Source organism: Chitinophaga sp. CB10 (assembly GCA_001870995.2).
GTDB lineage: Bacteria > Bacteroidota > Bacteroidia > Chitinophagales > Chitinophagaceae > Chitinophaga.
Window position 1 is genome coordinate 57,672 of record MLAV02000018.1, and the last position, 86,925, is coordinate 144,596.

The 86,925-nt window shown below is 50.0% G+C and carries 71 protein-coding genes and 4 tRNA genes (1 of these 75 cut by a window edge); 28 read left to right on the forward strand and 47 right to left on the reverse strand.

Going from position 1 to position 86,925, the window contains the following annotated elements:
• Window positions 1–250, forward strand: the 3' end of a protein-coding gene (locus BOC67_RS21295; protein WP_291913394.1) for a hypothetical protein. It extends 956 nt beyond the left edge of the window; the window shows 250 of its 1,206 coding nt (coding positions 957–1,206); its start codon lies beyond the left edge, outside the window; it ends in the stop codon at window positions 248–250.
• Window positions 251–413: 163 nt separating this feature from the next.
• Here the strand turns inward: BOC67_RS21295 and BOC67_RS21300 are convergent, their stop codons facing one another.
• From BOC67_RS21300 to BOC67_RS21310, 3 genes are read right to left on the reverse strand one after another with little or no spacing between them, the layout of a single operon-like run.
• Window positions 414–1,010 (reverse strand): DinB family protein, encoded by a 597-nt coding sequence (locus BOC67_RS21300; RefSeq protein ID WP_291913397.1) that lies wholly within the window; start codon window positions 1,008–1,010, stop codon window positions 414–416.
• A 44-nt stretch (window positions 1,011–1,054) separates the two neighbouring features.
• A complete protein-coding gene (gene aat / locus BOC67_RS21305; RefSeq protein WP_291913399.1) occupies window positions 1,055–1,699 on the reverse strand; it encodes a leucyl/phenylalanyl-tRNA--protein transferase in 645 nt (214 codons plus the stop codon).
• A 1-nt stretch (window position 1,700) separates the two neighbouring features.
• A complete protein-coding gene (locus BOC67_RS21310; protein ID WP_245805596.1) occupies window positions 1,701–2,009 on the reverse strand; it encodes an ATP-dependent Clp protease adaptor ClpS in 309 nt (102 codons plus the stop codon).
• A gap of 149 nt (window positions 2,010–2,158) precedes the next feature.
• Here BOC67_RS21310 and BOC67_RS21315 point away from each other — a divergent pair, with 149 nt between their 5' ends.
• The gene (locus BOC67_RS21315; protein ID WP_291913404.1) at window positions 2,159–4,309 is read left to right on the forward strand and encodes a cation:proton antiporter; all 2,151 of its coding nucleotides are present in this window, start codon (window positions 2,159–2,161) and stop codon (window positions 4,307–4,309) included.
• 75 nt (window positions 4,310–4,384) lie between these two features.
• On the opposite strand, the gene BOC67_RS21320 is transcribed toward BOC67_RS21315, so the two are convergent.
• The 5 genes from BOC67_RS21320 to BOC67_RS21340 form a co-directional block, all read right to left on the reverse strand.
• Entirely contained in the window at window positions 4,385–5,077 is a 693-nt protein-coding gene (locus BOC67_RS21320; RefSeq protein ID WP_291913406.1) for a hypothetical protein, read from the reverse strand.
• Window positions 5,078–5,191: 114 nt separating this feature from the next.
• Window positions 5,192–5,266 (reverse strand) — tRNA-Val (locus BOC67_RS21325).
• Window positions 5,267–5,324: 58 nt separating this feature from the next.
• A tRNA-Val gene (locus BOC67_RS21330) sits at window positions 5,325–5,402 on the reverse strand.
• A gap of 31 nt (window positions 5,403–5,433) precedes the next feature.
• Window positions 5,434–5,508: transfer RNA gene (locus tag BOC67_RS21335), tRNA-Val, on the reverse strand.
• 240 nt (window positions 5,509–5,748) lie between these two features.
• Complete coding sequence (locus BOC67_RS21340) at window positions 5,749–6,696, reverse strand: hypothetical protein (RefSeq protein WP_291913409.1); 948 nt, start codon at window positions 6,694–6,696, stop codon at window positions 5,749–5,751.
• 133 nt (window positions 6,697–6,829) lie between these two features.
• Here BOC67_RS21340 and BOC67_RS21345 point away from each other — a divergent pair, with 133 nt between their 5' ends.
• Genes BOC67_RS21345 through BOC67_RS21355 form a run of 3 tightly spaced genes read left to right on the forward strand, consistent with a single transcriptional unit; the run spans window position 6,830 to window position 9,760 of the window.
• Window positions 6,830–7,489 (forward strand): metal-dependent transcriptional regulator, encoded by a 660-nt coding sequence (locus BOC67_RS21345; RefSeq protein ID WP_291913410.1) that lies wholly within the window; start codon window positions 6,830–6,832, stop codon window positions 7,487–7,489.
• Window positions 7,490–7,500: 11 nt separating this feature from the next.
• On the forward strand, window positions 7,501–9,363 hold the full coding sequence (locus BOC67_RS21350; protein ID WP_291913412.1) for an Nramp family divalent metal transporter: 1,863 nt from the start codon (window positions 7,501–7,503) through the stop codon (window positions 9,361–9,363).
• Window positions 9,364–9,370: 7 nt separating this feature from the next.
• On the forward strand, window positions 9,371–9,760 hold the full coding sequence (locus BOC67_RS21355) for a hypothetical protein (RefSeq protein ID WP_291913414.1): 390 nt from the start codon (window positions 9,371–9,373) through the stop codon (window positions 9,758–9,760).
• Between the two features lie 57 nt (window positions 9,761–9,817).
• Here the strand turns inward: BOC67_RS21355 and BOC67_RS21360 are convergent, their stop codons facing one another.
• The 7 genes from BOC67_RS21360 to BOC67_RS21390 form a co-directional block, all read right to left on the reverse strand.
• Entirely contained in the window at window positions 9,818–10,570 is a 753-nt protein-coding gene (locus tag BOC67_RS21360) for a LytTR family transcriptional regulator DNA-binding domain-containing protein (protein ID WP_291913416.1), read from the reverse strand.
• A complete protein-coding gene (locus BOC67_RS21365; protein ID WP_291913418.1) occupies window positions 10,548–11,612 on the reverse strand; it encodes a sensor histidine kinase in 1,065 nt (354 codons plus the stop codon). Before BOC67_RS21365 ends, BOC67_RS21360 begins: the two co-directional genes overlap by 23 nt.
• A gap of 13 nt (window positions 11,613–11,625) precedes the next feature.
• Window positions 11,626–11,976 (reverse strand): DUF4288 domain-containing protein, encoded by a 351-nt coding sequence (locus BOC67_RS21370; protein ID WP_291913421.1) that lies wholly within the window; start codon window positions 11,974–11,976, stop codon window positions 11,626–11,628.
• Between the two features lie 70 nt (window positions 11,977–12,046).
• A complete protein-coding gene (locus BOC67_RS21375; RefSeq protein WP_291913423.1) occupies window positions 12,047–12,844 on the reverse strand; it encodes a DUF5668 domain-containing protein in 798 nt (265 codons plus the stop codon).
• A 51-nt stretch (window positions 12,845–12,895) separates the two neighbouring features.
• Entirely contained in the window at window positions 12,896–13,261 is a 366-nt protein-coding gene (locus BOC67_RS21380; protein ID WP_291913424.1) for a hypothetical protein, read from the reverse strand.
• Between the two features lie 284 nt (window positions 13,262–13,545).
• Window positions 13,546–14,214: an FAD-binding oxidoreductase gene (locus tag BOC67_RS21385; RefSeq protein ID WP_291913426.1), complete on the reverse strand. Its 669-nt coding sequence runs from the start codon at window positions 14,212–14,214 to the stop codon at window positions 13,546–13,548.
• A gap of 58 nt (window positions 14,215–14,272) precedes the next feature.
• Window positions 14,273–14,890: an SGNH/GDSL hydrolase family protein gene (locus BOC67_RS21390; RefSeq protein WP_291913428.1), complete on the reverse strand. Its 618-nt coding sequence runs from the start codon at window positions 14,888–14,890 to the stop codon at window positions 14,273–14,275.
• Between the two features lie 188 nt (window positions 14,891–15,078).
• On the opposite strand from BOC67_RS21390, the gene icd reads away from it, so the two are divergent.
• The 3 genes from icd to BOC67_RS21405 all read left to right on the forward strand — a co-directional run bounded on the left by icd (window position 15,079) and on the right by BOC67_RS21405 (window position 21,300).
• Window positions 15,079–16,347, forward strand: coding sequence for an NADP-dependent isocitrate dehydrogenase (gene icd / locus BOC67_RS21395; RefSeq protein WP_291913430.1), 1,269 nt, complete (start codon window positions 15,079–15,081; stop codon window positions 16,345–16,347).
• Window positions 16,348–16,566: 219 nt separating this feature from the next.
• Window positions 16,567–17,799, forward strand: a complete 1,233-nt coding sequence (locus BOC67_RS21400) for an NADP-dependent isocitrate dehydrogenase (protein ID WP_291913432.1) — start codon at window positions 16,567–16,569, stop codon at window positions 17,797–17,799.
• Window positions 17,800–17,952: 153 nt separating this feature from the next.
• Window positions 17,953–21,300, forward strand: a complete 3,348-nt coding sequence (locus BOC67_RS21405; RefSeq protein WP_291913434.1) for a PKD domain-containing protein — start codon at window positions 17,953–17,955, stop codon at window positions 21,298–21,300.
• 17 nt (window positions 21,301–21,317) lie between these two features.
• On the opposite strand, the gene BOC67_RS21410 is transcribed toward BOC67_RS21405, so the two are convergent.
• From BOC67_RS21410 to BOC67_RS21440, 7 genes are all read right to left on the reverse strand, one after another.
• Entirely contained in the window at window positions 21,318–22,853 is a 1,536-nt protein-coding gene (locus BOC67_RS21410; RefSeq protein ID WP_291913436.1) for a L,D-transpeptidase family protein, read from the reverse strand.
• 355 nt (window positions 22,854–23,208) lie between these two features.
• Window positions 23,209–23,781 (reverse strand): AraC family transcriptional regulator, encoded by a 573-nt coding sequence (locus tag BOC67_RS21415; RefSeq protein ID WP_291913438.1) that lies wholly within the window; start codon window positions 23,779–23,781, stop codon window positions 23,209–23,211.
• A 5-nt stretch (window positions 23,782–23,786) separates the two neighbouring features.
• Entirely contained in the window at window positions 23,787–24,650 is an 864-nt protein-coding gene (locus BOC67_RS21420; RefSeq protein ID WP_291913440.1) for a hypothetical protein, read from the reverse strand.
• A 14-nt stretch (window positions 24,651–24,664) separates the two neighbouring features.
• Window positions 24,665–25,210 (reverse strand): heavy-metal-associated domain-containing protein, encoded by a 546-nt coding sequence (locus BOC67_RS21425; protein WP_291913443.1) that lies wholly within the window; start codon window positions 25,208–25,210, stop codon window positions 24,665–24,667.
• 156 nt (window positions 25,211–25,366) lie between these two features.
• Window positions 25,367–25,756, reverse strand: a complete 390-nt coding sequence (locus BOC67_RS21430) for a hypothetical protein (RefSeq protein WP_291913445.1) — start codon at window positions 25,754–25,756, stop codon at window positions 25,367–25,369.
• A 255-nt stretch (window positions 25,757–26,011) separates the two neighbouring features.
• Complete coding sequence (locus BOC67_RS21435) at window positions 26,012–27,985, reverse strand: putative porin (protein ID WP_291913447.1); 1,974 nt, start codon at window positions 27,983–27,985, stop codon at window positions 26,012–26,014.
• 18 nt (window positions 27,986–28,003) lie between these two features.
• Window positions 28,004–28,825, reverse strand: coding sequence for a purine-nucleoside phosphorylase (locus tag BOC67_RS21440; RefSeq protein ID WP_291913449.1), 822 nt, complete (start codon window positions 28,823–28,825; stop codon window positions 28,004–28,006).
• A gap of 163 nt (window positions 28,826–28,988) precedes the next feature.
• Here BOC67_RS21440 and sucC point away from each other — a divergent pair, with 163 nt between their 5' ends.
• Entirely contained in the window at window positions 28,989–30,203 is a 1,215-nt protein-coding gene (gene sucC, locus BOC67_RS21445) for an ADP-forming succinate--CoA ligase subunit beta (protein WP_291913451.1), read from the forward strand.
• A gap of 81 nt (window positions 30,204–30,284) precedes the next feature.
• Here sucC and BOC67_RS21450 read toward each other — a convergent pair whose 3' ends face one another.
• The 3 genes from BOC67_RS21450 to BOC67_RS21460 form a co-directional block, all read right to left on the reverse strand.
• Window positions 30,285–31,451 carry a thioredoxin family protein gene (locus tag BOC67_RS21450; RefSeq protein ID WP_291913454.1) on the reverse strand — a complete coding sequence of 389 codons (1,167 nt, stop codon included), beginning with the start codon at window positions 31,449–31,451 and terminating at the stop codon, window positions 30,285–30,287.
• Between the two features lie 331 nt (window positions 31,452–31,782).
• The gene (locus BOC67_RS21455; protein WP_291913457.1) at window positions 31,783–34,059 is read right to left on the reverse strand and encodes a transglycosylase domain-containing protein; all 2,277 of its coding nucleotides are present in this window, start codon (window positions 34,057–34,059) and stop codon (window positions 31,783–31,785) included.
• A 187-nt stretch (window positions 34,060–34,246) separates the two neighbouring features.
• A complete protein-coding gene (locus tag BOC67_RS21460; protein ID WP_291913459.1) occupies window positions 34,247–37,291 on the reverse strand; it encodes a tetratricopeptide repeat protein in 3,045 nt (1,014 codons plus the stop codon).
• Window positions 37,292–37,702: 411 nt separating this feature from the next.
• Here BOC67_RS21460 and BOC67_RS21465 point away from each other — a divergent pair, with 411 nt between their 5' ends.
• The 5 genes from BOC67_RS21465 (at window position 37,703) to BOC67_RS21485 (ending at window position 39,759) form a co-directional block, all read left to right on the forward strand.
• On the forward strand, window positions 37,703–37,987 hold the full coding sequence (locus tag BOC67_RS21465; protein WP_291913462.1) for a hypothetical protein: 285 nt from the start codon (window positions 37,703–37,705) through the stop codon (window positions 37,985–37,987).
• A gap of 152 nt (window positions 37,988–38,139) precedes the next feature.
• Window positions 38,140–38,526: a polymer-forming cytoskeletal protein gene (locus tag BOC67_RS21470; RefSeq protein ID WP_291913464.1), complete on the forward strand. Its 387-nt coding sequence runs from the start codon at window positions 38,140–38,142 to the stop codon at window positions 38,524–38,526.
• On the forward strand, window positions 38,489–38,740 hold the full coding sequence (locus tag BOC67_RS21475; RefSeq protein ID WP_291913467.1) for an AtpZ/AtpI family protein: 252 nt from the start codon (window positions 38,489–38,491) through the stop codon (window positions 38,738–38,740). The genes BOC67_RS21470 and BOC67_RS21475 overlap by 38 nt, the downstream gene beginning before the upstream one ends.
• Window positions 38,741–38,817: 77 nt before the next feature.
• Entirely contained in the window at window positions 38,818–39,123 is a 306-nt protein-coding gene (locus tag BOC67_RS21480; protein ID WP_291913470.1) for a hypothetical protein, read from the forward strand.
• Window positions 39,124–39,126: 3 nt separating this feature from the next.
• Window positions 39,127–39,759 (forward strand): SprT-like domain-containing protein, encoded by a 633-nt coding sequence (locus tag BOC67_RS21485; protein ID WP_291913473.1) that lies wholly within the window; start codon window positions 39,127–39,129, stop codon window positions 39,757–39,759.
• Between the two features lie 54 nt (window positions 39,760–39,813).
• On the opposite strand, the gene BOC67_RS21490 is transcribed toward BOC67_RS21485, so the two are convergent.
• From BOC67_RS21490 to BOC67_RS21500, 3 genes are all read right to left on the reverse strand, one after another.
• Window positions 39,814–40,743: a M20/M25/M40 family metallo-hydrolase gene (locus tag BOC67_RS21490; protein ID WP_291913475.1), complete on the reverse strand. Its 930-nt coding sequence runs from the start codon at window positions 40,741–40,743 to the stop codon at window positions 39,814–39,816.
• A gap of 84 nt (window positions 40,744–40,827) precedes the next feature.
• Window positions 40,828–42,675, reverse strand: coding sequence for a membrane protein insertase YidC (gene yidC / locus BOC67_RS21495; RefSeq protein WP_291913478.1), 1,848 nt, complete (start codon window positions 42,673–42,675; stop codon window positions 40,828–40,830).
• Between the two features lie 230 nt (window positions 42,676–42,905).
• Window positions 42,906–44,555, reverse strand: a complete 1,650-nt coding sequence (locus BOC67_RS21500) for a CTP synthase (RefSeq protein ID WP_291913480.1) — start codon at window positions 44,553–44,555, stop codon at window positions 42,906–42,908.
• Window positions 44,556–44,973: 418 nt separating this feature from the next.
• On the opposite strand from BOC67_RS21500, the gene BOC67_RS21505 reads away from it, so the two are divergent.
• Window positions 44,974–45,492, forward strand: coding sequence for an acyl-CoA thioesterase (locus tag BOC67_RS21505; RefSeq protein WP_291913483.1), 519 nt, complete (start codon window positions 44,974–44,976; stop codon window positions 45,490–45,492).
• A gap of 70 nt (window positions 45,493–45,562) precedes the next feature.
• Here the strand turns inward: BOC67_RS21505 and BOC67_RS21510 are convergent, their stop codons facing one another.
• Window positions 45,563–46,219, reverse strand: a complete 657-nt coding sequence (locus BOC67_RS21510) for an HD domain-containing protein (RefSeq protein ID WP_291913485.1) — start codon at window positions 46,217–46,219, stop codon at window positions 45,563–45,565.
• Window positions 46,220–46,351: 132 nt separating this feature from the next.
• On the opposite strand from BOC67_RS21510, the gene BOC67_RS21515 reads away from it, so the two are divergent.
• Together BOC67_RS21515 and BOC67_RS21520 are read left to right on the forward strand one after the other, a co-directional pair.
• Window positions 46,352–47,932 carry a hypothetical protein gene (locus tag BOC67_RS21515; protein ID WP_291913488.1) on the forward strand — a complete coding sequence of 527 codons (1,581 nt, stop codon included), beginning with the start codon at window positions 46,352–46,354 and terminating at the stop codon, window positions 47,930–47,932.
• 32 nt (window positions 47,933–47,964) lie between these two features.
• On the forward strand, window positions 47,965–48,312 hold the full coding sequence (locus BOC67_RS21520) for a DUF488 domain-containing protein (protein WP_291913490.1): 348 nt from the start codon (window positions 47,965–47,967) through the stop codon (window positions 48,310–48,312).
• Here the strand turns inward: BOC67_RS21520 and BOC67_RS21525 are convergent.
• From BOC67_RS21525 to BOC67_RS21535, 3 genes are read right to left on the reverse strand one after another with little or no spacing between them, the layout of a single operon-like run.
• Complete coding sequence (locus BOC67_RS21525; RefSeq protein ID WP_291913493.1) at window positions 48,309–48,902, reverse strand: bifunctional precorrin-2 dehydrogenase/sirohydrochlorin ferrochelatase; 594 nt, start codon at window positions 48,900–48,902, stop codon at window positions 48,309–48,311. The two genes, BOC67_RS21520 and BOC67_RS21525, sit on opposite strands and share 4 nt — an antisense overlap.
• Window positions 48,902–49,678: a uroporphyrinogen-III C-methyltransferase gene (gene cobA, locus BOC67_RS21530; RefSeq protein WP_291913495.1), complete on the reverse strand. Its 777-nt coding sequence runs from the start codon at window positions 49,676–49,678 to the stop codon at window positions 48,902–48,904. Before cobA ends, BOC67_RS21525 begins: the two co-directional genes overlap by 1 nt.
• Before the next feature lie 51 nt (window positions 49,679–49,729).
• Window positions 49,730–51,841, reverse strand: a complete 2,112-nt coding sequence (locus BOC67_RS21535; protein WP_291913497.1) for a nitrite reductase — start codon at window positions 51,839–51,841, stop codon at window positions 49,730–49,732.
• Between the two features lie 768 nt (window positions 51,842–52,609).
• Here BOC67_RS21535 and BOC67_RS21540 point away from each other — a divergent pair.
• The 3 genes from BOC67_RS21540 (at window position 52,610) to BOC67_RS21550 (ending at window position 54,470) form a co-directional block, all read left to right on the forward strand.
• Window positions 52,610–52,786, forward strand: a complete 177-nt coding sequence (locus BOC67_RS21540; RefSeq protein ID WP_291913499.1) for a hypothetical protein — start codon at window positions 52,610–52,612, stop codon at window positions 52,784–52,786.
• A 34-nt stretch (window positions 52,787–52,820) separates the two neighbouring features.
• A complete protein-coding gene (hxpB, locus tag BOC67_RS21545) occupies window positions 52,821–53,480 on the forward strand; it encodes a hexitol phosphatase HxpB (RefSeq protein ID WP_291913501.1) in 660 nt (219 codons plus the stop codon).
• Window positions 53,481–53,705: 225 nt separating this feature from the next.
• Window positions 53,706–54,470, forward strand: coding sequence for a cyclase family protein (locus BOC67_RS21550; RefSeq protein WP_291913503.1), 765 nt, complete (start codon window positions 53,706–53,708; stop codon window positions 54,468–54,470).
• A 147-nt stretch (window positions 54,471–54,617) separates the two neighbouring features.
• Here the strand turns inward: BOC67_RS21550 and rpsA are convergent, their stop codons facing one another.
• Entirely contained in the window at window positions 54,618–56,501 is a 1,884-nt protein-coding gene (gene rpsA, locus BOC67_RS21555; protein ID WP_291913505.1) for a 30S ribosomal protein S1, read from the reverse strand.
• A 384-nt stretch (window positions 56,502–56,885) separates the two neighbouring features.
• On the opposite strand from rpsA, the gene BOC67_RS21560 reads away from it, so the two are divergent.
• Together BOC67_RS21560 and BOC67_RS21565 are read left to right on the forward strand one after the other, a co-directional pair.
• Complete coding sequence (locus tag BOC67_RS21560) at window positions 56,886–57,761, forward strand: rhomboid family intramembrane serine protease (RefSeq protein ID WP_291913507.1); 876 nt, start codon at window positions 56,886–56,888, stop codon at window positions 57,759–57,761.
• A 75-nt stretch (window positions 57,762–57,836) separates the two neighbouring features.
• Window positions 57,837–59,054: a 4-hydroxy-3-methylbut-2-enyl diphosphate reductase gene (locus BOC67_RS21565; RefSeq protein ID WP_291913509.1), complete on the forward strand. Its 1,218-nt coding sequence runs from the start codon at window positions 57,837–57,839 to the stop codon at window positions 59,052–59,054.
• 268 nt (window positions 59,055–59,322) lie between these two features.
• Here the strand turns inward: BOC67_RS21565 and BOC67_RS21570 are convergent, their stop codons facing one another.
• The 6 genes from BOC67_RS21570 to BOC67_RS21595 form a co-directional block, all read right to left on the reverse strand.
• Window positions 59,323–60,087: a LytTR family DNA-binding domain-containing protein gene (locus tag BOC67_RS21570; protein ID WP_291913511.1), complete on the reverse strand. Its 765-nt coding sequence runs from the start codon at window positions 60,085–60,087 to the stop codon at window positions 59,323–59,325.
• Between the two features lie 20 nt (window positions 60,088–60,107).
• Window positions 60,108–62,060 carry a tetratricopeptide repeat protein gene (locus BOC67_RS21575; RefSeq protein WP_291913512.1) on the reverse strand — a complete coding sequence of 651 codons (1,953 nt, stop codon included), beginning with the start codon at window positions 62,058–62,060 and terminating at the stop codon, window positions 60,108–60,110.
• Between the two features lie 228 nt (window positions 62,061–62,288).
• On the reverse strand, window positions 62,289–63,458 hold the full coding sequence (locus tag BOC67_RS21580; RefSeq protein ID WP_291913513.1) for a glycosidase: 1,170 nt from the start codon (window positions 63,456–63,458) through the stop codon (window positions 62,289–62,291).
• A 13-nt stretch (window positions 63,459–63,471) separates the two neighbouring features.
• Window positions 63,472–65,298, reverse strand: a complete 1,827-nt coding sequence (locus BOC67_RS21585) for a sodium:solute symporter family protein (RefSeq protein ID WP_291913514.1) — start codon at window positions 65,296–65,298, stop codon at window positions 63,472–63,474.
• A 148-nt stretch (window positions 65,299–65,446) separates the two neighbouring features.
• Window positions 65,447–66,964, reverse strand: coding sequence for a SusD/RagB family nutrient-binding outer membrane lipoprotein (locus BOC67_RS21590; protein ID WP_291913515.1), 1,518 nt, complete (start codon window positions 66,962–66,964; stop codon window positions 65,447–65,449).
• Window positions 66,965–66,985: 21 nt separating this feature from the next.
• Window positions 66,986–70,111, reverse strand: coding sequence for a SusC/RagA family TonB-linked outer membrane protein (locus tag BOC67_RS21595; RefSeq protein WP_291913517.1), 3,126 nt, complete (start codon window positions 70,109–70,111; stop codon window positions 66,986–66,988).
• 337 nt (window positions 70,112–70,448) lie between these two features.
• On the opposite strand from BOC67_RS21595, the gene BOC67_RS21600 reads away from it, so the two are divergent.
• Window positions 70,449–71,324: an AraC family transcriptional regulator gene (locus BOC67_RS21600; protein WP_291913523.1), complete on the forward strand. Its 876-nt coding sequence runs from the start codon at window positions 70,449–70,451 to the stop codon at window positions 71,322–71,324.
• A gap of 599 nt (window positions 71,325–71,923) precedes the next feature.
• Here the strand turns inward: BOC67_RS21600 and cmk are convergent.
• The 5 genes from cmk to BOC67_RS21625 all read right to left on the reverse strand — a co-directional run bounded on the left by cmk (window position 71,924) and on the right by BOC67_RS21625 (window position 81,190).
• Window positions 71,924–72,613 (reverse strand): (d)CMP kinase, encoded by a 690-nt coding sequence (gene cmk / locus BOC67_RS21605; protein ID WP_291913526.1) that lies wholly within the window; start codon window positions 72,611–72,613, stop codon window positions 71,924–71,926.
• Window positions 72,614–72,732: 119 nt separating this feature from the next.
• Entirely contained in the window at window positions 72,733–74,325 is a 1,593-nt protein-coding gene (locus tag BOC67_RS21610; protein ID WP_291913529.1) for a T9SS type A sorting domain-containing protein, read from the reverse strand.
• Window positions 74,326–74,378: 53 nt separating this feature from the next.
• On the reverse strand, window positions 74,379–76,079 hold the full coding sequence (locus BOC67_RS21615) for a hypothetical protein (protein ID WP_291913532.1): 1,701 nt from the start codon (window positions 76,077–76,079) through the stop codon (window positions 74,379–74,381).
• Window positions 76,080–76,158: 79 nt separating this feature from the next.
• The gene (locus BOC67_RS21620) at window positions 76,159–77,907 is read right to left on the reverse strand and encodes a hypothetical protein (RefSeq protein ID WP_291913534.1); all 1,749 of its coding nucleotides are present in this window, start codon (window positions 77,905–77,907) and stop codon (window positions 76,159–76,161) included.
• Window positions 77,908–78,658: 751 nt separating this feature from the next.
• Window positions 78,659–81,190 (reverse strand): ATP-dependent Clp protease ATP-binding subunit, encoded by a 2,532-nt coding sequence (locus BOC67_RS21625; protein WP_291913536.1) that lies wholly within the window; start codon window positions 81,188–81,190, stop codon window positions 78,659–78,661.
• Between the two features lie 300 nt (window positions 81,191–81,490).
• Between BOC67_RS21625 and BOC67_RS21630 the strand changes: the two genes are divergently transcribed.
• Together BOC67_RS21630 and BOC67_RS21635 are read left to right on the forward strand one after the other, a co-directional pair.
• Entirely contained in the window at window positions 81,491–81,865 is a 375-nt protein-coding gene (locus BOC67_RS21630; protein WP_291913538.1) for a hypothetical protein, read from the forward strand.
• Window positions 81,866–81,894: 29 nt separating this feature from the next.
• Entirely contained in the window at window positions 81,895–82,803 is a 909-nt protein-coding gene (locus BOC67_RS21635) for a ribonuclease Z (RefSeq protein ID WP_291913540.1), read from the forward strand.
• A 103-nt stretch (window positions 82,804–82,906) separates the two neighbouring features.
• Here the strand turns inward: BOC67_RS21635 and dapA are convergent, their stop codons facing one another.
• Window positions 82,907–83,782, reverse strand: a complete 876-nt coding sequence (gene dapA / locus BOC67_RS21640; RefSeq protein ID WP_291913543.1) for a 4-hydroxy-tetrahydrodipicolinate synthase — start codon at window positions 83,780–83,782, stop codon at window positions 82,907–82,909.
• Window positions 83,783–83,861: 79 nt separating this feature from the next.
• On the reverse strand, window positions 83,862–84,815 hold the full coding sequence (locus BOC67_RS21645) for an acetyl-CoA carboxylase carboxyltransferase subunit alpha (protein WP_291913545.1): 954 nt from the start codon (window positions 84,813–84,815) through the stop codon (window positions 83,862–83,864).
• Window positions 84,816–84,983: 168 nt separating this feature from the next.
• On the opposite strand from BOC67_RS21645, the gene BOC67_RS21650 reads away from it, so the two are divergent.
• Window positions 84,984–85,057, forward strand: a tRNA-Asp gene (locus BOC67_RS21650).
• A gap of 64 nt (window positions 85,058–85,121) precedes the next feature.
• On the opposite strand, the gene BOC67_RS21655 is transcribed toward BOC67_RS21650, so the two are convergent.
• Window positions 85,122–85,586: a hypothetical protein gene (locus BOC67_RS21655; RefSeq protein WP_291913547.1), complete on the reverse strand. Its 465-nt coding sequence runs from the start codon at window positions 85,584–85,586 to the stop codon at window positions 85,122–85,124.
• A 326-nt stretch (window positions 85,587–85,912) separates the two neighbouring features.
• Here BOC67_RS21655 and BOC67_RS21660 point away from each other — a divergent pair, with 326 nt between their 5' ends.
• Window positions 85,913–86,464 carry a hypothetical protein gene (locus tag BOC67_RS21660; RefSeq protein ID WP_291913549.1) on the forward strand — a complete coding sequence of 184 codons (552 nt, stop codon included), beginning with the start codon at window positions 85,913–85,915 and terminating at the stop codon, window positions 86,462–86,464.
• 57 nt (window positions 86,465–86,521) lie between these two features.
• Window positions 86,522–86,857, forward strand: coding sequence for a hypothetical protein (locus BOC67_RS21665; RefSeq protein ID WP_291913552.1), 336 nt, complete (start codon window positions 86,522–86,524; stop codon window positions 86,855–86,857).
• Window positions 86,858–86,925: the final 68 nt, after the last annotated feature.

An 86,925-nucleotide genomic window follows, 5' to 3' on the forward strand; every position in this document is an offset into this window, starting at 1 on the left:
AGTCAGCCGTAATAAAGATAAATCATGGTCGGCCACCGTTGTGCCGGACAGCAGGATGGACAGCGCCTACAAAGCGAAGCTGGAAGCCTGGGTCGCCTCCCGGATGATGGATAAGAAACCGGCAGCCTATCATAATGCGGAAATTTCCAGCCGGTTTACGACGTATAGGGTGCTGTTAAAGTATTATAGTGATTCGCCGGTGTTTAAGGAATTTAGTATTCCGACGCTGGGGGAAATTGTGTTGCGTTAAACAATGGCAGGAACAAAAATTACTATTTCAACGGCTAAACGAAATGGTGCCGCGTTAACTTACCATTTCTACCCTGTGGAAAAGGTGTTGCATTAAACAGTTGCAGGAACATAAAAAAGCGGGTGCATCCTCCTGGATACACCCGCTTTTTCTATGCAGCAGCTTACTTAGGAAAGTTCGGACTGTTCTTCACTTCCACTAGCTGTTGGGTATGCCTGTTCGTATGTGCGGCGTCCAGCAGCAGCAACTGGTAGGCGTCAATGGTACCAATCGGGGAGCCTTCTACCACGTGATTGCGGAGATCGTCTTTGGAATTGGTCACGTAATCGATCAGCGAATCCCTGCGGGCAATGAAGCTTTCGATGATTTGCTGCGGTGTTTGTGTTCCGGATGGCACCAGCGATTCAGGCGCTTTTCCTTTTTTGCTGCGGTCTTCCACGCCGGCGATCACCTGTTCATCCGTGATCTTGATCAGCGCTCTTTTGGAAGGGTCGGCAGGAGCGCTTACCAAATGCTGCTCCCAGGCAAAGATGCCGCCTTCGGCCTTGTAGATATGCTCTACGCATTCAATAACGGACCAGCGGTCAGGCGCAGGCTTGAATTTCAGTTGCTCTTCAGACAGGCCGGCTACTTCCTTTAACAGGTTTGCCTTGGTTTCTTTCAATTGCGTCAGCAGTAAGGAACGGTCTTCCTGGGGCGGGCGCGGTACTGCGAAAGCAGCGCATAGCAGTACAAACAATAAGAGAGAGGAAATTTTCATCGTGGTGGTATTTTGGTGGTTAAATGCGGTATTACAGCAGCAAGTTACGAAACTTCCAGGGTCTCCAGTAATCGCAGGAATTCGCGGCGGGGAATAAAATCCGCCCCCAGGGAGCGGAGGTGATCCGTTTCCACCTGGCAGTCGATCATACCCAACTCCTGGCGGTGCTCCTGCACAAAGGTGATAAACGCCGCTTTGGAGGCATTGCTTACTTTGGCGAACATGGATTCCCCAAAGAAGGCGCGGCCCAGCCGGATACCATAGAGGCCGCCTACCAGTTCATCGCCCTGCCAGGCCTCTACGGACATGGCTATTTTCAGCTCATGGAGGCGTTTATAGGCCGCTTCCATCTCGCCGGTGATCCAGGTGCCATCCTGCCCTGCCCGTTCAATTTTACGGCAGTTGCGGATCACTCCTTCGAAGTTTTGGTTATAGGTAATGCGGAAAGTCTGTTTCTTGAGGACCTGCTTCATGCTGGCAGAAACTTTCAGGTTGTCGGGGAACAGTACAAAACGGGGGTCGGGGCTCCACCAGAGTATAGGCGGCTCGTTAAACCAGGGAAATATCCCGGATTGGTAAGCCAGGATCAGTCTTTCAGGCTTCAGATCTCCCCCTACGGCCAGTAATCCGTCAGGCTCTGCAAAATTCACATCCGGAAATATCAGTTCCTTTGAAAGACGGAAGATCATGCTATTGGTTAACGGATTCTTCTATAGTTGCACTTAAACCTCTTTCCAGCAGGGCTTCACAAAGCGGGCGCAGTTTCCTGTATTCCCCCTGCTTTACGGCGTATTTACCGTTAAAATGGATGATCAGCGCGCATTGCTCCGCCTGCTCATGCGTATGGCCACACACTTCGATCAGGGAAGCAATCACCCAGTCGAAGGTATTTACATCGTCGTTCCACACCACCAGATTAAAGGGAAATTGTTCATCTTCCGCTACCAGGACATCCTCCTGTTCCTCTGTAATTACTTCAGTATTAGTGTGTTCCATCATTGTTAAAGAAAGCTTTATGCAAAATTACGCGGAATATTCGTTAATTTATCCACTATTGAGTAATGATAATCCTGATGACGGTTTATAATGACTGAAAATCACCCCTGATAGCAGGTTATTTTTTCCGCACATCCCTAAAAATTGGTTTTATGAAGTACAGCCTGGTTTTATTAATGAATTTCTCCTTACCACTGAAAGATCCCATCCCTATTTTTTCACTGGTATTATTTATCATATTGCTGGCCCCTATCATCCTGAGAAAGTTCCGAATACCCAGTATTATAGGGCTTATTATTGCCGGCATGCTGATAGGCGACCATGGATTTAAGATCATAGAAAAAGGCAGCATTGATTTATTCGGGAAGGCAGGTTTACTGTACATCATGTTCCTCGCCGGGCTGGAGCTGGACATGAATGAGTTCCGTAAAAACCGCTACCGGAGTATGGTTTTCGGGGCGTTTACCTTTTTCATTCCGCTGGTCATGGGCTACCTGGTATGTACCTACGTACTCCATTTTAATTTCATGGCTACGCTGCTTATTTCCAGCATGTTTGCCACCCATACGCTGGTGGCTTATCCGCTGGCCAGTCGCCTCGGCATTACGAAAAACGAAGCCGTAACGGTAGCCGTGGGCGGTACCATCATCACCGATACCGCCGTACTGGTGATCCTTGCCGTGATTACCGGCGCCGAAGCCGGCAACCTGAATACGGAATTCTGGGTACGGCTCGCCATATCCCTGGCTGTTTTTGCCACCATTATCCTCTGGCTGATGCCTATGCTGGGCCGCTGGTTTTTTAAGAAAATCAAGGACGACAAAACCTCCCATTTCATATTCGTAATGGCGCTCGTGTTCCTGTCGGCATTTCTGGCGGAACTGGCCGGGGTGGAAGGTATTATCGGGGCATTCCTCGCAGGCCTGGCACTTAACCAGCTGATACCGCATACCTCTCCCCTGATGAACAGAATAGAATTTGTGGGCAACGCCCTTTTTATACCTTTCTTCCTCATCAGCGTGGGTATGCTGGTAGATTTAAAAGTGCTGCTCAAAGGGCCGCAGGCGCTCATCATCGCCGGCGCGCTCACCCTGATGGCGCTCAGCAGCAAATGGCTGGCAGCATGGTTTACCCAGCTGGTATTCCGCTACACGCCTACGCAGCGCCGGGTAATATTCGGGTTGAGCAGCTCCCATGCCGCCGCTACCATCGCCGTGATTCTCATCGGTTTTAACATGCATATTGTGGATGAGAACGTCCTCAACGGAACGGTGATACTCATACTTGTTACCTGCCTTGTAGGCTCGTTTGTAACGGAAAATGCCGGCCGTAAAATGGCGATTGAAGAATCTACCGCCAAGCCGGAACTGCCCGATCAGCCGGAACGCATACTCATTCCCGTGGCGCATCCGGACCGTATCGAAGCGCTGCTCGATTTCGCCGTGATGATCAAGGATCCGAAAGCCAATACGCCGATATATCCCCTTGCGATTGTGCAGGATAACAGCGCTGCCAGGGAGAGTATCCACGCCAGCAACAAGATGATGGAAAAAGCCATCATCCATGCAGCCGCTACAGAAAGCCAGCTGCAGGTGGTCACACGCATCGATCTCAATATTTCAGACGGGATTTCCCGCGCAGCCACGGAGCTGATGGTGAGCGATGTTATACTCGGGTGGACGGACAAAACCAGCGCCACCGACCGTTTCCTCGGTTCCTTCTTCGGCAGTACCCTGGATAACGTACTCCAAAGCGTTTGGGAAACAGTGTATGTATGCCGCTTCCTCTACCCGCTGAATACCACCAAAAAAATGGTGCTGGCCCTGCCTAAAAATGCGGAGTATGAACAGGGCTTCCTCCATTACCTCCAAAAAATGCTGATGCTCGCCAAACAGGCCGGCGCCAAGCTGGTAGTGTTCTGCGCGCAATCTACCCAAAGCATCATCGAAGGCTATATCGTGCAAACCAAGATGAGCATGGAGATTCAATTCCGGCACTACGATGGTACGGAAGACTTCCTTGCCATCAGCCGGGAAGTGAGCCGGAACGACCTCGTAGCGGTAGTTACCGCACGGAAAGGAACCCTCTCCTACCATGCCTACATGGAAAATATACCCGGTAAAATAGAGCGCCATTTCAGGGATAACAACGTGATCCTGCTCTACCCGGAACAAATAGCGGTAGACTATGTGGAAGCAGGTATTCAGCCGGAAGACCTTACCCTGGCGCCGATCCAGGAACAACTGGCTAACCTGAACAAGCTGGGTAAAGCGGTGAAGAGGATCTTTAAACCAAAGAAATAAAATAACTGCAAAAAAGAAAGAGGGTATCTCCGTTTGACGCGGGATACCCTCTTTTTTATGCCATGCGGCCAATATTTAGTTGCCCTGGTTTAAACGCCTGAACAGTATTATCCCGCAAATGATAAACAATCCCACATTTGCCACGATTATTCGCAGCCCCTGCGCCCGTGATGCAGCGGAAAAGGCCAGCACTCTGGCGCCATCGGGGAGTGTTTTTTTGGTCAACCGCACAAAAGCGCCGATGAATATCCCCAGGCAACTCAATATCCCCACAAAAGGCAAGGGCACAAAAAGGATCAATGGAGACAGGTAGCCGATCAGCGCCAGATGGCCGGGCAGTTCCTGCGGTTGCGACAGGGAGTTTATGCGGTTGTTATTGAAGAGATGCAATTGTTCCGGCGTATAAGTAATCCCCTGCTTTTCCAGGAGGCGAAGCGCCAGCGCGTAATCAAAATCCCCCCATTCATCCTTCTTTGCGATTACGTCCTGTAACTCTTCCCGCGTAAAGGAGAGCAGGTAATAATCCGGTTCCACCTCCTCCGGCGAAACGGTGATCAGGCTTTTCAGCAGGGCGTCCGCCCGGGTAAAATCCTCCGACGGGATCTTTACAAGATGCCGCTGATCAAAGTTCTGCCCTATGTACACGCTGTCTACCAATACTACTTCCTCTTCATAGGTAACGGGTATTTGATGCCCCTGCAAAATCGATACTATTTCCGCGGCTTGTTCGGCGGTATGGAACCGCTTAAAGGTGAGTAATTTTTCCATGGGTATAGGTTAGCAGCCTGAAGATATAAATTTTCCGGCTTTGAAAACTCCCTTTCATCAGGGCAGTGCATTAAATAAAAAAGACCCGTGCAATGCACAGGTCTTTCTGTTATGTGGGAGTTGACGGGTTCGAACCGCCGACCCTCTGCTTGTAAGGCAGATGCTCTGAACCAGCTGAGCTAAACTCCCCTGATGGAAAATTAAATGTCGATAAAAAAAGACCCGTGGTTGCCACAGGTCTTTCTGTTGGTGGGAGTTGACGGGTTCGAACCGCCGACCCTCTGCTTGTAAGGCAGATGCTCTGAACCAGCTGAGCTAAACTCCCATGAAAGATCTTTTCCAGTATGTTATTGAAGTGGGAGTTGACGGGTTCGAACCGCCGACCCTCTGCTTGTAAGGCAGATGCTCTGAACCAGCTGAGCTAAACTCCCATTCTTTCGTTGTATCCATCTAACCTTTCGTTCGATGGGATTGCAAAGGTATAATCTATTTTTATTCTACCAAATAAATTTTAGAAAAAACGATTAAAAGTTTACGGTCACATCTACTTAAATGAGCTTCAAATCCTTTACAGATAAGGATTATAATTAGTATGAAAAAAATTAGGATTGATATTACATCAATCCTAATCCCCATTAGTTTTTATACAACTTGTCAGTTTTTCTGCACAATTATTTCTTCTTTTTCTTCTCTGCCTTCTTCACAAAATTCCCTTCAAAGAAACACTTGATACCGCGGTAGGCGCCACAGCCGCCAATCTCCCGGATGCTTACCCTGCCGGAGGAAAACTGGAAGGAAATACCGCAGGAGGTTTCCTTATCCCGGAACTCGCCCCTGTTGCCGCCTACATACTGGCCAACCCCGCTCACTTCGCCTTTGCACTTACCATTGTCCTTCGAGAAGGTAATAAAGAACTGAAATGATTTCGCATCCTCCCCGTCGCGGATAGATACCAGGCTCATATCCCCGCTGGTGTAGTCGCCGGAAAAGCGGTGCTTGCGCGGCAAGGTATCCAGCGGATTAAAAATCTGCCCGGGTACGGACAGGTTAGCCGTATTGGTCATGATCAGCGTAGTGGACCCGTCCGCATTAACGCTGAAGAAGTCCTCCCGCTGCATATCCCGCACCGGCCCGTGCTGCGCTTCCGTTGTGAGCTTTAAAACATTTCTGCTGTCAATCTGGAAGGAGGAAAATACCCCGTTCCTACCTGCGTCGGCTACACGAAGCCGTTTGAGGAAGAGGCCTTTTTTCTTCTCCATAAAACAGAGATAAGCTACTGTCCCGGAACGGCCAACCGCTTTAACTACCATGTAGTTCACGGGGTTGCCTTCCATCCGCTGCAGCGGCCAGAAACGCACTTTCTCGTTCTTGGGGAAGTCCCCTTTAGTCAGCGTATCCGTCAGAAAACGGTTGATGTCGGCCGTGTCGAGCGCCAGCGAATCCGCCAGCTTCAGTTGCAGGGAATCTGACACTAACTTGTATGGCAATGCAGCCGCCGGAAACAATTCCCGGAAGCCCTCCCGGGTCATCGGCTCATCGCCGCCACGGCCGGAATTTTTCTTTGTCTTACAGGCAGCCAAAACACCTATAGCCAGTAATAATAACAGGTAACGCTTCATTAGTAGATTTAAATTCTTGGGCGAAAAGTTAAACTAAATTTTTATATGTGCGGCTCCAAAATCAAAAAACATACCGGATACAGAAAAGTTCAGGAAAATTATTTAAGTTTGTCTAAATAATAATTTAGGTTGTATGAATTTATCAGTTGCGGAAGAGAATTATATCAAAGCCATTTACAAGCTGCAGGAAGGGGAACAGGCCGTTACCACTAACGCCCTGGCCTATGAGCTGGAAACCAAACCAGCCTCTGTAACGGATATGGCCAAGAAATTAAAAGAGAAAAAACTCATCTCCTACGAAAAATACCAGGGCATCACCCTCTCCCCCGAAGGCCGTAAAACCGCCTTACAGGTGGTAAGAAGGCACCGCCTCTGGGAATGCTTCCTCGTGGATAAGCTCTCCTTCTCCTGGGAAGAGGTGCACGAACTGGCGGAAGAACTGGAGCACGTCCGCAGCGAGAAGCTGATCAGCCGCCTGAGCGAATTCCTCGGCAACCCCGTGATAGACCCCCATGGCGATCCCATCCCGGACGCCAACGGCCGCATGGCCAAGCCACGCCCGCAAACATCGCTGGACCAGGCCAATGCCCGCCGCCTGGTGGTCACCGCAGTGAGCGACCAGTCGTCCGCACTGCTGGCATTCCTCAACGCCAAAAGCATTAAGCTCGGCACCCAGCTGGAAATCATCGCCCACTACGAATTCGATAACTCGATAGAAATAAAAGTAAAGCATCAACCAGCCATCACCATCAGTGAACAGGTGGCTAAAAATATAATGGTCAGACCGCTATAACACTAACCTATATGGGACCGTCATTAAGTGAAGTACATGAAAGTATAGACACCGGCAGTAAATCAAAATGGAAGAAAATTTTCGCCTTCTTCGGGCCGGCCTACCTCGTAAGCGTAGGCTATATGGACCCCGGCAACTGGGCCACGGACCTGGCAGGAGGCAGCAAGTACGGCTATACGTTACTATGGGTACTGCTCATGAGTAATATCATGGCCCTGCTGCTGCAAAGCCTCAGCGCGCGGCTCGGCATCGTCCGCGGGCGCGACCTCGCCCAGGCCAACCGCGAAACCTACCCTCCCGCTGTTAACTTCATCCTCTACATCCTTGCCGAAATAGCCATCGCCGCTACGGACCTCGCCGAAGTACTCGGTATGGCCATCGGTATCCAACTCCTCACCGGCCTGCCTTTAATATGGGGCGTCAGCCTCACGGTACTGGATACCTTCCTGCTCCTGGTGCTCCAACGCTTTGGCATGCGGAAAATGGAAGCCTTCATTGTAGCCCTGGTAGCCATTGTGGGCACTTCCTTCCTGATAGAATTGATTCTCGCCAAACCCAAAATGAGCGAGGTAGTCACCGGCTTCATCCCCCGCATTCCGGATAACACCGCCCTGTACCTCGCTATCGGTATCATCGGGGCGACGGTAATGCCACATAACCTCTACCTGCACTCAGCGCTGGTGCAAACCCGTAAGATCAAGCGGGACGATAAAGGCATCCGCCAGTCCATCAAACTCAACTTTATCGACAGCGCAGTGGCCCTGAACCTCGCCTTCTTCGTCAATGCCGCCATCCTGATCCTCGCCGCCGCAGTGTTCTATAACACCGGCCGCACGCACATCGCAGAGATACAGGACGCGCATGAACTGCTGGAAAAATTACTGGGCACCAAACTGGCCCCTATCCTCTTTGCCGTAGCATTGATCGCAGCGGGGCAAAGCTCCACCGTTACCGGCACCCTCGCGGGGCAAATTGTAATGGAAGGCTACCTGCACCTGCGTATCAATCCCTGGCTGCGCCGGCTGATTACGCGACTGCTGGCCATTATCCCGGCATTGCTCGTCATCATTATTGCGGGCGACCAGGAAGTAGGCTCCCTGCTGGTATTCAGCCAGGTGCTGCTCAGTATGCAGCTGGGGTTTGCTATCATACCGCTGATTCACTTTGTGAGCGACAAGCATACCATGGGTGACTACGCCATTAAAGCGCCTACGAAAGTAGTTAGCTGGGTGATTGCCGCCGTGCTGGTGTACCTGAATGCACGTATGGTTTTTGAAGAAGCCCGCGATTACATCTCCACCCATAATAATAACCTCATGGATGCAATCATTATCCTGGCGGGCCTCGGTTTTCTTGTGCTGCTCGGGTTTACGATCATCTACCCCATTTTCCGTAAACACCCTGAAACGCCCGATAATCCTAATATCCACAAGGCGCAGGTGAGCCTGGGAGAACTGGATGAACCGGTGTATCACCGCATCGCCATGGCCCTGGAATTCGGCAAATTCGACGAGCAGATCATCCGCAATGCCATCGCTCACGGTAACGCACATACGGAGTACATCCTGATCCACATCGTGGAAAGTGCGTCGGCTAAGTATTTCGGAAAAGATTCGGATGACCTGGAAACCCGCAAGGACCAGGAGCAGCTGGATACCTACGTAGCCCTGCTGAAATCGAGGAACATCAAGGCCAGGGGCGTACTCGGCTTCCGCAGGCGCTCCAATGAAATTGCCCGCATCGTTTCGGAAGAAAAAGCGGATTTCCTCGTGCTGGGCGGCCATGGCCACAAAGGACTGAAAGATATTATTTACGGCGAAACCGCCAACCAGGTAAGGCACAAGGTAAAAGTGCCCGTCCTGGTGGTACAATAATCAGCGTATGCGACAGCTATTTCAACCAGGGGATACCAAAACGTTTGAACGCACCGTGACCACGGCCGACTGTGCGGCCTTCGATACCGGCCCCGTACACCCCGTGTACGCCACCTTTGCGCTGGCAAGGGATGCGGAATGGTGCTGCCGGCTGTTTGTACTGGATATGAAGGAGGAAGAGGAAGAAGGCATCGGGGCGGCACTGAGTGTAGAACATCATGCCCCTGCGCTGAATGGCAGTACCGTATTATTTACCGCTACCATTGAAAGCATACTGCACCACACGGTTACCTGCACTTATACGGCCACAGTGGGCAACCGGCTCATTGCTTCCGGCAGGCAGGTACAGAAAATATTAAAGAAGGATAAACTGGAAAGGTTATTTGCCGGCGCCTGACTCTTCCCGTCCTTTCCCGGGGCAGCGATGGGAAAAGTTCAGACGCCGGTGGATGTATTATAAACCCAGCGCGGCTTTCAGCCGTGGGTAACCTGTTTTACTCACCAATACCTTAGCCCCGCTTTTCAGGATGGCCAGGTGGTTTTCTTTTTCGTAAGGATCGATCCTGCTCACCTGGTTGATGTTCAGGATATAGGACCGGTGCACGCGGGTAAACTGCTGCGCGTCCAGCGTTTGCTCAAAGAAGGACATAGTTTTGTTCTTCAGGAAAGCGCCTTCCTGCGTAACGATTTTTACGTAGTCATCCGCCGCTTCCAGGTAATGGATGTCATGCACGGGGATGATTTTGATTTTGCCGTTGATCTTCACCACTACTCGATTGCTTTGCACCGGCGATGTGGCCGCGGCATCCAGCAGGGCGCTGGTATCCGGAGCAGGCGCCGGCGCAGCCATGGCGGCTTTCAGTTCCAGCCATTTTTGCAGGGCTTTATCGAACCGCTCTTTGGAAAAGGGCTTCAGCAGGTAATCTGCCGCGTTCACCTCAAACGCCCTGATAGCATGCTCTTCAAAGGCCGTTGTAAAAATTACCGCCGGCATATTTTCAACCAATTCCAGCATTTCAAAACCGGTGATTTTCGGCATTTGTATATCAAGGAAAATGATATCCGGCTGGTGTTGCTGGATTGCTTTCAGTCCTTCAAAACCATCATTACACTCCTGCAGTACCTGTACCTGCGGATACGAGAGCAGGTACTCTTTTACTACTTCCCTGGCCAGTGGCTCATCATCAATTATTACTGCTTTTATCATGTGTCTGAGGTACTTTAATTAGTGTTGTATAAATATTTCCGTCCACCGAAGTTTCGAGCAGGTCCTGCCGCGCGAAGAGCAGGTACAGCCTGCGCCTGATGGAGGAAAGGCCAAAGCCCGTTCCTTTTTTCGGCGTTTGTAATTCGGTATCGAATGGGTTCTGGACTTCCAGGTACAGCATGTTTTCTTTGGCCCAGGCCCTGATGTTGATGGCAATTTCGCCGATGGTATCGTACAGCCCGAATTTAATGGCATTTTCCACAACGGGCTGCAGGAGCATGGGCGGCATAAACATTTTTTCAGCGCCGTCGTCATGCGATACGTTGGTGGTCAGCCGGTGACCGAAGCGCACTTTTTCTATGTCCAGGTACAGGCCCAGGTATTGCAGTTCTTCCGTCAGGGAAATCCACTGGTCATCCTCCCGCTTGATGGAGCCCCGGAGGAAATCCGAGAGCTTCAGCACCATTTCCCTTGCCTGTTGCGGCCGCAGCATAATCAATGCATTGATCGAGTTGAGACTGTTGAAGAGGAAGTGCGGTTGCAGTTGTTGCCGGAGCTTGAAGAGTTCCGCTTCCCGGACGATCTTCTCCGTGTCCTCTTTGCGTTGCAGCTCGGCCCGCTGGTCTTCCATATCGTACAGCATAATGCTGCGGAACCCGATGCCGGTGATGATCAGCCATCCAACGATACAATAAATAGGTATCCCTTTGGTAAGCCATAACAGGTAAAAACCGTCGCCCGCGAAGGTTTTGTGCAGGATCCATTGCGAGGCGGCCACCCAGAGGAAGGTCATCGCGCAACTCACCACGCTTACATACATAAACTGCACGAGGCCGCGGTTGGGACGGTAATACGCCAGGTTACTGCTGATCAGCAAACATACAGAGCCCAGCAGGCAGATATGCACCGAACTATCTGTAACTGACTGCCAGAAGGGGAAGTCGAACCATTGCCATAACAGGAAGGTATAAACGACAAATGCAATCGCAAATGTAGCGGTGAATACCCTGCCGGCAGGACCAGTATAAATGCTTTTAGCCACGCTATTGTTTAAGTTATTGAAGTTCAGCTACAGGTTGTTCCTGTAACTGTGCTGATTTTGTTTGCAGCCATGCTACATAAGACTTTGGATCTCCCGGCTCTTCGATGCGGGAATAGAGTTCCATACCGTCTGTCAGCTGATCGAGCGTATATATTTCAGGAACATTGATAAACTTCCATTGTACCATTTCCTGCTGGTGATTTTTAAAAGCATATTGCTCCTGGATGCCTATTTCGTGAGCTTTTGCCAGTGCGTCTTTTTTAGTCACGGCGCTGATCAGGCGTATTTGTTCATCAAACTGCGGTGTATGGTTGCCATCTCCACAGATGATCTGGTAAACGACTTTCGCAACAAACCAATGCATATACGATGATTTTACAGGATTAGAATTAGTTTTTCAAAAAATTGGGGGTTAACGGGATGGACATTTCAACTTATATATAGCTCTTAATTTCCACTCCGCCGAAGATGCAGCTACCTTTGATGATCAGCGTTTTTTCGCCGGTGGTGGCCCGCATCAGTTCCGGGTTACGCTTGTCATCCACGCCGCCGAGGATAGTGGTTACATCAATCCGCACATTCCAGTTGGAAGGCACCACAATCTCGCAACCTCCGAAGATGGCTGTTACATCCAGCACGGCGGTATCCTTGATATCAGCCTGGGAGAAGTTCAGTTCGCCCCCGCCGAAGATGGCGCTTACGTAACCGCCCTTGAAGTCTTTGGACAACACCAGTTTATTTACGCTGCCAAAGATGGCGGTGGCATTGATCCGGTCGTCAGAATAATTTTCCGCGTTATAATCTTCCGGCGCTACCCAGCCATGTGTTTCATCGCGCCGCCAGCCGTCGTGCCCGCCGGTGGCCCGCCAGTTCGATTTGCAGTTATGCCCCCAGTCCTCCGAGCGTTTCAGCATGATGACGATACCTACTGCAATCAGCACTACCGGCCAGATGAAGCGTGCCGTATTATACGGCCACTGCATGATTTCCCCGGCGAGGAACACGCCGCCCACTATCAGCATAGCCAGCCAGCCGCCGCCCCTGAACTCATGTTTGATACCTACCAGCAACCCGATCACGATCAGCAGCATCTGCCAGGAAAACAGCCAGTAGGGCAGATCCAGGTCCAACCGCTTCAACAACAGTCCCACGCCAACGAGGATCAGCACAACGCCTCCGACAGCGCTTCCTCCTCTCCTGGATTTTTTTATTTCAGTTTCTGAACTTGACATTTGAATGATTTTAAAAATTTTAATGGTGGCAATTTCACCGGTGTACAGCGTTTATCCTCTTTTCCTGGCGGTTGCCCTGCGGGAGATTAACACTACGCCCAGGATAATCAGTCCTACCGGACCAAAAAAGCGGTCCATATAAAACGATACGTGCAGGATATCCTTTATAAAGAAGAAAGCGCCTATACCCATCATGATCGCCCAGCCGGTTCCCCGGAAGTTTCTCCTCATACCTACCAGCAAACCGATCACCATCAGTATCAGCTGCCAGGAATGGATCCAGTGGGGAATGCCCAGGTGTGCATCCACATGCAGGATGTGCAACAGGAGGCCCACACCGAGAATAGCCAGGAAAACGCCTCCTACGGAGCTGCTGCCTTTCCCGGATTTATTGGATACTGTGACTGTGTTTGCCATGTGTGAAATTTTATGATACAAAAATAGGTCGCCGCTATTCCTGTATCAATACCGCTTAGGTCAATCAGAGTGGTTTACCGGTAAAAGCCATGAAATTACCGGTGAAAATGATCCTCATTTGGCTAGTCCGGACTCACCGGTGTTTAGTGGGATGGTGGGGGTGGTTTTTGCGGGTGGAAACAGCAGCCATTACCGGATCTCCTCCCGATGGTCTTCGCTGGCAGAACCAACAGCCATTCCTGCCGCTCCCCATACCCTTCCCGCACCAGCGCCAACAGGCCACGCTACAGTTCTATGGTCACCAGGGCTTCATCGCCGGCCAAACGGGTAAGCAGCGCTTTCAGGTCGGCCACCATGGGGTCCGGACCGCAGATATAGAACTGCTGGTTGAAATCAGTGATTTTCTCTTTCAGGTAAGCCTCGTCAATCTTGTGGTGGTCGTAGGCGGGATTGGCTTCCTGGGTGAGGGTATTAATGAAGCGAGACCCCAGCATCTTTTCAAATTCCTCTTTCAGGATAATATCCTTTGCGGTTTTATTGGAGCATATCAGGGTATTGCCCGCCAGCAACCCGTCCTTTTCCAGCTGCCGGAAGATGGCGATAAAGGGCGTTACGCCGGCGCCGCCTGCCAGGAAAACGCCGGGGCCTTTGTAATGAATGGCGCCCCAAACGTCATGCAGCACCAGTTCATCGCCGGGGAGGCATTGCCCCAGCTGGTCGGTTACGCCATTGCGTTCCCGGTAGATTTTTATGGTGAACTCCAGGTGATCCCATTCATTGAGGCTGGTAAAGGTAAACGGCCGTTTGTGGTGCTGCCAGCCGGGCTTATTGACGGCAACTTCCGTGGCCTGCCCCGGAATAAACGTATAGCCATGGGGTTTAGCTACCTTAAAGCGTTTAACGTCATGTGTAACAGGTGTGACAGACAGTATTTTAACTATATGGCTTTCCATTTGACAGAATGGGTTTTGGATAAGGTATTTATACTGAAATTAGCAAAAATTCCGCCTTTCAGGGCTGTTTTCCTGAAATCATTTCCTTAAACAGGGGAGAGAGTAAAGCCGCCCATCTGCTGTAATCTTTACCGGAAGGATGCAATCCATCGGAGGCAAGTAACGAAGGGTCCGATTTCGCTTCCCGGGTGAAAGGGGTAATATCCACATAGCGCACGTGGTATTGCGCGGCTATGGCTTTATTGCAGCTGTTGTAAAGATCTATTTCCCGCGCAATTTGAGCGGCGTCCCTGTCCGCCGCAAACGGCGTTACTCCCCAGTCGGGGATGGACAGCACCACTACCTGCGCGGCGCCTTTTTTACAAAAACCGATGGCCTGCTCCAATAAGCCGGTGAACTGGGTTTTGTATTCTTCCACACTACGGCCACGGTACTGGTTATTCACGCCTATCAGTAAACTCACGAAATCATACTGGTTTCCCTGTATTCCTGCCTGTTGGATGCCGGCCTGCAGTTCGTCCGTCGTCCAGCCGGTAACGGCGATGATACGGGGCTCGTCGATGGCAACTCCTGCGGCCCGTAATTGCGCTACGGTCAGGGCCGGGAAGCATTCGGCGGCAGGCACGCATTCCCCGACGGTATAGCTGTCGCCCAGCGCGAGATAAGATAAATTCATAAATGGTTGATTGGTATGGATGCTTGAAAACAGGCAGCAAAATAGGATTAATCCTAACATAAGCAAAAAGTTATATACAGCATCAGTTTTTAAGTTAATTCTATCAAAAACAGCCCCGCTTTTCGGCTCAAAATGCCTACCTTTGCACCCGATTACAACAATTACGTAACGCATAAAGAAACTGTTTTATGCCGGGAGAAAAAATAACGATGAACAATGGACTGTTACAGGTCCCTACCCACCCAATCATCCCCTTTATTATAGGCGACGGCATCGGTCCGGACATTTGGAAAGCGAGTGTGCGCGTGTTTGACGCCGCTGTTGAAAAAGCTTATGGGGCTGAGCGGAAAATTGAATGGAAAGAAGTACTGGCCGGAGAGAAAGCCTTCCAGGAAACCGGCGAATGGCTGCCGAAAGCTACTTTGGATGCTCTGAAAGAGTACCTGGTATCCATAAAAGGCCCATTATCCACACCGGTTGGTGGCGGCATCCGTTCCCTGAACGTGGCTATGCGCCAGGAACTTGACCTGTATGCCTGCGTTAGACCAGTTCGCTGGTTCAACAAAGTACCTTCTCCTGTGAAACATCCTGAGAAAGTAGACATGGTGATCTTCCGTGAAAACACTGAAGATATCTATGCCGGTATCGAATACATGACAGGTACGCCTGAATGTGAAAAACTGCTCAACTTCCTGCAGAACGAAATGGGAGTTAAAAAAATCCGCTTCCCTGAATCCTCTTCCCTGGGCATCAAACCTGTATCTGTAGAAGGTACGGAAAGACTGGTTCGCGCGGCTATCCTGTATGCGCTCGAACACAAACGTCCTTCTGTTACCATTGTCCACAAAGGAAACATCATGAAATTTACCGAAGGCGGTTTCAAAAACTGGGGTTATGCCCTGGCTGAAAGAGAATTCGGTGATAAAGTTTATACCTGGGAAACCTGGGAAAAAGTGAAGAAGGACGAAGGCGAAGAAGCAGCTAACAAATCCCTGAAAGTAGCCCTCGCCGAAGGTAAACTGCTGATCAAAGATGTGATCGCGGATAACTTCCTCCAGCAAATCCTCCTCGCTCCGCAGGATTACTCCGTAGTAGCTACCCTCAACCTGAACGGCGACTACATCTCCGACGCGCTGGCAGCAGCCGTAGGCGGTATCGGTATCGCTCCGGGTGGTAACATCAACTACAAAACCGGCCACGCCGTGTTCGAAGCAACCCACGGTACAGCGCCACGCTTCGCCAACACCAACACCATGAACCCATCCTCCGTGATCCTCTCCGGTGTGATGATGCTGGAATACATGGGCTGGAAAGAAGCAGCGAAGATCATCGTAGACGGCCTCAGCACCGCGATCGCCCGCAAACGCGTTACTATCGACTTCTACAACCTGATGGATGATGCTACGCTGGTGAAAACTTCTGAGTTTGCTGACGAAGTGATCAAACAGATGCATTAATAGTTTATTTTATATAGCTACGATAAAGCCCTGGCCATAAGGCCGGGGCTTTATTATTTTAACGCAGATCCGCCAGGCTGTAACAATTTATGTAAATCTTACACAAAAAATTTTGCAGAAATAAAAATTGTCGTATTTTTCGTGATTATCCCTAAACAGGGACTTTGCTTGAAAGTTGTTGTGATAGATTTTTAATCTAATTTTTTAAAAAAACCCGAAATGGCAGAAAAAATTAAAGTTGCTAATCCGGTAGTTGAGCTGGATGGAGATGAGATGACACGAATCATCTGGAAATTCATTAAGGACAAACTGATACTTCCATACCTGGATGTTGAAATCAAATATTTTGACCTCGGCATGGAGCATCGTGATGCTACTAACGACCAGGTTACTATCGATGCAGCCAACGCAATCAAAGAAGTGGGCGTAGGTATCAAATGCGCTACCATCACCCCTGACGAAGCACGCGTAAAAGAATTCAACCTGAAACAAATGTGGAAGTCCCCTAACGGTACTATCCGCAACATCCTGGACGGTACAGTATTCCGCGAGCCAATCGTAATGAAAAACGTTCCGCGCCTGGTGCCTAACTGGACTGCTCCTATCTGCATCGGCCGTCACGCATTTGGCGACCAATACCGTGCAACCGATTTCGTTACCAAAGGAAAAGGTAAACTGACCATTAAATTCGAAGGCGAAAACGGCGAAACACAGGAATTTGAAGTGTACAACTTCAAAGGCGATGGCGTTGCGCTGGCAATGTACAACACCGACGAATCCATCAAAGGTTTTGCACGCTCCTGCTTCAACCAGGCCCTGATGAAAAAATGGCCGCTGTACCTCAGCACCAAAAATACCATCCTGAAAAAATACGATGGCCGCTTCAAAGATATCTTCGAAGAAATCTATCAGAACGAATTCAAAGCTGAATTCGATAAACACGGCCTGGTGTACGAACACCGCCTGATCGACGACATGGTTGCCTCCGCGCTGAAATGGAACGGTAACTTTGTTTGGGCTTGTAAAAACTACGATGGCGACGTACAGTCTGACACCGTTGCACAAGGCTTCGGTTCCCTCGGTCTGATGACTTCCACCCTGGTTACTCCTGATGGTAAAACCATGGAAGCAGAAGCGGCGCACGGTACCGTAACCCGCCACTACCGCGATCACCAGGCTGGTAAACCAACTTCCACCAACCCAATCGCTTCCATCTTCGCATGGACCCGCGGTCTGGAATTCCGTGGTAAACTGGATAACAACCAGGAACTGATCAACTTCTGCCACGCGCTGGAACAGGTTTGCATCGAAACCGTTGAAAGCGGCAAAATGACCAAAGACCTCGCTGTTTGTATCCACGGCAACAAAGTAGAACACGGTAAAGATTACCTGTACACCGAAGAATTCCTGGAAGCACTGGATCAAAACCTGAAAGTGAAACTGGGTAAATAACCAAGATAAGTTCGTTCCACGGACCTTATTTATATAAAGTCCCGGATAGCAATGCGCTACCCGGGACTTTCCTTTTTTACCCCCGGCTCCCCCCATTAATTCACTTTTTTTCCTATATTATTGCAGGTATATACCCGGACTATACCGCAAAAAATGCCGACGATCAGACCTGTACTAACCATACTTCTTTTCTTAGTACTACACCCGTTTAGCCTGTTTGCCCAAAAAGAAGGCAATATCTGGTACTTCGGCATATATGCCGGGATCGATTTCAATACCTCCCCTCCCACAGTGCTGTCTGATGGCAGGATCAACACCCGCGAAGGCGTTACCTCCCTCTGCGACGCCAACGGGCGCCTGCTGCTGTATTCCGACGGTACGGTCATTTACGACGCCCGCCACCAGGTTATGCCCAACGGCTACAACCTCCGCGGCAACTACTCCGCCAGCCAGTCCGTCATTGCCGTACCCTGGCCCGGCCACCCGGGAAAATACTACCTGTTTACCACCGCTGTATCCGAAGGAGTTAACTATTCCATTATCGATATGACCCTCAACAACGGCTACGGCGATGTGGAAGCAGCCAATAAAAACGTGGCCATGATGAGTACTGCGCTTAGCACGGAAAAACTAATGGTTACCAAACATTGTAATAATACCGACTTCTGGGTGATCACCCCGGCCCGCAACAGCAACGACTTTTACGTTTTCCTGCTCAGCGCCGCCGGCCTCTCCGCCCCTGCCATCTATTCCGTAGGTACGCCCATCAGTAACGACATTGTGGCCTGGGAAACCGTCGGGTATATCAAGGTATCCCCCAATGGCAAACTGCTGACGCATGTACGGGGAGATTCTCCCAACGGCCCCGGCTCCTCCTTTGCCGAAATATTTCCGTTCAATAACCAAACCGGCGCCATAGGCAACCCCATCGCCCAACTCGGCAATCTTGCCATGGGCTATGGCATCGAATATTCGCCGGATAGCAAGCTGCTCTACCTCTCTACCACCGCTTCCCCCAGCTACCTGATACAATATGACCTGACTGCAGCGGATATCAACGCCTCCGCAATCACCCTTTCCAGCTCGGGCACCGCATTTGGCGCATTGCAACTGGCGCCGGACGGTAAAATTTACCTCGCCATGGAAAGCTCCTATAACGTCGGCTATCCCACCCTGCACGCTATCACGAATCCCAACGTAAGGGGGCCGGGCGCGCAACTTACGTCTATGGGCATAAACCTTTATCCAGGCCAGTCCTTACTGGGCCTACCCACAGTCATGAATGATTACGTGTATGCGCCTTATACTATTAAAGCCACCGATACCTGTGTGGGTAAAGCCACGACCTTTACTTTAAAATCAACGGAAAATATTACCGGTATCACGTGGGACTTCGGCGATGGCGCTACCGCCACGGGGCTTACCGTTACCCATCAATATGCCGCCCCAGGCGCCTATACCGTCAGGGCGAATTACACAGGCCCCTGCGTAACAGGCGCCACGCAGCTTACGTTTCAGGTAAACGGGCCCATTACCACGCGCAGGGAAATAATGATTTGTAACGGTGGCGCCTATACGCTGCCGGACGGCAGTACTACCGCCGCTGCCGGCACTTATACCACCACGCTCAAACGGAACGATGGTTGTAATAACGACAGTACCATCATCACCACCATCACCTTAAACGGCAGCTATCATATCACCATTGACGCCGCCATTTGCCCGGGCGGCAGTTATCAGCTGCCGGACAACCAGGTCGTAAATACCAGCGGGGATTATACCACCAAACTAACTTCCCTGTTCGGGTGCGACAGTATCATCACTACCCGGCTCACCGTACTGCCGGCGTACCATATCACCGAAACGCGGAGCATCTGTAACAACGAAATCGTTACCCTTCCGGATGGCCGTATGGTAAGGCAACCGGGCGTATATACCTCCCTGTTAAAAACCCGTTATACCGGGTGCGACAGTACCGTTGTTACTAACGTGGTCGCACAAACGAATAATTACTTCATTGATGTAAAGGACACCTGCATCAACAGCAACGCCAGCTTCTCCCTGGGAGGCGGCGCCGCTGCAACCGCTATCCACTGGGATTTCGGGGACGGCCAGCAGTCCACCGGCCTCACCGCCTCGCATCACTACCTGCAGCCCGGTAGCTATACCGTTACGGCTGTGGCCACCGGCATATGCAACACGCCGGTAACGTTCACCCGCGTGGTCACGCTCCGTGAAACCAATACATCTCCCCACATAATCCATATTTGTAACGGTAACAGCTATACGCTGCCGGATGGTACGATCACCGGTAGCGCCGGCACTTACAGGACTACCCTCCAAAACACGTACGGCTGCGACAGTGTGATTACCACCACCATCGTAGTCAACCAACCTTACCACATTACTGTAGATACCAGCATTTGCCGGGGTTCCGCCATTGTCCTGCCCGACGGCCGGCTGGCGAGCGCCAGCGGCAACTATACCAGCACCTTTACTTCCCTGTATGGGTGCGACAGCATTATCACCACCCGTATCTCCTACCTGCCGGACTATACGCTCAGCAAAATGGTAAATATCTGTAAAGGCATCAGCTATACCCTACCGGACGGCCGTACTGTAAGCCAAAGCGGTGTGTACACCGCCTACCTGAAAACTGTTTTTTATCAATGCGACAGCATCATCGCCACCACCGTCAACGTCATTGACGCGCATGCCAGCGTGGAAGCTGATATCTGCGAAAAAGAAAGTTATGTATTGCCGGATCAGCGCAGCGTGCGTACCGCCGGCGTTTATACGAGCGTACTGCGGAGCTACCAGGGCTGCGATAGCGTGATCACTACCACGCTGCGCGTACATCCCGCCTATAACTTCCATAAGGAAGCTACGTTCTGCGAAACAGATTATTATACTTTGGAAGATGGCAGACGGGTAAATACACCGGGAAACTACGTCGTTAAATTTCGTACAGTAAAGGGTTGCGATAGTATTTACAGCACTACGCTACGCCGTGTTTCCCCGCCCAAAATCAGTCTTGGCAGCGATTCCTGCCTGATCGCCGGCCGCACGCTCGTACTAACGCCCGGCGCCGGGTTCCTGACCTACGTTTGGCAGGACGGTAGCACGGCGCCCTATATGACCGTGACCCGGGAAGGGATGTATGCCGTGCGCGTAACCAACAGTTGCGGCTCCGACGCCACGCAGATGCGGGTGATCGCCTGCTCGGCCGAACTCTTTGTGCCCAGCGCGTTTACGCCTAACGGCGATGGTAAGAACGATGTATTCCGTATCATTAATTACCACGGGCAACAGCTCCTGCGCTTCAGTATCTACAACCGGTGGGGCCAGGAAATATTCACTACCAATAACCCGCTGATGGGCTGGGATGGTTGTATTAATGGTACGATGCAGGATATTGGCGCATATGTATATCTTATACGGTATAAAAACCTGCAGGGGCAGGAGCGGGTGTTAAAAGGGACGGTGACGCTGGTGAAGTGAGCACCTTTCTCCAACTATCATTGCAGCGATTTTCTCAATACCTTATCCTCCGCATAAATATCTTCAAAGAAAATCAGTTTCCCATCCTTACCTTCCGCAGTAAAGTACCGCAGGTAAATAGGAATCCTCCTCGTCAGGTCCACTTGTTTCTTCTCCCCCCGTTCAATCCAGGCGCGGATGCTATCCCCCTTGTGGGTGGCGGTATCCATGCGTACCAGGTATTGCGAGAGGCTATCCCACTGCTGCACACGCACGCAGCCATGGCTCATGGCGCGCATGGAATTTTTGAACAGCCCCCTGTTGTTGGTATCATGCAGGTACACACTGTATTTATTCCGGAAGTTAAATTTCATAATCCCCAGGGAGTTGTCTAATCCATCCATCTGCCGGAGCACATACGGGAAGTGGTTTTTACTCAGCTTACTCCAATCAATGGTATGCGGGTCCACGGCATTCCCGTCCTTGTCAATTACTTCCAGGTTTTTGGAGGCCAGGTAACCTACATTCCGCTGAATCGCCGGCAGCATCTCCTTAAACACAATACTGTAGGGTACCCGCCAGTAGGGAAACAGCATGAAGTTACTCATGTAAGAATTCAGCACCGGCGTGCGCGTACGCGGAGCGCCCACAATAACGCGGGATTCCAGCATCACCACCCCGCTGTCTACCACCCTCAAAGTATAACCCGGCACATTCACCATGATATACTCCCGCGGCATGGTATCCGGCAGCTTACGCCAGCGGTCCATATTGATGCCTGCCTGCAATACCCAGTCTTCCGCAGGCCTGTTCAGCGCGGCGATGGTCCGTTTGCCGGCAACTCCATCCGGGTAAATATTGAATTCATTCTGAAATTTCTTCACGGCGGATTTCAGCATCACGGTATCCACCACTTCTACGCCGGCGGTATCGAGGTAACCGCCCTGTACCAGCCTGTTGGCCAGCAGCTGCCGGAACAGCAGGGTATCCGTATAGTTGGATGGCAGCGTATCCCAGGTCACGTTCGTGTACTTTTCCCGGAAATTGCGGATGGCTTCCTTCAGGGCAACGTACCCTTCGTGGGTAGGTTCCAGCCCTTCGAAAGCAGCGCTGATATTGCCATCCTGTAATGTTTTGCGTAATTTTTCCTTCAGGAAATCGTCCGTAAAAACTGAATCCGGACGGAGGGTGATACTATCCCTCGGGCCTGCGCCGTAGTGCAGGTCGGAAGTCATTTTCATAAATGCGTCGGAAAGCAGGATATCTACTTTCGCCCATAATGCCGCATCTTTTTTGGCAGTAGCATCCTGCTGCAATTGCTCAATGGCGGCATTCAACGCCGTGGCATGGTAACGGGACGGCGGCAGCCCGATGTCGTACGCATTCCTGATATAATACATCATGGAATCCGCCAGGGGATGCAGCTTGCCGTGGTCAGACCATTCGGCGGCATTTTCATGTTGCTGGTAAAATTCTTCCAGGGCTTTGGGTCTGAAAGCCGGGATACTATCTTCCAGGTATCCTTCATTGTCGGAGATAAGGGACAGACGCTCGGTGATTCCTTCTTTTACCACCTCATCCAGTTGTCTGACGTTTGCTACAATTTGTTTTTGCTTTGGGGCCGTGTGCTTCTTTTTATGTCCGCACGATAACAACAGTAACACTCCAGATCCACATAAAAAAACGTAAAATAAATTTTTGTTCATCATCTGCAGTAAATCGCTAGTAAAGATAGCATTTTGCAAATACTGTGCTCAAAAATTCAATTTTTCATTTTTACCTGCAACACTCTTTTTTCACAAAGAGTGACTTGAGGACTTTTAATATGCCATTCAAAACATTTTTCATACTTCACATTTTTAGAAAAAGAGGCTGCCACGAATAGCAGCCTCCGAAAAACTAAAACTAAAACAACTAAGTTTATATAAATTATATCTTATCCAGCGGAATACGGCCGGTATCCTTTGTTTGCCGGAACTGGCTGGGAGTAAGGCCGGTAACCTTTTTGAACTGGGCAGACAAATGCGCCACACTGCTGTAGCCCAATTTGTAGCTAATTTCACTTAAACTAAGTTCATTATATCGCAGTAACTCCTTTACCTTTTCAATCTTTTGCTGGATGATGTACTGCTCAATGGTAGTACCTTCCAGCTCAGAAAAAAGACTGCTCAGCAAATGGTAATCTTTCTGCAGCCTGGAGGACAATAAGGAAGAAAAATTCTCCTTCATATCATCCAGGTCGGTGTAATGAACAGTATCCACAATGATACTTTTGATGGCAGCTACCAGCTGCTGTTTCTTATCATCTATCAGCAAAAATCCTTCCTCCTGCAGGGCAGGAATCAACCTGTTTAACTTATCCGCGTCTATCTGTCCATTTACCGAAGCTTTGCCAAGCTCCATTTTTGCTACTTCGAGCCCTTCTGCTTCCAGTAAAGACCTTACCACCTTTATACAACGCGGGCAGACCATATTTTTTATATATAATTCGGTCGTTGCCATGGCGGTTATTTCTTTTTAAATACGTTAAATATATTATGTTCTACGCGCACCAGGAAGGAATTATAAACATTCCTTTCCATGTTTCCTGCCAGCTGGGTCCTGTAGGAGAGGTCCAGCCTCGTTGTACTGTTGAAAATGAACTGAATGGCAGGCGCTATGTCCAGGTAATTCCCCCGGGCTAGTTCCCCGCCGCCGGCATTCGTTTTCCCCAACAACTCCACGTAGAGGTTCAGGTTCGTTTGCTTGTAGCTCTTGTATTTTACCGGCAGCAACAGGTAACCTGCACTCAAGCTGTAGTTCACCGCATTGCTGGAAAAGCCGTCCGGAATAGGATGGTTTACATTATTCAGAAAACGGGTGTATCCCACGGTGGTAGACAGCGCCAGCTTATGCAGCAGTTGCGTGGCAATGAAGCCCCCGGCAACGCCGCTGTTGCCCCCATCCAGGTCCAGGTCGTAATTCATATACGATTGGTGACTCCCGGTGGCAGGCATAAACGGATTGTCGATCAAAGAACCTTTTACGTAGGCGGCCATACGAAAATGAGAATGCTGCTCGTCCAGGGAAAGGAAGCGGTATTTCGCATACAAACTTCCTCCTTCCATCCTGAAACCTGACTGCATCATGTTGGAACCATAGCCGGCTACATGCACCATCAACTTTTTGTTGATGCCAAACATCACTTCCGGTTCTACCCGGAGGGCATTGCTGCCGTCATAATCCATCCGCATGCCCTTCGCCGTCAGCCGGAAACCCATGGACCTTGCCGGCATATTGCTGGCCGGCTCCGAATTAACGTACAACTCCTGTGCGCTCGCGATAGCAGTGAGGCCCAGCAGGGCCGCCACTGTGAATAATATCCTTTTCATACTGCTTCCGGGGTTTATATGGTTACATGATATACCCTGGAAGAAGCGGTTTTATCTGTATGGCAGCAGTCGGCCATCATTCCTGTTTTATAACAGGCCATGCTGGTTTCCTGCTGGTATTTTTTAAATTGTTTGGGGGAGATGAAATCCTTGTCGATGACAACCAGCTCCTTATCTCCTTTCAGTACCTGGTTTTTCACATCCATAAAGTGAAGTGTTCCGCCGGCGAACGGTACATGCGTATCGTTCTTCACTTCCGTGCCGTCAAAACTGGCCGTGATCGTCAGTTTACCCACGGAAAAACCCGCGTCTTCCACTTTGTCCTTGATCGCATCGATGTTAACTGTAGCTCCTGGTTTGAAGTACAGGATAAACGTCGTGTTTTCCAGGTCCGTGTCAATCTTGTCCACAAACGGCAGGGTTTCCAGCGATTTCAGGGTGGCGTTGGAACACATGGCGCAGGTAAGGCCGGTAGCCTGTACAGCTGCTTTTTTATATACTTGTGCGTTGGCACTGAAAGTAATACCTAATGCGAAAGCGATTATTGCTAAAAATTTCATGATCTGATGTTTAAGGTTTTTGATTTTTCAGGGAATCCGGCCGGTTGGCCCGCATCCCGGGTTAAATGCATTACATATGGCATGTAGCTGCTTGTGGGCACTACCCACACCGGCAATATCCACCAGTGGCGGGTACTACGCAAGTGTAAAATCAAATCAGATCAGGAAAATGCAATGTTGCAGGAACAGGGGAACAGCCTGCTCGTCCGGCGGGCCATGAGGCACGGCCTGTAATACCGGGTGAAGGGAAATCATTACCGGCTGGGGCAGCACCCTTACAGGCAACTGCATGTCCGCCACGGAGGTAAAATCCTGCATAACGGCAGGCGCGCCATGATGACTTTCTGTAACCTTGCAGAACTTAAATTCGTCCTTGCAACAGTCCATATTTTTTACCGGCTTTTTGCATTTACCGCAATAATCAGCCGGGGCGGACTGTAATTCTACAGACGCCAGCTTACCCATGCAGTAATGCACGTTCACTGCAAACCCGCTCGTGAGCGTGATGTACAATGCGGCAAATAATATGGCAAAAAATTTCTTCATGTTACTTTACAAAAGTACGTCATTTTGCGTAGCCTTCAAACAGATTTACACCAAAGGAAAAAACCGGAGCCCGATTGGCGAATGCAATCGAAGCTCCGGTTATTTCAAAATTAGTTGGGTATATATTAGGTTATTGATATATAAACGTCGGTAACCATTTGATGGCAGGCGGAATATTAGCTGTTTAAATAGTTGGGGGAATAACCGCCAGGCTCGCGCCTAAGTTATTAACCTCCCCCTCACAAAGCAAAACCCTTAGTTAATAAACCACCACCTGATCCCCAACCTGAAATCAAAATTATTATACGGATACAACGGCGCCGCATAATTACTCGTCGCAAACAACGTATTCAAATTCTCCGCCCGTACAAACGCAGAGAATGACTTAATACGGAAATGCACAAACGCATCCAGGTCAGGCGCCTGGTATTTGATTTTCTGGGATTTCTGGTACACCCACTGCCCCATCAGCGGCGAATAATCATCCGCATAATAAGCCGTGTTATAACGGAATTCAATACCCGTCATTAAATTCAGGTTGGTAAACAGCCTTTTCTCAAAGGCCAGCCGGTTACGGGTCCAAAAAGAGGGAACATTCATCGGCCCGTCCCCATGCACTTGCTGGAAGGCTACATCCACGTACCAGCTAAACGGCGAGAAGCTGAATTTCTTGCTAAACACCACCTGCAGCAGGTTAAACAACGAGCCGTACTGCGCGCTGTGATAATAATCCTGCATATAAGTATAGTTCGTAAACAGGAAATAGTTCACCGCCAGGTTGTATTTCAGCTTTTTATTATCCGCCGCAAATTGCAGCTGCGTAATATTTTCCTTGTTCAGTGATTCATTATACCACGTAGTCCGGTTACTGTTGAAGTACTTGTAAACATAGGAAGGCTCCCGGTTTACGTTACTCACAGAAAGCTTCACATCCCCCAGCAACTCATTCAGGTGCCGGCGGAGCATACCGCTTACGCTGTAATCCCCGATGTTCTGCCCCGCAAGGTAAAATTCCCCTTTGGCAGAAAAATCCCAGCGCTGATTCTTGGTCTTGTTCCTGTATTCCCCATGGAGAGCCAGGTTGCTGAAGTTAATATCCGCATCCAGGAAAGTCCCCTGCCAGCTCTCAAAGCGGGCGCCCACGTTAATAAAGTGCCCCAGGTTGCCACGCACGGGAAACTGCACCAGCGAGAGGTCGTTCGATAACAACTGCCACTGGTGGCGGGCAAAAATGGAAGAATCCTGCGCGCGCACCGGGATGTTGTAATGCAACGGGTAGAACGCCGTATCCGGCAGGTTATCCGTAAACTCGTACTTGCTGTTCTGGAAATTAAAGGTGTACTGCACCCTGAAAATCGGGTCGTATTTATAATAATCCGTAGTATCGTTTATGTGAATCGTATCCCCCCGGCCCCAGTCGTACTGCTGCTGAAAGAGGAAACCCGTTTGCCTGTACTGCGACTTCACCGGGATGCTGGTCGTAAAGAAGTTATACGACGAGGAATTGTCGTTACCCAGGTTGACCGGGATGGTTCGCCTGTTGTTGTAATTGGAATTGTGCAGGAAGGAGTCGCTCCGGATCCCCCCGTTCTCGCCGCCCTGCAGGTTGTTATGATACAGGTCCATATAGGAATTGGCCCGCTTGTTCTTCGACTGGTACCTGGCCGTGAGGCGATAGGTATTGTGGTTGGTGGTCTGGGATTTATAATATCCCGGCGCATTTACCTTCCGGTAGTCAAAAAAGAAGTTGAACCGGTTCGTACGGTTCTGGGTATGCTGTACGCCCAATACCTGCTCCTGCTTACTGCCCACCAGGTAGTTCATCTCCGTGTAAGGCCGGGTAGTGTTGTAAAAGCGGGCATTCTCGTGGGAGAGGCCGTAGATATCATACGCATGAAAGCCGGCGTCGAAGCCAGCTTTCATAAAAGGCGAAAAAATCAGGTTACGGGCAGCACCGCCGCTGTTGCCGGTAGTCATGTACGACCGCGGCACCTTCAGGTACTGCATATTGAAATCCGCTATAGACGAGTCTATAGTGAAGTCAGTAGGCTCGCCAAGGTAACGGTAGGTGAGCGTCAGCGTGTCCGGCTCTTCTTCATGGCGGCCCGTATCGCTGGTCATTTTGCCGCCTCCGCCGCCGCCCATATTCCCAAAGCGGTTGGTATTGAACTGGGCCATCAGCTGCTGTCCGCCTACCAATAGCAGGATTGTGATAATAAGAAATCTCATCCGAAAATGACAATATGTTTATAATTGCCCGATTAATTCACTAAAGATAAGCGTCAGTTTTGGTTCAGCCGCATGTGCCGCTTCCAGCACCTCCTCGTGGGTAATGGTATTTTCCTCCTCGCGGATGCCAATGTCCGTAATCACGCTCATGGCAAACACTTTAAGGCCGCAATGCGCCGCTACAATCACTTCCGGCACAGTGCTCATCCCTACGGCATCGCCGCCGATGATATGCATGTATTTATACTCCGCGCGGGTTTCGAAGGTAGGCCCCTGCACGCCCACGTACACGCCTGAATGCAGGTCGATCTGGTTCATGGCGGCAATTTCCACGGCGCGGTAAATAAGGTCTTTATTATAAGGCTCGCTCATATCCGGGAAACGGGGGCCCAGCGTATTGTCGTTTGGCCCGCGCAGCGGATGCTCCGGCTGCAGGTTGATGTGGTCCCGGATGATCATCAGGTCGCCCACGCTGAAATCAGGATTCATCCCGCCGGCAGCATTGGAAATAAACAACGCCTTGATGCCCAGCGCGTTCATCACCCTCACCGGGAAGGTCACCTGCTTCATGGAAAACCCTTCATAATAGTGGAAACGGCCTGCCATCGCCACTATCGGCCTGTCGTTCATAAAGCCCAGGATCAGTTTCCCGGAATGCCCTTCCACAGTAGACACCGGGAAGTGCGGAATATCTTTATAAGGGATCTCAATGGGATCTTCGATGTCTTCTACCAGTCCCCCCAGTCCACTACCCAGGATAACGCCGGCTACGGGTTGTTCCTCCCAGAATTTGCTGATATATTCACTCGCTTCCCTGATCTGATCTTTGAGTTCGCTCATATTCTATTTTTCGTTAATTCGATAATTTTTTTACTAATAGCCGCAAAATATACTGCAATATCGTATTACGGCGTAACCGGCGCAAAGTTATTTTTTAATTCACAAATGACTCCGTTTTATATTTAAATCATAATGACCTATTTTAGCGGCAAATTTTATTCCGATGAACTTACACGAGTACCAGGCTAAAGAACTGTTGAAAAAATATAACGTACCGGTACAGGAAGGCATTCCGGTAGAAACTCCTGAAGCGGCCGCCGAGGCTTACAAGCAATTGAAGGTTACTTATGGTAATGAATTTGCTGTTGTTAAAGCTCAAATTCACGCTGGTGGACGCGGTAAGGGTAAAATCCGTGGTACTGAGCAGAGAGGTGTGGCAGTAGGAAAAAATGCTGAAGATGTTAAAACCATTGCCGGCAACATCCTGGGTGGTACCCTCGTTACCATTCAGACCGGCGAGGCTGGTAAAGTGGTAAACAAAGTACTGGTAGCGCAGGATGTATATTATCCCGGCCCTAACCCGGTAAAAGAATTCTATCTGTCAATCCTGTTGGATCGCGCTAAAAGCATGAACGTTATCATGTACTCCACCGAAGGAGGTATGGATATCGAAGAAGTAGCTCATAGCACGCCTGAAAAAATATTCAAAGAGTGGGTAAAACCAAACATGACCCTGCAGCCATTCCAGGCGCGTAACATCGCGTTCAACCTGGGCCTGAGCGGCGAGGCATTCAAAAACATGGTGAAATTCGTGACCAACCTCTACAACGCATACGTTGGTCTGGATTGCAGCATGCTGGAAATCAACCCGCTGTTCAAAACCAGCGATGAGAAAATCATCGCCGTGGATGCGAAAGTAAACCTGGACGACAACGCTTTAATGCGTCATGCGGACCTGGAAGCTATGCGCGACATCACGGAAGAAGATCCTACCGAAGTAGAAGCAGGTAAATACAACCTCAACTTCGTGAAACTCGACGGTAACGTAGGTTGTATGGTAAACGGCGCCGGTCTGGCAATGGCTACCATGGATATGATCAAACTGAGCGGCGGCGAGCCGGCTAACTTCCTGGACGTAGGAGGTACCGCCAACGCGCAAACCGTAGAAGCAGGCTTCCGTATCATCCTGAAAGATCCTAAAGTAAAAGCGATCCTCATCAACATCTTTGGTGGTATCGTTCGTTGCGACAGGGTGGCACAGGGTGTAATCGATGCCTACCAGTCCATCGGCACCATCAACGTACCTATCATCGTACGTCTGCAGGGTACCAACGCCGCTGAAGCTAAAGAACTGATCGAAAAATCAGGTCTGAAAGTACAGTCTGCCATCCTCCTGAGCGAGGCGGCTGACCTGGTAAACAAAGCTGTAAGCGCTTAATCTGAAGGTTATTCACCCGATATAATGTAAAAAGCCCCGTATCAACCTGATACGGGGCTTTTTTTATGCGTTGCCTCAATATTATAATGCGGCTATCTTTCCGTTCAGGCTTTTAACCATCCCCGTTAGGTTCATCATCTCCGCCTTGGCCACCGCCCATTTCAGGTACTGCTTAACGGTGTCCCTGTCCGTATCTCCAAACACATACGCCACACTGTTCAGCAGTTCCAGGCTCGTTTTTTCGTTCACGGCAATTTTGGCCCATTGGAGGTACAATGCCTTCAGCGCCGGATCCTTCGCAATCTCCTGGCTGCCATAGAAGTAGGCCATCCGCAGGTTGGTGGTGTTCATGTCCTTATTGGCCACGGACCATTCCAGGTAAGCTTTCAGGTTTTTTGTCTGCCTGAAAATATACCTGAACGCAAATTCCGCCTTAACGGAATCCCAGTCCCCTCCAGGTTTGTATGCTGCCTCGTACTTTTTCAAAAAGGCCTCAAATGCTGCCGGGTCGTACGTATTACCCTTCAGCTCCTTCATATCTCCCCCCATCACCCTGGCCATAATACTCTGGTTTACATCCGGACCATACATTTCCTGGTATTTCACGCGGTTTTCCAGGTAATAACTCCTGTAATCCGCCGGCAGTTCACGGATCAGCGCCATGGCTTTCACCGTCAGCTCGGCCGTTTTATCCTTTTGCTTAGCCAGGAATTCCAGCAGCACGGAGTCCGCAGGCAGCTCCCGCTTCTTGTTGTACAGCCCCTGGTACCAGGCCGGCCCCTCTTTCTTTACATAATTGGCAAACCCATAGAAAAACTTGCCATTCCTGTAACGGTCCGTCGTTTCCTTCAGGAAATTCAGGAACCTGTCCGCATCGTTATAACCGATGCCCACATTCACCAGCTTGCCTTCCGGGGAAATGATCAGGTAAGTGGGAAAGCCGTGCAGCAGGTAACGGGAGCAGAGGTCAAACCCGAACTCCTCCTTAAACACGTCAAACCCGGTGTTGATAAAGTTTTGCTCCATGTAGGCCCGCACCTCTTTCCCGGGAAATACCTTTACCTCCATTTCTTTACAGGCATGGCATCCCTCGAAATAAGTGTCTACGAAAATGGGCTTTTGCTCTTTCTTTGCTCTCGCCAGCAGCTCAGTCCAGCTGGCCTTGATAAATTGCGTACTATCCTGCGCGAAGGAAGCCAACGGCAGAAAACCTGCCAGCAGCAGGGTGTGGATGGTTTTTTTCATCATTCTTCTTTTTAATGGTGGTTTTGTACCGGTGAAGCTAAGAAATCCCCCTGACATGCGCTAACCATTCAAGGATGACCGGTTTGTTTTAATTTTTTTAGGGAGATGATAATGCCGCGCCTCCCGGAGCCACCGTTAACAGAACACTTCCCGCGCCAAAATATGCCCACGCAACGGGGACTTTTTTTGGCAACGGGGTTCCGTTCCAACGCAAAGCAAAAAAACCGCCGCAAGCCATCCCCCCGCAGCGTCTACCCTATAAAAAGCTTCAGGGATAAAACCAGCGTGCATAGCGCTCGTTCTATCCCCGAAACCAGTCATTATCACAAAATACTTACTGTTCCTTTTTTGGCATCACCGCTTTAGGCTGCGGCGGCGTAGCCGGCTTGTTCTCTTTCTGCTCCTCTTTCTTAGGCGCCGGCTTTTTCTCCTCCGGTTTGTCCGCCCCCGGTGTGGCAAAATCATCGCCATAGCCGGAAGCGTCAATGTAATCCTGCTCGCTGCCGTTACCAGTGTTTTCCGCTTCGGCGCCCGGCGCTACGTTGGAATTGAAGTCCTCATAGCTTTCATTGGCCATGCTCGCAGGCATGATAAATTTATCGTTCGGAGAAATTTTCAACGTCGGATCCGCATGCACCTTCTGCATGAAGTAAGCCCAGATAGGCAGGCCCGTGTTGGCGCCCTGCCCCATGGCCGTGGTGGAGAAGTGGATGTAGTTGTTTTCGCAACCTACCCATGCACCCGCCAGTAACTTAGGCGTATAACCAATGAACCAGCCATCCGTATTATCGTTGGTGGTACCGGTTTTACCGCCGATCTCGCCCTGGATGTTGTAACGGAAACGCAGGCGCGCCGCCGTACCGCCCGGGCCAGTCACCCCTTCCATCATTTTCACCATGGTATAGGAGTCATGTTCGCTGATCACCTCGCGCTTCACCGGCGCAAAGGTTTCCAGTATATTGCCGTAACGGTCCTCGATGCGGGTAATGTAAATCGGTTTGGTATTGATACCCCGCGCCGGGAACATCGTATAGGCGCGCAGCATTTCGTACAGCGAAAGGTCTACCGCGCCCAGCGCAATGGAAGGATATGGCTCAATCTTAGGCGTAAAGCCTACCTTGTTTTTCACGAAGTCTGCAAAGTTCTTTGGCCCCAGCTGCTTGATCAGGTAAGCCGCTACCAGGTTGAGCGACTTTGCCAGCGCGCCCGCCATGGTAATGGAGCCGCCGGTGCTGCCCTCGGAGTTTTTAGGGCTCCAGCCGTCGATGGTAATCGGTTCGTTCGGCAGCATCGTATATGGGGAAAAACCGTTCATGATCGCAAAGCAATACAGGAATGGTTTAAAGGTAGAACCCACCTGGCGACGTGTTTTAGCTACGTGGTCGTTTTTGAAATACCTGAAATCAGGACCGCCTACCCATGCTTTTACTTCCCCGCTTTCAGGGTCCATGGCCATGAAGCCCGCCTGCAGGATGGTGCGCATGTATTTGATGGAATCCATCGGCGTCATGATGGTATCGATATCGTTCAGATCCGGATCGGTAAAGCTGTTCCAGCCAAATACCTTCATCCGCACCGGCGTGTTGAAAGCCTTGGCGATGGCGGCATCGTCAGCCCCGTCCTCTTTCATTTGCTGGTAGCGGTCGGATTCCTGCATGAAGTTGTTCAGCTCCTTCTGCCAGTTTTTCCACACGCTGCCGGTTTTGATATTGTTCTGGCCGAAGAGGGATTTCTGCAGGGTTTGCAGGTGATGGCGCACCGCCTCTTCCGCATACAGCTGCATGCGCGGGTTGATGGTCGTATAAATTTTCAGCCCATCACGGTAAAGGTTATACTCCGAACCGTCCGCCTTCTTGTGGTTGGCGCACCAGGCTTTCATTTCATCGCGCAGTACTTCCCTAAAGTATGGCGCCAGCCCTTTGTTGTGGTCAATTTTATTATAGTGCAGTACAATCGGTTTGCTCTTGGCGGCTGCAGCTTCCGCAGGAGTGATAAACTCATTTTCCACCATGTTGTCGATCACCGTATTGCGGCGGCTCAGCGCCATCTGCGGGTTGCGGCGCGGGTTGTACAAGGTGTTCCCTTTCAGCATACCCACCAGGATGGCAGCTTCTTCAATGGAGAGATGACCGGCATCTTTACTGAAGAAGGTGCGCGCGCCGTTTTCTATACCGTACACGTTATCCCCGAAGGAAACAGTGTTTAAATAAAGTGTTAAAATTTCCTGCTTGGTAAAATTCCTTTCCAGCTTAATGGCGATAATCCATTCCTGCAACTTCTGGAAGGCGCGACTGATGGGATTGGTAGCTCTTTTTTTGCCCAGCGCATCCGCCTGCAGGTTCAGCGCCAGCTGTTGGGTAATGGTACTGGAACCGCGTTTTTTACCGATCAGTAAATAGAAAGGAATGGCGAAAGTACCCTTGGCATCAATACCGGAGTTATCGTAAAAGCGACTTTCCTCGGTGGCTATCAATGCATTGATCACGTTTTTTGAAATCTCGTTATAATCGCTGCTGGAGCGGTCTACCTGGTAGTATTTACCTAAAATGGTACCGTCATCGGCAATCACCTCCGCAGCCAGGGCGGCCCGTGGGTTTTCCAGTTCTTCCATGGAAGGCATATTACCTATCACACGGAAGTTTATAAGTAATACCAGGAGAATAAAAAATGCTAAGACCCCAAATGCCACTCTCCACAATATTTTCACCGATTTTTTCATGCGCGTTCTGATTTGTTTAATGGCTAACCCAGTTATGGGTTGACCGACAAAGCTAATGGAAATTTCGGGATTTGTATAGTTACTCGGTCACGTAGTTGTCGGCAAAGAACTTACGGTAACCGGCCAAATCCTTGGTACTGTTTAGTAATATGAAGTTGTCCCGGGAGATGACGAAGAAACTGTAATCCGTTGGCCTGATCCGGGGGATGATGTTGTTGGACGCTGCATCCCTGATTTCATCGAAGTAGGCCAGGGCCTTGTCTTCGTTAGGGAATATCCTGAAAATCAGCATGATATCATTTGGCGTAAGCACGAAGCTACCCACCTCAATTTTATCTGACGGATGTTTGGTGGCGTTGTAACGGGTAAACTGGCTCAATCCTTCATCCATCAGCTCTTTGGACACCCGGTCGAACGACAGCACCACGAAAAACGGGTTGTTGGCATCTATCTTATAAGGCGTCACCGGTTTCGGCGGCGCAATTACGTTTACCGGCGCAGGTTTGTTGCCCGTCAGGCCGGCAGCCACCTGGATGCTGTCCGTCTTCACTTTGGCTGTGTTTACCTTATCGGCAAACACCGGCTGTGGGTTCTGCCATGGATATCGCATCGTCACATCTTCATCCACCAAAGGCGTGCCATCGGCGTTCTTCTTCACTTCCAGGGCTACTAAATAATTATAGAGCTCTTTTCGCTGTTTGAGCGCAGCCATCAGCGATTGCGCCTGGCTAAAGATGGCGGAATCGGCGGCGTATTTATTCATTACATACTGCACGGCCGCCTCGGAGCGGTTAACCGTGTCCGTTGCAAAGCTGGTATCTGTCTTTACCGTGATCATGGCCTGCAACAGGTCGAATTTAGGTTGCAGGTAGTTCAGGCCATAAACGGAGTCCACCATGGCGCGCATGGCAATAGCCCCGGCGTAGTTGCCGTTGCGGAACGCCGTATAGGCGGAGTCGTAAGCCTCGCGGATCGCCTTCTTTTTACCGGCGTCGATGTCTTTCAAACCGCCAAAGCGGATGATATCCGCAAAATTCGTTTGTCCGTACTCGTTAAGCACCTGGTTTTTATACCTGTTGGCTACGTCTGTCCTGTTTTGTTTGCCATTCCATACATACAGGGAGTATAATACCTCTGCCTTGCGCGGATGGGCCGGGTATAACAGCAGCAGGGAGTCGTAGGTTTCTATAGCCAGCGGTGCGTTGTCGAGTTTATCATAATAGAGTTTACCGAGGTCAAACCAGGCGTCCTCGCATTTGCTACGGGACGCGCGCAGCTGCTCCGGCGTGAGGGGCAGGCCGGCGGCCAGCACTTCGGCGCTCATACTGTCCGCCGGTACGGCAGGCTTGGCGTCTTCGGCGGTGGGCGCGTTGAGCATTGGCGCGCCATTGTTCCCGGCGGCGATATTGGCGGCGCCGGTCTGGCTTCTTCTCCAGTTATCAGCCAGCTGGCGGTTCCCCCAGCGGCGGCGGAACTCGGAGTACCCGGCGGATTTGGTAGCTACATTGTAGAAATACCAGTCGCCGTTGCTATCCCCCTGGGGGGAGAAAGCGCCCGGGCCATTATTTTGCAGGGTGCTGCCGGCAGTATAGTTTTCGCTGTCCGCGCCTTTATTCTTTTTCTCGTTCTTCTTTTTATCGGCCGCCTCCTGGCGGATGGTGGCCGCCATTTTAGCGAGGAAGATGTTCCGGTCGGATTCCGGCATCGTTGCGATGCGTTGCAGGCTATCTTCCCGGCGAATGAGCGCCACGCGGGCAGCTACATCGCCCAGCACATTTTTGCGGGTGTTTACCAGCGCATAGTCCACAAAATCCGGCGTCATGGTGCCGGCAGTGCTGTCGTAATATTTTTTTGCTTCGGCGTAGTTACGCTGATCGTAGTAGATGTCTGCAATGCCTTTGTAGGTGATGGTGCGCTGTACCCTGTTTTCGCTGGGCACTTTGAGCGACTTCTGCATATACCCCAGGGCCGCCTCGGGGTCCTTTGGATAGGATATGGAACCCATGGTGTAGAGGATACCATCGCGGTAAGGTTCAAATTTCTGCTTCTTCAGCATGTGACGGAGGGCGTCGATGCTTTCCTGCGGGTTGCCGCCCTCGCGGGTGGCGTTGAGGCGGGCAATCTGCACCCTTGCCTGGAAGTCCATCATCGGATCAGGCCGCTGGCGGATCACGCCCCTGAACTGGTCAATGGCGGAATCAGGCTGGTTTTCCAGCGCATACAGCTGCCCGAGGATGAATGACATCCTCGCTTTGGCCACCCTGTCCCTGCTTTTATCGATGGCTACCTGTAAAGGCGAAATGGTTTCGTGGTAGCGGCCCTGTATGTAGTTGCTGTAGGCCTTTACTTCCGCCAGGGAGCCTTCGAGGCGCTTCGGAAATTTAGGATCGTTGGAAAGTACGTTCAGTAAGGCTTGTACTTCATCGTAATCTTTCAGTTCCAGCAGCGTGCGCGCACGCCATAAGAAGGCATCGTTACGGGCGCGCTTATGACGGAAAGGCGCGAGTACGCCTTTTGTATTTTCTTTGGAGGAAACGGAAATCTGGTCATTTTCCGTAGCGCCTACAACGGTTTTATATTCCTGCTTGCTTTTAGGAGCGAAGGCCAGGTTGGTGTACTGGAATGTTTTGTTGGCGTTTTCGAAATCTCCTTCGTAGAAGTAGGCGCGGCCCATCAGCACATAACAGTCAGGTATCCACTTGCCGCGGGGGTCGTGGAGTTGAATGCCGGTGGAAGCTTTTTCTATTACGGAATCCAGTTCACTTTTGCTCGTGTTCTGGTTTTTGGCAGTAAACGGATAAAAAGGCAGCAGCACATTGTAATTGTCCTGCCCCTGCCGGTTTACGGAGCGTACGACCCTGTCCAGCTTGGTGCGGGCATGGAAGTAATAGTTATAGCGGGTGGCCAGGTTTTGCCAGAAGGCGCGATAGAGGGTCCAGCGCTTGTTTTCCAGCATGATCTCTGCGGGAGTACGCCTGTCCTGAACTTTCGGTTCTTTTGGTTTAAACAAAGGATTAGCCTGGGTAGTGCTACCCTGTTGATTGCTTTGCCGGGCATTATTTTGGGGCGGGCGCTGCGCCTGGTTGCGGGGCTGATTTTGCGCCCAAACCGCTGGAACTCCCATGCACACTAAAAAAAGTAAAGCAAAATATCTTCGTAATAACTTGATGCAATTCATGGATGCCAGGGTGTATAGGCTTTATTATATAACTTCCGGAAATAAAAAATATTTTAAAGATACTACAAAAATGTGGAAATTCTGACAATCAGCCAACCTTTAATACACTGATTATCAGCGGCAAAAAAGCCCTTTCCGTGGGGAAAATTTTCTTCCATCCCTGTAGATACCAGAATACGAAAGAACAAATAAAACAAATATGATTAACTTTAGCCGCCTGAAAACGAAAAAATTGCAATGGCAAGGAAGGGGAATAAAAATAAAAGAAGGAATTTAGAGAAGCTCAGTCATAAGTATCGCCTGGTAATTATGAATGATGAAACCTATGACGAAGTAACGTCATTCAAACTATCCAGAATGAGTGTTTACATCGCATTGAGTACCCTGTTTGTATTATTGGTGGCTATTACCGTAGCTACAATAGTATTCACGCCATTGCGTTATTATATTCCCGGTTATGGCGATCTAAAGCAACGCAAGGAATTTATACACCTGAAAATGCGTGCGGACTCCCTCGAATCAGCCGTGAATGCCCGTGACAAGTACCTGGACAACATCAAGCAAGTGATCAACGGGGAATTTACCGGCAAGCTGGATACAACGATGATGAAAGTGCCCAAAGTAGACGGCAGCACTTATTAGTAGGAAGGATTTATTTGACTATCAATTGATATTGAAATATCAATAAATCTCGGAATATTTAATTTATTTTACATCGTTTTAACTTTCAAACCTGAAAAACCTGAAAACCTATGTTTAATAACAGTTCAAAATCTAAGGGTGACAGCAAGAGCATGTTGCCTTCTTCTACTATCAACATTATTGGAAGCGGCACCAGCATCCAGGGAGATATCGTATGCGAAGGCGATATTCGTATCGATGGTCAGGTAAATGGCCTGGTATCCACCAAAGCGAAGATAGTAGTAGGGCCGGAAGGAGATATTACCGGAGATCTTATTTGTCAGAGCGCCGATATTCTGGGTAAAGTAACCGGAATCATCAAAGTGGAAGAATTATTGTTCCTGAAAGGGAATGCACATGTGAAAGGTGACGTGTACACCGCACATTTCGAGATGGAGCCTACCGCCAAATTCAATGGCCGTTGCTACATGGGCGATGAACAGCCGGAAGAAACTCATAAACATGGAAGATCAGTCCTCACAGAAGCCGAAGCAGAATAAGCCCGATAAAAATAATAACAACAACCTGGGCACTATTATGCGTTACGCGGGCCTGGCGTTCCAGATGATGGCTACGCTGGGGCTTGCCGTTTTCATCGGGTACAAGCTGGACCAAAAGATTGGCTGGCGGGTACCAGTTTGCTTAATCGTTTTTTCTTTAGGGGGTTTAGTCGTAACTTTGCGGCAAATTTTAAATGACACCCGCAGGAAATGAGCGACAGATTTTTTATTAAGTTAATTGGCCTCTTCGGCATTATCAATCTAATTCTTTTAGCGTTTAAATCCAGGTTGATGGACATCAACGCACATTTTTATGTACTGATGATCGGCAACCTGGTACTGGCGCTAGTATCTGTTTTATCCAGCAGATCCAGCATCAAAAGCCTTCAATCTACCAACCACAACGCATTTATCAGAGCTGTTTACGGCGCTACGCTGAGTAAGTTAATGATCTGCATTATTGGTATCCTGGCATATGTACTTGCCTACAAACCAAACATTAGCAAGCCAACTGTATTTATTTTATTGGGAACATACCTGATCTACACACTCTTCGAGGCCGTGAGCATGTCTAAACTTGTAAGACAAAAGCAATAACACTTGAAAAAAGAGGCGCCATTGCATGCATTAGCGGCCTATCTGCCAGATGGCACTTTTGAGCCGGTAATGGAGTTCATCAGACACTTTAAAGTACACCTGACTATCACGCGTGAACGCGCCAGCATCCTCGGCGATTACCGCCACCCGGACGGGCACGGCAAAGGGCATCGTATCAGTATCAACGGATCACTGAATAAATACTCTTTCCTCATCACGCTGTTACATGAACTGGCGCACCTGACCACTTTCAATAAGTTCGGCAACCGCGTTGCCGCGCATGGAAAGGAATGGAAAAGTGAATTTTCCTGGATTTTAAGCGGATTTGTAGGAAAAAACTTCCTGCCCCCGGATGTAGAACAGGCCGTGCGCCAAAGCATGGCCAATCCTGCTGCGAGTTCCTGCGCAGACGAAGACCTCATGCGCGTACTCAGCCGGTACGACCGTAAAAAAGAAAATCATTACCTCGTTGAACAACTCCCGCCGGGCCAGCTGTTCCGCACCAAAGACGGCAGGGTTTTCCGCAAAGGAGAACGTATCCGCAAACGGTACCGCTGCGAGGAAGTAGCCACGAAGCGACTCTATCTTTTCAGTCCCGTCTATGAAGTGGAGATAGTAACCAACGAAAATAATTAAACGGCAGCGGGTGTATCCAGTATGGATACACCCGCTGCTTTTTTATACGACTGATTATTTTACTTCGGTATATTTTAAGGTGGGGAGATGCATAGCCCTGTTAATCAACCGTATTTCCAAACGGATAATCTGCTCTTCTGATTGTGCCTGGAGCTTCGGCGCATCGTCGGTGGGTTTATGGTAATCATCATGCCCGCCGGTATGGAAAAATAATACCGGCACCTGGTGCATGTAAAAGTTATGATGGTCCGACGCGCCCTTGCCCGCTGCATCCGTAAAGAACTTTATGCCCGGCTGCGTTACGCCTTCAAATACCTGCGGCCACTCCGCTGCCGAACCATATCCGCCAATACCAATACCCCTTTCCGGATTATACCGGCCTATCATATCCATGTTGAGCATGAAATGCACGTCAGCCAAAGGCTGCAGGGGATGGTTCGTATAATATTTGGAACCCTGTAAGCCCAGCTCTTCCCCGCCGAAAGCGATGAAGAGAAAATTAAACGGCTCCTTCTCCCTGTTTTTAGCGTAGTAACGCGCCAGCTCCAGCAGGCCGGCCACGCCGGAGGCATTATCATCCGCGCCGTTATGTATCTGGCCTACGGGATACTTGCCGTCGAATAAGCCGGCAGTGCCCAGGTGATCGTAGTGCGCCCCGATAATGATCGTACGTGCGGCGCCGTTATCCAGGAACCCGATCACGTTGCGGCTCGGAATATTTTTGTGCGCATTGCGGTCGAAGGTAAAATCCTGGAAATAACTGCCGTTGTTAATAGGTTGCAGCCCCAGCTTGCGGAATTGTTTGGCAACAAAATTACTGGCAGTGATGCTGCCTTTTTCCGCAGTGCCTCTTCCTTTCAGCTTGTCGGAAGCAAGGTAGTTCACTGTTTTCTGAATCCGTTTGGCAGAAGGTAAGGTATCCTGCGCATGGGCACTTGCCAGCAAACCCAATGCACATAAGCCTGTCAATAAACGCTTTTTCATACTGCAATTAAATAAATAAAAAACAGAAGGCTTCCGTAAGGGAAGCCTTCTGCTAAAAAATATGACTGAATTGTTCAGAAAATATTACTTCTTATTGCGCTGGTTCTGCTGCATTTCAGCCTGGCGCTTCTGCATTTCTTCCAGCTTCTCCTGCCATTTGGATTTCTGTACAGGTTTCTTTTTGTTCTCCTGGATCTGCGCGTGGATCTTCGCTTCGTTGATAACGAATTTCTGGATCACGAACTGCAGGATGATGGAGATCAGGTTGGACAGGAAGTAGTAGAAGGTAAGCGCCGCTGCGGTTCTGTTGAAGATACCGAGGAACATCAGTGGCATTACATATGGCATATACTTCATTACCGGGTTGCTCTGATCCGCCATGCCACGGTTGTAGAAAGCCAGCATGAAGCTGGTAGCAGTCATCAGCAGGGTAAATAAGCTCACGTGATCGCCATAGAACGGAATGTTAAACGGCAGGTGCGCGATAGAATCGTAGGTAGACAAGTCAGTAGCCCACAGGAAGCTCTCCTGGCGCAGCTCAATGCTGGACGGGAAGAAGCTGTACATCGCTACCAGGATCGGTAACTGTAACAGGGCTGGCAAACAACCTCCGAGCGGGTTTACGCCGGCGCTCTTGAAGAGTTTCATCTGCTCTACCCCGAAGGTTTGCTGATCATCGCCGTACTTCGCTCTCAGTTCATCAATCTCAGGTTTCAGCACTTTCATTTTAGCCTGGGATACATAGCTCTGGTAGGTAAACGGAGCAATGATCAGGCGGATGAAGATGGTGAGGAGGATAATGATGATACCATAATTGTGGATAAATCCGCTGAGGAAGTTAAACACCGGGATGATGATCCACTTGTTCACATACTTCACGAAAGCGAAGATGCCGGAACCCAGCGGAATAATTTTTTCCAGGCCGACGTCAAAGGATTTCAGCGTTTTATAGTGGTTAGGACCGTAGTAGATTTCAATAGGGAAAGTGAAATCCGCGGAACGGTCGTAAGGAATTTGCAGCGTGGTATATGTCTGCCCAACGATGTTGGCGCTCTCCGGCACTTTGGTGTTAATATCCGCGCTGGCGAAATCGCCTTTCTTGGCAATCAGTGTAGTGTTAAAGAACTGCTGTTTTACGCTCACCCATTTCAGACCGTTATCCAGTTTTTCGTGGGAAGTACGTTGCAGGGTGAAGTAATCATGCTTGTCCTTATTGGTCATGTAGTGCACCTGGTTGTTCAGGCGTTCGTTCTGCATGTCCAGCTCCTGCTTGTCGTTCTGGGAATTCCATTGCAGGGTCAGGAATTTCTGGCCGCCTGGGAGGATGTTCTGGAAACCAACTGCGTGGATATCGTAATCCACTACATAGCTGCCTGGTTTCAGCAGGTACACGAATTCGAGGTAAGCGCCCGTAGCGGAAGACAGGCGGTAAGAGATGGACTGCTGATCGCCCGCAAGTTTTTGCGGCGTGCCGGCTGTGAAGAACAGGTCAGCGCTTTGCAGTGCTTTATTTGCATTGGCAGGCACTTCAACGGACAAGCGGTTAAAGGAACCGTTTGCCAGCATCAGGGGTTGACCGTCATGTGTTTTGAATGCTTTCAGCTGTACGGATACAGGCTGACCACCTTTATTAGAGAAAGTAATTTTTACAACGTCATTTTCCAGAACGGTAGTTTGCTCGGTACCTACAGCAGCGGCTGCAAATACGCCATATTCTCCTGAGAGCTGTGCCTGATGGGCTGAATCGAGCTGAGTACCAGCCAGGTTAGCTACTGTATCAGTAGGCACCGTCTTTGGCTTGTTCACGAGGGCGATGGAATCTTGTATGGCCTTTTCTCTGGCTGCATTTTGCTGCTGTTTATTATTCAGGAAGATGTAACCAACCAGCAACACGCCTAACAGTAAAAAGCCAATAACCGAATTTCTATCCATGAAATGCAATTAAAATTTAGGCAGCAAAGGTAATCCTTTTTCTGGCAAAGCCCATAAAGCGCCCCTTTTGCGGCCGCTTTTTTTGAAGATTGTTTATTAAAGAATTGTTAAAAGGGCTGCCATCCTGCTGCCGGCATGATAAAATAAAGCCGGGTAAAAGAAAGGAATCCTTTTACCCGGCCAGCATACTATCTATATAAATAAATATTATTATATATAGCTATTGCTTATTATTTCGCTACGGCTTCTTCGCTCATTTTTGTTTTACCGTTTTTGCTTTCCGCGTAAGCTTTGGCAGCGGCAATAAACGCTACAAAGATCGGAGAAGGACTTTCCACGGTGCTTTTCAGTTCAGGGTGGAACTGGGAGCCTACGAAGAAAGGATGGTTAGGCAGCTCAATCATTTCTACCAGCCCGGTATCCGGGTTTTTACCGGATGGGATCATACCGGCATCTTCAAATGCCTGCAGGTATTCGTTATTGAACTCGTAACGGTGGCGGTGTCTTTCGCTGATCATGGTGCTACCGTAAATCTGCGCTGCTCTGGAGCCTGGCTGCAGTTCGCAGGCGTAGGCGCCGAGGCGCATGGTACCACCTTTGGCGGTTACTTTTTTCTGCTCTTCCATGAGGTTGATAACCGGGTGAGCGGTATCAGGGTTCATTTCCACGGAGTGCGCATCTTTCCAGCCGAGTACGTTGCGGGCATATTCCACCACGCTCATTTGCATACCCAGGCAGATACCGAAGAAAGGCAGGTTGTTTTCGCGGGCATACTGAATAGCGGTGATTTTACCTTCGATACCACGGTGGCCGAAGCCCGGCGCTACCAGCAAACCATCGAGGTTCTTCAGCTTCTCGCATACATTTTCAGGCGTCAGGTGCTCGGAGTGGATGTTTTGTACCACTACCTTGCAATCGTTAACGGCGCCGGCATGGATAAAGGACTCCAGGATGGATTTGTAGGCATCCTGCAATTCCACGTATTTACCGATCAAACCGATGGTCACTTTGGATTTGGGATATTTTAATTTATCCAGGAATTCGCGCCATTTCACCAGTTCCGGCTCTTTTTCGATAGGCAGGCCCAGTCTTTTCAGCACGGAAACGTCCAGTTTTTCGCGCAGCATTTCCAGCGGCACTTCATAAATGGTCGGACAGTCGTTTGCTTCAATTACAGCATCCACCTGCACGTTACAGAAGAGGGCGATTTTCTTTTTCAGATCGCGGTACATCGGTTCTTCCGTACGGCAAACGATGATATCAGGATGTACGCCATACTCGCTGAGCAGACGTACGGAGTGTTGTGTAGGCTTGGTTTTCAGCTCTTTCGCTGCGCGCAGGTAAGGGATCAGCGTCAGGTGTACCACCAGGCAATCCTGCTCGCCCAGTTCCCACTGCAGCTGGCGAACTGCCTCAATGTAAGGGAGCGATTCGATGTCCCCCACGGTACCACCCAGCTCTGTAATGACGATATCATATTTACCGTCTTTACCGAGCAGCAGGATGCGGCGTTTGATTTCATCGGTGATATGAGGGATAACCTGCACGGTTTTACCCAGATATGCCCCTTCCCTTTCCTTATTGATCACTGTTTGGTAGATGCGACCGGTAGTCACGTTGTTTGCCTGAGAAGTTGGGATATTCAGGAAACGCTCGTAGTGTCCCAGATCGAGGTCGGTTTCGGCACCATCTTCGGTTACATAACATTCCCCGTGTTCATATGGGTTTAATGTTCCCGGATCCACATTGATATACGGATCGAACTTCTGAATAGTCACTCTAAAGCCGCGTGCCTGCAATAGTTTAGCCAGCGAGGCGGCTATAATTCCTTTACCCAAAGAGGAAGTAACACCTCCCGTTACGAAGATATATTTTGCCATAAAAACTAAAATTCTGCTAAGAATACTTGACCTATAATGGGGGAAGTGCCGGACTGCTTTTGGTGTGTTACCTGTCAAGTAAACTACTTCCGAAGGTCATGCAAAGTTACACAAATTTGCTTCGCACCCAAGTTTTTATCTTGATTTGACACCCGGCGGACGATCCCGCCGGCTGAAATTCGCCACGGCTAATGCATGCCGGGATTGAATTCCGTAAGATTTTGATAAACACAAAAATTATGCGCACTGCAAACGTATATCATTCAAAAATTACAAGTAAAACAAGCGAATATCATAACCATACAGGAGGGTCAGGTAAACAAAATTTAAAAATTGTACCTTAACAAAATACTATCTTTCATAATACAACAGCGCAATAGATCTTATATCGTAAATTTGCGTCCGAAATACATTAAAGATGACTTTAACGCCTAAACGAGCGCAGGACTCCCTGATCCAAATGACAGAGCTGGTGCTTCCCAACGATACCAATACTTTCGGTAACCTCATGGGTGGACGCCTCATGTACTGGATGGACATCGCCGCTGCGCTGTCGTGCATGAAACATTGTGCCGCACCCGTTGTAACCGCTTCTGTAGATAATATCTCCTTCGAGAATCCCATTAAGCTGGGCAATGTGGTACACATTGAAGCCAAAGTGAGCCGCGCTTTCAATACTTCCATGGAAGTACACATGCGCGTATGGGGAGAGGACCCGGTACAGCAATACCGCTATAAATCCAACGAAGCCTTCATGACCTTCGTGGCGCTGGACCCTAACGGCAACTCCCGCCCGGTGCCTGCCATCACGGTAGACACAGAGGAGGAAAAAAGATTATATGATGGCGCCCTGCGCCGCAGGCAGCTCCGCCTGATCCTTGGCGGAAAAATGAAACCCGAGGATGCAGAGGAACTGAAAGCGCTGTTCGCTATTTAATACCTTATAAAAAAAGGATCGCCCCGGGGCGATCCTTTTTAATTATCTAAACCGGTATCCCGGGAAAAATTTATATCTCTCCCTCCCACTCCCCATAAAACTGCTGCAGGTACTGCTCCATAAAGGCGTGCCGCCGCTCCGCCAGCTGCCTGCCGGTAGCGGTGTTCATTTTATCCTTCAGCAAAAGCAGTTTCTCGTAGAAGTGATTGATGGTAGGCGCTGTATTATTTTTATAATCTTCCTTACTCCTGTTTAATACCGGCGGAATTTCCGGATCGTAGAGCGCCCGGTTTTTAAATCCGCCGTAGTTGAACGCCCTGGCAATACCGATGGCCCCGATGGCGTCCAGCCGGTCCGCGTCCTGTACGATACCCAGCTCGGTCGAATAGAATGCGTTTTCATTATGCCCTCCTTTAAAGGAAATATACCGGATAATGTTTTTCACATGTTCGATCACTGGCTGCGGCAAAGCCAAACTTTCCATGAAAGCCCCGGCTTTGGCGGGCCCGATCTCTTCATCGCCGCCATGGAATTTGGAGTCGGCAATATCGTGCAGCAAGGCCCCCAGTTCCACCACCAGCAGGTCCGATTGCTCCGTGGCCGCAATATGCCTGGCCTGCTTCCATACCCGGTAGATGTGCCACCAGTCGTGCCCTCCCTCTGCGTTTGCCAGTTCCTGTTTTACAAATTTTACTGTCGTTTCAATGATTTCCCTGTGCTGTTCCATGGAAATAAAGATAGGATATTTGAGATTTTTGGCATATTTTCGGGCTCCGATTCCCCTTATCTCCGATAGTTTTAACCACCTTCTATGCTAACCGCAAGCTGAATTTCATTAACTGAATGACACTCTAACCTCATGAAGAAGTATTATCCCTTTGCCATTGTACTTGCCGTACTGTGTTGTATAGTGGTTGTCCTGGAATTTTTAACCCTCCGTAAAACCAATGGCGTGCTCAGCTACCCGCTGGATGATGCATTTATCCATATGGCGGTGGCTAAAAACGTGGCCCTGCATCACATCTGGGGCCTGTCCAATGTGGAATGGGTTTCCTCCTCCTCTTCTGTGCTGTTCACCATTTTGCTCAGTACCGCTTTTGCCGTTTTCGGACTGTCCCCTGCGTGGCCGCTGATACTCAGCGCTACCGGCGCCGTGTTGCTGCTGCTGGAAATGCAGCGGGAGCTGAACCGGCATACGCACTTATCCACACCCCGCAAAACTATTACCATGCTGGCTACCATGCTGGTGGCCCCGCTTCCGTTCATGACCATACTGGGCATGGAGCATAGCCTCCAAATGGCCCTGACCCTCATATTTGTACACCGCTGCGCTACACGGCTGGAAAATAATCAGCTCGCGCTCAGCGACTGGATGGCGCCGGCACTCTGGGGGGCGCTCATGATCTCCTGCCGTTACGAGAACGCCTATACGGCGTTTGTGGTATGCTGCATCCTGGCGCTGCGCAAGAGCTGGAAAACCGCGTTCGTACTGGGTATCATCAGCATTTCGCCGGTGGTGATCTTCGGCGCGGTGATGGCGGCCAAAGGCGGGTACTTCCTGCCCAACTCCCTGATCCTGAAAGGGAAAATGCAGCTGATACGCCTGCTCAATGATACCGTTTCGTTCCTCGAGATCACGAGCGTGATCAGCGGCCTGTTTGTAATCACCGGTTTGGTGGTAGCGGAACGTTTCCGCAGGAAGCAGTTTGACCGCGCGTTTTATGTGCTGACGATCAGTTTCTTCAGCATTATCCTCCACTGTTGTTCGGCAGCCGCCGGATACCTCTACCGGTACGAGGCCTATTTGCTGGTAATGACCTTCTTCCATCTCACTATCCTATTTATGGAATGGTGGTCGCCTGACAAACTCAAAGAAAGGGCGAACTGGCTGTACATCTTCACTTTCGCCATATTCCTCTGCAACCTGGTACCACGCGCCGCCAATTCCCTGCCGCATGCGGTGCGCTGCAGTAAAAATATTTATGACCAGCAGTACCAGATGGCGCTTTTCCTGAAACAATATTATAATCACCATACCATTGCGGCCAATGACGTAGGGGCTATCAGTTACCTGGGAGATATCCGGACCCTCGATTTATGGGGCCTCGGGAGTAACCAGGTGACCCGCGCCAAACTCCGGAAGGAATATACCCCCGAATACGTTCACCAGCTGATAGACAGCAGCCAGGCGAAGGTGGCCGTTATATACGAAGAATGGTACCTGCCGGGCGTGTATAAGAACTGGCATAAGGTCGCTTCCTGGGAAATTTCCAACAACTACATCTGCGCTTATCCTACCGTGTGCTTTTACGCTACGGTAGCGGAATCCGCCGAGGGCATGTACAAAAACCTGAAGGCGTTTGAAGCGCAGCTGCCGCGGGATGTGACCGTGAAATATTTCTATAACCAGGACAGTACTTCCGCACTGGTGCAGCGTTAAAACTTTTTAAGGAGATAAGGGGTTATTACTGTATGATACAGATTAAGCGCGTGTATATGCAGTATAGTGAAGAGGACGGTTACCGCGTGCTGGTGGACCGTCTGTGGCCACGGGGCCTCTCCAAAGAGAAGGCCCATGTGGATGAGTGGCTCAAAGAGATAGCACCCAGCAATGAACTCCGGAAGTGGTTCAATCATGATCCGGAGCGCTATCCGGTTTTTAAACAACGGTATGAAAAAGAACTCGAGTCGCACGAAGACCTGTTGCAGGAACTCCGTAAAAAAGCGGCGCATGGCCGGGTAACATTATTATATGGCGCCAAAGATGAAAAGCATAACCAGGCAGTAGCGCTGGCGGAAATCCTGAAAAAGAAGCATTAAAGCTCTTTGGTGTCCGGGTCTACCAGCACATCGGTAATACTGTTGAGCTTCTTCACTTTGGCGGCAAAATCGCCTTTTAGTTTGTCCCTGATCAGGTGCAGTTTGTTCAACACTTCATCCAGCGTATCGGGAATGGCTTCCTGCAATACCTGTTTGAGGCGTTTGGCCACGGTCGGGGATTTCCCGTTGGTGGAGATGGCAATTTTCAGGTTGCCTTTCTGCACGATGGAGCCCAGGTAAAAATCACATAATTCCGGTGTGTCCGCCACGTTGATCAGCACTTTGCTGCACTTCGCCTTTTCCCAGACGCATTGGTTCAGCTCCCGGTTGTTGGTAGCGGCAATGACGAGGTCCTTCCCGAACAGGTCGCCGCAGGAGAAAGGCTTTTCTACCAGTTCCACATTGGCGTATTGTTTGGCGAGGGCTTTCAGCTCCGGCAGAAATGCCAGGGACACCACTGTAATCGTTGCTTCCGGGCTGTTTTGCAGCATTGCATTTACTTTTTCCAACCCTACATTTCCTCCGCCCACTACCAATACATGGAGGCGGTGCAACTTAAAGAATACGGGAAACAACTGATTTTCTTCCATTATACTGCGATTTTTAAACCTTCGGACACCCTGGTCTGCAGGGCCTGGAACGCCTCGTGGAAGCGTACCACCTCCCCTATCACAATGATAGCAGGGTTGTGCAGTTGCTGCGCTTCGGCGATGCTGACCAGGTCGGCCACATTACCTGCGCCCAGCTTCTGATCGGGCAGGGTACCGTTTTGAATGATGGCGGCAGGGATATTGCCTTTGCCGGCCGCTTCGTAGATACCTGCAATTTCATGCAGCTTGCTCATACCCATGAGGATTACCACGGTTGTATTGGCAGCGATCGCATGTTCGAGGTCGCGGGAGAGGTTACCGTTCCTGGTGTTGCCGGTAATCACCCAAAACCCTTCGCTGATATTTCTTGCGGTAACGGGAATCTTATTCATTCCCGGTACCGCGATAGCACTTGTTATTCCGGGAATCACCTCCGTAGCAATACCGAATTGCTGCGCGAAGGCGATTTCTTCTGAACCACGGCCAAACACGAAGGAGTCGCCCCCTTTCAGCCTTACCACACTGCCGTAAGTCAGCGCATACTTAACAATCATGCGGTTGATCTCTTCCTGCGGGTACACATGCATTCCGGCACGTTTACCTACAAACCGGCAGAGGCAATCAGCGGGCGCATGTTCCAGTAATTCGTTATTGGACAGTGCATCATAAAGAATTACCCGGGCGTTCTGAATAGCCTTTAACCCCTTTACCGTGATCAGTTCCGGATCACCAGGTCCGGCGCCTACGAGGGTGAGTTTCGGTTGTATATGTTGCATGATTGTAAGTTTTAGAAAGATAGAAAAAATTATTGATCCTTTACTGCCACATTATGCCTGTACGGTAGCGGCTTTCTGTACGCGGAAAGCCTGTGCCGCCTTGTAGAAGTCTGCCGCCTGCTGGTAATAAGCCCTGGCGAAAGTTTCCGTAGGCTCGTTACTGTTAATCTGCAACACGAGGGATTTGAAATCCGTATCGAAGCTGAACAGGCCGGTAGCTACAAAGTTTTTGTCGAAATCGTTGAGGATACCGATCTGCGTGTTACAAGCGATGCCTTCGCCCAGCAGCAGCGCTTTGGCTGCCTGTACGAAAGTGGAATAGGCGTGGTAGATGCCATCTGCAAACGCGCCTTTTTCAAACGCTTCATTACCCAGTTCCAGTTTTTCTTCCGCTTCAAACAGCAGGGTAGCTACGAGGTCGATCACCACGCCGGCGCACTCACCCACGCCGATGGCGGTGGCAAACTGTTGCGCCTGGCCCCAGTCGATGAAGGCTTCATCGGTGAGGGTGCTGAGGTCAGCCAGTGGTTTCAGCAGTTCATAGAAATATTTTTCGCCCTGGCGGTCGTAGTATTCGTTGAATTTTTCGTTGTCGGCGCCGTTGATCTCGTAGTCGTGCAGCAGGGTGCGGAGTACGTCCGGACCGCGGCGGCTGGGCACTTTGATCACTTTGTCGGCTACACGGCCTTCGCCGTTACCGAGGATACCGCCACCTAACAGTACCTGCAGGGCAGGCAGCGTTTTGCCGGCGCTTTTCAGGGAGCTGCCATGGAAGCCGATGCTGGCGATACCGTGCTGGCCGCAGGAGTTCATACAGCCGCTGATTTTTATTTTGATATCCTTATTGTGTACCAGGTCAGGAAACTCAGCGCTGATCACATTTTCCAGGGCTTCGGCGATGCCGGTGCTGCTGGAGATGGCCAGGTTACAGGTATCAGTACCAGGGCATGCGGTGATATCAGCCACGCTGTCGAAACCAGCGGCGGCAAAGCCTTCCGCTTCCAGCACGCTGTACACATAAGGCAGGTGTGCCGGCAGGATGTATTTGAGCAGCAGGCCCTGGTTAGCGGTAACGCGCACATCGTCCGCAATTACCGGGCGCAGCGCCTCGATGAGGTTGCGGCTCACGGTGGAGGAGATATTACCCAAAGGTACTTTCACGTATGCGGCGAAGTAGCCTTTTTGTTTTTGTTCGAAAACGTTGGTGGCTTTCCAGGTTTCGAATTTTTTCGGATCGCGGATGGTAAAGGCCGGCACAGTACCGACAACAGGCGGTTCTGTGGCTTTGAAGCCTTCGTAATCCACTTTCAGGGATTTATTTTTTACGGCTTTGTATTCTTCTTTTACGAGGCGGTCAAACTCTTCCCAGCCCAGCTTTTGCACGAGGAATTTCATCCTGGCTTTGTGCCTGCTGGTTCTTTCGCCGTAGCGGTCGAATACGCGGAGTACGTTTTCGATATAAGGGATGAGCTGATCTTCTTCCAGGAATTCGAAAGCGGTTTTGGCGAGGAAAGGCTGCGCGCCGAGGCCGCCGCCTACCAGTACTTTAAAGCCCCGAACGGTTTTACCGTTCACTTCCTTTATTTTGGGAATCATGCCGAAGTCGTGCATGAAAGCCCAGGCGGTATCTGCCTCGCTGGAAGAGAAAGCGATTTTTATTTTGCGGCCCATATCCTGGCAGATGGGATTGCGCAGGAAGTAGCGGAAAGTGGCGTCCGCGTAAGGCGTTACGTCAAATGGTTCTTCCGGATCGATGCCGGCGCGGTCGGATGCGGTGACGTTACGAACGGTGTTACCGCAGGCTTCGCGGATGGTGACATCGTCCTGCTCCAGTTTAGACCAGAGTTCAGGCGTTCTGTCCAGACTCACGAAATGCACCTGCACATCCTGGCGGGTGGTCAGGTGGAGGTTTCCGGTAGAATATTCGTCGGAGATATCAGCGATGCGTTTCCACTGCTGCAGCGTCATTTTACCGTAGGGGAGTTTGATACGCACCATCTGCACGCCTTGCTGGCGTTGGCCGTACACGCCGCGCGCGAGGCGGAGACTGCGGAACTTCTCTTCAGGGATGCTGCCTTCGCGGAAAAGGCGGATCTTTTTTTCCAGCTCAATGATATCGCGTTCTACGATCGGATTTTCGAGTTCTGTTCTGAAGCTTTGCATAACAAATATTTTCTGGTGGTGGTAGATTGCTGAATTTGATTTGGCGAAAGGGCTTTTGGCTGTCTGCTCTACAAAAAAGCCCCCGGGTCTTTTCCGGAGGCCAGTTTATTTATAATCAGTTCATGAATGGTACATGATCATAATGCGCACGCCTCCCGGGTCATTGACATCCAACAACATGCGACAAACTTCCTTATCCGTCTATTACCCATATTCCCTATAATTTTAGTAGAGTAATACAAAGATATAGGACGGGGCTATCATTCCAAAACTTTTTTTAATAAAAAATGGGGGTGTTCGTTAGATAATATTCAAAAAATAAAAGGGGGAAAAACCGGCCGGCGATGGCGGGGCGGAAAGCGGCTGCTCCGGGATGCAATACCAGCAAGGGATTCAGGTGGCGGGGCGGTTCAAAAACAGCGCGATGAAGGGCCGGGCCGCATAACCTATCATTATGGGTAATAACTTATTGTTATAGCCTGAGGGGGGATGGAGGGGTGGAATGGAGGGGATGGAAGGTGGGGGATGGGGGATGGGAGATAGTGGAACGGAGGGTATGGGAGAAAATGGAACGGAGGGTATGGGATAGTAGAACAGAGGGTATGGAAGATAGTGGAACGGAGGGTATGGGAGAAAATGGAACGGAGGGTATGGGATAGTAGAACGGAGGGTATGGAAGATAGTGGAACGGAGAGTATGGGAGATAGTGGAACGGAGAGTATGGGAGATAGTGGAACGGAGGGTATGGGAGATAGTGGAACGGAGAGAATGGAAGATAGTAGAACGGAGGGTATGGAAGATAGTGGAACGGAGGGTATGGAAGATAGTGGAACGGAGGGTATGGAAGATAGTGAAACGGAGGGTATGGAAGATAGTGGAACGGAGGGTATGGGAGATAGTGGAACGGAGAGAATGGAAGTGCTTGAACGGAAAACCCGGGAATAAGAAAAAGGTTAACTTTGCGGCGCAAATGGGAACTATGATCAATACAGTTATATTTGATATGGATGGCCTGCTGGTAGACTCCGAACCGCTCTGGGGGCTGGCCATGCAGGATGTATTTCAGTCGGTGGGTGTGCAGCTCACGCCGGACCTCTGGCACAAAACGACAGGGCTGCGGACCAAGGAAGTAGTAAACTACTGGCATAATCATTTTAAATGGACCGGCAAGAGCGAGGAGCAGGTGACGGATGAGATCATTTCCCGGGTAATCGGGATGATCATTGCGGAAGGCAGGTCCATGGAGGGATTACATTATATACTGGACTTCTTTAAGGAGCGGAAATTCAAGATCGGGCTGGCCTCGTCGTCCCCGAAGCGGTTGATTGACGCGGTGATAGCGCATCTGGGCATCCGCGATTATTTCCAGGCGGTGACTTCTGCGGAATTTGAGGACTACGGCAAGCCGCATCCGGCCGTGTACCTGGCCTGCGCAAAGGCGTTGGGAAGCAGCCCGCTCGAATGTATAGCGTTTGAGGACAGCGTTACCGGCATGACTGCCGCCAAAGCGGCCCGCATGATCACGGTAGTGGTGCCGGAGCCGCATAACCGGCAGGACCCGCGTTATGCCCTGGCCAACCTGCGGCTTAACTCCCTATTGGAGTTTAACGACGCAAAACTGCTGGCGGTTCAGCATTAAGCAACCTGCGGGCTTAAAAGGCAAATCAGCTGACGGTACAGCATAAACGACTCAACCGGAATTCAACAACGCAGCACTGCCGACAGTACAGCCTAACGAATCCGCTGGAGTTAAAACGCAAAACCGCCGGCTCCATAAAACTACCGCCGCCTCCCCTGCCAGGCGGGGCGGCTCCAAATCCCTGCAACGACCATTGCAATTCCATCAACCAGCGCAATTCATCTTATGAAAATCGTAGACCTCTCTAAAACAATTGCTTACAACAAGCAGGACCCCTGGTTTATGCGGATCAAGATCAAGCATAAACCCCACCGTAAAAGCAAAGGATTAATACGTTTTTTTATCGGCCTGCCGGCAAAGCTCTTCCCGCGCGGGTTTGAGGGCTGGGCGGACGATAAGATAACCGGTATGGGCGTACATGCGGCCACGCATATAGACGCGCCCTGGCATTATTCCCCGACGGTAAATGGCCAGTCGGCCAAAACCATTGACGAAATTCCGCTGGAATGGTGCTATGGGGACGGCGTGGTGCTGAACATGACCCACAAGGCCGACTTTGAGGAGATCACCCTGGCGGACGTACAGGCGGATATCGCGCGGACGGGCGTACAGATAAAACCCGGCACCATTGTCTTAATCCATACCGGCCGGGATAAGTACATCGGCACAAAGGAATACCCCATGCGGGGCACGGGTATGAGCGCAGAGGCTACCCACTGGCTGATAGACCAGGGCGTGAAAGTGATGGGGATTGACCAGTGGGGATTTGACCTGCCGCTGAAATACATGGCTGAAAATGCGAAAAAACTCGGGAAAAACGACTATTTCTGGCAGGCGCACCTGGTGGGCCAGCAGAAGGAATATTGCCATATGGAGCAGTTGGTGAACCTGGGAGCGTTGCCGCCTTCCGGATTTAAGGTGAGCGTGTTTCCGCTGAAGATCAAAGGGGCCAGTGCCGCGCCGGCAAGGGTAGTTGCGATATTTGAGTAAGGAAGCGGCCTTTTACCAGGCGCGCCGGCGCAATGCCGCCGTTGCTACGGTAAAATCAGCCCTGCCCGGCATCCATAAAAACGGCATCCATAAAAAAAGCCCGCCTCTTCACGAGACGGGCTTTTTCAATTATGCTAAGAAACGATCTTACTGTGCAGATTTCTCTTCACCACCTTCAGACTGTTTCAGTTTTTCGCGCAGTTCTGCGAGCGCACCCAGATCGCCTAAAGTAGCTTTTTCTACTTTACCCTGGATGTTTTTCACAGCTTTACGGGTTTTGTCAGCTTCCGCGCGTTTTTCTTTCACGATAGCTTCTTTCTCTTCAGCCTGAGCTTTTTCCCAAACGCGGGTGTGAGAAACCAGGATACGTTTTTCGGAGCGATCGAATTCGATGATCATGAATTCTTTCACGTCTTCCACGTTGATTGGTTTGTCATCTTCAGTTCTCAGGTGACGGGCAGGAGCGTAAGCTTCCAGGCCGTACTGCAGCTGAACGGTAGCACCTTTTTCGTCTTTCTTCACAACGGTACCTTCGTGTACGGAGTTGATCGGGAAGATAGTTTCGAAGGTGTTCCAAGGATCCTCTTCGATCTGTTTGTGACCGAGGCTCAGCTTGCGGTTTTCTTTATCAATACCCAGGATCACTACGTCGATTTCGTTACCAACTTTAGTGTACTCGGACGGGTGGTTGAAACGTTTGATCCAGGACAGGTCGGAGATGTGGATCATACCACCGATACCGGTTTCCAGTTCAACGAACACGCCATAAGGAGTGATGTTTTTCACGATACCTTTGTGACGGCTGTCAACAGGGAATTTAGTTTCGATAGTAGCCCATGGGTCTTCTGTCAGTTGTTTGATAGACAGGGACATTTTACGCTCTTCTTTGCTCAGGGTTACCACCACTGCTTCGTATTCTTCGCCTAATTTGAAGAATTCCTTCGCGTTGATTGGGGTAGAAGCCCAGGAGATTTCAGATACGTGTACCAGACCTTCAACACCTGGCATGATTTCCAGGAATGCGCCGTAATCTTCGATGTTTACAACTTTACCTTTTACTTTAGCACCTTCAGTGATGGTAGCTGGTAAAGTATCCCAAGGATGCGGAGTCAGTTGTTTGTAGCCCAGGCTTATGCGACGTTTTTCGTCATCGAAGTCAAGCACAACAACGTTGATTTTCTGATCCATCTGGAGTACTTCGGATGGGTGAGAGATACGACCCCAGCTGATATCGGTGATATACAGCAGACCGTCCAGACCACCCAGGTCGATAAACGCACCGAAGTCGGTGATATTCTTGATGGTACCTTCCAGCACCTGGCCTTTCTCCAGTTTGCTGATGATATCCACTCTTTGTTGTTCGATATCGCTTTCGATCAGCGCTTTGTGGGAAACTACGGCGTTGCGGATGGTTTCGTTTACTTTCACCACTTTGAACTCCATAGTTTTGCCTACGAACTGATCGTAATCGGTAACTGGTTTCACGTCGATCTGAGAACCCGGCAGGAAGGTTTCCATACCGTAAACGTCTACGATCAAGCCGCCTTTGGTTTTGCTGGTAACGGTACCAGTAACCACTTCGCCGGTTTTGTAAACTTCCACGATTTTTTCCCATGCACGTTTCTGGCGAGCTTGTTTACGGCTCAGGTGCAGGTTACCATCGCGGTCTTCTTTTTCCACTACCAGTACTTCCACTTCGTCGCCGATTTTCAGACCTGGCAGATCACGGAATTCGTTCAGGGAGATCAGACCGTCGGATTTGAAGCCGATGTTGATCACTACGTCAGTATTAGTCAGACCTACTACAGTACCAGTCAGCAGACTGTTTTCTTCAAATACTTTGAAGGTACCTTCGTAAGTAGCATCATACTTAGCTTTTTCTTCTTTGCTGTAAGAAGAAACATTACGTTTGTCTACGCTCCAATCGAAATCGTCGTGAGCAGTAGCAACAGGTGCATTTTTTACCGCTGTTTCTACCGGAGTAGCCTGTTGTTCAGCGTTTTGTTCGTTAGGAATGTTGTTTTCGCTCATAAAATTTTTGTTTTGACCCGGAATACCCGGGCCCCCTTTTTAATTGGGACTGCAAAAATACGGAATTTCAGGGGTTTTTCCCGGAATTAACAGCAAATTATGAAACCATTCTCCCCCGCGTTCCGGAAACGGCTACCAGAGCGGATTCCCCGTTGCCCCGGCATACGCCGCCGGGCAGCGCCCCTGTTACCGCCAGACCCGGCCCGGCCGCGGCGCTGAATCTTCTCCCCCCACCCCAAAAAAAGTCCCAAAACAGAAGAACCAACCCTGCTAATATTTGTTTTAATTCGAATAAGAACTGAACAAAATATCTGACTTTTCAGGCCGCGGCATTTTTATTGCAGTGCAACCAAAATTCCCGGATTTTTATATTAATTTGTAGGTATGAACGGGACCTCTTTTCAATCGGATATTCGCTATTGGCTTAGGCAAGGGAACACAGTTAACCATCTGCTTTTCTGGAATATCATCGTATTCCTGGCACTGAACATTTTACGCCTGGTAGATATCATTTCGCAGAGCGGTATTTTCAACTGGGTGTACGACCAGGTAGCCCTGCATGCAAGCCCATCGGTATTTATTACCAAACCCTGGGGAATCATTTCGTATATGTTTGCCCATGTGGGCGTGCTGCATATTCTGTTCAATATGCTGAACCTGTTTTGGTTCGGGAATATTTTCAGGGAGATGTTGGGAAATCAGCGGGTACTGCCCGTTTATCTGCTCGGGGGCATCGCCGGCGGGCTGATTTACATGGGTTGCTACTTCCTCTTCGTCCAAAACGTGGATGCCGTAATGATCGGGGCCTCCGCCTCCGTAATGTGCCTGCTGGTGGCCGCAGCCACCCAGGTGCCCAACTACGAAATCGGCCTCATGTTCATCGGCTCCATCAAGCTGAAATGGCTGGCCCTGGCGCTGGTCGTAATCGGCATCATCACCATGTTTGACGGTAATTTCGGCGGGGTCATGTCCCACCTGGGCGGCGCAGCCCTGGGCTTCGTATATATCAAACTGTTACAGAACGGTACGGACCTCGCCCGGCCGCTGATCTGGCTCTTTTCTCCCGGCCAGCGCACCAGGGTACAACCGGCCGCAAAAAAATTCAAGCCTAAAAAATCGCCCCTCAAAGTGGTGAAAAAAGCAGAGGAAAACCCGCAGAGCCGCCTGGATCAACTGCTGGACAAGATCAATGAAAAAGGCTACAACAGCCTCAGCGCAGAAGAAAAAGCCTGGCTGGAAAAAATGAGCAAGGAAAAATAAGCCAAACAGGGCCAACACGGCCTTTCCCGATCATTTGATTAACTTTGCCAACAATTTATTGGCTCAACAAGACTCATGAAAACATTTAACGTTCCGGTGATATATCGCAGTCCGCTGATTACGGCTATCAAAAATAAACGTAAGCAGCAGGACCGCATGAAGAAAGACTTTACCCCTACCGTACTGGATTTCGGCCCGCTTAAAATACTCCTGGCCCGCCACTTCGGCTTCTGCTACGGGGTGGAAAACGCCATCGAAATCGCTTTCAGAACCGTAGACGAAAACCCGGACAAACGCATTTTCCTGCTCAGCGAAATGATCCACAACCCCCATGTAAACAACGACCTCCTCAGCAGGGGCGTGCGTTTCCTCATGGATACCGGCGGCAGGCAACTCGTGCCCTGGGAAGAGCTGCAGCCGGATGATATCGTGATCGTGCCCGCCTTTGGCACCACCCTGGAAATTGAAAAACACCTGGAAAGCCTGGGCATCGAACCGCTGAAATACAATACCACCTGCCCTTTCGTGGAAAGGGTATGGAATAAGGCCGAGCAGATCGGGGAAAAAAATTACACCGTCATCGTTCACGGCAAACCCAAACACGAGGAAACCCGGGCTACCTTCAGCCACAGTAAGGCTAATACCGCTACCATCGTGGTGAAGGACATGCAGGAAGCCATCGTGCTGGGAGAATTCATCACGGGCAAACGCCCCGCGTCCGATTTTGCGGCGACCTTCGCCGGGCAGTTTTCCGAAGGCTTCGACGTGGAGCGGGACCTGCAGCGGGTTGGCGTGGTCAACCAAACGACCATGCTGGCAACGGAAACCCAGGCCATCGCCGACTATATCAAAAATATTATGGTGGAAAAATACGGCCTCACGGAAGCGACCATCGGGGAACGCTTTGCCGACACCCGGGATACGCTTTGCTACGCCACCAACGATAACCAGACTGCCGTGACAGGCATGTTACAGGAGCCGGCGGACCTGGCCGTGGTAGTCGGCGGATACAACAGCTCCAATACCTCGCACCTGGTGGAGCTTTGCGAAGAAAAGCTGCCGACCTACTTTGTGTCCGACCCGGCGCAGCTGGCATCCCGTTCTTCCATCTACCACTACGACTTTCACCATAAACAGGAGCTGCACAGCGACCAGTTCCTGCCGGAAAAAGAACAGGTGACGATTTTGCTGACAAGCGGCGCTTCCTGCCCGGACGCATTAGTAGAAGGCGTTATACGTCGACTCCTCTCCTTCTATGACCTGGAACACCTGGCGGATGAGTTGGCTGTATAAAAAATTTTAATTTGTAAGCAAATCCCTCACAAGTATATAATGCAAAAAAGACACCTTCCGGTGTCTTTTTTCTTTGGGGCTAATCACGCTAGTAATGCAGAGAATAAAATCTTTATATAATAGTATTATTGAAATCGTAATACAAAGCTAAACTTTAGCTAAAACTCGCGCAACACCCAATTAATATCCGGTAGCAATTTTACTATAAGTGGTATAAAAACGTATAAATCTGGAATTCGCATTTCAGATTGATACTTAGGTTCTAATGCTAGAACTGCATTGCCTTTTTGAGGAATTCGGCTTTGCGTCTTCTGGACACTTCCACCTGCGTGCCATCGCTCATGAGGGCAAAACCGCCTTCGCCCTGGATGTAGGACTGCATTTGCTGCAGGTTGATCAGGTGGGAGTTGTGGACCCTGAAAAAGTCCACATCCGTGAGCAGTTCTTCAAACTCCTTGAGCGGGCGGGATACCATCAGGTTCTTTTTATCCGTAAAGAATATCTTCGTGTAGTTGCCGGTAGACTCGCACCGCACAATATTTTGCACGGACATAAACACCAGTCCGTTGATGGTAGGCAGAGCAATTTTCTTATGCGTTTGCTGCAGGGTTTTCATATTCTGTAAAAACACTTCCAGCGGCGAAGCGGCAGGGTCCTTGCTTTTGTTTGCCTGCTTTTCGCGGAACTTCTCCAGCGCATCCTGCAATTCCTTTACGCTAAAGGGTTTCAGCAGGTAGTCGAGCGCGTTGAACTTTATTGCTTTCAGGGCGTACTGCTCGTAGGCGGTGGTAAATATAACGTCGAAGGTTACCCGCTCATACTGGCGCAAGAGGTCAAACCCGTTCTGGTGCGGCATCTCCACGTCCAGGAATACCAGGTCCGGCTGCATTTCATCTATCATTTCGCGGGCTTCTTTCACGCTTTGAGCGGCCCCTATCACATTTACACCCGGGCATTTTTTCAGTAACATCGTTTGCAGCGCTTCAATACAGTGTTGCTCATCATCTACGATAATGGCTTTTATCTCACTCATTTATGTAGGTTTTAGGAAGTTCAGAAAATAAATTCTGCCGGTAATACAATGGTAACGCGGGTTCCGGTTGGCTCCCCGGCATCATTCCGGAGGTCCGTCACCTCCACGCTGGCGTCCTTATTGTTGATCTTACGGATCAGGTCAATGCGCCCCTGCGTTACTTTCATACCAACGGAATTATGCGTCTTACCTTTACGCTCTTTAATTTCCATGGCCTTCTGCCGGCCGATGCCATTGTCCTCAATGGTGCAGACCAGGCTGCGGCCGCTCAGCCGTATCCGGATATCCAGTTGCCCTTTTTCCGCCAGCTTATGCACCAGGCCGTGCCAGATGGCGTTTTCCACATAAGGTTGCAGGATCATGGGTGGGATCAGCACTTCCTCGTCGTTGATATCATCGGCCACCTCAATATGGTAATCAAAGATACCATTACATCTCAATGATTCAAGGTCCAGGTATAACTGTAAGGATTCCAGCTCTTTATTCAGCGGCACAAAGGTATGCTGGGTATTATCCTGGATCAGCCGCATGAGTTTGGAGAATTTGGTCAGGTAATCGCTCGCTTCTTCCTGGTTATTGCTCCAGATATACCGGTGGATGGAACTCAGGGAATTGAAGATAAAATGCGGGTTCATCTGCGAACGGAGGGAGCGCAGTTCCAGTTGCAGCCGCTGTTTGTTCTCTTCCAGGTTGCGGTGGCGGATGTAAAAGAAGCCGCCTACCGCCATCATCACGAGAAACGCGATCAGGGAGAAAATCAGCAGCACATTGCGTTTGGTGCGCATCTGCGCCATAATTTTGTCGTGTTCCAGGGTGCGGATCTGGTTATCTTTCAGGTCCACGTCGTATATGGTTTGCATCTGGTTAAGGGCCATGGCCGACTTCTCATCCAATATGCTATCCTTATACAACAGGGATTTATCCGTTGCTTCCAGGGATTTCCGGAAATCCCCGCTGCTTTTGTAATCCTCCGCCATGGCCTTGTAAGTATCCATGAGGATGGATTTGAATCCCCAATACGCGCTCAAACCGATGGCCTGCCGGAAGAACTGGTGGGCTTCTTCATGCTTGCCCTGGGCGCTCAGCAGCTTGCCGATGTTCATATAGCTTTCGGCGATATGCACTTTATCATCCACCTGGTCGTTGGCACGGAGGGCTTTTTGGAGGTATTCCATAGCCAGGGGATATTCCTTTTTTTCCTGGTAGGCGGAGCCCAGGCAGTTATAACAGATGACCATGCCGGTCACGTTCTTCAGCTTTTCGTTGATGGCAAGGGAGCTTTTATAGTACTGTATCGCCATGTCCAGCTTGCCCTGGCCCTGGTAGGCATAACCCAGGTTGCCAAGGTTGATGGCCATTCCCAGCGGGTTGTTACTTTCTTCTTCCAGCTTCAGGGCATGCTGGAACCGTTCGATGGCTTCGTCGTACTTCTTTTCCGTCAGCTGGATGTTGCCGATGCTGTTGGTGGCCACGCAGATGTTTTTCACATTCTGTATCCGCTCGGCGATCTGCAGGGCGGCGAAGTGGAAGTCGAACGCCTTCTGCAGCTTATCCTGCCGGCGGCAGTCCACGCCCGCGTTGTTGAGCGACTGGCACAGGAGCAGGGAATCTTTGGCTTCCCGGGCGTATTTCACGGCGCGCTCATGATAGTCTTCCGCGAGGATGTACTGGGATTTATTTCTTTTACTGGTGCCGAGTTCATTATAAGCGAGGGCCAGGCCTTTGGGGTATTTCAGCTGCTGGCTCAGCGCGATGGCTTCGAGGATGAATGCATTTTCAGTTTTGGTAGCGTCGAAGTAGCGGGCGGTAGTGCGGCCTTTGTCCAGCATGACCCGCACGGTGGCGGTATCCGGCCGCAGCTGGCGTACGGAATCCAGCAGGCGGAAAGTGATGACGGAGTCCTGTGCGCATACACGGGGCAAAGCTCCTAACAGGCAAAGGAGCAGGAGGCTACATACTGATTTGATTGACATTGACAGCAAGTTAGGAAAAAAGCGCTTTTTTTCATGGGGGTGGGGCTTTAAAGGATGGTTAAGGGTACAGGCGTAGCCGTGTCAGAAAAAGCAGGTATAGGGGTTGGGGGAAAAACTAATGCCGCTGCGCCACCAGTTGCACGGCCTGCGCGCTATAGCTGCCAATGCATTATGCCATGGCAGCAAGTTCGCGAACCTGCTGCCATGTTAAGGTAAACGTACCATGCATTACCGGTTCGCCTCAATGATGGCCATCACGGTATCTACGCTGGCGGCTGACCGGAAGCGGTCCGGCGCCGTGTTTTTCACATAGTCCAGCAGGCGGTCGATCGAGGATACCGCCACATGCATGCGGGTATCAGAGGAAGCATAATATATTAACACCCGGCCGTCGTCGTCAGCGATCCAGCCGTTGGAAAAAAGCACGTTGGATACATCTCCTGTCCTTTCCGGCCCTTCCGGCGCCATCAAATAGCCGGCGGGCTTATGGGTTACTTTGGTGATATCCCGGAGGTCCGTCATGAACATATATAATACATAGCGGAACCCGGCGGCGGTGTTACGCACACCGTGCGCCAGGTGCAGCCAGCCTTCAGCAGTTTTGATAGGGGCAGGCCCCTGGCCGTTTTTCAATTCACTGATGGTATGGTAGTGGCGGGGATCGATCACGGTTTCGGTAGTTACCACGGCCCGGGTCATATCTTTCGTATAGCCGATGGCGATACCACCGCCGGAACCGGCTTCGATGAAATTGTCCTGCGGGCGGGTATAGAGCGCATACTGCCCGTTTACAAACTCCGGGTGCAGCACTACGTTGCGTTGCTGGGGCGAGCTGGTAACGAGGTCCGGCAGGCGTTCCCACTGTTCCATATCGCGGGTGCGGATGATGCCGCATTGCGCAATAGCGGACGACATGTCGCCCGGCGCTGCAGCCGGATCTTTCCGTTCCGTGCAGAAGAGGCCGTAGATATAACCGTCTTCATGGGCGGTCAGGCGTACATCGTAGACGTTTACATCCGGGTCGCCGGTTTCCGGGATGCGCACCGGCGCCGGGCGGAATTGCCATTGCTGGATGCCATCCTTACTTTCTGCGATGGCGAAGAAAGACTTCCGGTCGGCCCCTTCCACGCGCACCATCAGCAGGTATTTATCCTGCCATTTGATAGCGCCGGCATTAAAGGTGGCGTTAATCCCGAAGCGCTCCATCAGGTAAGGGTTGCGGCCGGGGTTAAGATCGTAACGCCAATGCAGCGGGGTATGCGCTGCCGTTAGTATCGGGTAGCGGTACCGTTCGAAGATACCGTTGCCGGGCAGTATAGGTTCGTTTACCAAGGTTAGCAGCGCCGACTGCTCGCGTTGCAGGTCATTAAGCCGTTGACTGAATATTTCTTCTCGCATGCTCATTTTTTATTTACACTTCATTTTTTTCGAGGGAATTCCACCAGTATTTTTTCAGCAGCAACAGCGTTACCACCAGTATGGCTGCGGAAATGTACATGGGCGCCTGCTGTTGCAGCACGAGGTACATGGGCAATGCCATGAGGCAGAGCTGCGCGATAATACCGGTGACCACATTAAACATATCGCGGCCAAAATTGCGGTTGGGCTGCAAGGCCGGATTTTCCTGCCACATACGGCGCAGCACCGGCTGCCAAAAGCCCCAGGGGCGTACGTTATAATAAAACTGTTCGAGTACTTTTTGCTCCACCGGGGGCGTGGCCAGCGTGCCGGCAATACAACCCGCGAGGGAGATGATCAGGATAACGGGGAAGTACCAAAGGTTTAACCCCGTGAAGATATAAGGGCATACCAGCGCTGCGGCAATACCGGCCAGCATACCCCAGAAGAAGCCGTAGCCGTTGAAACGCCACCAGTACCACTTGAGCACGTTGGCTGCCACGTAACCGCCCCACAGGCCGGATACCAGCCATTGCAGCACGCTGTTCACATCTTTGGCAAACACCCCGATGATAATACTGGCGACCACTACGAGTATGCCGGAGAGATAGTTGATGCTGCTGATCTTACGGTTGCTTGCCTTTGGATCGATGTACTTCAGGTACACGTCGTTTACAATATACGCCTGCGCCGCGTTGAGCGTGCCGGCAAACGTACCTATGAAGGAGGCCAGCATGCCGGCTACCAGCAAGCCCATGACGCCTACCGGCGCAAAGCTGCTGATGGCCGCCGGCAATATTTTTTCGAAATCGATATGATCCCCCGTTTTGAGGTTGAGTTGTTTGTAGTAGATGAGCCCCAGTACGGCGAATCCGATGATCATCAGGTATCTTACCGGCATCAGTACGATGGATACAAAGCCGCTCATTTTTGCGGCCTCCTGCGGACTACGGGTGCTGAGGATCTTCTGCATGTCGTAGTTGGGCGCCGGGCCGGCCAGGCTTACCAGCAATCCTTTGAACACCATCATCATGAAGAAGGCGCCAAAAAGCGTATAGCCGTCACTGTTAATTTTTTCATTTACCTCGGGGATGATGCGGCTCCAATCCAGGTCCAGCTTCCATCCGAAGAAGGGGTTAAACCAACCTTCCGGCACGTTCAGCGCATGTACTGCGAGCGCGCGCATGGCGATGACGGCAATGATCACGGCCGCGGCGGTACGGATGACGTATTGTACGGCATCTGCCCACACAATACTGCTCATACCACCGAGTATGCTGTAAAAAACGGCGAAGAGCGCAAACGCAACGCCATAGAGATGCGGCACGTACTCCGGCTGCACGGTGAAAGGTACATACGGCGCAATGTTTTGCCAGGGTATGAATATCTCCATAAACTTGCCCAACCCTACAAAGCCATAGGCCATAAAGCCCAGGCAGCTGATCAGCGCAAATACCACCGTGATGGTATGCGATAAGGCGGCGTCGCGGCCATTGCCAAAACGGGTGATGATCCATTCAGCACCTGTGCTGACATTAGAGCGCCTCAGCCACGCACTCACGAATACCATCATGAACACCTGGTTGAAGATCGGCCATAGCCACGGTATCCAGATGCTTTTCATGCCATATACGAACGTCAGCGTTACCAGCCACATAGTGCCGGATATGTCAAACATATCGGCGGCGTTGGAAAGGCCCAGCATGTACCAGGGGAGCGACTTACCCCCCAGCATATACGCAGTTTTGTTTTGCTTTGCTTTTCTTCTTAATAAGAGTCCTATCAGAACAATAATTCCCAGGTAAATGCCGATGATTACCCAATCGATCAGTTGCAACATTGTTTTGGTTTTTGATCTTCACAAGTTACGAGGTGTTTGTACTTCGCGGACATATTTCCAGGACCTGTTTAGGATGTTTGATATGAAACCGCCGGGATTTAAGGCCCCGGCGGTTTTCCAGGAGATGAAACCATCCCCCGGAACGCTGCTATTGTTTATCCCACCAAACACGCGTCATATATTCATCCTTACCCTGGTTGGTAATGGCTGACTGAATACCTTTCGGATTGTTCACCTGCTCGCTGAGCATATAGGTGAGCCTGCGCGGAATTTGCCCGTTGGTAATATTTCCCGGGTAGTTCACCGGCGTGAGCGCAGGATAGCCGGTGCGGCGCCAGTTGGCGTGCGACTCCCAACCATTCAGGAAGGTAGCCACCCAGTACTGGTTGCCCAGGGCTTTGAGCTGGTCTGCAGCCGTAGCCGGGAACGGATTGGCGGCGAGGTAGGCCTGTATTTGCTGGGCGCTGATCACGCCATTGTCCCCATACATGGCCTGCTGTTTCATGGAATTGGTAACGGCGGCGGCGTACATGGCGGCGGCATCGCCGGTGGTCCATCCTTTCACGATCAGCTCCGCCTGCATGAGCTGCACTTCCGCCGGCGTCAGCAGGAAGGTAGGCGCCGTCAGCTGCAGGATGGTTTTGGTGTTGAGCGTGGAGAAATCTTTCAGCGGGATTGTTGGATAGGCCGCTTTGAAAGAGTTTGCATCCAGGCCGTTAGGCAGGCCTTTCTGGCTGGCGAGGGCGGTATCCCCGCTGACGGTGCTGACGAATACGCGGCGGCGCGGGTCGCCGGTGTTGGTCAGGTAATCCAGGAAGTATTTGCTGATCTTGATTTTTTCGTTGGCCAGGTCGTAGCTGTTAAACGTATAGGTGATGGGGTTAGCCACCGCATTTCTTTCCGCGGAATGCCTGATGGCGCACACATCTTCCGGGAGGGACATTACGCCGCCGGCCAGGGCTTTTGCCGCCCATTCCTTCGCTTTGGCGAGGTCCTGCTTCTCCATGCGGAGGGCGAGCTTCAGCATGAGGGAGTAAGCGAGTTTTTTCCATTTGGAGAGGTCGCCGTTATACACCACATCAGCGGTACCCAGCGGATTTTTAGCAGCGTCAAAAGCGGCCACTGCTTCGCTCAGCTCCTTCAGCATGTCCGCATAGATCTCGGACTGTTTGTTGTAGTCAGGCGCGAAGTTGCCGCTCACATAGCCTTTGCCGGCATCGAAGTAAGGCACGTCCCCGTAGGCGTCCGTCAGGCGCTGGAATACCAGCACCTTCCAGATCCTGGCGGCGCTGAGCAGGTTGACCTGTGCAGGATCGTTCTTCACAAATTCCATCAGCTGCACGATGTTGTTTACCAGCAACCCGTAGGAATCATCAAAGAGGTTGCCGGCGTTATCATTTTTCAGGTACTTATCCCCTTCCCCGCCGTCCAGCGTTTCCGTGGAGGCCAGCTGTTGCATGGCCATCATATCAAACGCCAGGTTGGTGCGGCGGATGCTGCCCCTGCCCAAAGTGGCGGTGGCTACCTCCGCGTTGCTCAGCATGGTGAGCGGGGGTACGCTGGTAGGGTTGTTCGGGTTCCTGTTCAGTTCTTCCAGGTCTTTGGTGCAGCTGGCAGCCAGCAGCATCAGGGAAGCGCCTATATGTGCGAGGTATTTTCTTTTCATAACATTTCTCATTAACAGTGATTAGAATTTAACACCGAGGTTAAAGCCGAAGCTTCTTACTGCCGGCATGCCCAGCATTTCAAATCCCTGGCCGCCGCCCGTAGTATAGCCGGATTCAGGGTCTACTACAGGCACATCTTTATAGATGGTAAACAGGTTGCGCGCCACGAAGGAGAGGTTTACCGCCTGGAAGGCGGAGCCTTTGATCCAGCGCTGCGGCAGGGAATAGCCCAGCACGATCTGGCGCAGCTTCACGAAGGAAGAGCTGTACACGAATTGCTCTGCGATGTTGTTGGCAACGAACTTATAGTAATCTTCCGCTGCTACTTTCACTGTGTTAGGCTTACCGTCTGCGGTTACGCCTTCGCCAATGATACCGCCTTCGCGGCCGGCGAGGGTTCCTTTCGCAAGGCCCTGGTACCAGGCGAGGTTGGTAGTACCGGAGAACATTTTACCGCCAAACTTACCATCGATGAGGAAGTCGAGCGACCATTGCCTGTAGGTGAAAGTATTGTTGAAGCCCATTACCATTGGCTGGATACCGTTGCCGAGCCGCGCTACCTTACCAGGGATTGGCAGGCCGTTATCGCCATAAACAATGCGGCCCTGCGCATCGCGGGTATAGGTGCTGCCGTAGAGTACGCCGTAAGGCTGGCCTACTTCCGCATATACGTAGGAGGGCACGCCGCCATCGCCCCAGAGGCCGGAGCGGTTCTGCGCGATTACCATGGACTGCTGGCCGTTGATGAGAGCTTTCACTTCGCTCTTGTTGTAAGCGAAGTTATAGCTGGTTTGCCATTTGAAATCCTTACTACGTACAGGCGTTCCCGTTAATAACAGTTCCACGCCGGTGTTGCCGATTTTAGCGGCGTTCATGTAGGTGCTGGTGAATCCGGAGGTGATGGAAATCGGTGAATTCAGGATGGCGTCCGTTACCTGGCGGCTGTACAGCGCGAGGTCGATACCCACGCGGCCATTGAAGAAGCGGGCTTCCAGACCGCCTTCGTAGGTAGTGGTGAGCTGCGGGTGCAGGTTGGCGTTAGGTACGGAGCTGGTACCGATACCGCCCAGCGGCACGCCGTTTAAGGAGTTTGGCAGGGAGTAGGTCAGGTTCAGCTGGTATGCCGCGATATCCTGATCGCTACCCGTCTGGGCCCAGGAGCCTCTTACTTTAGCGAAGCTGATCCACTCCGGCATTTTCCATGCGTCGGAGATGACGAAGCTGGCGCCTACAGAGGGATAGAAGATGTTGTTATTTTTCGGGTCCAGGGTAGAGAACCAATCGTTTCTGCCCGTGAGTGTTAAGTACAGGTAGTTATGAAATCCGAGTTCAGCAGATCCGAATACGGAGTTGATCTGGGATTCGGTCAGGTTGTAACCGCCGGATTTGTTGGTGGTATTACCAATGGCGTAAAAGCCGGGCACGATGAAGATATCGCCGCTGGCAGAAGTGTTGTTGCTGCTGCGCTTCATGGTGTTGCCGCCTACGAATGCGTTGATGGACCAGTTTTTACCGAAGCTGTTGTTATAGCCGGCCATCAGCTGGGCGTTGAACTCAGAGCGGTAGGCGTTGGACATACCGATCTGGCCTTTGGGATAGAAACCGATACCGTCCGACCAGAGGAATTGCCCCAGGGTGTTGGAGAAGTCCGTACCGGTGAGGAGGCGTGCGTAGAAGTGGCTGTCAAAATCGTATTTGATATCCGCAGAACCGATGAAGCGGTTGGATTTATCCCAGTTCGGCGTTTCATACGCCATGAAGTAAGGGTTAGCCCAGTAGTTATTGGTAGTCCAGAGGTTCTCCGAACGGTCCGCCTTACGCGGGTTGCTCCAATCGCGGATATCGTAGTTGGTAGGCATGAGGTAGGCTGCCACCGCGGCGTTCATGGTATAGTCGTTAAGCCATGGCCTGTTCTCCGCCTTTTCGCGGATATATTGCGCGTTGATGGTAGCGGTGAGGTTCTTACCTAATTTGGCGTTGGTGTTGAGGGTGAAGTTATTCCTGCGGATGCCGGCGTTAGGCATGATATCATGGTTATTCATATCGCCGAAGGAGAAGCGGAAGTTCAGGTTTTCGTTACCGCCGAGGAGGGCCACGGTGTTGGTGAAAGTATTACCGCCGTCGTAGAAATGTTTCACATTGTTTTTGCGGGCGGCGTAAGGTCTTTCCACGCCATCCCCCTGGATCACGCTGGAGCCGTCCAGTTTGGCGCCCCAGCTGGACCTGCCGGCAGCGAGGGCTTCGGCAGCGGTGGTTGGCTTTTTGCCGCCGGTACCGATACCGTATTCATACTGGTAATCTTTTGCGGTGTAGTCGATCGGGTTTTCGATGCTGTAGGTGCTGTTCAGCTCCACGCCGATGCCTTTACGCGCCGTTCCTTTTTTGGTGGTGATCACGATCACGCCATTGGAGGCTCTTGCGCCGTAGAGGGCGGCTGCGGTGTTACCTTTCAGTACCTCCATGGATTCGATATCATCGGGGTTGATGCTGCCGATGCCATCGCCGGCGTCCTTACCGCCGTACATGTTATCAATACTGCCTTTGTTGCCGGACACCATGGGGATACCATCGATCACGTAGAGCGGCTGGCTGGCGCCGAAGTCGCCCCCGCGCATTACCACGCGGCTGGAGCCTGACGCTCCCGTTACCGGTTTGGTTACGTTCACCCCGGCTACTTTACCTTGCAGGCCCCACATTACGTTAGCTTCGCGGGCTTTGGTAAAGGATTCGCCTTTCACCTGGGTGATGGCGTAGCCTAATACTTTATTTTCCTTTTTGATGCCCATGGCGGTTACCACTACGTCGCTGAGTTGGGTCAGCTGGTCCTGCAGTTTTACCTGCAGGGCGGTTTGGTTGCCTACGGGCACCTGGCGCGACTCGTATCCCATCATGGAAAATACGAGGGTGGCTGTTGGGGAGGCGTTGATGGTGAATTTACCATCCGCGTTGGTGACTACCCCGGTAACGGTACCTTTAACGGTAACGGTTACACCGGGAAGCGGTTCGTTCTTCTCATTGGTCACTGTGCCGCTTAGCTGCACCTTTTGCGCCCAGGCGGCGCCGGAGAAGGAGATGAGGAGGACGAGCGTTAAAGCTGCCAGCCGCCATTTCCTGAAAACTGAAGGGATAGTGTGCTGTAAATGCATAGAGCGATGTTTAATGGAATTGATAATTTTTTGTTGGTGTTGATCTGATTTTGTGTTGAATTTTAATAGCTCCAGCAGCTTGCATTCCGGTTGGCTTCATAACGATGGATACTGCATCAGAACATAAAACCAAAAGTATCCCATATTACCACTCAACACCGATACTTTTTTATCCCATATTTTACAAAACTGACATTTTACAGCGGCATCCAAGGCGCCATCATACCCTTAAAAGCCTATTCCAGCAGTACAATAACCCTCTCAGAAATATAACTTATCGTGATAATACTTTTAACACCAATTAATACTATATTTATACCATTATTATGTACACTTTATGCGTAAGACCCAGGCATATAAAGAGATCACTCCTTTAACGGAGCATGATTGTTTCATGATTTTCATTCGTGAAAAATCGACTTTCAATTTCCCTTTGCATTATCATGAGGAGTATGAATTGAACTTTATCCTGAACGCAGCGGGGGCCAAGCGGATCGTGGGGGATCATGTGGAGGAGATAGACGATATGGAGTTGGTATTGGTAGGTCCCAATGTGGAGCATGTGTGGATGGATCATCATTGTAAGTCCAAAAAGATTACGGAGGTGACGATACAGTTTCATGCGCAGTTGCTGGACGCGAAGTTCCTGCGGCGGAACCAGCTGAGTTTCATCCGTTCGTTGTTTGAGAATGCGAGCAAGGGCATTTCATTTTCCAGGGAGACGGTACAGTCGCTGAAACCACGGTTACTTGCCTTGCCGTATAAAACGGGATTTGATTCCGTATTGGAACTGCTTTCTATCCTGCACGACCTCAGCATATCCCGCAACATGCGGGTATTGAGCAGCGCCCCGGCGGAATCGCTGAATAATTATAACAGTCGCCGTATAGAAAAAGCCTTTGAATACATGCAGCAGCATTTTGACAAGGACATCGGGCTGCACGAACTGGCGAAGCATGTGAATATGACGCCGGTATCCTTAAGCCGGTTCATTAAAAAGCGTACCGGCAAGACGTTTATTGATAGTCTGAATGAAATCCGGATCGGGCATGCGAGCCGCATGTTGATTGATACGACGCATTCCGTGTCGGAGATTTGTTATCAATGCGGGTTTATGAATCTCTCCAATTTCAACAGGATATTTAAGAAGAAGAAGGGGAGCACGCCATCGGAGTTCAGGAGGAATTTCGCGGGGACGCGGACGTTTATTTAGCGTGCGGATTTTTTTCTCGCAGAGAGGCGTAAGGGGTGGTAGGGTCGCAAAGGATTGTGTTTTGTTATGAGATTTTGACACAGCTGATATTCTTTTTGTTGCAGTGGTAGGTAATGGACCACAGGGGTTTTGCGCGCTTTGCCCCTTATACATCTTTGCGAGAAACCCTCCGCGCGCTTTGCCCCTTAAAACCCTTTGCGAGAAACCCTTCGCGCGCTTTGCTCCTTAAAACCCTTTGCGAGAAACCCTCCGCCCTCCGCAAAAAGCGAAAGGGCGAAAGAATTCGCCCCTTCTTCCTATTAACCGAATACACCTACTGAAAATATGGAACTAATGTGCCTATAGCACTTCATTCCACATTAAGTTTGTTTCATCAAACGGTAATGGATACACTACAGTGTAATGAATATATAATACGATACAATTCAATAAATTAATTATACTACACAACGATCACAAACGCGCAGTGCTTTTCAGGATGGATAAGGTTTGGGGGTAGGAAATTCTTAAGGATCAGGAAAATTATCGGGATAACTACTCCTCAAAGGAAGTAATACCCGCAAATGTATAAAAGATTTTTAATAATATAAAATATTATTTTATGAGGAATGCGCCATAATCGCGTCCTCCACCCACTGCATCACCAGGTCCAGCTGCTCTTCCATGGTTAAGTGGCTGTTATCCAGGATAATAGCATCCTCTGCTTTTCTGAGCGGACTAATCTCCCGGTTGGCATCTATATAATCTCTCAGTTCGAGGTTCTGTTTCACCTCATCAAGGGTGATATTGGGATTCTTTTCGTAGAGTTCTTTAAAGCGGCGTTGTACGCGGATGGTGATATCCGCCGTCATGAAAATCTTCAGTTCCGCATGTGGGAATACCACTGTGCCAATGTCCCGGCCATCCATCACAATACCTTTGCGGGCGCCCATTTTTACCTGCTGGGCTACGGCAAATTCGCGAACTTCTTTAATAGCCGCCACCTCGCTCACTTTCTCTGCAACGAGCATTTCGCGGATCAGGTGCTCCACATTTTCATCGTTGAGGTACATATCGGCCGTACCGGTATGCGGATTGGAAACAAATTCCAGGTGAATATTTTTCAGCGCTTCTTCTACCGCCGGCGTGGATGCCCAGTCAACCCGATTTTGCAGAAAATAAAGCGTAATCGCACGATACATAGCCCCGCTGTCGATATACACATAATCCAGTTTCCTGGCCAGTTGTTTCGCAACAGTGCTTTTGCCACAGGAAGAGTAGCCGTCTATCGTGATGATTATTTTTCTCAAAGTCGTTAGATTTTTTAATACCGGCGGCCTTGCATAGCGGGCCTAAAAAAGGGTCCTTTTTTTCAAAAGGACCCTACAAAATTGACGCAATTCTGCGAAAAAAGCAAATACAAGGCAGTTTATGGCAATACCACTACTTTGATTGTCTGTACTTTCTGTTCCGTCTGCTGGTTGTACAATACCAGGAAGTAAGTACCGGACGGCATGTGCGTGATCTGAATATCAGCATCCTTGCGGACTTTGTATTCACGCAGGCTCTGGCCCCATGTATCGTAGAGTTTCAGCAGCATATCGGTGTTCAGGCCGCGGATCTTCACGTGGAAGTTGCCTCTGTTCGGGTTCGGATACACCTGGAAGGAGAATACCGGCGGCACCACTTTGATTTCAGAATAAGTAACGGTACCGTCTTTGGCCGTCGCTTTTATGCGGTAGTAGGTATTATCGTCGTAATCATTAGGATCGTTGAACGTATAGGACAGCGGGTTGGTACTCGTACCGTTCACCGCTTTGGTAGGCACTACCCCGATGGTGGTAAACGCCTCGTCCTTTTGGTAACGCCGCTCCACTTCAAACTGCAGGTTGTTCACCTCCTGGGAAGTCGTCCAGTCCAGCTGCGCGAGCGTCGGACTCACGCGCACCGCTTCAAACACCATGAATATCGCCGGGGCTATCTTTACGTTCAGGATAGTTTTGGCGAAATAGGTAGTGTTGCCCAGGTCCGTAAACTCACGCATATGCATGGTCGCCGGTTGGAGCATGGTCGTGGTACTGAGCGTGCCGGGCAGCGGTTTGAAAGGCGTAACCGTGAGCTTATCCCAGCCCGTAACGCCGAAGCGGGTAATATAAGAGCTATCCCTTGCGCCGATGTATGCCGGCATTTCAGTAGCGTTCATATGTTGCAGGATAACGGTGGCTTTACCGCCGGAGTTATCCGTACGTACGATGTTCCATGTTTTGTTCACAAAGCTGTCCCGGTATGTGCTGCCGCCTATCGCTACCGTATATACGCTGTCGAACACGCGAATACCGAAGTTATCCTTCGCGCCGCCATCCAGCAGCACTGCCGCGGGAGAATAGGCGTTGTCCGCGGAGCCCACGGGGAATACCACCCTGTTGGCGGCACTGGTGATAGCGCTGCGGTACAGGTACCCGCCGGCAAAAGTGTTGCCGGTAACAATATAGCGGGAGTCTGTATAGCCGCTGATCACGCCGGGGGTCTTCTCTCCCACCACCAGGTTCCAGCCGTTGAGGTAAATTTTACCGCTGGTAAAATGCAGGGTACCACGAATTTTCAGATCGCTCAGGTCATCCAGCATGATACCTTTTCCGTTGTTGACTTCCATGTTCGGGAAGCTGGTTCCCTGTTTGGCCGCTACGTTGTAATTACCGAAAATGGTTTGCTGCCCTACATCTCCGAGGACAGGATTCAATGAGGAAAAAAGAAAGTTTCCACCTACACCGGAAACTCCGTCGGCGCTTTCATCCGGCAGTTTGGCGTTGGCGCCGTTGGTCCATCGCTTGCCGAGGATGTAAAAGGTACTGCCGGGATTAGAACCGAGAACACCATTATTGATCACGCTGTTGAATATGCCTACCTGTGTGTTGTTGTACAGCCAGACGATCCCCCCTTCCGGGATGAAAAGTCCGTCCTGTGCGTAGGAACGCAGGTGGAGGCATGATAGTAAAAACAGTATGAGTATAGATATTCTCATGAAAAAATTGGTCAAAATAAAGATTGAATGGTTATGGTTTTTTAAGATCTTTTTTATTCAATAACGTTCATGAAATACCATCTTGTACCATCAGATACAACTGTACAATAAGCACCCACTGTTCTCGTATTTCCTCCCGTTCCGTTCGTATCGCCGTTTTGAATCGTGACTGTCGTTGGCGTGATAACATCAAATCTTTGATTACCAACAGTCCTTAGCTGAAAAGTGCCTGCTACCGTCATTTTTATTCTGTATTCCCTTCCTGCATTGGTGGGGGCGGCATTTGGCAGTACAACTGTCATCCCTGTATTGCGCAGGAAAATCGTATGATCATTGTCCCCAACATTTACGGTAGCGCTGCCACCGTTGGCAGTGGTAGCGATATTGATCTTCGTAGCAAACGACCCATTCACATGCAACGATGAATTCGGGTCCGACGTATCAATACCTACCCCTCCGCCGGATTTAATCATAATCCGGTAATCGCTCACATTCGACTCCACGAAGTTCAATCCTCCACCCAGCAGATTCCAGTGAAACTTCATATTACCGAGCGAATCCTGGAAGGCCATTACATCATTGCCATTGGCGCGGATGATGAAGGGATGGCCGTTATAAGGCTTGGCGCCGTTAAAGAGGGTGCTGATAAATCTATCATAACCGTTGGTGCCCTTCTGCCCGCGGAACAATTCTTTATTGGCCGCTTTCACAATCATGGGCGTATCGTTCACCGTCCCGAGGAAGTTTTGCGAGGTGGTATTGCTGTTACCGTTCATGTTCCAGTTGGTCACATTCGGGTTATCCGTTACTATCACATCGCCGGCAGCGTTGACGGACAACAGCTTGCCGTTGGAAGTGGCCGTGGCCGCGGTTCCCAGGCCGGTAAGCCTCAAACCGGATACGCCGTTTGTAACAGGAGCGGAAATTTCTACCACGTTACCCGGCACGTTGGCGCCAATACCAACGCCCAGTTTGGGTGTGTTCAATTTTGTTCCGGCAATGATGTCTGTCGCAGTTTTAATCGTACTGCCTGCGGTGATACCGGCGCCGATGGTCGTATTCCCGCCGATGGAACCGTCGCCGGTGATATTAAAAAAGGCGTTTTGCGCCGTAGTAGGATTCGCGAGGATGAATGAGCCGGCTGCCGGCGTTTGCGGCGTCCATTTGCCGGCGACCATAGTTAATACCTGCCCGTTCTGAGGCACGTTGGTATTATCAATGGAAATACCATAAAGGGAATTTGCGTTCCACAATGGATTACTGTTATTAACGGTAAGGCTCCAGGTGCGGTTATCGGAGAGGTCCTGCGCACCGGGGTTGGAAATTGTCAGGGCAGGATTGCCGGAGTTGAAAGTAAAGCTGCGTTCTTTCGGTACATAGAAAGCGTCGTAGTCGCCGGGTTCCGGGTTGATATTACCGGCGCGGCCTTTGAAGGTAGTGGCCGGCACGTTGGACAGGTCAACTACTTTCAGCCAGGAATTACTTTTTTTTACGTACAGGGAGCGTTCTGTGGGATCTGTTACAAATACGATCATGCCCTCGGGGGCGTTAGCTAATTTTCCGGAACCTGAAAGTGCGCTGAGAGGAACTCTGTTGAGCAGGAGGCCGTGCTGGTCGCTGTTTAATTCCAGCAGGGCTGTTGGGTTAATAATGGTAGGCGCAACTCCCAATTTAAGTTGCTGGGCAGACAGGCTGCTACTGCATGCCAATATCACACCAACGACGCACATTTTCAGCATTCTATTCAGCTTCATACAACTTTCTTTTAAAATTGGAATAAAATGGGGTAACGGTCATGCCTATACGGCATGACCGCAGGGTGTATCAGTAGGATTAGTTCTTAATGATATACCAGGTATCCACACCGTCAGACTGGAGGGTGATGGTGGTCCATGGTACATTCAAATCAATTTGGGAACCGTCTTCAATTTTGTCGGTACCGTTTGATTTAACGCTCACATCCTGTTGGGTAGGAGTACCATCGGATGCAACGCCGGCTCTCTTAACCACGTAAACACGGCCTTTGCTGTCGCTTGCTTTTGGCAGCGTGATGATGGATTGCATATTAGGCTTCACAACGATCGTATAATCGTTGACCGTAGCAGTGTAGCTTCCGTTAACAGTAGTGATAGGCAGCGCCATGGAACCGTTTACCTGTAAGGTAGAAGTAGGAGCTGTAGTAGTATCGCCAACGAGTACACGTTTGGCCACTCTGATATTTTCAGAAAATGCTTTATCACCGATGATGCTCTGAGTCTGGTTGTTCAGCAAACCGCCGGTAATACCCTGGCCGGCATAAGGCACGCTGATGGTAACTTTCTGATCAGTGCCGGTGGTAACATTCAGGTCAGTACCTGTATGCGCCGCCTGGAAGGTGAACGGAGTAAAGGCGGAAGCTGGCAGGGATTTCTTTTCTACCAGGCTGTTATTACCCAGCAACAGCACTTCAAACTCAGTAGCGGTAGTGGAAGTATTGGTATTCACGCCGCTCATGGTCACGTCGTTGGAGAAGGTAGTAGCGCCGTTGAAGGTAGCGGTACCTGCAGCAGTCAGCGCGCCGGTCAGTGCAGTAGCGCCGGTAACGTTTACATCCTGCTGGAAGTTAGCGGTACCTTTAGCGGTGAGCAGACTGTTGGCAATCAACTCATCCAGGAAGGTTTTGGCGCCGCCGAAGCTCTGCGGCAAAGCAGATACGCCACCCGGGTGGCTGCCGTCTGCAGCATGCAATACCACAAACTTTTTACCTGCCTGGGTACTGTCAATGCTTAAACCCTGATCGTTGGCGGTATTGTTAAAGTTGCCTGTCAGCAGGTCTTTAGCCGCGGAAGCAGCCTGGATGCGCTGCCAGTCGGCATATGTCAGCAAACCGGCGGCGGTGTTATCCGTACCGTCCTGGTTCCTGATATTCAGTGTGAGCGTACCGCTACCGTTGCCGGTGAAAGTATAGCTCTTTGTATCGGCAGAAGCGATGGTGAAGTTAGGCGTATTGTCGCCGTTGATGCTGAAACGGTCCACAAATGCGGCAGTCCCAAAGTTGCGGTAAGATGCAACACCGGTAGTAGGATTGACCATGATACCGGATGTAGCGGTTAAGTCCTCCAGCAAGCCGGTAATAGTGATACCGTTTGAAACAGTTACTTTACCGTCATCGATAACCATACCTACTTTATTGTTCGCTTTCAAAACGAAAGGCACATTATCAGTAGAACCAATGAACGGAGAAGCAATACCTGTCAGCGCATTACCGAGTACGTCCCAGGATTGTCCGCCGCGGGCCAGTTTATGCCAGCCGCCATTCATGCGAACATATATGCCTTCCGCACCTGGTTTTGTCAGGTAAATCATCATACCTTCCAGCTTACGGTTGGTATCGTCTGTTCCAAACAAACCGTTGATGGCAGTAGTATCAGCCAGGCGAGGCAACAGTAAACCCTGGCGGTCTGATTCGAGTTCGAGGATCGCTGACTTCTTGATATTGGTCGGATTCGCACCAATTTTCAACTGTGCGTTCGCCTGAGTTGCCAACAAGGCCAGACCTCCGAACAGAATACCGCGAGCCGCGATTTGTAGAGTTTTAGTCATAGATATACGGATAAAAATTAATTAGTATAAAGGGAATTAGTTGTCAAGTTTCCAGTTGGTAGTGCTATGCGTACAAATTTGCCCGTCCCCCACTGCCGATACTGCTCCCGCATCGTACTACGTTCTTTCTCAGGCGCTCTTTAAAGTATGGTGTCTTTTTTGAATAAATAAGTTTTGTAAGACGATACTGACTAATGTCTATATTCTTATATAATGCAAAAATATACTATCTGTATGCTATGAAAATGGCATGATCATACCATTTAAGTTTGGGACGGGAATACGAAAAAATGTGAATTAAAAATCAGGCTGACAAACTAACTGGGATTTGGCGTAGTCCTTTACTGTAAAGCATCTCAAAAAGGGAGCAAGTTATAATCAACATAAAATACAAATGTATTTTTACTATAATATTATATTTTGTCATAACATTAAAATGTTATGCTGTTTTTTATTAATATTTAAATTAAACGGAACAGTTCGCATAATATCTGCTTGATTTTGTTCGCCCGGAAACTTGCAGTAAAAATGCCATATAAGAAATCAGGGTAAATTTTTTTTGGGGGGGAGAAAAATTTATTTGCGCCCGGCACAGGGCAACGTCCTATCAACTTCCCCCTTTGTGTGACAGCCAATATTGACGGGGCTGCAAAAGGCTTTGCACTTTATTTAAACGTTCCGCTGCCATGCGGCAAAAAAAAGAGGGTGTATCGCCTGGATACACCCTCTCACTATTATTTCAGTAGTGTGATTACGCTTCTGATTTTTCTGATTTGCTTTTGCTGGAGTTTTTCAAAGTAAATACCAGTTTCTGGTTTTCTTTGTCCAGGTCAGCTACCAGTACATCCCCGTCATGAATATTCATGTTCAGGATTTCTTCTGCCAGCGGATCTTCCAGGTATTTCTGGATAGCCCTGTGCAGCGGACGGGCGCCAAACTGTTGGTCGTAGCCTTTGTCTGCCAGGAATCCTTTGGCTTCGTCTGTCAGTTCCAGGCTGAAGCCCAGGCTGTTCAGACGTTTCAGCACACTCTTCATCGTAATATCGATGATGGTATAGATATGCTCTTTGGTGAGCTGGTTAAATATAATCACATCATCGATCCTGTTCAGGAACTCAGGAGAGAAGGTACGTTTCAGCGCTTTTTCAATTACTGATTTGGTATTCTCCTCTTCTGTGCTGGCGCGGGCACTGGTGGTAAAACCAACGCCTGCTCCGAAGTCTTTCAACTGACGGGCGCCAATGTTAGAGGTCATGATGATGAGGGTATTTTTAAAGTCCACCTTACGGCCCAGGCCATCAGTGAGGATACCATCATCCAGTACCTGTAACAGCAGGTTATAGATGTCCGGATGCGCTTTCTCGATTTCATCCAGGAGGATCACGGAGTAAGGCTTACGGCGAACCTTTTCGGTCAGCTGACCGCCTTCTTCATAACCAACATATCCCGGAGGCGCACCGATCAGGCGGGATACGGAGAATTTCTCCATATACTCACTCATATCGATACGGATCAGTGCATCATCGGAGTCGAACATATAGCGGGCCAGTGATTTGGCGAGCTCTGTTTTACCCACCCCGGTAGGACCGAGGAAGATGAATGTACCGATTGGTTTTTTAGGATCTTTCAGACCTACACGGTTACGCTGGATAGCTTTGGTGACTTTGCTGATAGCTTCGTCCTGGCCTACCACGGCGCCTTTCAGGTCTTCGCCCATGCGGCGCAGCTTGTCGCTTTCTGCCTGTACCATCCTTTTCACAGGGATACCGGTCATCATGCTCACTACTTCCGCAATGGCTTCCTCATCAATTGGGTAGCGTTTGTGCTTCACTTCTTCTTCCCACATGGCTTTGGCGCGTTCCAGGTCTTCGCCCAGTTTCTTTTCCGTATCGCGCAGCGCAGCGGCTTCTTCGAAGCGTTGGCTCTTTACTACTTTATTTTTTTCCTGCTTGATATCTTCGATCTGTTTTTCCAGGTCGAGGATGTTCTGCGGAACATTGATGTTTTTCAGGTGAACGCGCGCGCCTACCTCGTCCAGCACGTCGATGGCTTTATCCGGCAGGAGGCGGTCCGTCATATAACGATCGCTCAATTTTACGCATGCTTCGATGGCATCTTCCGTATAGCTTACGTTATGGTATTCTTCATAACGAGGCTTGATGTTATTGAGGATCTGGATGGTTTCTTCCACACTTGGCGGTTCTACCATTACCTTTTGGAAACGGCGGTCGAGCGCACCGTCCTTCTCAATATACATGCGGTATTCATCCAGTGTGGATGCGCCGATGCATTGGAGTTCGCCTCTTGCGAGGGCAGGCTTAAAGATGTTGGAGGCATCCAGGGAACCTGAAGCGCCGCCGGCGCCTACGATGGTATGGATTTCATCGATAAACAGGATTACGTCCCTGTTTTTCTCCAGCTCGTTCATGATAGCCTTCATCCTTTCCTCAAACTGGCCACGGTATTTGGTACCGGCCACCAGGGCGGCAAGGTCGAGGCTCACCACGCGCTTGTCGAACAGCACGCGGGAAACCTTGCGCTGCACGATGCGGAGGGCCAGGCCTTCCACGATGGCGGTTTTACCTACACCCGGCTCCCCGATGAGGATTGGGTTGTTCTTTTTACGACGGGACAGTATCTGTGAAACACGTTCAATTTCCTGTTCACGGCCAACTATCGGGTCTAAGCTGCCGCTTTCGGCCAGCTTGGTGATGTCCCTACCAAAGTTATCCAGTACCGGAGTTTTGGATTTGGTATTGGTTTGTTTGGATTTTGAAGCGTAGGATTTCCGTTCGTCTTCAAATTCCTCCTCACCCGGATCATCAAATTCTGCTTTGGGATCAGCAGATTTTACAAAGCCCAGTTCGTTTTTAAAAGTATCGTAGTCCACGTCAAATTGTTGTAAGATTTGTGTACAAACGTTTTCTTTATTTTTCAGGATCGACAGCATGAGGTGTTCTGTTTCCACGGTAGCGCTCTTGAGGGCTTTGGCCTCCAGCACCGTCACGCGGATTACTTTCTCAGCTTGTCTGGTCAGGGGTAAACTATTGATGTTTGCAATATTTTTCCCCGTCTTATCCTTTACAGCCAGTTCTACTTCTTTGCGTAGTTCGTAGAGGTCTACGTTTAACGCTTGCAGAATCTTTACGGCCGTACCTTCGCCTTCGCGAATAATACCCAACAGCAGGTGTTCAGTACCGATGAAATCATTTCCCAGGCGTAAAGCTTCCTCCCTGCTGAACGAAATGATCTCCTTAACTTGCGGTGAAAAATTCTGGTCCATTGTGAATAAATTAGATTATAAAAACCCTTACGGGGGCATGCTTATACAATAATAACGAATAATTCTGATTTCCTTTGACAGCGAATTTGATGGATTGAAGTTATTCCTTTTTATACTCCTTCATCTTACACTTTAATAGTATAACATTATTTTTGTGGGTGAATTGGGTACGGGTCTTTTTAAAAATATCTACGAAAAAACAAATGTATTTGTTCGTTCTCTCACTGGTATTTTTTCGAGGCGGGTCCCAGATTAGTTTCAGTTTTTGATTCTTACTAAAATATAAACAAGATCCAACGCATGAAATTCAAAATTGATACCAAAGAAAAAATAGTGGTTTTTTGTCCAGAAGAGAATGCTTTGGATGCTAATTTGGCAGCTTCCTTTATTGAAACCGCCACCACCCTGCCCGGCCTGGAAACCCGTAACCTCATACTGGATTTACATTTCGTCGAAAAACTTGAGAATGAAGGCGTAGAAGCCATTTTAGCAGTGTATTCCCATATGTATGACAATAACCGCTCCTGTGCGGTTACAGGTCTTAACAGTGCTTTAACACCTTTACTGAAAGAGGCCGCCCCGGAAAACTTCAATTTCGCCCCTACCATGGCCGAGGCCATCGACCTGGTGATGATGGAAGAGCTGGAAAGGGAATTATTGGACGGAATGGAATAAATTTAGCTTCAGGCAAGTAAATAACGCTAATGTTTGGTGTAACGATTTTAGGTAATAACTCGGCCATCCCCACGCTGGACAGGCACCCCACGGCACAGATCGTTACGTGTAATGATCAGCTGCTGCTACTGGACTGTGGGGAGGGCACGCAGCTGCAATTTGCGAAATACAAGATCCGGCGCAGTAAACTCCGGTATATTTTCATCAGCCACCTCCACGGGGACCACTATTTCGGGCTGATCGGCCTGCTGAACACCCTCAACCTCATGGGCCGTACAGAGCCCCTCACGGTATTTGGCCCGGCAGAATTGCAGCTTATCCTGCAGCTGCAGCTGGATGTAGCCGGCACCGCGCTGCGGTTTGAACTGGGGTTTGTAGCCCTGGAACCCGGGCAAACGGGGATCATCCTGGAAGATAAAGACCTGACAGTCAGGTGTTTCCCTACGGAACACCGGATCACCTGCTTCGGATTTTCCGTGGAGCTGCAAAAGAAAAAGCGCAAACTCCTGCCGGACCAGGCCAAGGCCTATGAGATCCCGGCGGCGTTTTACAGCAAGTTGCAGGATGGAGAGGATTATTTGCGGAAAGACGGCCTCCTGGTGAAGAACGACTGGGTGACCCTGCCCCCGGAAAAGGGCAAGCGATATGTCTATTGCGCCGATACCATCTACGATGTGAACCTCATCCCCCATTTGCGCGCGGCGGACCTGATGTACCACGAAACCACCTACCTCCACGTCCTGGAAAAGCAGGCGGCGGAGCGCTTCCATACCACCTCCGTACAGGCGGCTACGTTAGCGGCGGCAGCAAATGTCAAACGGCTGCTGATAGGTCACTTCTCTTCCAAGTATGCCGAGCTGGACACCTTCCTGGAGGAAACACGTCCCATTTTCCCGAATACGGATATCGCTGAGGAAGGAGTTACCTTCCTGGTATAAACAAAGTGTTTCCGGGATTACACATTTCTTACCCGTACCAACATACGAAAACGGCCTCAATGGATAGTCCATTGAGGCCGTTTTATATAAAGCATTGTAACCTTTAGTATTTGTCGAGATATTCCCCGATCTGGCGGTAGAGGCCTTCAGAGGCAGGAACAACGGGCAGGCGGAAGTAGTTTTCCACGAGGCCGCGGTTAGCCAGGAATGCTTTGATACCGGCAGGGTTGTTTTCAGAAAACATGAGGTCAAAACCTTTCTGCATTTTGTTATTGAGGGCGCGGGCAGCCGGATAATCGTTGTTCAGCGCGGCTTTCACCATAGAGGAGAAGTCGGTGGCGAAGTAATTGGCTGCCACGGAAATCACCCCGTCCATACCGCAGGCCAGCTGTGCAAGGGCCAGGGCATCGTCCCCGGATACCACGATGAAATCTTTCGGCTTATCGCGCAGTATCTGCATGCATTGGATCATATCGCCGGAAGCTTCTTTCATGGCCGCGATATTTTCTACTTCATGCGCCAGGCGGAGGGTAGTTTCCGCGGTCATATTCCGGCCGGTACGGCCAGGCACGTTGTAGAGAATGATGGGCTTGGGCGCTGCCGCCGCGATGGTTTTATAATGCTGGTAGATGCCTTCCTGCGTAGGTTTGCTGTAGTATGGCGCCACACTGAGGATGGCTGCCGCCTCGTCCAGCGGGCAGGTTTCCAGGCGTTTTACTACATCTCTTGTGTTATAGTCACCGATACCCACAACCACAGGCACCCGCTTCGCTACCTTTTCGAAGGTAAACTTCATCAAATCAAGCTTCTCTTCTGAAGAAAGGGTTGGAGTTTCGCCGGTTGTACCGAGGGATACAACATAGTCCACTCCGCCATCAATCACATAGTTGATCAGCTTTTCCAAAGCATTCCAGTCTATGCTTTCATCTGCTTTAAAGGGTGTTACCAAAGCCACCCCGGTGCCTCTTAATTGTTCCATGATTGTGTTTGCGAAAAAACAAAATTAGAATTTCGGAGCCCGAAATTCTAATTTTTTATTGTCTTCTCTAAATAAATTTTTACTGCTCTTCAAAAAAGCCCATTTTGGAGAATTTCTCTATACGCTGCTGGATACGGGTATCCGCGTCGATTCGCTTCAATTCAGCCAGTTCTTTTTTGATACGTTGTTTAAGGATATCGGCCATTTCATCCTGGTTCACGTGGGCGCCGCCGAGCGGTTCGCGGATAACGCCGTCTACCAGGCCAAACTGGGCCATGTAATCGGAAGTGAGTTTGAGTTCTTCAGCTGCCTTTTCCTTGAAATTCCAGCTGCGCCAGAGGATGGTGGAGCAGTTTTCAGGAGAGATAACGGTGTACCAGCTGTTTTCCAGCATCAGCACACGGTCGCCTATACCGATACCAAGCGCGCCACCGGAAGCGCCTTCACCGATGATGATACAAATTACCGGAACGCGGAGTTTGAACATTTCGAAGAGATTGCGGGCGATGGCTTCCGCCTGTCCTCTTTCTTCCGCTTCCAGGCCCGGGTAAGCGCCGGGGGTATCGATCAGTGTAACGATTGGCTTGTTGAATCTTTCAGCCAGTTTCATGAGGCGGAGGGCCTTACGATAACCTTCAGGGTTAGCCATACCGAAGTTCCTGAGCTGGCGCATTTTGGTGTTCACACCTTTCTGCTGACCGATGAACATCACCGTTTCGCCATCGAGGTCTGCGAAACCGCCTACCATGGCTTTATCATCCTTTACATTACGATCGCCGTGCAGTTCCACAAAGTTGGTGCACATCTTTTCGATATACGCCAGGGTATAGGGCCTATCGGGATGACGACTGAGCTGCACCCTTTGCCATGCGGTCAGGTTGCCATAGATTTCCTGGCGGGTACTGGCAATTTTAGCTTCGTACTCGGCAACAGTAGCGGAAACGTCTACGCCTGACTTTTCACCATTTTCCTTCAGCTTGGCCAGCTGGTCGTATAAATTTTCGATAGGTTTTTCGAAATCCAGGAATTGCATAATTTGACTAAATTGGTTAAAGTACGGTGTAAAGATAGGGCTGAAAATTTTTTTTTAAAAAAGATTTGCTAAAATGAAAACTTTGTTGCTATCTTTGCAATCCCAAAACGGAGGAACACAACGAATTGGGAAACAGAAAGATAGCAAGTATCTTGACTATATTTTCGAGGATCGGTAGTTCAGTTGGTTAGAATGCCGCCCTGTCACGGCGGAGGTCGCGGGTTCGAGTCCCGTCCGGTCCGCAGAAGGCGACAAATCATCAGTAAGATGGTTTGTCGCCTTTCCATTTTCGTCTGTATTGCTTACCTAGCGCTCAATTAGCTGAAAAATGAAATTGGTTTTAATGGATCGAAATGCCTCTTTTCTTCGATCAAACAAAATCCCCTCTGGAAATATCAGTTTTTGCAGTAAATCTTTCACCCCTATTTCGCTGGAGTCCCATACCTGATTGATTTTGCAGGAAAACAGTACCGTTTCATTTATACTTTCATTTAGGGTCGAAATGCTTACCACACAATCCTGCAATAGTTTGTTGACTTTATACCTTTTATCCAGGTACTTGTTGTGGAACTTTTCAAAGGTTTCCTTGTTTATTTCTCCTAACGCATAGTACCTTACCTCAATATTCTCACTCTTTTTGTTTATTTCTGTAAGCTGCCCCTTTAATAATGGTTCTTGCTCTATACTACCCTTACTTGCTTCATGGTAATAATTTGCCAGTTCGTAGTAAATACATGGTAACAGCTTTTCCTTTATATAGTATTGGGGCATCAGGTTTTATAAACCAAATGCAACTTATCTGCATTTTGGTTACACTTGCATCCATCTGTGCGGCATTTATAATAAGTAATTGACAGGAATAGTCCTTTTAGTTTTCTTTTTAAGGGCATAGCCGGAAAATGGCTGACCACATACATCACACTTGGTATAGACCTTTAAAGGGAGGTATTTGTTTTCTCTTTCATGGGTTACACTATAACCTGTAGTGCTTTGATGTATCACATTCACCTCGAAGAACAGTTCAAAAGGTTTGCATGGCATAGATGCTACCGAGAGTATCAGCGAAGCCCTTCCGCCGGAAAATAGTGGTAAACACTATGGATTTTGCCAAAATGAAGTTCAATAAATTGGGCTTTACTGGCAAGTGGTTGGAACTGATAGGCGACCCATCCAGCAATTTAGCAGCTATGGTATTCGGTAAACCCAAAATGGGTAAATCCTACCTGTGTATAGATTTTGCCGGTTACCTGGCTAGAAACTTTGGAAAAGTATTATATGTACCCAAAGAGGAAGGACTGGACTTTACCCTACAGGAAAAGCTGAACGACCAAAATGTGAAGCACCCTAACCTGAACGTTACCGGCAGTTTACCTGATAGCCAGGATAGTTATGATTTTATCTTCCTGGACAGTGTAAACCGGTTGGGCCTTACGCTGGATGATCTACGCCTGCTGAAAGAGCGGCACCCAGCAAAGTCCTTTATTTATATTTTCCAGTCTACCAAACAGGGGAACTTTCGAGGTGAGAACAGCTTCCAGCATGATGTGGATGTTGTAATTGAGGTACCGGAGAAAGGAAAAGCGGTACAGATGGGTATGATTAACCAGGGAGGGGAAATGGAAATCTTTCAAATTTCGCAAGGTACCTAATAAAATAATAACGATATATGTAAGTCTGAGTGTTTAAGAATAATTTTCTTATCTTTTGTGAAAAGAAGAGGAATGGGTTTGTATGTTCAATCATTAGAAAATTTACCGGCAGATACCAGTAAGAATTATTATATATATCTTCTTGATTATGGTTGGTCAGAACCATTAGGTGAAGCACTATCAAAGAATTTTGAAAGGATGGCCGAGATTGCTGAGGGCAATAATGCTGTAGTAATACGAAGTAAAAATAGAGTACATTTTGAAGATGAGGTATTATCCTGGCATAATATTAATGGCGAGGATGCGGGTAAAATATTACCTGCAATATTAATCACTAATAGAAATCCCCATAAATTTAAGGAGCGTTATTCCATTACTGTAAGCTTCCCCTAAAACTAAGCCAGTCAGGATTAGAGCTTCTCATGCAATAGACCTTGATAAAAACGCTCGGCGTATTTGCA

Coding starts and splice junctions, on each gene's coding strand:
- BOC67_RS21300 (WP_291913397.1), bottom strand. CDS start 1,010: ATGAAAATTTCCTCTCTCTTATTGTTTGTACTGCTATGCGCTGCTTTC.
- aat (WP_291913399.1), bottom strand. CDS start 1,699: ATGATCTTCCGTCTTTCAAAGGAACTGATATTTCCGGATGTGAATTTT.
- BOC67_RS21310 (WP_245805596.1), bottom strand. CDS start 2,009: ATGATGGAACACACTAATACTGAAGTAATTACAGAGGAACAGGAGGAT.
- BOC67_RS21315 (WP_291913404.1), top strand. CDS start 2,159: ATGAAGTACAGCCTGGTTTTATTAATGAATTTCTCCTTACCACTGAAA.
- BOC67_RS21320 (WP_291913406.1), bottom strand. CDS start 5,077: ATGGAAAAATTACTCACCTTTAAGCGGTTCCATACCGCCGAACAAGCC.
- BOC67_RS21340 (WP_291913409.1), bottom strand. CDS start 6,696: ATGAAGCGTTACCTGTTATTATTACTGGCTATAGGTGTTTTGGCTGCC.
- BOC67_RS21345 (WP_291913410.1), top strand. CDS start 6,830: ATGAATTTATCAGTTGCGGAAGAGAATTATATCAAAGCCATTTACAAG.
- BOC67_RS21350 (WP_291913412.1), top strand. CDS start 7,501: ATGGGACCGTCATTAAGTGAAGTACATGAAAGTATAGACACCGGCAGT.
- BOC67_RS21355 (WP_291913414.1), top strand. CDS start 9,371: ATGCGACAGCTATTTCAACCAGGGGATACCAAAACGTTTGAACGCACC.
- BOC67_RS21360 (WP_291913416.1), bottom strand. CDS start 10,570: ATGATAAAAGCAGTAATAATTGATGATGAGCCACTGGCCAGGGAAGTA.
- BOC67_RS21370 (WP_291913421.1), bottom strand. CDS start 11,976: ATGCATTGGTTTGTTGCGAAAGTCGTTTACCAGATCATCTGTGGAGAT.
- BOC67_RS21375 (WP_291913423.1), bottom strand. CDS start 12,844: ATGTCAAGTTCAGAAACTGAAATAAAAAAATCCAGGAGAGGAGGAAGC.
- BOC67_RS21380 (WP_291913424.1), bottom strand. CDS start 13,261: ATGGCAAACACAGTCACAGTATCCAATAAATCCGGGAAAGGCAGCAGC.
- BOC67_RS21385 (WP_291913426.1), bottom strand. CDS start 14,214: ATGGAAAGCCATATAGTTAAAATACTGTCTGTCACACCTGTTACACAT.
- BOC67_RS21390 (WP_291913428.1), bottom strand. CDS start 14,890: ATGAATTTATCTTATCTCGCGCTGGGCGACAGCTATACCGTCGGGGAA.
- icd (WP_291913430.1), top strand. CDS start 15,079: ATGCCGGGAGAAAAAATAACGATGAACAATGGACTGTTACAGGTCCCT.
- BOC67_RS21400 (WP_291913432.1), top strand. CDS start 16,567: ATGGCAGAAAAAATTAAAGTTGCTAATCCGGTAGTTGAGCTGGATGGA.
- BOC67_RS21405 (WP_291913434.1), top strand. CDS start 17,953: ATGCCGACGATCAGACCTGTACTAACCATACTTCTTTTCTTAGTACTA.
- BOC67_RS21415 (WP_291913438.1), bottom strand. CDS start 23,781: ATGGCAACGACCGAATTATATATAAAAAATATGGTCTGCCCGCGTTGT.
- BOC67_RS21420 (WP_291913440.1), bottom strand. CDS start 24,650: ATGAAAAGGATATTATTCACAGTGGCGGCCCTGCTGGGCCTCACTGCT.
- BOC67_RS21425 (WP_291913443.1), bottom strand. CDS start 25,210: ATGAAATTTTTAGCAATAATCGCTTTCGCATTAGGTATTACTTTCAGT.
- BOC67_RS21430 (WP_291913445.1), bottom strand. CDS start 25,756: ATGAAGAAATTTTTTGCCATATTATTTGCCGCATTGTACATCACGCTC.
- BOC67_RS21435 (WP_291913447.1), bottom strand. CDS start 27,985: ATGAGATTTCTTATTATCACAATCCTGCTATTGGTAGGCGGACAGCAG.
- BOC67_RS21440 (WP_291913449.1), bottom strand. CDS start 28,825: ATGAGCGAACTCAAAGATCAGATCAGGGAAGCGAGTGAATATATCAGC.
- sucC (WP_291913451.1), top strand. CDS start 28,989: ATGAACTTACACGAGTACCAGGCTAAAGAACTGTTGAAAAAATATAAC.
- BOC67_RS21450 (WP_291913454.1), bottom strand. CDS start 31,451: ATGATGAAAAAAACCATCCACACCCTGCTGCTGGCAGGTTTTCTGCCG.
- BOC67_RS21455 (WP_291913457.1), bottom strand. CDS start 34,059: ATGGAAGAACTGGAAAACCCACGGGCCGCCCTGGCTGCGGAGGTGATT.
- BOC67_RS21460 (WP_291913459.1), bottom strand. CDS start 37,291: ATGGGAGTTCCAGCGGTTTGGGCGCAAAATCAGCCCCGCAACCAGGCG.
- BOC67_RS21465 (WP_291913462.1), top strand. CDS start 37,703: ATGAGTGTTTACATCGCATTGAGTACCCTGTTTGTATTATTGGTGGCT.
- BOC67_RS21470 (WP_291913464.1), top strand. CDS start 38,140: ATGTTGCCTTCTTCTACTATCAACATTATTGGAAGCGGCACCAGCATC.
- BOC67_RS21475 (WP_291913467.1), top strand. CDS start 38,489: ATGGAAGATCAGTCCTCACAGAAGCCGAAGCAGAATAAGCCCGATAAA.
- BOC67_RS21480 (WP_291913470.1), top strand. CDS start 38,818: ATGGACATCAACGCACATTTTTATGTACTGATGATCGGCAACCTGGTA.
- BOC67_RS21490 (WP_291913475.1), bottom strand. CDS start 40,743: ATGAAAAAGCGTTTATTGACAGGCTTATGTGCATTGGGTTTGCTGGCA.
- yidC (WP_291913478.1), bottom strand. CDS start 42,675: ATGGATAGAAATTCGGTTATTGGCTTTTTACTGTTAGGCGTGTTGCTG.
- BOC67_RS21500 (WP_291913480.1), bottom strand. CDS start 44,555: ATGGCAAAATATATCTTCGTAACGGGAGGTGTTACTTCCTCTTTGGGT.
- BOC67_RS21505 (WP_291913483.1), top strand. CDS start 44,974: ATGACTTTAACGCCTAAACGAGCGCAGGACTCCCTGATCCAAATGACA.
- BOC67_RS21510 (WP_291913485.1), bottom strand. CDS start 46,219: ATGGAACAGCACAGGGAAATCATTGAAACGACAGTAAAATTTGTAAAA.
- BOC67_RS21515 (WP_291913488.1), top strand. CDS start 46,352: ATGAAGAAGTATTATCCCTTTGCCATTGTACTTGCCGTACTGTGTTGT.
- BOC67_RS21520 (WP_291913490.1), top strand. CDS start 47,965: ATGATACAGATTAAGCGCGTGTATATGCAGTATAGTGAAGAGGACGGT.
- BOC67_RS21525 (WP_291913493.1), bottom strand. CDS start 48,902: ATGGAAGAAAATCAGTTGTTTCCCGTATTCTTTAAGTTGCACCGCCTC.
- cobA (WP_291913495.1), bottom strand. CDS start 49,678: ATGCAACATATACAACCGAAACTCACCCTCGTAGGCGCCGGACCTGGT.
- BOC67_RS21535 (WP_291913497.1), bottom strand. CDS start 51,841: ATGCAAAGCTTCAGAACAGAACTCGAAAATCCGATCGTAGAACGCGAT.
- BOC67_RS21540 (WP_291913499.1), top strand. CDS start 52,610: ATGGAAGATAGTAGAACGGAGGGTATGGAAGATAGTGGAACGGAGGGT.
- hxpB (WP_291913501.1), top strand. CDS start 52,821: ATGATCAATACAGTTATATTTGATATGGATGGCCTGCTGGTAGACTCC.
- BOC67_RS21550 (WP_291913503.1), top strand. CDS start 53,706: ATGAAAATCGTAGACCTCTCTAAAACAATTGCTTACAACAAGCAGGAC.
- rpsA (WP_291913505.1), bottom strand. CDS start 56,501: ATGAGCGAAAACAACATTCCTAACGAACAAAACGCTGAACAACAGGCT.
- BOC67_RS21560 (WP_291913507.1), top strand. CDS start 56,886: ATGAACGGGACCTCTTTTCAATCGGATATTCGCTATTGGCTTAGGCAA.
- BOC67_RS21565 (WP_291913509.1), top strand. CDS start 57,837: ATGAAAACATTTAACGTTCCGGTGATATATCGCAGTCCGCTGATTACG.
- BOC67_RS21570 (WP_291913511.1), bottom strand. CDS start 60,087: ATGAGTGAGATAAAAGCCATTATCGTAGATGATGAGCAACACTGTATT.
- BOC67_RS21575 (WP_291913512.1), bottom strand. CDS start 62,060: ATGTCAATCAAATCAGTATGTAGCCTCCTGCTCCTTTGCCTGTTAGGA.
- BOC67_RS21580 (WP_291913513.1), bottom strand. CDS start 63,458: ATGCGAGAAGAAATATTCAGTCAACGGCTTAATGACCTGCAACGCGAG.
- BOC67_RS21585 (WP_291913514.1), bottom strand. CDS start 65,298: ATGTTGCAACTGATCGATTGGGTAATCATCGGCATTTACCTGGGAATT.
- BOC67_RS21590 (WP_291913515.1), bottom strand. CDS start 66,964: ATGAAAAGAAAATACCTCGCACATATAGGCGCTTCCCTGATGCTGCTG.
- BOC67_RS21595 (WP_291913517.1), bottom strand. CDS start 70,111: ATGCATTTACAGCACACTATCCCTTCAGTTTTCAGGAAATGGCGGCTG.
- BOC67_RS21600 (WP_291913523.1), top strand. CDS start 70,449: ATGCGTAAGACCCAGGCATATAAAGAGATCACTCCTTTAACGGAGCAT.
- BOC67_RS21610 (WP_291913529.1), bottom strand. CDS start 74,325: ATGAGAATATCTATACTCATACTGTTTTTACTATCATGCCTCCACCTG.
- BOC67_RS21615 (WP_291913532.1), bottom strand. CDS start 76,079: ATGAAGCTGAATAGAATGCTGAAAATGTGCGTCGTTGGTGTGATATTG.
- BOC67_RS21620 (WP_291913534.1), bottom strand. CDS start 77,907: ATGACTAAAACTCTACAAATCGCGGCTCGCGGTATTCTGTTCGGAGGT.
- BOC67_RS21625 (WP_291913536.1), bottom strand. CDS start 81,190: ATGGACCAGAATTTTTCACCGCAAGTTAAGGAGATCATTTCGTTCAGC.
- BOC67_RS21630 (WP_291913538.1), top strand. CDS start 81,491: ATGAAATTCAAAATTGATACCAAAGAAAAAATAGTGGTTTTTTGTCCA.
- BOC67_RS21635 (WP_291913540.1), top strand. CDS start 81,895: ATGTTTGGTGTAACGATTTTAGGTAATAACTCGGCCATCCCCACGCTG.
- dapA (WP_291913543.1), bottom strand. CDS start 83,782: ATGGAACAATTAAGAGGCACCGGGGTGGCTTTGGTAACACCCTTTAAA.
- BOC67_RS21645 (WP_291913545.1), bottom strand. CDS start 84,815: ATGCAATTCCTGGATTTCGAAAAACCTATCGAAAATTTATACGACCAG.
- BOC67_RS21655 (WP_291913547.1), bottom strand. CDS start 85,586: ATGCCCCAATACTATATAAAGGAAAAGCTGTTACCATGTATTTACTAC.
- BOC67_RS21660 (WP_291913549.1), top strand. CDS start 85,913: ATGGATTTTGCCAAAATGAAGTTCAATAAATTGGGCTTTACTGGCAAG.